Genomic DNA, 107,605 nt, shown 5'->3' with positions numbered 1-107,605 from the left:
AAAACACCTTGTCAGGTGTTTGAACAAAGGGCTTGGAAAAGGGCAGCGTAATATGTTTAATCAAACTGTCCGGAAATCGGGCGGAACTCCAGAAAAGGCAGCAACCCATGAAGCGGACACTTCTCGTGATTTTTCGCTCCATCCAAGTATGACCAAGCGCTGTTTCGCTTTCCCGGTTTTCAACCAGTGGCGCATTGCAAACTTTGGGGTGTTCTTGCTCCAAGCATAAGCTAGCAACCGAACAGTGACCAGATCTGTGCTCAACGTCGACAAAACGTCCATAGTTGAGGAGCGGCTATTGCCTTCAAATAAAATTGCGGATTGCGGATTGCGGAAAATAGTGCTTACAGATCTCACCCAGCTCTTCTGGTTTAAGGCAAACATGAGCATAAAGATCTCGCCAACCCCATTTGCGCGGGTTTTCCGCTTGAAGTTTTAAAATGATTGCCACCAGAATATTTTGGGCTGCTTTAGAGAAAAAAGAATTTTTCTCTGACTTCGGTATGAGGTGGCTGGCGAGTTCGTGTGCATCTGCTTCATCGGTGCAGTCATAACCAATGAGCCATTCATAGGAGCGAGCATCTCCGGGGCTAAGCAAGATTGGCTTTGTTGGTCCATCATTACTTCCAAGAGTGCTTGTGAGAGCGCCTTTTAGATCAAGGACAATCACAGGCTTTCGCTTTGCGATCCAATCATTTACAAGGCGCAACATAACTTGAGTTTTGCCGCTACCAGTCCCACCGCGAATGAGATAGTGACGAAGTTCTTGTTTTAGCGATAAATGCACCCCATCAGTTAGCGCTACCCCTTCTCCGTTTCGCTTTGGTGGCGACTTAAGAGAGCTCTGGAATACACGCACAGCTTCGCGCCCTTCGAGCAATTGGCCACCTGAGATCACTCTCAATGTCTCAGGAGTTTTATCTAAATGCAAAAGGTAGGCCCAGGCGCCACTTACGAACGCGATAAGGGCGGAGATTTCGAGTAGGTACAACCGAGGCCATGTCGCCCACAGAATTCCCTGTTTGATGAGCGTGCTTTTGCAACGACTCCATTTGGCTTCAGCTCCGCTGTCCCAGAAAGATTGGACATGCGCATTCATACAACGAAGAGAGCCATATTCTCGGCTGAACGCGATGTCATGCCCTTGGGCTGGAAACAGTTCAAAACCTAGGATGTAAACTCCAACCGCGATGAAACCAGAGCTCATTGAGATGAGAACCAAGCGATAAAACAGTGGCATTTATTGATCCTCCGGGCTCGAGTTAAGGAGCTGTGCAGCAGAAACAGCAAGTTCGATGAGCGCATCGATTTTTTGAAAGCTTTCGTCGAGTTGAGCTTTAATGATGTCGAGAGATTCATCAGGTGTAGTTTTGGTGCTATCCGCTTGGAGCCCATCGTGGATGAGCTGCCTTGCGACGACGGATTTTGAGGTACTCAAGGTAAGAGCTCGTATCTCAAGAGAACGTTCAGTTTGCTCTTCTAGCCTTACCGAGAGGGTCGAGGTATTTTTGTTGCCTTTAGCTCTGCTGCGAACGGTTATGACGCCACCTCCTCAGCGAATGAGATCACGTGAGTTGGCTGGTTTAATCGGGAATGAATGCAGCGCAGAACTTCTTGCGTACGTTCTGTATCGTCGGAACTGGGAGGGCAGTTGCTGGGAAGCACGTAACCGTGAAGTCCGTTCCGAGTTTCCGAAATGTTCAACTCCTCCAAAGGAGGCAAGCCATTCTGCTCAAGCCAGAAACGCCACTGATCTATCTTCCATTGCTCATTAAGCTTGATGAACAGCGCGGGGATCGCTCGCCGCCTTTCATTGGGCGGCGGCGCGTCTTTGCGCGCGCTTAGGTTTTTGTTTGGTTTATTCTCTTTATTTGGGGGACACTTTTGTCCGTGTTCTCTGGACAGATTTGACCGCGTTTTGAGACAGTTCTGTCCTGCTTCTTTGGCAGGAAGGGGGACAACTTTGCCCGTCTTTTCCCGTGCCTCGCAAGCCGCTAGAATCGTCTTCTCAGTCGGGCGGTATCTTGTGCTGTTGGTGCAGCCGTTGCCACGAGCCACTTTGAACCATTCGTGCTGCTCTAATTCGCGAATGGCTCTTTGGATGGTCTTAACGCTTTTGTTCAAAGCGTCTGCAAGTGTTTTATAGGACGGCCACGCCTCTTCGGTGTGGCCGTTTATATATCGAGTGACAATGAGTGCTCCCAGACACTTTGCGAAGGGGCTTAAGTCTGGATCACAAAGCAACTGCTCAAGCCATTGCAGTTTGATTTCTCGGAAGGGCCGGCGCTCAGACATGAGCGCCTCCGAAGAAAATACAAGAGGGCCAAGATTGTTCTCTAAAAGATCGGAGCAGATCCCTTTTAGGAAGGGTATGCAGACAAAGCTAATTTTAGCTGTATTGTAATATCTGCTAAGTCATTGAAAAATATGGTGCACCCGATAGGATTCGAACCTATGGCCTCTGCCTTCGGAGGGCAGCGCTCTATCCAACTGAGCTACGGGTGCCAAGCAGCCATTTGCGCTGCGGAACGGGTTGTTCTTTACCTGATCCTGCAGCGCACGGCAATCACCAAGTTTGGCTGGAGCGCAAAAATGTGGAAAGCGCTACCAGTTTCAAGTTGTTATCGAGAGACGCATATCAAACTGCCTGCGACTGATTGGCGCCAAAACCTTGCCATTTTGGCATATTATCCAGAGTCGGTTGCGCAAAACTCTGCTTCGCAAAGCTGAACCATTGCCCGCCACCTGCAATCTGCCCGTGCGCCCTATCAATTGCCACGTCTCCCAGATGGCAACGCAGTAAAGTTCCAACTCCGCCATGGCCCGCGAAAAACAGCGTATCTTGAACCGGATACATTTCAATTAGCTTCTGTATTGCATTCACGACCCGGCGCTGCGCATCTAATGCCCGCTCCCAACCTTCCACACTGACTGCTGGCCGACTGAAGAACTCTTTATCTACGGCCTCGAACACATCCTGTTCTAAAAAGCCTGTCGCGGAACGCTCGATCTCATGTAAATCAGGAATGACGACAGGATCTATTCCCAAGTGGGATCCAATAATTTGCGCGGTTTCAAAGGATTTTCGCTCTTTGCTTGCGAAAATATGATCAACTTCTATCAGCCAATTTTGCGTAAGGCCGCTCTCTATTTGATTTCGCCCGGTATCAGATAAGCTCCATTCTGTGACAGGGCGCGCAGGATCGATATCGACTTGCGGGTGAGTTAGGTAATAGCACTTTCCCATTCAGGTCCCTCCAAACACATAATGGAGGGTGACATGCTACCCCTCCTCGACAAACAATTTCAGTAAATAGTAGGCGATTGATATGTCAGGGGGACAAAACAGCCCTGACGTTGCGGTGCCTGCGAGCATTCTGGCGAGCTCTTGTTTGGAAAACCACGCGCAGTCTTCCATTTCTTCATAATCAATGCTCAGCTTAGTCGATCTCGCCGTAGCATGAAACCCCACCATCGCACAGCTTGGAAATGGCCAGGGTTGACTCGCTTTGTAATCGACGTCTTCTACCTCGACACCCGCTTCTTCAAAAGTTTCCCGGCGGACAGCTTGCTCAAACGTCTCACCTGGTTCGACGAAACCGGCCAGTGTTGTGTACATATTCTCAGGCAAATGATAGGGACGCCCAAGAAGGCAATTATTGCCATCCTTTACCAGCATAATGACTGCCGGATCAGTTCGGGGAAAATGCTGCGCCCCGCAAGCGGGGCAATCACGCCGGTAACCGGCCTCCGCCATTACAGTTTTTTTGCCACACTTTGAACAGCAAGGGTGGGTTTCATGCCAATTCAGCAAAGCTTGCGCTTGGGCAAGAAAGCCTAGTTGATCTGGGGTGTGCTGCCGGCTCAGGGCAAGTGTTCGCAGCCCTTGTGCAGATAGTCCGCCCTGCTGCGTCAGCGCTTTACCCTGCATATAGCTTTCAAACTCGTCATCATCGCCAAAGAATGCTGCCGATACCGAAAAAATTGGCGCGTCTCCCTGACGCTTATCAACACCAAGCAGGATCACTTGTTGCCAATCAACAGGGTAAGCCTCCAGCTCATCGCGGGTAAACAGAGAGGTCGCGAGGGCCCCTTCCTGTTTGCATAGAAACTTGCCATGAATGCGCAAGGTAAAGCGAGTGTCTTTTGCACCAAAAAGCCGCTCTATAATCTCCGGTTTTTTCCGTTGAGACCCGAGGCGATCTAACCGATTGTCCGAGTAGGCGAGAAAATTTGAAGCCTCAGCGGGGGTAAAAGGCGTGCTGTACATTGGATTCTCTGGTGCTAATTCTTGATAGGAGGCAGGAAACTTTTTTGTTCTGATCGGAACCAAACAAAGCAGGTGAACATTGCTTTGGCAAGAGTTAAAGTAGCCAAAGCCTATTGCCGCGTACGGTTTCAAGACCTGTGGATTTGGCAATAAAAGCCGGAGTTTCTTCGCAAATGACGTAAATCTGCTTGCAATGCCAAGGGATATTGCCCATATAGCGCGTGGGAGGTTGGTGGTGGACGAACCACTCGCCAACCGGGTCAGGTCCGGAAGGAAGCAGCCCCAACGAGCATGGTACGGGTCATCGTGCCAGCCTCCCACCTTTTCGCAGTCCCGCGCCTACCTCGACAAGCGGCCGGTCTTCGTCTTGAATGGCCGGGAAAGTTAGGTAACCTGCACTCAAGCAGGTTGTTGGCGGGGCAAGAATGCAAGATACTGATTCTCCAATTGAGACTACCGAAGCGGTGACAACGCAAAAGACCAGCGACAGCACCGGTTATCGCGTCCTTGCGCGTAAATATCGCCCCTCTACATTTGATGATCTTTATGGGCAGGAGCCCATGGTCCAAACGCTACAAAATGCGTTTGAGACCGGCCGCATTGCCCAAGCATGGATGCTCACCGGTGTGCGCGGGGTTGGTAAAACCACCACAGCACGCATTCTGGCGCGTGGCCTTAACTACGAGATACCCGGCGAGGTGGATCGCCCGACGATCAGGTTAGAGCGCCCCGGCGTACACTGCGAGGCCATTATGGAAGGCCGGCATGTGGATGTTATCGAGATGGATGCCGCCTCGCATACCGGTATTGGCGATATTCGCGAGATCACGGAATCTGCCCGTTATCGCCCGGCCAGCGCGCGCTACAAAGTCTATATTATTGATGAGGTGCACATGCTCTCCAACGCGGCCTTTAACGGGCTGCTGAAGACGCTGGAAGAGCCGCCAGAGCATGTGAAATTTATCTTCGCGACAACCGAAATCCGTAAAGTTCCGGTGACCGTGCTTTCCCGTTGCCAGCGCTTTGATCTGCGCCGTATTGAAAGCGGCACCATGGTGCAGCTTTTACGCAACATCAGCGAGAAGGAGCACATCAATATTGATGATGAAGCGCTGACGCTGATTGCTCGTGCTGGTGAAGGTTCTGCGCGCGATTCACTCTCCTTGATGGATCAAGCAATTGCACATGGCGGCGGGCGTATCGGCGCGGATGATCTACGCCATATGCTTGGCCTTGCGGACCGATCTCGGATTATCGATCTTTTCGCGCATGTGATGAAAGGTGATGTGGGCGCTGCGTTGGATGAGCTGAAAGCGCAGTATGATGTGGGGGCAGACCCTGCTGTGGTGCTCTCCGACTTGGCGGAATTCACCCATTTGGTTACTCGTTTAAAGGTAGTGCCGCACGCCGGGGATGAGAGCGCAGTTACCGAAAGCGAGCGCGTGCGCGGCAAGGAGTTTGCGACCCAGCTACCAATGCGCGCGCTCTCTCGAAGCTGGCAGATTCTCCTGAAAGGAATTAGCGAAGTACAAAACGCACCAAAGCCGCTGGCTGCTGCTGACATGGTGTTGGTGCGGCTTTGTTATGCTGCAGATTTGCCTGACCCAGAAGAAGCCCTCAAGCTTATCCGCTCTGGCGGTTTTGGCAATCCACCAGCGAGCAGCCCTACGGACGCTGGCGGAAATGGCAGCGGGGGTGGTGGCGCGCGCGCTATCGCCGGAGGCGGAAGTGCCCAACCCGTAAGTGTGGTTGCAAGCCAACCGCAAGGGGCGCCTGTTGCCCGCGCCGCGGAAGAAAATGAACGCATAGCGGTGCGCAGTTGGCAAGAAGTTGCCGATCTGGCGCGCAAGATGAAAGACATCCCTATGAAAGTCACCATTGAGCGCTCTTTGCGCTTGGTGAACTTTCAGCCGGGGCGCATTGAAGTCTCACCAACAGAGAATGCCAGCGCGGATGCTGCGGGCGAGCTTGGCCGCAAGCTCAGTGAGTGGACCGGCCGCCGCTGGCTGGTGGCCATCAGCCGAGAGCAAGGACGGCCAACCTTGCAAGAGGAGCAGGAAGCCAACAAACGCCAACTGGTTTCCGATGCGCATTCCGACCCTGAAGTCGCGGCTATTTTAAAGGTGTTTCCCGGCGCCAAAATTGTCGATGTCCGTGTACTGCGCGAGGAGATTGAAGCCTCGCAAGAGCAAGCCACACTCGGCGCTGTTGAGGCTTTCGACGAAAACAATTGGCTTTAAAAGCGGCTTACCCTTTACCACATATAAGCTAAATATGCGGGCACACCCCTGCCCGCCCAACGACGGAGTCACCTATGGACTTTATGAAAATGATGAAGCAGGCCAAGCAGATGCAGTCGAAAATGGCTGAACTGCAGGATAAAGTGGCCGAACTTAGTGTTGAAGGCGTTGCGGGCGCTGGCCTTGTCACTGTGTCGCTTAATGGCAAAGGCGAAATGACCGGCCTGAAGATTGACCCGTCTTTGGTGAAAGCCGATGAAACAGAGATTCTGGAAGACCTAATACTTGCAGCACACAATGATGCAAAAGCCAAAGGCGAAACTCTCGTGCAAGAGCACACGCAGGATCTAATGTCCGGCATGGGCCTACCAGCGGGCATGAAGTTGCCATTCTAAGTCTGCGAGACTAAATTCCTTGGAGTGTGTGCGGGCTATCGCGGCCCGACGCACTTCGTTTTTTTACATTCCTGCCAGCTTAGTAGGTCTCATGAGCACACGCCGCGTTGCCGGACCAGAAATTGAAAAACTGATCCAGCTGCTTTCCAAACTGCCCGGGCTGGGGCCACGCTCTGCCCGTCGGGCGGCACTGCACCTCATTCAGAAGAAAGACCAACTGCTGAGGCCGCTGGCCGAGGCAATGGGAATTGCGGTTGAGCATGTTGGAATTTGCTCCACTTGTGGCACCGTTGATACGTGCGACCCTTGTAGCATATGCGCTGATAGCCGCCGTGATCCTGCTACATTAATTGTGGTGGAGGATGTTTCGGATCTATGGGCTCTGGAGCGTGCGGGCACGATGAATTGCCATTATCACGTGCTTGGAGGTAGATTATCGCCGCTTGATGGCATCGGGCCAGATGACCTCAATATCAAAAAACTGGTGGAGCGGGTCGATCAGGGCCAGATCAAAGAAGTTGTGCTTGCGGTGAATGCCACTGTTGAGGGGCAAACGACCGCGCACTACATCACGGATATGCTTGTTGATTGCAAGAATGTGCATGTCTCACGGCTGGCACACGGCGTGCCGGTTGGCGGTGAGCTGGACTATCTTGATGAAGGCACTTTGGCCCAAGCGCTGCGGGCGCGGACAAAATTTTGAGCTTTAACGCTGTTTTTTGCCGCAAAGCTGAGCTATTTCTCTGGATAGAGAGACACAGTATTCCAAAAGGTCGGGGACATGATGAAGGTTGAGCAAGGGCCGAACGCCAAAGGACAGGGTGAGCAAAATCCGCTATTGAAGCTGGCGCTGGAAATGGGGCCGTTGGCAGTATTTTTTCTGGCGAATTCCCGCGGCGCACAGCTGGCAGAAGCTTTCCCCGGTTTACAAGCCCTTGGCGGACCGATCTTTATCGCCACAGCGGCCTTTATGGTGGCAATAACGATTTCCCTCGGTGTGTCTTATTACCTGACCCGCGCCTTACCGATTATGCCACTTGTCTCAGGTGGTGTTGTATTGGTGTTCGGCGCATTAACGCTGTTTTTACAAAACGACCTGTTCATCAAACTAAAACCGACCATCGTCAACTGCCTGTTTGGTAGTGTTCTGCTTGGCGGTCTGTTCTTTGGCAAATCCCTACTGGGTTATGTCTTTGATAGCGCTTTCAAACTAGATGCAGAGGGCTGGCGCAAGCTGACCTTGCGCTGGGGACTGTTCTTTTTTGTTTTGGCAGCAATTAATGAATTTGTTTGGCGGACATTTTCAACCGACTTTTGGGTGCAGTTCAAAGTCTTCGGTTTTATGCCGATAACCATCGCCTTTACACTTGCGCAGTTGCCTTTGTTGCAGAAACACGCGCTGGAAGACGAGGCCCCACAGCAGGCCGACTAATCGGCCTGCAAACATAACTTCCAATTAAAGCGTGGCGCCTAGCGTGGTGCGCGCTTAGCCAAAATCCGCTGCAGCGTACGACGGTGCATATTCAAACGGCGCGCTGTTTCGGATACATTGCGATCACAAAGCTCGTAGATGCGCTGAATGTGCTCCCAACGAACACGATCAGCCGACATTGGATTTTCCGGCGGCTCTGCCTTTTCATTTGGCAGGCGTGTCAGTGCTGCGTAGACATCGTCTGCATCTGCTGGCTTTGAGAGGTAGTCGATCGCGCCGAGTTTTACGGCCGTTACCGCGGTGGCGATATTGCCATAACCGGTCAGAATTATTGCGCGCGCTTCAGGCTTTTTCATGCGGATTGCTTCGACCACATCTAGGCCACTGCCATCTTCCAACCGCATATCAACCACCGCATAGTCAGGTGCCTGAATGGCAACACGACCAAGAGCTTCTTTAACACCGCTCGCAATTTCTGTTTCAAATCCACGCTTCTGCATCGCGCGCTCAAGGCGGGTCAGGAAGGCGTGGTCATCATCGACAATCAGCAGGCGGCCCAGGGGGGGTACATCACTTTGATTCATGGTTACGGGTCCGACTTTTTCTTTTCATACCACTTAACTACTGCACGACAGGTTTCAACTTGGATAATTGGGGTGAAACCTGCGTAAATGGTAAAGCGAAAATACCATTCGTAGTTATTCTAATTCATATTAACTGGCACTTACTTGATCCATCGCATTTCTGGGCCATCTTATTCTAACAATCGCGCCTTTTTCTGGCGAGCGTCGATTGTAGAAAGTCAGTCTACCACCAGAGCGCTCTAACAAGGTCTTGGCAATAAAGAAGCCAAGACCAAGCCCGCCTCCCTTTTGGTGCGTCTTGGCAGAGGCGTCCTCATCGCTTATCGTGCGTTGTCGCTTGGAAACGTAGGGCTCTCCCATCTGTGCGATAACTTCTGGTGCAAAACCAGGTCCATCATCTGAGACAATTACCTCAACACGTTCCTCATCCCAAACTGCGCGCACTGACACGCGCATATCGGCAAAGTCGACCGCGTTTTCAATGATGTTGCCAAGCCCGTAACTGACGCCGGGGTCGCGGCGCCCGATCGGCTCCGGGCCTACGCCTTCAAGCTCGATGCGCACATCGACACCAAGGCCGCGATGCGCCGCGGCGGTATCTTCCAGCAGGCGGGAGAGTGGCATCTTCTGAAAATTCTGGTCGCTTTCACTGGAGAGCGAAGAAAGCTTCTTCAAGATTTCACGGCAGCGCTGCGCCTGCTGATAAACAAGTTCGGCGTCTTCGCGCAGTGGATCTCCCTCTTCAAATTCTCGGGATAGTTCTTTTGCGGTGAGGTAGATCGTACCCAGCGGAGTTCCCAATTCGTGCGCTGCGGCGGTAGCCAACCCGTCCAAAGCGGAAAGGTGCTGTTGATGGGCGAGGACCATATCACTGGCAGCAAGTGCTTGTGAGAGTTGGCGCGCCTCGCTGGCCACGCGTGTGGAATAGATCGCCATGAAGAACATGGAGCACATCAGAGAGAACCAGACGCCAACAATGTACACCGGAGGTAAGGTTAAAGTGGTGCCTTCCACCCAGGGCAAAGGCATGTGGTAGCCCGTGAGCAGGGTAACGAGCGTTCCGGCCAATGCGCCGAGTGCAACGGTGCTTTTAACGGGCAGCGCAGTGGCGGAAACCATAACCGGCGCGATAATCAGGAAGCAAAATGGGTTGCCAAGCCCGCCAGTGAGAAACAACAGGCCACCGAGCTGGGAAATATCATAGGCAAGCTGCATTGTCGCGCCGCGCTGCGACAGGCGCGTGCTGGAAGGCCAGCGAATTTTGAGAATGACGTTTAGCCATGCGGACACTGCGATGAGCACATAGGCATAGCCAATGGGGAGTGGGAAGCCAAAACCATAATAGACGACGAGCAGAGACAGCGTTTGGCCAATAACCGCAAGCCAGCGCAGGCGCACAAGCGTATCAAGCTTTACCTGCGTGCTCAGCAAGTTTTGCTGGCTGGTGGTGGCATGTAGCATCAAGTCACTCCCGCTGCGTCCTTCGGCAAACGAACCCTGCATAATGTCGCTGCGACTTCTTGCCAATGGTATTTATACTGAGTTACCCCAGTTCTGGCCGATGATTTTCCGCGAAACTCTTGTTTATGCATGTCCGGCGTGTTAGCCACACTCTAGTTTTATTGAAGACGCAAATAAAGCACCCCATTTTGGTTTTGGGGCTGGCTGTTATATTTGCCTCTAATCGGGACGACACGGATGAGTGAAAACCAGAACGGGCAGGCTCAAGCTGAAGCAGCTGCGCCAAGCATGAATGTTCTTGCCCAGTACATCAAAGACCTTTCCTTTGAAAACCCAAATGCGCCAGCTTCTTTGCAGCCTGGTGAGCAACCAAAGCTGGACATCAACGTGAACGTGGGTGCCAACCCTGTTGGCGAAAACCAGTTTGAAGTTGTGCTGACGTTGAACGCAAAAGCGAACACATCCGAGCAGGTGATGTTTGCAGTTGAGCTGGTTTACGGCGGTGTTTTCCAGGTTTCCGGCGTGCCACAAGAGCACCTGCATCCGTTTATCCTGATCGAGTGCCCGCGCCTCCTGTTCCCGTTTGCGCGCAACATTCTGGCAGACACCACCCGCAATGGTGGCTTCCCGCCACTGCTGCTGGATCCGATCGATTTCGCGGCTCTGTACCGCCAGAATCTCGCCCAGCAGGCTGCCGAGCAGCAAGCAGCGAGCGAGCAGCCAGCTAACTAAGCTCTGCAAAGCATTGCATAATTTGAAACCGCGCCCTTTTATCTAAAGGCGCGGTTTTTATTTGCAGGCACAGACTTGCGGAATTAGAGCGCGCTTTCGATCTCCGCCACAATTGCCTGTGCAGCTGCGCGACGATCCTCAGCCTTCAAGATTGGCCGCCCCACGACCAAGTAATCTGAACCTGCCGCTATGGCCTCAGCCGGTGTCATCACCCGCTTCTGATCGTCAAGCGCGCTGCCTGCCGGACGCACTCCGGGGGTTACAATGGCCATATCCGAGCCGACACGATCGCGCATAGCGGTGGCCTCGACCGGGGAGCAAACCACTCCGCCCATGCCTGCGTTGCGGGCATCTAGACCCCGGTCAGCAACCAGCTTCGCAACAGCGCCTTGATACCCAGCGGCTTGCAAATCTCCCTCATCCATAGAGGTGAGTACCGTTACCCCGAGCAGGCAGAGGTTTTCATCGCCTGCCTCTTTTAATGCGCTGACTGCCGCGCGCATGCAGTTTGGATAGGCGTGCAAGGTCACAAAGCGCATACCCATTTTGGCGATGTTGCGTACGGCGCTGGCGATAGTGTTGTCGATGTCCAGCAGCTTCACATCCAGAAACACCGAGTGCCCGGCTTGTGCGAGTTCTTCAGCAAACCGCAAGCCACCGGCGAACTGCAGTTGCATGCCGATTTTGTAGGTGCCGACGCTGCCCTTGGTTTCTTCGACGATTTGGCGCGCCTGTGCGATATCGGGCACATCCAGTGGGAGGATAAGGCGATCTAAAGCTGATTTTGGGCGGAATGACATGCAGGCTCCTTTATGTTTGAGGTGAGCTCAAGGCAAACGGTCGATTTCCTAACATAGCGTGCCAATAAAGGCCAGAGGTTGCGCAAAAATATGGCTTTTTCGCTCTCGGGTCTTTGCTATTTTACACTTGCCTGCTAAAACGACGCGGCTGTAAACCTTAATCAAACCCACCTAAATAGTTTACGGCATTTCCAGACGGGGATCAGCATGCGGCAAGCATCAATTTCAAGAAGCACAAAAGAAACAAGCATCGAGGTGTCTATCACTCTTGATGGAACCGGCACGTACGATATCAAGACCGGTGTTGGCTTTTTCGACCATATGCTTGAGCAGTTGTCGCGCCATTCTCTCGTCGACATGACAATCCGCGCCGATGGTGATACTCACATTGATGATCATCACACCTGCGAAGACGTCGGGATCGCACTGGGTCAAGCATTTGCCAAAGCACTTGGTGATATGAAGGGTATCAATCGCTATGCCGATACCCACCTTGCTATGGACGAGGCGCTAACCCGCTGTGCGCTGGATGTTTCTGGCCGACCATTTCTTGTATGGGATGTCGAATTTTCCAAGGACAAAATCGGCAGTTTCGACACGGAACTCTTTGAGGAGTTTTTCCGCGCGTTTACAATGAACGCGGGTTTCACCCTGCACATAAGCAATATCTATGGTAGCAATTGTCACCATATTGCAGAAACCTGCTTTAAAGCGGCAGCACGGACGATTCGCCAAGCGATCGAACCTGATCCACGCCAGCAAGGGCGGGTGCCGACCACCAAGGGCCAGCTTGGCGGCTGAGCCATTCAACGCGCCGGGAGGCCAGCATGACCACCTATCTTGCCCTGATGCCCAAATCTGCCTCGAACGCGCAACCCAGCGTTCTTGATATGGAGCGGGCACACTTCGTCAAGGACAGGTTTACATGGCTGGCTTTCTTCTTTCCTATTATCTGGCTGCTTTTTCATCGTATGTGGTTGGTGTTTTTAGGCTACATTGCTGCAATTGCGGTGCTTATCCTGCTCACTCCATACACTTCTGAATACACCAGTGGTGCGCTTAGTTTTGTGTTCAGCCTAGTTTTCGCTTTCGAGGCGGGCGCTCTTCGCAACTGGACGCTACAGCGCAAAGGCTTTGTGCTACGTGATGTGATCAATGCAAGCTCACGGGCCGAGGCCGAACAACGTTTTTTCGATAAGCTTTCTGGTGCTGCACCAGAAGAGCCAACTGGAGCACCGCAGGACAGGCCTGCCATGCCTCCTTTACAATCCGGCGGTAGCGGCGTTGTTGGCTACAGCCTTTCCAATTAGGAGACTTTTTGATGCGTGTCGCAATAATTGACTACGGTTCTGGCAACCTCTGCTCTGCCGCCAAGGCATTTGAGCGGGCCGCCCATAGTCATAGCGGCAGCCATCATGTGGACGTAACCAGTGATCCCGAAGCTGTGATGCAGGCTGATCGCATCGTTCTACCCGGTGTTGGTGCGTTCGCTGATTGCCGCCGCGGGCTGAGCAGCATTGATGGCATGGAAGATGCGCTGCGCGAGGCTGTGATTGCTGGCGCTAAGCCGTTTATGGGTATTTGCGTGGGTATGCAGCTACTGGCGAGCCGCGGGCTTGAGTTTGAAACCTCGGAGGGGCTTGGCTGGATCAGCGGTGATGTGAAGCGCATTGAACCGGAAAACAGCGGGCTGAAAATTCCGCATATGGGTTGGAACACTGTAAGCGTAGCGGGTGCTGCGCATTCGCTGCTTGATGGCATTGAAACCGGTGAAAACGGGCTGCACGCCTATTTTGTGCATTCCTATCATTTCGATGTGACAAATAGCGCAGAGCAATTGGCCACCTTTGATTATGGTGGGCGCTATACCGCAATGGTGGGCCGCGATAACATCGTTGGTACCCAGTTTCACCCAGAGAAGAGCCAGCGCCTCGGCCTGCGCCTTATCAGCAACTTCCTCAGCTGGGCCCCCTAAACCCGCACCAGCACGACGACACGAAAAGCTATCAGGACTGAATGATGATTATTTTTCCAGCGATTGACCTCAAAGAGGGCCAGTGCGTGCGGTTGAAGCTCGGCGATATGGCGCAGGCAACCGTGTTCAACGATGATCCGGGTGCACAGGCCAAAGCATTTGAAGAGCAAGGCTTCGAATGGCTACATGTGGTGGATCTTGACGGTGCATTTGCAGGCGAAAGCCGGAACGGTGATGCGGTTGACAAAATTTTGGCCGCCACTAAAAACCCGGTGCAGCTTGGCGGTGGTATCCGCACTATGGCACATATTGATTATTGGCTTGGCAAAGGCATTGCCCGCGTCATCCTTGGCACGGTGGCGCTGCGCGACCCTGAACTTGTCCGCGCAGCTTGCAAAAAGCATCCGGGCCGCATTGCTGTTGGCATTGATGCCAAGGGCGGCAAAGTTGCCGTTGAAGGCTGGGCGGAAACCTCCGAACTGAGCGTCATCGATCTGGCAAAGCAGTTTGAGGATGCGGGCGTTGCGGCGATTATCTACACCGACATTGACCGCGATGGCGTGTTGAAGGGGCTAAACATTCCCTCCACTCTTGAGCTTGCCAATGCTGTTGCCATCCCCGTCATTGCCTCTGGCGGCCTTGCCAGCCTTGACGATATCAAGCGCTTGGTCGAGCCTGACTGCGATATTCTTGAAGGTGCGATTTCAGGCCGGGCGCTTTATGACGGCCGCCTAGATCCACAAGAGGCTTTTGCCGTCATCGCAGCAAGCCGGGAGGCCGATGCATGAGCCTGAAAGCACGGATTATTCCCTGTCTGGATGTAAAAGACGGGCGCGTGGTCAAAGGTGTGAACTTTGTCGACCTTATCGATGCCGGAGATCCGGTAGAGGCGGCAAAGGCGTATGACGCTGCCGGCGCTGATGAATTGACGTTCCTTGATATCACCGCCTCTAGCGATAACCGCGAGACGATTTATGATGTGGTGCGCCGCACGGCGGAAGCCTGCTTTATGCCCGTGACTGTAGGTGGCGGTGTACGCACGGTAGAAGACATTCGCAAGCTGTTGCAATCTGGCGCCGATAAAGTATCTATCAACACAGCGGCGGTAAAAAATCCCGAGTTCATTCGCGAGGCTGCGCAAAAGTTCGGTTCGCAGTGTATTGTCGTCAGCATTGATGCCAAGCGGGTTTCTAAGGCCGGTGAAGCAGAGCGCTTTGAGATCTTTACCCATGGCGGGCGAAACGCCACTGGTATTGATGCCGTGGAATTTGCGAAGCAAGCCGTGGCTCTTGGCGCCGGTGAGCTGCTGGTTACTTCGATGGATAGAGATGGTACCAAAGAGGGCTACAACATCCCCCTGACCCGCGCGATCGCAGATGCGGTATCTGTGCCAGTCATCGCCTCTGGCGGAGTTGGCACCCTCGATCATCTTGTCGAAGGGGTTCGTGATGGGCATGCGACTGCTGTGCTCGCGGCTTCAATTTTCCATTTCGGCACCTTTACGGTGCAAGAGGCAAAGCAGCATATGGCGCAGGCAGGCGTTGCTGTGCGCCTTGACCCTGCAGGCGAAGAACCAGCCAGCTAGATACGCGAAACAGCCAGGAAATAGGCGAATGACTAATTTCACCCTTGAGGATCTTGAGGCTATTGTAGCGAAGCGTGCAACAAGCAACGATGACATGTCCTATACGCGCAAGCTTGTGGGCAAGGGCGTTGCCAAATGCGCGCAGAAACTCGGCGAAGAGGCTGTAGAGGCTGCAATCGCCGCCGTGCAGAAGGACAAGCAAGAACTGACTGGCGAAGCAGCAGACTTGCTTTATCACCTTCTGGTGCTATTGAAAGTCTCCGATGTGCCGCTTGCAGATGTTTATGAAACGCTTGCCAAGCGCACTGGCCAGACCGGCCTTGAAGAGAAAGCATCTCGCCCGAAAGATTAGGGCGTGGTGCATTTTTTAGGCGCTCTTTAGAAAGCCGCAGCGAATGACCGATGATCTCGTTACTCTCGATGACATAGATTTGTCGCCCTATACTGTTTTTGAAGAAAAAGTATGGGCCCCCCTGCGGCAGAATACGCCGATGACGCTCACAGAGCATGACGTGGAAGAGCTGCGCAGCCTAAATGACTATGTTTCGATGGAGCAGGTAGAGAATATCTACCTGCCGCTTTCGCGCTTGCTCAACTACTATGTCGAGGCGACGCAAAACCTGCATTACGCAACCCAGCGTTTTTTAGGCGAGAACCGGCATAAAACTCCGTACATTATCGGAATTGCCGGCTCTGTTGCCGTGGGCAAGTCCACAACCTCACGTCTGTTACAGGCACTTCTATCGCGCTGGCCAAACAGCCCGAAGGTTGATCTATTAACAACCGATGGCTTTCTCTACCCGAATGCAGAATTGGAAGCAGGCGGGCTGATGCGCAAGAAAGGCTTTCCAGAAAGCTACGACCGCATGGCGCTTCTTAAGTTTTTAAGCGACATTAAGGCAGGAAAGCGGGATGTAAGAGCGCCAATATACTCGCATTTCTTTTATGATGTGATGCCAGGACAATATATCAGCGTTGATCAGCCCGACATTCTGATTGTCGAAGGGGTCAATGTTTTGCAGACCTCACAGAAGATTCGTGATGCGCGCGAAGTGCCCTTTGTCTCTGATTTTTTTGACTTTTCTATATTCATAGACGCAAAAACGGATAACATCCGACGCTGGTATCTTGAGCGTTTTATGCGCTTGAGGGAAACCGCCTTTCGAGATCCCGGATCATATTTCCATAAATTTTCCACAATTACAGATCAAAACGCTACGGAAATTGCTCAGGACCTGTGGGAGAACATCAACCTACAAAATCTAGAGCAGAATATTTTGCCAACGCGCCCTCGCGCTGACCTTATTCTGACAAAGGGTAAGGGCCACTTAATCGAGCGGATTGCGCTGCGCAAAATATAAAGATCCGTAGGCCGGTTATGTAAGGGCTACAGTCTTACCTGTGCTTCACCAAACACAGGTTTGGGTAGCTGTGCCTATTTCTTCGGCCTGACTTGGCAAGCGCTAAAGACGCCCTGCCAAAAGCGACAGTTTTGACAGCAAGCTGCGCCAACAAGCAATGAATCACCTTCTCTAACGCAAAAGCCTGTGCTTTTGCGAACGGTACCGTATTGCCGTGTTTGCATAGAGGAGGGAGGCGCAATTGCACAGATAGAAGAGCCCAGAAATGCTACGAGTTTTACTAGTAAGTGCATTGTTCGGCTTTGTGGCCGTGACAACAAAAGCGGCCCCACTCCCTACCAAGCCTGAAGCCGAAATCGAGAAGCAGACAGCGCCTGCCGCCCAAGATGCGCTGCCAAATAGCGCGCTTGTGACCAGCAGCAGCTTTGTCGTTACCGCGCCCGTTTTGACCATGTACTGGTCTGGCCTTGGCGAAAGCGAGCAGGACAAGAAGCAAATCGTTTTGCCTGCTGGCGCTAAGCTTGTTGTGCTTGATTGGGTTAGCGATGAACGTCTTGGCAAGCTGGTTCGTCTTGGTGTGGACGTGGAGGGTAACGATGCGCCCGATTTCCCATCGGATATCTTTGTTGCCAATGACAAGTTTGAAGAATTTCCAATGCAGGCCGACACTGACGCGCTCTCTAAAGGTGAAGAGAATGCAATGCTGGGTGATGAAGCAGACAGCCACCTCACCGCACTAGCAGATACATATGCATCTACGCGCAAGCGTGCGCGCGTGCGCAGGAAAAAGCGCGGTATGACCTATTGCTATCGGCATGTCAAAAACCACCTCTTGAAAGAAGATCTGGTGGAATCCTATTTGCCCGGCGGCTCGGCCTACATGGCGAAGAATACCTTACCAAAGCACGGGTTTAAGCGCCTGAATGTCAAGCGGCCAGAGGATGCGCCGAATGGGGCTATCTGCGTTTACGATCGTGATAAAAGAAATCGCCATGGGCACATTGAAGTCAAGAAAAAGGACAATTGCTTCTGGTATGGCTATGGCTGCAAAGCAAACTCCATGTACGGCAAGCGGCGCTTTGTTGATTGCTATGTAAAAGAAGGAAGCGCGCTTGCAAAATTCACGCCGAGAGATGCTAATCGCCCGTTAAAAAAGCAGGTCTTTTAAATTGGCGCGAGGTAGATGCCCCTAGGGCATCTACCTTTATTCTATCTGTTAGCTTTAAAGAAGCACCAGTTTCTCGTTCAAATTCACATCAGTTTTTCATTTAAATGTAGGGGTACTTTTTCAGGCATTTGAACACTGTCCCATTACTCCTCTAGTTTACCAAGTAGATTCAGGAGGCACCAAACCAAATGGTGACAGACACGCGCGACAACGGCGAAGACCTCGTCGACAAGACGCAACGCATTGCAATTGGCGCTGCAACTATTTCCATGGGCTTCGTGTTTCTAATGGGAGCCTGGCGGCGCTTTTACAACATGCCGAACAAGCTGGATGTTGATAGCCCGGCCCATTTATCTAACAAACTGGTAGGAGCAGCTCCGGGTTCACCAATTGAAGGGATAATCCACTGGGTGCTCTATCATCCAGAACTGGCTTCTTTTTCCGTTTATGCCATGTCAGCTGCCGAGGCCATTGTCGGCCTTGGGCTTATCCTGGGCTTTTTGACAAGGTTGGCAGCTTTCGGGGCTGCGCTAATTAATGTTGCCTTGATGTTGATCTTCGGTTGGCAGGGGTATGAGTGCCTTGATGAATGGACCATGGCCGCCCTTGGCTTTGCCATTTCAATAAGTGCTCTCTTGTCCCGTCCGGTTCCTTACAGCATTGATAATGCGCTTGGTCGAGACCCTGGGGCTTCGGTGTTTAGTGCTGGGTCTGCGCGTTTTCTTGTCGTGCTTTCAGTGGCCTTAACCGTCGGCTTCTACTCCTACTTTTTTGGCATCTTCGATTTTCATAAGCGCACAAGCACGCATGTGTATTCCATTGTGGCCGAGAAGGTGGCAGGCGCGCCGGAACGAGCCACGCTTTATGTCGATGCTGGCGGATCTTCAACCGCCGCCTATGTGCGCTCGATCACCTTTACTCTTGAAGACGGGAGAGAAATGTTTCTTCCGGCAGCGAAAATTGAAGTGACCAAGGTACATTTCAAGCCTTGGTCCAAGTCCGGGAAGATCGTTGATGGCGTGCTTAAGCTCAGACTTGGCTCAAAAGTAGATATCAAGGTTCCTGCTGATGCAGTCTCTGCCAAGATTGATCTCATTGATAATAAAGATCCAGTGGTGCAGCTCAAGTAACCTCACATAGATCAGCGCTTAGCGCGGATCGTATGTGGTGACAATGAAAAACCCGCAGCAAGTCGCACTTGCTGCGGGTTTTGCCGTTTACGTGTAAGCTGCGCTTATGCAGTGAGTTCCGCAAGCATTCCGGAGGCCACGGAGAAGCGGGAAACGGATAGCTCTGCTTCAAGGATCTCGGCAACCGATTTGCGTGTGCGCTCGGCCTTTGCCCCTTTTTGCGCTAACCAGCCTTCAAAGCCATCTGCATTCAAAAGTGCCTCGCTGGTGAGGTTGCGCAGCGCCTCGGCCAATTGGGCCCGGGAGCGATCAAGCGCCAGACCATCATAGTAATCGCGGATATCAAATTCACGGGCCAGCTCGTCCACTTGCGCAAAGCGGAAGTGGTTAGAAACCCGGAAATAAGTCTGCGCTACACTGTCAACATTTTCGCCAGTACGCTCAGAGACAAGCACGATATCAGCGATAAGCATCTCGCCGCCCAAGCGGGCAATGCGCGCCGCAGTCATTACAGGTACCCCTGCAGCAACATAACGCTGCGTATCTTCCTTTAATTTGGCCGCGATATCCTCTGAAAGATAATGCTCCAAACGTGGTGACAGACGCTCGACAGCCGTCTTAAAGCGGGTTACTGCCGCCTCAATACCTTCGGCAAAGTCTACATTCCGTAGGAACCAGATAACCTGCCCAAGCACAAGCTCCTGTACTTCGGCATAAAGCTCCAGCTGCACCTCGCCTTGCACGATATTATCGAGCGCGTCGATTTCCTCGTTTAGATTTGACAGGCCAAAGGCATCGCGCACAGCGGCAAATGCACGGGCAATTTCATCAACTGGCGCACCAGACTGGTCCACGATCCGCGTCAGGAAGGCAGGGCCGCCACGGTTGATGATAGAGTTGGCAAGCATCGTTGCAATGATCTCGCGGCGCAGGCGATGGTTTGCGATCTCTTCAGCGTAGGTCTCGTGCATTTCCGGTGGGAAATAACGCATCAGCTCTCGAGCAAGGTAAGCATCATCCGGCACGGTGCTGGCCAGCAGCGTATCGTATAGGGTGAGCTTTCCATAGGCCATCACCACGCCAACCTCTGGCCGTGACAAGACTTTACCCTGCTTTTCCAGCTCCTCAAGTGCCGCATCATCTGGCAGAAACTCGACAGCACGATCCAGCAGGTCTTGCTGCTCCAGTTGCCGCATCATGCGCACCTGATAGCCGAAGTCCTCCATACCACGACGTTGACATAGGGAGATCGCCAAGGTTTGCAGATAGTTGTTGCGCAATACCAGTTCTGCAACTTCGTCCGTCATCTGGGCAAGAAGCTCATTTCGCGCAGGCGTATCCAGCTTGCCCTTTTTCACCGCTGCACCCAGTGCAATCTTGATATTCACTTCAAGATCCGAGGAGTTCACACCGGCCGAATTGTCGATCGCATCGGAATTACACCGGCCACCAAGGCGACTAAACTCGATACGTGCTTTTTGAGTGATGCCAAGGTTAGCCCCCTCGCCAATCACTTTCACACGCAAATCAGCGGCGGTAATGCGGATTGCATCGTTGGCACGGTCACCAGCATCGGCATCGCTTTCATCGCTTGCACGGATATAGGTGCCGATACCGCCAAACCACATCAGATCTGCCTGCATCTTCAAGATTGCAGTCATCAGCTCTTGCGGCGAGCAGCTTTCCTTATCAAGATCCAGCAGTTTCCGCACTTGCAGTGAAAGCGGAATGGTCTTCGCCGAGCGAGAGAACACGCCCCCACCTTCTGATATCAGTTCTTTGTTGTAGTCCTGCCAGCTGGAGCGGCCCAGATCGAACATACGCTGACGCTCGTCATAGCTGCTTGCCGGATCCGGATTTGGATCAAGGAAGATATCACGGTGATCGAAGGCCGCAACCAGCTTGGTTGCACGCGAAAGCAACATGCCATTGCCAAATACATCGCCAGACATATCGCCAACACCGCAAGCTGTGAATGGCTCTTTCTGGATATCGCGATCCATTTCACGGAAGTGGCGTTTTACCGCTTCCCATGCACCGCGCGCGGTGATGCCCATTTTCTTATGGTCGTACCCGACAGAGCCGCCAGATGCGAAGGCATCATCCAGCCAGAAATGCTTGCTCTGCGAGATCGCATTTGCAGTATCTGAGAAGGTCGCCGTGCCTTTATCCGCTGCGACAACTAGATATGGGTCGTCCTCATCATGACGGATCATGTGATCTGGATGTACGATCAATTCACCATCGATGTTGTCGGTCAAATCCAGCAGGGACGAAATAAAGATCTTGTAGGCCGCTGTGCCTTCTGCAAAAACCTCGTCACGTGAGCCGCCAACCGGCAACTGCTTAGGCAAGAAACCACCCTTTGCACCAACAGGAACAATAACCGCATTCTTGACCTGTTGGGCCTTAACCAGCCCCAGAACTTCGGTACGATAATCTTGCGCGCGATCAGACCAGCGCAAACCACCGCGTGCGACTTTACCAAAGCGCATATGCACGCCTTCTACCCGCGGGCTATAGACGAATATCTCGCGATGCGGCAACGGCTTAGGCAGATCATCGACCCTGTGCGGCGCAATTTTAAATGCAAAGGTTTGCTTTGGCAGGCCGCGCTCGTCCAACTGATAGAAGTTGGTGCGCAAAATGGCTTCAAGCAAATTGTTAAAGCGGCGCAATATCTTGTCGTGGTCCAGAGAGGTGACGTTCTCGAGCTCGGAGAAGAAGCGGGTTTCCAACTCTTGCTCTTTGGCTTTACGCTCTTCGGCCTCCAGCGCTGGATCAAAACGTACATAGAACAGGTCAACAAGCAGCTTTGCGATCGGGGCAAAGCTGTTCAGCGTATCTGCCATATAATCGCTGGAATAATGCACGCCTGCTTGACGCAGGTAGGCAGAGAGCGCCCGCAAAATGGCGATATCCCGCCATGCTAGACCTGCATTTAACGCCAAGGCATTGTAGCGGTCACTCTCTGCGGCACCATTCCATACGGAAAGGAACAAGGATGCGAGCCGTTCACTGTCTGCTTTGCTCAGCCCCTTAAGCTTATCCGCATCCATATCCAAAGTTGTGTCGTGCAAATAAGCCAGCTGCTTATCAGCAGGACGAATGCGATAGGTGCGCTCGTTTATCACCTTGAAACCCATGTTCTCCAACAGGGGAACCCGAGCGGACAAAGGTAAAGGTGCGCCGCGATGGTAGGTGCGCAATGAGATGCGCAACTCGCCGTCTTGCTCGTACTTATTAAAGCGAATCAAAAGCGGGCGATTTTCGCTCAACAGCTCAAGCAAACGAATGTCTTCGACTGCGGTTTCAGCAGGCGTACCTGTAGTGTAGGCGCCATCAAACGCTTCGCCGTAGATCTTTAACAAGTGGCGCGCCGGAGCTGCCCCCATGTTTTGCCTGAGGGCCAAGAACAGGCTATCCGGCCACGTTCGGACGATTGCCTGTACCCCATCTTCCAGCTGAAGCTGGTCGATTTGCGGGGTTTTGCCGTGATCGCGCCCGATGATGAAGTGTATCCGCACTAGCGGCCCTTCAAGAAAGCTGACATACCACGCAGAAACACGGCCATCATACTCTTTCGCGAGATACTTCCCAATACCGCGGCGCACCGCTGTGGTGAAATGATCACGCGGAACATACGTAAGAACAGAGACAAAGCGGTCGAACTTATCCGAGCGTGACAGCACACGCACCCGCGGGCGTTCATTTAGCTGCAAAATCGCGGTTGTAAATTCACAGATTGTCTCGGTGTCGATCTGGAACAAATCATCACGGGGATATGCTTCCAGAATGTTGTGTAATGCGCGGCCTGAATGGCTCTCTGGGTCAAAACCATGAAATTCCATGGTTTTGGTAACTTTATCACGCAGGTACGGGATTGAAACTGTCGATTTGTTGTAGGCGGTGGATGTGAAGAGGCCAACAACCCGCAGCTCGCCAGTAAGCGTGCCTTTTTCGTCAAACAGTTTGATGCCGATGTAATCCATGTGCACATGGCGATGAACTCGGCTTTTAACATTTGCTTTCGCAACAATAAGGGGTTCCGGTTTCATCAAGAAATCGCGAATTTCTGGCGTCATGACCACAAACTCGGAACCGCGCCTCAAAACGCGAACTGATGGATCTTCCAGAATCCCAAGCCCGGTACCGTCAATAAGCGAAAGATCGCCTTTCTCAACGCCGCCGTCGAAAATGTACTCCCGCATTCCCAGCAGGGTGAAGTTGTCAGCAGCAATCCACTGCAGAAACTCAAGAGCTTCTTTGAGGTCCGGCTTAGAGAAGGGTGTTTTGCGTGTCTCATAGTCGCTGATAGCTTGCGCCAAACGCGTTTGCATCGGTTGCCAATCACGCACCGCCAGACGCACATCGCGCATCACTTTGTCGAGACTTTCCGTCAGCTCTTGTTTTTCTTCTTCAGAAGCAAGGCGCGGAATGTGCAAATGGATCAGGCTTTCGCGCTTTGCCGTTTTGGGCTGCGCGCTTACCGAACCATGGAATTTTACGATATCGCCTTTGGTATCGCGCTCGACCACAAAGATCGGGTGAACGAACAAGCGCACATCCAGCCCGCGCTCCTGCATCTCCCCAAGAACTGATGCCACGAGAAATGGCATGTTATCATTAAGGATCTCAACGATGGTGATATCTTCGAAGTTTTGGCAGCCTTGTGGCTCTGCCGGGTCAAACACCCTAATCTCGTGCGTGCCCTCTGGGTGGTTTGCAAAGCCCTCCCAGGCGCTTCGCGTCAGGACGGCTAACTCCTGTTTGCTGTAACCTTGCAAATCCTCCAGATCTGCGTTGGCGAACAGGTCTTCTGCGAACTTGAGCAGCTCTTTATTATCGCTGCCGAGCTCAAGTTTTGCTTGTTCAATGAGCTTATCGATTTTCGCCGAAAGTGCTCCGGGCATTTCTCCGTCCCTTATCCCGTTGGTGCAGCGTAGCTTCCAATTGCCTGCTGCGATCATTTGTCCCTCTATTAAGGGGTATTTCTTTTATTTTACAATGCATGGTTTCGGTGGATTATCACTAAGTGGATTCACTAGATTTTTGGTTTGACACCTCTTGCGAGGGCGCCGCCACTCGATATTGATATTTCAAGGAGAATTAAATTAGCGCAAATGCAGTTGAGAGCTTCTCAATTAGCCAGCTGGCCTCATGAGCAAAAAACTCAATGGCAGGACTTTTTTTAAGCGCTGGCAAATGCAATAGGTGGTGCAAACGTCTTTTTAGGAGAACTGCCGCAATGACAGCGCGTGTCTTTATCGATGGTGAAGCGGGAACAACTGGCTTGCAAATTCGGGAGCGTTTGGAAGCACGAGATGACATCGAGCTGCTGAGCATCGACCCTTCCCTTCGCAAAGATCTTAAGGCCAGAGCGGAGCTCCTTAACGCTGCGGATATTGCTATTCTTTGCCTTCCAGATGCCGCTGCGAAGGAAAGCGTAAGCTTGATTAAAAATGGTACGACGCGTGTTATTGATGCCTCCAGCGCTTATCGCATCGATGAGGACTGGGTCTATGGTTTTGCAGAAATCAGCGCTGCGCAGGCACAGAACATCGCGCAGGCTCGCTTTGTCAGCAATCCAGGTTGTTACCCGCAAGGGGTAATAGCGACGCTGCGGCCGCTGTTCGAAAACCTCCTGATTCCTGCTGACTTTCCAATTACAGTGAATGCCATATCGGGCTACAGCGGCGGCGGCCGAACCATGATTGAAGCCTATGAAGCGGCAGCCGGAAAGGCCAATGCTTACATGCCTTACGCGCTTGGTTTCAATCACAAGCACTTGCCTGAAATGCAAAAATACAGTGGACTCCAGACAGCGCCCTTGTTCCAGCCCGCCGTGGGTAATTATGCGCAAGGCATGGTAACTGCAGTTCCCTTGCAGCTTTCTCAATTGTCAAATGCGCCGAGTGGGGCAGAATTACACGCAGCATTGGAGAGCCACTATGCAGGCCGGGATGGCTTTGTAGAGGTTGCGCCGCTGGAAGCTATTGAAAAACGAGAGGAGATTGATCCACAAGTTTTCAATGGTACCAATACTATGAGGCTTCACGTTTTTGCCAATGATGCGCGTCAGCAAGCGGTTTTGTTTGCTGTCTACGATAATCTGGGTAAAGGCGCGTCTGGCGCGGCAATCCAAAACCTGAATTTGATGCTGGGCATCGACCAAACAAAAAGCCTGCAGCGCGGCTAAGGCCGTGGCAATTTGCAGGTCGACAGAGACCCGAGGAGTAGTTCGTGGAAAAATTCACTAAGGTGACTGGAGTTGCAGCGCCGTTGCCACTGGTCAATATCGACACGGATATGATCATCCCAAAGCAGTTTTTGAAAACCATCAAGCGCTCTGGTCTGGGCACCGCGCTGTTTCACGAAATGCGCAGCAATGAGGATGGTACCCCTAACGAGGAGTTCATCCTTAACAAGGCAGGCTATCAAGATGCCAAAATACTGGTGGCAGGAGACAACTTCGGTTGCGGCTCTTCACGCGAGCATGCACCATGGGCGCTGCTGGACTACGGCTTCAAGGTGATCATCTCAACCAGTTTTGCCGATATCTTCTTCAATAACTGCTTTAAAAACGGCATCCTGCCAATCGTGGTTTCTCAGGAAAATCTGGACAAATTGATGGACGATGCCAGCCGCGGCTCTAACGCGACTGTAACCGTTGATCTGGAAAACCAGAGTATTAGCGGACCGGATGGCGGCACGATCGCTTTCGAGGTCGATCCATTCCGCAAGCATTGCCTACTCAATGGCCTAGACGATATCGGTCTGACACTGGAAAAAACTGCGAGCATTGATAGCTTTGAGGGCAAACTTGCTGAAGAGCGCCCTTGGCACTAATGGCACTCGCCTGTTTTCCGCTCGAAAGGCTATTGGGCTTTGCCGGATCCTTTCGGGCGCAATAAACATCAGGGGGCATACGCCCCCTTTTTTATTGCAGGAAGCGCCAGGGTACCTAGCGCTCACCTTTAGCGGCGTAGTTGTCTATACGGGCCAGCTTGCGCGCAACCTGACCGAGATCCCGCGTGGTTTTAACAAACCTAACAGCACGTGCCGCCAAAATATGTTGTGCCGCTTCAGGGTGTTGCTCAAGTAGGCGAAAAAATAATGATCTTCGAATCCTTAGCAATTCGCACTTTCCCAGTGCAATTGCAGAGGTTGGACGAATCGCGGCACTAAATAGAGCATTCTCGCCAAACAAAGTTCCGGGGCCGAATGTGCCGACACTTTGGTAGATCTTGCCTTCGGCCAGCTCGAGGCGCATTTGCCCAGCGGTTATCACATACGCGCTGTCAGCCTGATCTCCTTGCTGAAACAAAAATGTGCCTCTCGGCAAGCTCACAGGCTCACAGGCAACCGACAACGTGTGCAGTTGTTCATCTGTAAATACTGAAAGCAAAGGCACCTTGCGAAGTTGGTCTAGATCACTGGTTACAGTCATGATGCACGGGTCCGCTGTTCGTTCACAGCGGCTGTTGAAGGGCCGCGGTGACGCTGCAGGTTGTTATGGAACCAGCTTATAGCCCCCTGCCTCGGTTAGCAGCAAGCTTGCATTGGAGGGATCGCTCTCGATTTTCTGGCGCAGGCGATAAATATGAGTTTCCAAAGTGTGTGTGGTGACGCCCGAGTTGTATCCCCATACCTCCTCCAAGAGCACATCACGGGTGACCGGCTTGTCGCCAGAGCGATATAGAAACTTGAGAATTGCTGTTTCTTTTTCTGTAAGACGGACTTTGTCCCCATCGCTGGTCTGCAAAAGCTTGGCAGCTGGTTGAAACTGGTAGCGGCCCACCGTAAACACGGCGTCCTCGCTTTGCTCATGTTGTCGCAAGTGCGCGCGTATACGCGCCAGCAAAACAGCAAACTTGAATGGCTTGGTGACGTAATCGTTGGCCCCAGCTTCCAGCCCAAGAATGGTGTCACTATCGGTATCGTGGCCTGTGAGCATGATGACAGGGGCGTTGAAGCCCCCTTTGCGGAGCAATTTCACGGCCTCACGACCATCAATATCCGGAAGACCCACATCCATAACCACAAGATCAAAGTGATCTGATTTAACCAGTTTGATGCCGGAGGCGGCGTTTTCCGCCTGTACAAGCTCAAATTCTTCATAGAGCGTCAATTGCTCAACCAGCGCTTCGCGCAGGTCCTGATCATCATCTACTATCAAGATTCGTTTTGTGCTCATATGATTTGCCAGAATTCCCCAGATTGCGATCTTTACTTGATCTGTTTAAACAAAGCGCAGGATCACAGTGTAGATTGTAGGCTCTTGCCATAGCGCAACAGAGCCGCCTATGCAGTTCAATCCTTATCACACTCATGTTATTTAACAGCCTTCAAAAATGACAGGCTCCAGATGCTCAAGATACCAAATGCTCAAGAACGTCGATGCACCCAACAGATAATGGTTAGGGCCGCAACATATGCAAGCCAGCAAGGCACACTTGAGTTTCAAGGAGCAAGCTTCCCCTGCGCGTTGGGAAAAGGTGGGCTTTCACACAGCAAACGAGAAGGCGATGGTACAACACCAATCGGTCACTATGAGCTACTCACCGGGTTTTACAGGGCTGACCGCGAACGCAAACCACAATCCGGTTTGCCCTTTCAGGCACTGAGCCCTAGTGATGGTTGGTGTGACAGCCCCCGTCACGCCCATTATAACAGGCCGGTACGCTTACCCTTTGCCCGGTCGCACGAAGTGATGTGGCGGGATGACTGCCTTTACGACATAGGCGTTGTGCTCAACCACAATCAAACGCCTTGTGTTCGCGGTGCAGGCAGTGCTGTGTTCTTTCACATCGCCCGTGAGGGCTTCGCTCCAACGGAAGGCTGCATCGCTGTTAGCAAACCAGATATGCGGCAGATATTGCAAAGTGTAAGAGCGGGCGCTGTAATGGTAGTTTTACCTCCCGAGCGCTAAAACGCTCCCTTTGCCTGCAAACAGCGCTGTTAAGCGCTGAATACCTATGGAATTTGCTCTCAATTTCCGGCATATAGGCGATAAAGAGTTACACTTAGCCGCTTTCATGTGGCTGTTTGGTCTGGAGCCGATTAGATGGCGGATGCGCGCATTCCTTTTTTGAAGATGAACGGACTTGGCAATGATTTTGTGGTGTTCGATGCCCGGCAGGCATCGGTTGCCTTGAATCCGGCGCAAATCGCCGCTATCGGGTCCCGAGACAGCGGCATCGGTTTTGACCAGATGATTACTGTTGAACGTTCATCTGCTGGCGCCTACGCCTTCATGCGCATTCACAATCGCGATGGCAGCCAAGTTGATGCCTGCGGAAATGCGACACGCTGCATTGGCCGCCTTCTGCTTGGCGAAGCTGGGCTTGCAGCTGTCACAATCGAGACCAATGCCGGCTTGTTGCATGCCTTTGCTCGTGAGAGTGAAAGCAACGTCGCTGTGGATATGGGCGTTCCGCGCTTCGACTGGCAGTCGATCCCGCTTGCCGAGGAGTTTGCAGATACCACGCAGATCGAGCTACAAATTGGCCCGATTGATGCGCCGGTTCTGCATAGCCCTTCTGTGGTGAATGTGGGTAACCCCCATGCAATCTTTTGGGTGGAAGATATTGATGCTTATGAGCTTGATAAGCTTGGGCCGCTATTGGAAAATCACCCGATTTTCCCCCAAAAAGCCAATATTTCTTTGGCTCAGGTTGATAGCCCACGAGAGATTCGCCTGCGTGTTTGGGAGCGCGGCGTGGGCATTACACTTGCTTGCGGAACAGCAGCTTGTGCTACCGCCGTGGCGGCGGCCCGCAAGGGCCTGTGCGAGCGTGACGTCGATGTGCATTTGCCCGGCGGTGCTATTGGGATTGAATGGCGCGCCAGTGATGACCACATCATAATGAGCGGCGAGACCGAGATTGAATTTGAAGGTCTACTAGACCTTGAAACCCTGAAATACGAAAGGACCGCCGCGGGAGACGCGGTTGCGGAGCCAGTAAGTTGACTATTGATGTCGTGACATTTGGCTGCCGACTTAATGCCTATGAGTCGGAAGTGATGAAGCGCGAGGCGGAGGCCGCAGGGCTGAAAGATGCCGTGCTGATTAACACCTGTGCCGTCACCAATGAGGCTGTGCGCCAGGCGCGGCAAACCATTCGCAGAACGCGACGGGACAATCCCGAAGCGCGTATTATCGTTACCGGCTGTGCGGCCCAGACCGAGGCAGACACCTTTGCCGGAATGGACGAGGTTGACCTTGTTCTTGGCAACAGCGAAAAGCTAGAGCGCGCCAGCTACGGCAAGGTGGCTGAATTCGGCATTGATGCCAGCGAGAAAGTGCGCGTAAACGATATTATGAGCGTGCGCGAAACGGCAGGCCACTTGATTGACGGGCTGGAGGGCCGCTCGCGCGCCTTTGTGCAAGTTCAAAACGGCTGTGACCATCGCTGTACATTCTGCATCATTCCCTTTGGTCGCGGCAATTCCCGCTCAGTGCCAATGGGGGTGGTTATCGACCAGATCAAGCGGTTGGTGGACAATGGCTATGGCGAAATTGTACTAACAGGGGTGGATATCACCTCCTACGGGGCTGACCTGCCGGGCACACCTAAACTCGGCAGCCTTTGCGCCAAAATCCTCCAGCTTGTTCCAGACCTTAAACGGTTACGGCTTTCCTCTATCGATAGTATTGAAGCGGATGCAGAATTAATGGAGGTCATTGCCTCCGATATGCGGCTGATGTCGCATTTCCACCTGTCGCTACAGGCTGGTGACAACATGATCCTGAAACGGATGAAACGTCGCCACGCGCGCGAAGACACGGTCCAATTCTGCGAGGATGTTCGCAAGATGCGGCCAGATGTGGTCTTTGGTGCTGATATTATCGCTGGTTTTCCAACCGAAACTGACGAAATGTTTGAAAACACGCTGCGCATAGTTGATGATTGCGGCTTGACACATTTGCATGTGTTCCCGTTCTCTCCGCGCCCGGGCACACCAGCTGCCCGTATGCCGCAGTTAGAACGAGCTATTGTGAAAGAACGGGCTGCACGCCTGCGCGAAAAAGGGCAGGAAGCTGTCCTTCTGCATCTGCAAAGCGAACTTGGTAAAACGCGTAGTGTTCTTGTTGAACGTGAAGGGCTGGGGCGCACAGAGCTGTTTACTGAAGTCGAGCTGGATGCAGGCGAGCCCGGCCAGTTTCTTGATGTGCGCATCACCGGCCATTCACAGCGGCATTTAATGGCAGAAATTCTTGGCTAGGCCTTTCTTGCGCCTAGCACTTAACGACGGAAAGCATTGGTATGAGCGAGAAAAAGCGCGGTTTTTTTGGGCGGTTGTTTGGCGGCGCTGACGAGACACCCGAGCAGCAGCCATCTGCCAAGGAAGAGCTGACCGCGCCACAACTAGCGCTTGATGGCGCCGATGCTTCAGAGGTTGTGGAAGCCGAAAGTAAACCTGCGGAGGACAGCCCTGCGGCGACAAATGAAAATCTCGATGAACCCGTAAGCGAAGGCGATCACGCCCCCGGTGATGCTGTGCTGATGGAACAAGAGAATGAAACACCAGAAGCCGCGCGAACTGAAGGGCCTGAAGATGCGCCAGCAGTGAAGTTGAGCTGGTATCAGAGGCTAAAGGCGGGCTTATCGCGTTCATCTTCATCGCTGACGGATGGCATTTCCTCGATCTTCACCAAGCGCAAGCTAGATGCAGAAACGCTGGAAGAGCTGGAAGACATTCTGATTCAAGCTGACCTTGGTGTTGATACGGCCATGACCATAACCGAACGGGTTGCAGATGGCCGCTATGATAAGGAAATCTCCGGCGAAGAAGTCCGCCAAATTCTTGCGGAGGAAGTGGAAGCGGTTTTGACGCCAGTTGCCAAACCACTCGACTTAGAAACCGGAAACAAGCCGCATATTGTGCTCATGGTTGGCGTGAATGGAACGGGCAAGACCACGAGTATTGGCAAGCTTTCCTCTTTGCTCGCCGCACAAGGTAAAAAAGTGGTACTTGCAGCAGGCGATACCTTCCGCGCCGCGGCTGTGGAGCAACTTAAAGTGTGGGGTGAGCGCACTGGCGCAGATGTGATTGCCCGCGATACCGGCGCAGATGCAGCAGGCCTTGCTTATGATGCGGTTGTGGCGGCACAGGCTCAAGGTGCAGACGTACTGCTGATAGACACTGCTGGCCGGTTGCAAAACAAAACCGAGTTGATGGACGAGCTCAAGAAGATCATTCGCGTCATCAAAAAGCATGACGAGAGCGCACCGCACACAGTCTTGCTCTCATTAGACGCCACAACAGGGCAAAATGCCCTGAAACAAGTGGAGATCTTCGGCAAAGATGCGGGGGTCACAGGCCTCATTATGACCAAGCTGGACGGCACGGCGAGAGGCGGAATTCTCGTTGCAATTTCAAAGAAATTTGGTCTACCCGTTCACTTCATCGGGGTTGGAGAGGATGTTGATGATCTTGAACCTTTCGAGGCCAAAGAGTTCGCCCAAGCCATTGCGGGCTTGGCGTAACCTCCACCAGAGGCTTCCAAAAGGCTGCCTTAGTTGGCACGATCCATTGGTATGCTAAAGTGCTGTGCGACCTTTCGAGTTAACACCTTAGACGGTTTCACCTACCAAAAGTCGCAGCAAGTTTGAACTAATGGCTTTGAAGGACGCTTTAAAGCGTCCCACATTGCCCTTTGATGATTGAATTTAGAGTGATGTCACAACACTAACGCACCAGACGCTTGACCTTACAAGTAACAACTCATCGTGGCATCATACTGCGGCATTCTTGCGGATACATGAGACCCGACAGGGTAGTATTTGCAACCAGAGAATGACCCGGTTGTGATGAACTGCCCGGCACGAAAGCCACCAAGGTGATCTCCCATGCCAGCCGCTGCCAAATAAAATAGAGCAAGAGGATCGCCAAGTCCGTTTTTGGCCATGCCATTGTGTATCGTTTGGCCATCTATCTGCAGATGAAGTTCGGTTGCGCCAAGCTGCTCCTTTTGAAAAGCCTGAATCTGAGGACCAATGATGTAACCCGCATTCCCGAAATTGTCTGCGACTTTTAAAGTCAAATCCGCTTGCGCCACATCGGCCAACCTGAACTGCACCAGCTCAATACCTAGAACAACTTGGCCGACCGCATCCCACGCCACCTCAGCTTGCTTGCAGAAGGGTGGTATGTCTTTTTCAAGCACAAAAGCCAGTTCCACCTCAACCGCAAGGTCTGGACCCTGATTTTGGCTAAAACGCTGACCATCCAAGATAACATCTTGCTGATAAATCGGAGCGAAGGCAGCTTCTCCAGACGGCATTTTCCCAATTTTCCAGCCAGCGACTGTTCCTCTGTCAACCGCGAGCTCTTGCTGAACTGAAAGTGCTTCGTGCAATGCCAAGGATGGCGAAGGATAATCAGAGACTGCAAGAAGATCCTGTTGAAGTCGCGCGGTATTCAATTTTTCGGCAAGGGAGGTCATCGTCTTTTTATCCGTTCAGTTGTTTTCCCGCCATGACTGCTGTCTCAGTCTCAACAATGGTTGTTGGCAGTTTCTGCGTTTGCAACTAGCTTCTTTGCTTTGGCCAAGACGGCATCTGCTGTATCTCCCGGCTTGAACAATGAAGACCCAATCCCCGCCGCACTTGCTCCCACATTCAAATATTCTGCGATGTTATCGGCATGAACACCGCCTACAGGAATGATTTTGGTTTCTTGAGGGAATACAGCCAACCAAGCTTTTATTAGCGCTGGCGGGCACATTTCGGCGGGAAACAGTTTGAGTGCTGCAGCGCCGCCAGCAAGCGCCTCAAACCCTTCTGTCGGCGTGTAAACCCCCGGCAACCAATCAAGGCCGCTACGCTCGCAAGCTGCTCCCACGCTCCGATTGCAATTTGGTGCCACAGCAAATTCTCCGCCGCACGCTGCAACGCTGCTTACTTGCTCTTCACTAAGCACAGTGCCAGCACCCAAATACACACGGTCGCCAAAGGCCTCGCGGATCGAGCGAATACTCTCATAGGGCTGTGGTGAATTCAACGGCACTTCCATTATTTCAATGCCACCATCGACAAGCGCTTGCGCGATTTCTACAGCCTCACGAGGTTGTAAACCGCGTAGGATGGCGACGATTGGTGCGCTTTTCAGGTGGTTTTCAAATTTTGTCATCTTCAATTCCCGTTGTGGAAGGCCAAACCAAGTGCCTTAGCAATCTGGACAGCACCGGCCACTGCCGCGCCCTCCGGTACGATCTGCGCGTTTATGTCAAGCAACGTTGCCGCTTGCTGATAAATATGCGGCAGCTTTCCATTTCCCAATATCCAGAGTTTGTGCGATTGTTGATGTGTTGCGCAAAGCTCTGCTCCAATCAGCATGCCTGAAAGATAACAAGCGGCGTGCTTCTCTGGCATCCCGTCGACGAGTACGCGAGCCCGCGCCGAGAACAAACGCCCCAGCAGCGCACCGGCATCGCCTTCTTGCGCGCCTGCGATAACCCCTTGATCAAACCAAGGGCAACGCGGACAAACTTCCTTGCCAAATGCCCCCAGAATTGTAGCGTTGGTTAGAGCGTGGAATAACTCCCCCGTAAGGAATGTATTAAACTGGAAGATTGCTCCTTCCTTAATCACAACGTGCTTGGAATGAGAGCCTGGAATGATCAGCCGGCCCTCTTTGAGGTCCAGCATCTGGATTGCCCCAAATAATTCCGTCTCCTCACCGCGCATAACATCGGCTGCCTGCCCGCGCGCCATGACGCCCGGCACAAGCGTAATAGGCCCGAACCCCGCCAAAGTGATCTTTCCTGTTTGGCCAGAAAGGTCAGAAAGGTGAGCTGGTAAGCTCATGTAAGGCACTTCAACCCAGCCATTGCGCGAGCCAATCATGCCCGACATCACGATAGGCAAGTCCTCTTGGAAGCCGTCTAACCGTCGAAGATTACTTGCGAAGACCTGTTCAAACTGCCCCTTCGCCTTGAGGATACCCTCATCTGTTGAAATCAGGTCGATCACATTAAGGTCGGCATCAATTGTCCGTGCCCGAAACGAACTGGTGCCCCAGTCAACTGCAATAAGCGCCGCTTTTGTCATCTCTTGTCCCTATTTTCCCTTAGCGTAGGTGCCAAAAGCGCCCATCCACCGCGCGCCAGCTTCCATGAAGAAAGGCTCTTCTCGCAGGGCGGGTACTCGGCAATTATTCGCGCCATGAATGCCAGCCCGCCTATTAAAATGCCGCTTGCCATAGAAGATCGCTGTATCGATCGACTGCATGGAGTAAACGGCGTAAGGCAGCAACAGGTGGTAGAGCTCCTTGGCCTTTTCTAATTCTCCGGCGGCAAAGGCGTTGTACAGCTGGATTTGCAAATCTGCGCAATCTGGAGCAGGGATCAATCCAGCGCAGCCAGCAGCAAGATTGTCATAAAGCTCCAGCCCGCCGCGGCCATTAAAAATTCTCAGCTTGCCTTCACTGGCCTCGATAAAGGGTTTTATGGCCACAACAGGCCCCTCCCCTTTCATAACGCTAAAATTGCCGTGCTGGTTCATCAGCTCTTTGACGTCACAGGGTGCCAAACCGCAACCTAGGAATTCTGGCGCATTTTGCACGCCGCAGGGTATATCCACAGCATCCATAATCTGACCGAAGAACCTAATTAATTGTGATGCCGAGGGTTTTTCCCCTAGCGGAGGTTGCAACACAATCCAATCAGCACCGGCTTGCTCTGCGTATTGTGCAAGGCCAATCATTTCTTCAACGGAATTGCCGGCGACCGTCACTGCAACGGGCACCCGCCCTGCAACACCTGCAACGGTCCAGTCGATTAGCGTCTGGCGTTCCTGAAGAGTTAACTTGGCGACTTCGGTTATAAGCCCAAGCGTCGCAATGCCATGTGCACCAGCAGCCAGACAGGCCGCTATTTGCTTTTCGTAGTTTGCCTTATCAAGGGCGCCCTGATCATCAAAGTAGGCATAAAGAACAGGGTATATTCCTTGTGGTTCCATTTTCTAGTTCACCTGCGAGACGGAGTTCACCTTTAGTCGACGCATTACCACTCAGCGATTGAGCCGTCGAAGTGGCGCCAAATCGGATTTTTCCACTCGGACGCATCCTGCGCCCGCTCGCGCACGAATGCTTCGTTGATTTCGACCCCAAGCCCGGGTTTGTCGAACAATGGGAGATAGCCTTCTTGAATCTGCAATGGGGCAGGATCAACGAGGTAATCCAAAACATCGTTGCCTTGGTTATAGTGGATACCCATAGACTGCTCTTGGATGAACGCATTGTGGGATACAAAGTCCACTTGCAGGCAAGCTGCCAACGCCAATGGCCCCAACGGGCAATGCGGTGCAAAGGCAACATCATAGGTTTCGGCCAGCGCCGCTATGCGTCGGCACTCTGAAATACCCCCCGCATGCGACAGGTCTGGCTGCACGATATCGACGCAGTTCTGCTCAAGAACGGGCCTAAAATCAAAGCGAGAGAACATTCGTTCTCCGGTGGCAATTGGTGTAGCAATACCCTCGGTTATCTTAGGAAGGGTATGTAGATGCTCAGCCAGCACCGGCTCTTCGACAAACATTGGGCGAAAAGCCTCTAGCTCTTTCAAGAGTATTTTTGCCATGGGCTTATGTACGCGACCATGAAAATCAACCGCGATACCGACACCCATTCCCACCGCATCACGCGCTTCGCCTATGCGTGCTACCGCCGCATCTACTTTTTCATGACTGTCGATAATGGCAAGTTCAGGCGTGCCGTTCATTTTGAAGGCGGTGAACCCCTTCTCTACTACCTCTTTTGCGTGGCTGGCAATCTCTTGTGGCCGGTCGCCACCGATCCAGCAATACATCCGCATGCGGTCGCGCACAGCACCGCCAAGCAGCTCGTGCACCGGCACTCCAAGAGCCTTACCCTTAATATCCCAAAGAGCCTGATCAATTCCTGCGAGCGCGCTCATCAAAATCGGCCCGCCGCGATAGAAACCACCCCGATACAGCATTTGCCAGATATCTTCGATCCGTCGGGGATCTCGCCCGATCAGCAAGCCCTCAAGCTCATGGACACAGGCCTGTACTGTCGCTGCACGGCCCTCAATAACCGGCTCCCCCCAGCCTACGATACCTTCGTCGGTTGTTATCTTCAAAAAGCACCAGCGCGGCGGCACCAGCCAAGTTTCGATAGCTGTGATTTTCATGATCAGTTCCTAAAAGCACACTAGGGGGCGGGAAAGGGCACAGATCGGTCGCATCTAACCGATCTGTAAACTTTACTTATTTCAGCCGGTTCTTCGGTTCTTCACCAGCGCAAATCGCATTGATGTTGTCGCAGATGAGCTGCCAACGCCGGTCGATGGTTCCATCGGTCCAACCTGCAACATGCGGAGACATATGCGCATTGCTCAATGTCTCAAACGGGTAGTGGGCCGGAGACTGGTTAGGGTCTTCGGCATCAGGATATCGATACCAAACGTCGATATGCGCCCCGCCAATCTGGTTTTCCTTCAAGGCTGTATAAAGTGCCTTTTCGTTGATCACTGGCCCGCGAGAAATATTGAAGATCGCGGCTGTGTCCTTCATGAGCGCAAACTGTTCTTCGGCGAACAAGTCATGCGTATCCTCACAGTACACGCAGCTGACGAGCACATAGTCACAGTGCGGCAACATCTCGTTAAGCGCCGACATGTCATAGAGCTCATCGACCATGTGGCGATATTCATCGAGCCAAGGTTCGTCGCGGTTCGCTGCGACGACGTTCATCCCAAATGCTTTTGCCCGCTGCGTAATTGCCCGACCGATGCGCCCAAAGCCAACGACACCAAGGGTCTTGCCCGCCAACTCCAACGCTGGTGGCGCCCCGTAACGGCTACTTAACTCCCAGCTTCCTGCTTTGATGGTGCTTTCTAGACGTCCAATATTCCAGTTGCAGTTCAGCATCGCCAGCATGACAAATTCTGCAACGCCGGTATCATGTTCATAAACATTACAGGTGGGAATTCCATCAGGGATCAAGTCGAGCTTAACCTCATCATATCCGGCTCCCGGCAGCTGGATCAGCTTAACACTGTCAGCGCTTGGATTATCCTCGTTGTATCTGTTGGTGATCAAGATATCGGCCCCGGAAAAGGCCGCCGCCTTTTCCTCGGCTGGAGCATCATAGGCCAGCGACACAAATTCTGCGTCAACTGAGATTCCTGCCTTGACACGATCGACGAAACCTACGACCGGCGCGCCATACATTACAATTTTCATGAGTGATCAAGTCCTTAATTTTTCTTGCTTATTGAGAGAGCACGAGTGCCGTGCCCGCTAGAGAGTGTCAGGAGAGCGCCTTGTTCCGATGCGCCTTAAGGTTGGCAAAGCCCCAGCTCAAAACCGGGTAGAGCCATAGGATTATTGTCACTGCAGCGATCCCTGCGGCCAGCGGTCGCTCGAAGAATGCAGCAAAGTCGCCGTGCGCCTTCATCATGGATGAGAGGAAGTTTTCTTCCAGCATCGGGCCCAAGACGAGACCGAGGATCGCCGGAGCTATCGGGTAACCGTTTTCTTCCATCAGGTAGCCCAGCACGCCGACGATAAGCATCGTGGTTACCGCGAACACTGCGTTTTCAACCGCAAATGCGCCAACAATGCAGAACGCCAAAATTGAAGGCATCAGCAGCGTGCGCGGCACGCGCAGCACCTGTTTGAACATCTTAATGGCAGCAAAACCAAAAGGTACGAGCATGATGTTCGCAATCAAGAATGCCAAGAACACTGCGGTAATTAATTCCGGTTGCCGCAGAAACACTGTAGGGCCGGGATTAAGGCCCTTCATGTAGAGCACGCCTATGATTATTGCTGACAGAGAGTCGCCGGGAATGCCGAAGACCGTCGCTGGTACAAAGGCCCCACCAACCGCAGAGTTGTTCGCAGCCGAAGCTGGCCCGATGCCATCGACAATGCCGGTGCCGAACTTCTCTGGGTTCTTAGATAACTTTTTTTGTGCTGCGTAGGAGATGTATGAGGCGATATCTGCACCAGCCCCCGGAATTGCACCGATGATCGTGCCGAGCCCACAGCCGCGCAAGATCCCGTAGCGAAGTCGGATCACATCTTGGCCAAGACCGGAAAAAACATTGCCTACAGTGCTTGCTGAGTGGGTTGGCCGCACCCGCAAGGCAGCAAAACGCATGACCTCTGAGAGCGCGAAAAAGCCAATCAGCACAGGAATAAATCCAAGCCCGCCGATTAAGGCGCTGTTGCCGAAGGTATAGCGTATCTGACCAGACATTGGATCAATCCCGATCATGGCAATGAAAAGCCCCAGAAAGAGCGAAAGCATGCCCTTGGCCATATTGCCATGTGAAACGACAACTGCGGCGCTCAAACCCATACAAGCAAGCCAAAAGTACTCGAAGGTACTGAATTTCAATGCGATTTTGGCTAGTGACGGAGCCGCAAATAGCAGTACGAGCGCGCCAAAAACCCCGCCAATTGCGGAACAAACCAGACCGATACCAAGGGCTCTTTCGCCCTTGCCTTGCAATGACATTTTATAGGCTTCATCGGCATAGGCCGCCGAGGCCGGCGTGCCGGGAATGCGCAGGAACGCGCCGGGTAGATCGCCCGCAAAAATCGCCATGGCCGCAAGGGTTACAATCCCGGCAAGCGCTGGCACTGCGTCGATAAAAAAGGTCATTGGAACGAGAAGTGCCACAGCCATTGAGGCAGATAGCCCGGGAATAGAGCCCACAGCCAGTCCATACACCGCACAGGCTAACATGATGCCAATAACTGTTGGATCCCATAGGAGGCCAAGAGCTGCGAAAATCACATCCATGTCAATACTCCCGAATATGGCTCGAGGAAGCCCCAAGGCAATGGCACCATCATTAGTTTTCCGAAGAACAACTGCAAAAACGTGGTCACCACGAGTGCCGTAAACAATGATCGCCCAAACTGCTTGGAGAACAGATAGTTTAAGAAACTGACAAGCAGGAAGCATGTCAGGTAGAACCCAAGGCTATCGGAGAGGAGAATGTAGAAGATTACGGAGGCTGGAATAGCCGCCATGTCTAAAATTCCCGAGCCGGAACGTACCCAGTCGCCAGCGACAACCAGCGGGGAATTCTCTAGGCCCTTGCGCCAACTGAGCCACCGTAGAACCATTGAACGGAGGATCAAGACGCCGCTGTAACCAATCATAGCTACACCGACAATCGAGGGGAAAAATCCCGGACCATAGGCAATATGCCTCATTGTAGGAAACGATTGCGAGTAGATGACTATGACTAGCCCGAGTATCGCAAACAGTCCCCCAGTGATGATATCATCAAGTTTCATTAGGTAGCACCAACTGCTCGGGGAAAGTGGGAGACTGAGTGTCAGCCTCCCAATAATGCTGTTAGTTCAAGCCCAGCGCAGGCAGAACAGCGGCAACTTCGTCAGTATGCTGCTTTACGAAGGCCGTGAATTCAGCCGAATTGCGCCAGCGGATACCAAAGCCGCGTGAGTTCATTTCCTCGATCCACTTCGGATCATGAGCGATCTCATCAAGCGCAGCTTCCAGCTTTGTAGCGATTTCGTCTGGCAAACCAGCTGGGGCGACAATCCCGCGCCATGCTCCGAGCTCAAGATCCAGACCTGTTGCTTCCTTCAGTGTCGGCACATCAGGATACTTCGCCAAGCGCTCAGGCTTAAACACAGCCAAACTGCGTGCTTCGCCGGCATCAATCAAAGCCTCGGCCTCTGGCAATGAGCACGGAACAGCGTCAAAGCCACCTGCGACCATATCCTGCATCGCAGCGGCCGCACCCTTACCTGGCACCATATTGACCTTGCTTAGATCCACCTTCCATTGATCCAGCAACGTGGCAACTGCGATCGGCCATGACCCACCGCAACCGCCGCCACAACCGATGGAATAGGCGCCGGGATCAGCCTTGATTGCATCAAGCGCTTGCCGCATGTCTTGCCAATCAGAGCCGTTAGCCACTTGGAATGCTGCGGGATCAAAGTTCACTTGCGCGATTGGACGGAAGGACTTGTAATCAAAATCCGCCTGACCCAGAAGTTTGTAGTGCGCGAAGTTATAAATGAGGCCAATCGTGTAGCCATCAGGCTCCGCATTAGCCATGTTGGTGATGCCAACAACGCCACCGGCTTGCCCTTGGTTGACAACATTGAACTGCTGACCAAGACGCTCTTTGAGGTGGTTTGCCAATATACGGGCGACTCCATCAGTCCCGCCACCGGCACCGGCAGCTGCAATAATGGTGACAGGGCGCTCGGGCCATTCGCCCGCGAATGCTCCAGAAGCAGCAACAGAAAGCGCCGCGACGCCAAGTGCAAGTGATTTAGTAATCTTCTTCATTTGTTTCTCCCAGTTATATTGAAGAAAATCCATGCATATGCATGTTTACTCTTGGTCCTCGTCATTGTTTTTAAGATGAAAACCAAAAACCGATCCGATAACCGCCTCTGCATCATCAAACTGATCTTTCCAGTTTGACTCTGCGGCACCTAACACCAATATCTCTCTCGCCAGATCGTAGGCTCTGCGCGGTTGTTGCCGCCGGATTGCCTCAAACACTTGCCTGTGTGCAGGGAGGCTCTTCTCTATCAGCTGTTGTTTATCCAAGCTGGTCTCAGCTATCCTTAGCAAGGTTGGACGCACCACTGCGGCAAGGTGCCCCCACATCATCGAGCGGGAGGCACGATAGATCGCTTCATGAAAGCTGGCGTCCCACTCGTTGTAGTGCTGTCCTTCAAAGCAAAAATCCGGATCTTCCACAGCTTTCTCCATACCAATAATGCCACGCTCGATATGCATCAGGTCGTCTGCCTGCGCTTTGATTGCTGCCTCGGCGGAAACGATTGGTTCGATAAGACTGCGAAACTTTAGAGTTTCATGAAAGAAAGGCAGGTCGTCCTCGGCATACTGGCTGATCCAGCTGGTAACCTGCTCTGAAAGGATGTTCCATTCGCTATAAGGCAAGACACGTGTTCCCTGCCCCGGCTGTCGGCGAATGATGCCATAATTTGCAAATTCTTCGAGCCGATTGCGAATGGTTGGTCGACTTACATCATAACGCTGCCCAAGCTCTGCTTCGGTCGGCAACAACTCGTTTGGTCGCGTTTGGCCGGAAAACAGGCTTTTCGCCAAACCCTCTGTTAATCTATCACTCTTGTTTTTCAATTTGTCGCTCATGTCATTCAATTCTGATTTCATGTAATACATTTAATTTAGCTGATCATCGCAGTACCATCAATCTGCAAAGCGCCAATCTGTGATATACGCCACACAGATACCGGCCAAAACACCTTGAACCTCTTCATAACGTATTACAATAATATGCTTATGTATTACATTTGATCTGACTTATTGTCGGGCCTAGGAGATGTCGGTGAAAATCACAAAACTAAAAACATATCTCGTGCCACCCCGTTGGTTGTTCTTAAAGATAGAAACGGATGAAGGCGTCTATGGCTGGGGCGAGCCCGTTCTAGAAGGGCACGCCAGAACTTTGGCGGCTAAGATTGCTGAGTTGGAGCCATTGCTCGTCGGGCAAGATCCAATGTGCATTGAGGATATCTGGCAGAGCCTGTATCGGCGCGGTTGTTATCGTGGTGGGCCGGTTCTGATGAGTGCGATTTCAGGTATTGATATGGCGCTCTGGGACATCAAAGGGAAGGCCTATGGCCAGCCAATCTTCCAATTGCTGGGCGGGCCTGTACGCACGAAGGTGCGCAGCTATCGCTGGATCGGGGGAGACCGCCCCTCTAATCTTATTGCCGGAGCAAACGAGCTGCTGGCCGCCGGTTTTGACGCGGTGAAGTTCAATATTTGTGAAGAGTTACAATTCCTCGACACATATAGAAAGGTAGACAAAATCCTCAAACAGCTGAGTGATTTGCGCGGTGCGGTCGGTGACAAAATGGATCTGGCGTTTGATTTCCATGGCCGTGTTCACTACCCCATGGCACGCGTCCTGCTAAAAGAATTGGAGTGCTTAAGACCGCTTTTTGTAGAGGATGCGGTTGTTTCCCAGCAAATTGACGCGATGGCGAGCCTATCACAGGCTACATCTATTCCGCTTTGTATCGGTGAGCGCTTGCATTCTCGCTACGACTTTAAACAGGTCTTTGAAAAACGGGCAGCAGCGGTAATTAATCCAGATGTTGCTCACACCGGAGGCATTTCTGAAATGGTACGCATTGGCCACATGGCAGAGGCTTATGATGTCGCGCTAGCACCGCATTGCCCACTTGGCCCTATTGCGCTGGCAGCCAGCCTACAAGTGGACGCCGTTTGCTATAATGCCTTTATTCAGGAACAGAGCCTTGGCATTCATTACAATGCGGGCGGAGATCTCAATGATTACCTTCTGCCGGATAGTCGCTTTAAAGTCGTCGACGGGTTCCTACCAATCCCGCAGAAACCCGGGTTGGGGATTGAGTTAGACGAAGACGTTATTGCACGACGCGCTGCCATCGGCCATGACTGGGCTGCACCGTTATGGCGTCATGAAGATGGGTCCGTTGCTGACTGGTAGTAGCTTGATGCCGGTGAGACCCTTTTGCTTTGGTGGCTATCTGAGTGTGAATGGACACTGAGGCGGCCCCAATGGAAATGTTGAAACAATAGCGGCGCTCAAACCCTCGTGTCGGGCGGGAGCAAGCCGCACCCAGTATTAAGTGTGTCAATGTGGTTCAGGCAGGCTTGCAGTATAACCCGCCTGAACCGCCTAGTGTTTGATCCGATGATCACAGATGAGACCTGAAGCACACATTTCAATATTGCTTGGTGCTGGTTACGGCCTCTGATTCAAAAGGAAATTGATAGAGCAATTCGCACAGGATTGAGCGTTTGTTGCGCTTGGCTAAGGCTAGCAAACTCAATAGGATTGCCGTCGGCTGCTAAAGCAAACAAGGTGCTTGCCAAGATTACTAGTTTCCGCTTGCCTTCTGTGCTGGAATATGGGGGGGGACGTAGATCCTATAGGTTGAGTGATATATCCTCGAAGTACGTCCAAATCATACGACCAACTGGCCCCAAAATCTTGTTGGCTCGCTTGGTTAAGCACAGCGGCATCGATAGCTCTCCGAGCGTAGGCAAGGCGATCAAGTCACCTGCCGTAATCTCTTTTTCGACCATATGATCTGGGAGACGCCCCACCCCAAGGCGGCGGTGATGAGCTCCTTTTTTGTGTTCATATCCGTCACGTACCACTTGAGAGCTTCATCCAGAATGCCGGTGTTCGGAGCCTTCTCGTCGCTGGATTTTATAACCACCTGCGGATAACGAGATAGATCGGTCTTTGTCAGCTTGTTCGGGTCGCAACTAACCAACCTGTCTGCAATAACCAATGGAAATGACATGTTGCCGATAGGTCGGTAGTCGATAAAGGGGCTGCGAGATGGGACGGCAAAAATGGCAATATCAACCTTTTCAGCCAAAAGCTGCCGCTCTCCAGAAGCTGTTTCAATCTCCAAGTGGACTGTTGTCGCGGGGTAGGCTTGTTTTAAATCTTGTAGGAGATCAGCAATTCGAGCGATCGGAAAGTTACTGCTTACGCCTAGGCGCAGTTCAGTCTCGCTTTCGCCCTTTAGATCTCGCAGGTACTCTTCAAACTGCTGAGCGTGCGCCAGCAAGGGGCGGAGTTGGGAAAGCAAGGCCCGACCATCTGGCGTGAGTTCCGGGCGATACTTCGATCTGTCGAAAATCTGTAGTTGATAGAACTTTTCTAGCTGTTTGACAGAGTAAGACACGGCCGACCGAGCTTTGTTCAGCCTCTCGCTGGCCATCTGAAAGCTACCTGTGTCAGCGATAGTTGCGACAACCTGAAGGTGGTCTAGATTGATCATGGTCAATATATTTGACCATTTTGATTGAAAAGATATTTTTTTGATGCAGCGGGACTGTTATCCAGTTTCTTGAGCCACAGCGTTTCTTAAAAGGAGCCAATAGGAGAGCCCATATTGCCGCAACTTCCTTCCTCTTTGCAGGAAGACTACGCTCTTGAAGTCGGGGCAGGCGCTTGAAACGGCGACTTAAGGAACGCTGCTTTTATACATCGCAAAGCAGGAATTGATGACTGATCCTGCCGCGATTTAGGGCGGCATGCCCCTGCATTAAGTGGAGTAACCTATGAAAATTCTATTGATTGGAGCGTCCGGGATGATCGGGCGCACGGTTTTTGACGCCCTGAACACCCAGCATGAGGTGATAGCTGCCTCGCGTACTGCCGACACTTTCAAGGTAGATATCTCAAACACAGATTCCCTTCGGGAGCTGTTTTCTCAGGTAGGCCCGCTGGATGCAATCATTTGTGTGGCCGGTGACGGTGTCATGGGCGCTGTCGCCACCATGAGCGATAGTGAGTTTGACCGCACGATAGACGGTCAAATGAAGGGACAAATGAACGTGTTGCGGTAGGGGCGTGACGCCGTCAAGAAAGGCGGATCAATCACGCTAACGTCGGGTGTTGCAGCTCGGCAGGCAATTCCCGCAACCAGCGCGATTTCAGCTGCATGCGCGGGCATTGAGGCATTTGTTCGAGTAGCTGCATCCGAAGACAGCGACATTCGGATTAACGTGGTTTCCCCCATTTTTGTAAAGGAAAGCATGGAGCTGTTTGGCATCCCCACAGACGGTGACCTTTCCGCAAAAGACATCGCCAAGGCGTACGCTGCAGCACTCACTGGCGATATGCATGGCCAGATCCTGCCAACGCCAAATTTTGCGGGGTGGGAGGGCGCCCTATGAGCAGTTATCAGCACCCAAAACACGGTGAAGTCTTGCGCACTGCCGATAGTGCCTTCGCAGAGCTAGCTGATTATCCTTTCCCGCTGAATTACATGGCGGTCGATGGTATGCGGCTGCATTACCTCGACGAAGGGCGTGAAAACGAAAAAGTGATTTTTTCGCTACATGGTCAGCCTTCGTAGAGTTACCTTTATCGTCACATGGTCCCGCAGCTGGTGGCTGCGGGATATCGTGTCATCGCACCGGACCTGATCGGTTTTGGCAAGTCTGACAAGCCAGCTGCCGCCAGCTCATACTTCTATCAAGCGCAAGTGGATTGGATGAGTGAATTTGTGGAGAAGCTCGGGCTCGATAATGCTCACGCTTTTATGCAGGATTGGGGTGGGATGATTGGACTGCGGGTTATGGCGCAAAAGCCATCCTGAATTTCTCGCGTGATCGTTGCCAACACTGCTCTGGCTGATGTGAAAGGGCCCGCAGCTTTCTTCCTACCCAAAATATTAAGGGCTCTTAGAGTTATTGCTGGAAAGGCCTCTTTAAAAACACTGGCTCGCAAGCAATCCTACGGTAACTGGTCCTCATACTTCCATTGGGCAGATGCCATAGAGATCGGTGAGATAATGCAAATATTGACCGAGCGCCATTTAAGTGCAGAGGAAAAGGCTGCCTATGGTGCGCCCTTTCCAGATAACCGCTATCACGTCGCAACACGTGTTATGCCCCAGATTGTAGCCACCCAACTGAAGGAGGCGCGCCTTGCGTGGGAGGAGTTGCGCAAAGGCACAAGTGCGGTGTTGACGCTTTTTAGTGATAAAGATCCGTTCTTGGCTGGGCAAGGGATCGACAAGCAGTTCCAGAGCTTGCCGGGTGCTGTTGGACAACCACATCAAACCATTGAGAATGCTTCCCACTTCCTACAGGAAGATAAGGGAGGAGAAATAGTTGAAATCATACAAGCTTGGGCATTACCTGCAAAGTAAAAGCCGGTTAAAGCCGCAAGACTACTCAGCTTAGGACATCAGGCAAATAGCATGACCTACGCATCCTTGAAAGGTTGTTACACAGCGACATAAGTCGTCAGTTGGCGAGGCGATTGCATCTGCTCATTTGAGCGAGCACCGCCTCTTTTTCACCAAATATCGCATGATCTGCGGCAACAATGCCCCGGAAACCCTGAGTGCACCGCAGATGGGGGTGGCATGAGGATTTTGCTGGTCTTAGATTTGCCTACTTTGCACGAATTCCAGAATTGTGCGCTCTAACTCAAGTGCTGCAGGAGAAGGAGATGTTTCACTTTTTTTTATGAGCTCGATCTCTCGTTGGATACCTGCTTCAGGAAGTGGAATAAAGCAGATCTCGTCTGCGTTGAGCATCTGGGCAGTGGTCTCCGGTAGAATGGCAATGCCGACTTTGTTCCGAATCATCGCAATCAACGATGTTATGTTATGCACCCTCAAACCAGCGTCACTGTGCAATTGTTGACAGGCCGGAACCTGAATGGATTGTGACAGATTGTTTGCAATCAGGCGCTCTTGTCTTAAGTCTTCCCAGCTTAGATTTTGGCGTTTAAGAAGCAAGCCACTTGACCGGTGGCATAAGATGCCAAATCGATCCGAAAAGAGGGGTTGGCAGTGAAATGCGGTTGGATACCCTTGCGTAGATGCAATACCAAAATCAACCCTGTCTTTAGCGAGCTCTCGCAAAATTGACGGCGAGTCCATATCCCAAAGCTCTAGATGAACATCAGGGTGCATTGAAAGAAACCGCGCGATTACACCCGGTAAGATCGTGTTCGCAACAGATGGAACCGCCGCCAAACGTACCTTACCACTCTTTGCCTTGGCAAAGTTTACAATATCCTGAACCATTCCATCAAACTGCTGCAACTCCCTTTCAGCTTGCTCGAGCACAAATGCGCCAAGCGCAGAGAGGCGGTTCTTACGGTCTGTCTCAAACAATGATTGGCCAAGGTTATCTTCAAGCTGCTTCAACATCATTGAAAGAGCGGAGGGAGTGCGTCCCAAGATCTCAGCCGCATCACTGAGATTGCCAGTGCGCGCAACGGCTACAAAGCAGCGAAGCATCTCGATTTTAATCTGCATTTCAATTTTCCTGAAGCAAATTACAGAAAATTGATTTTGACTGAAATTGAATCATGTGTCCATAGTCTACTCAGTAATTCTACGAGTGAAAGAGACAGGCAGTAGATCACATGGTCGATACGCAACTTAACCTCATTGCAGGCAACTGGACATCAGGCACGAGCGAAATTGAAAACCGTAACCCTTCAGATCTGAGCGATCTCATCGGTTTGTTTGCTCAAGCATCTGCTGACCAGCTCGAAGCGACACTCGATCAAGCACGCATTGCTCAAGCAGAATGGGCGGCCTATGGACTGGAACGCAAGTACAATACACTAAACGCAATTGGCACTGAGCTTATGGCTCGCTCGGAAGAGCTTGGAACTCTTCTTTCGCGCGAAGAAGGAAAACCAATTGCAGAGGGCAAGGGCGAGGTTTACCGCGCCGGCCAGTTCTTTACCTACTATGCTGCTGAGGTGCTGCGCCAGATTGGGGAGAATGCGGATTCTGTTCGCGATGGCATTGAAGTTGACATTCGCCGTGAAGCTGTCGGTGTTGTTGCGATCATTTCGCCTTGGAATTTCCCCACTGCGACGGCTTCTTGGAAAATCGCACCGGCCCTAGCATTCGGCAATGCGGTGGTCTGGAAACCAGCAAACCTGACCCCTGCTTCGGCCGTCGCTCTGACAGAGATAATTGAGCGACAGGATATTCCAAAGGGCCTCTTTTCTCTCGTGATGGGATCTGGCCGAGATATTGGCCAGAAACTTGTCGAGAGCGCGAAAGTCGATGCAATCTCCTTCACTGGCTCTGTTCCGGTGGGTAAAGGTATCGCCACAGCGGCAATCCAAAATCTGACACGTGTTCAAATGGAAATGGGTTCCAAAAACGCCCTTGCGGTCATGGATGATGCAGATCTTGATCTGGCGGTTTCTCTGGCATTGGGAGGAGCTTTTGGAGGTACGGGGCAGAAATGTACCGCATCATCTCGCCTGATCGTTCATGAAGCAGTCCATGATGCTTTTGTCGAAAAGCTTGTGGCTGGAACGAAGGCCATGACAGTCGGCCATGCCCTGCATGCCGGTACGCAGATAGGCCCGGTTGTTTCCCAACAGCAGTTGAACGAGAACTTGTCATATGTCGAGCTTGGTAAGTTTGAAGGGGCAGAACTTGCTTGTGGCGGTCAGCGCATAGAAATGCCGACACAGGGCTTTTACATGTCACCAGGCGTTTTCCTGAATACAAATAACGCAATGAGGATCAACCGCGAAGAGATGTTTGCCCCGCTTGCCTCGGTAATCAAGGTTGGCAGCTATGACGAAGCGTTAGCAACAGTTAACGACACCAACTTCGGTCTGACCTCAGGTATTGTGACGCAAAACCTAGCGCGAGCTACACATTTCCGCAGAAACGCTCAAACTGGCTGCGTGATGGTGAACTTGCCGACTGCAGGGACCGATTATCATGTTCCGTTTGGGGGGCGTGGAGATAGCTCTTACGGCCCACGCGAACAAGGCTCCCACGCGAAAGACTTCTACACTGTCGTTAAGACCTCCTATATCTCGGCGGGAGTTCCAGCGTGATGTGGATCGATAACCTACAGTATGCCAACTGGTCGGAGAAAGTTTTCCGGCAGATGCGCGAGGGGGGACTGGACGCGGTTCACGTGACTATCGCGTATCATGAAAACTTTCGCGAAACCGTTTTGAACTTTGAACAATGGAACCGCTGGTTTGAGCAATATTCTGATCTGATTGTCCCAGCCTACTTTGCTTCAGATATTGACCAGGCTCGCGAGACAAACCGGACAGCCATCCTGTTTGGTTTTCAAAATCCAAGCCCGATTGAAGACGATATCGGACTCGTTGAAATCGTGCATCGTCTCGGCGCTCGTTTCATGCAGTTAACTTATAACAATCAGTCGTTACTTGCGACAGGTTGTTATGAGGCTGAAGATACGGGGCTTACCCGAATGGGAAAACAGGTGGTCAGGGAGATGAACCGGGTTGGCCTTGTCGTAGACATGAGCCACTCTGCTGACCGCTCGACGATTGAGGCCGCAGACTACTCTGAAAGGCCAATCGCGATCACGCATGCCAACCCCTTTGAATGGGCACCAGCACTGCGGAACAAAAAAGATGACGTTATTCGCGCAGTAACAGAAAATGGCGGCATGTTTGGATTTTCTCTTTACCCGCATCATCTCAAAGATAAATCAGCGTGCACTCTGGAGAGTTTTTGCTCGATGATTGCTCGAACCGCAGAGAAATTTGGGACACACCACTTGGGAATTGGCTCTGATCTTTGTCAGGACCAGCCTGATCGGGTTGTGGAGTGGATGAGGATGGGGCGCTGGACAAAAGAAACGGACTATGGAGAAGGCTCCGCCAGCGCACCGGGCTTTCCGCCAATGCCGGAGTGGTTCGAAAGCAACAAAGATTTTGGCAACCTTGAAAAAGGATTGCGAACTGTCGGTTTCAATGAGGAGGAAATCGCAGGGATCATGGGCCGAAATTGGTACTGCTTTTACGAAAGCAGTTTTCACGCAGCACCAGCCAAAGAGAGGCTGCCTAACTCATCCCCATTGGAGTTGAAGAAGAAGAGTTCAGCCTAACTGAACATGCTGCATAGCCGTCACCAGGGAGGGAAATATGACGGATATTACCAAGCAAGCTGTAGAGGACACGAATGATACGAATAAGCCGCTGCTTGCAATCACAGGTGGCTTTATCGTGCTTTTCTGTTTGCTCGCGCTAGTTAAACTCGACGCTCTTGCTGCGTTCGTTGACTGGGGCTTCAATGCTTCTGCTACGTATTTTGGGCTTTTTTGGCAGGTTTTGCTTCTGGCAACATTCTTGTTGGGCTTGATCCTATGCGTACTACCAGGTGGCAAGGCAATTCTGGGCAATCTGGCTAAACCCGAGTTTACCGTATTCCAGTGGGGAGCAATGATAATGTGCACTCTGCTCGCCGGAGGCGGCGTATTCTGGGCGGCTGGGGAGCCAATGGCGCACTTCCTATCATCACCTCCACTCTTCGGGGCTGAAGCTGGAACTGATGCCGCAGTTGATGCTGCTATGGCTCAAAGCTTTATGCACTGGGGTTTTCTGGCATGGGCAATCCTTGGCTCTTTGAGTACGGTAATGCTGATGCATTACCACTATGAAAAGGGCCTGCCACTGGCGCCGCGCACGCTGCTCTATCCTGTATTTGGTGACAAGGCTATTAATGGTCCAATCGGTTTGATTGCAGACGCCTCCAGTATCATCGCCGTTGTCGCGGGTACTGTGGGCCCTATCGGGTTTCTCGGCTTGCAAGTGAGCTATGGTTTAAGTGATCTTTTTGGCATTCCTGATGGGTTTACCACTCAAGCAATCGTCATAGCTGGCCTTGTTGCACTTTATACCGTATCGGCCATATCCGGCTTATCCAAAGGCATTCAGCTACTGAGCCGACTTAACGTCATTCTTGCTGCCAGTCTGCTTCTCTTTGTCCTGCTCGCAGGCCCAACGGCGTTCATCTTCAATAGCTTTTTCTCTGGCTTTGCGACCTATCTAAGCAACTTTTTCGGCATGGCTCTTTACCGTGGTGAAGCAGGTGTATTTGGAGAGCCGGGCTGGCTTGGCTGGTGGACCGTCTTCTTCTGGGGCTGGTTTATGGGATACGGCCCGCTGATGGCCATGTTTATTGCACGTGTTTCCCGTGGCCGATCAATTCGCTCGATTGTGATCATGCTCTCGATTGTCGCGCCGATTGTGACCAACTTCTGGTTTACCATTGTCGGCGGATCAGGGATTGCCTTTGAACTGCAGCAGGCCGGTTCTATTGCCTCAGCGTTTGAAGGATTTAACCTGCCAGCAGCTTTGCTGGCGATTACCCAGCAGCTACCGCTTGGCTTTTTGGTTTCAATCTTGTTCCTTGTTTTGACAACGATCTTTGTAGCAACAACTGGCGACTCTATGACCTACGTCATCTCTGTCACCATGTCCAAGAATGGCACACCTTCAATGGCGGTGCGCGTGTTTTGGGGCATAGCAATGGGATTAATGGCACTGATCCTGATTTCTGTAGGGTCAGGTGGGGTTTCAAAGCTGCAAAGCTTCATTGTTATCACCGCCGTACCGGTTTCCTTGCTACTTATTCCCTCTCTTTGGGATGCGCTACGTATCACAATCGCGAAAGGTAAAGACAGCTAAACGTTATGCCCGAGCTCACCGCTAGCGAGTTCGGGCAGATCGGCACTTAGCCTGTTCAAAGGATCACATGACCATGCCCCTTTGTGAAACCGATTTACGCCAGCTTCGTGCTCCAGATAAGGTGATGAAGTTAAGCCGACTTGGTTCGATCCATCAATCTCGCCTTTCCTTCATGCGTATTTTGTTACGGCGTCTGCAAAACGAAAACTGGCAGTTTGACCGACCAGTCTTTGAGATCGACGCATGTGGTGTTGGTTACGCTGTTTACTCCGCTCGTGGACCTGAACGGACATACTCACTCGTTGCATTTTCTCATGACCTGCCAGAGGAAAAACGCTCTGACCGTGTGATCGCGGATGCTTGGGATGCCACGTTTACACTATTCGACGGCGTCCCTAGCTCGCAAGATATCGAACGCCTTGTACGTAACGTGCCTTTGCAAGAAGCGGGACGTATCTCCCAAAAAGAACTCTCCCTGTCGCGTGCCAACCGGTCTGCCCGGCTTTGGGAGCACGTGGTTGATGCACTTGCGAAAGGCGAACAGCCCGATATCCAGAAAATTGAAGCCGTTGGCTATTTAATGCGCACCACCGCCGTTTACGGATCAGGTAAATTTGGCGCAGCAGATAGGGAGATGATCGCTGATAGACCGGAGTTTCAAAGCCCGTTTCAAGTCGAGATGCTCTCCGTTTTCCTGACAAGAGCCTTTGTGCGGGATTTGGTTGAGCATGTTGCCAAGATGAAGGGCGGTGAGAACGCGGTAAAGCTTAACCCCCAAATTGCCCAGAGGATCGGGATCGGAAACTCAACCGGACTGGGCATGGCGCCGTTCTTACTCAATCACCCAGTTTTGTTTAACAACTGGATTGCGGCCCGAGAGCAGGCGGCGGCACGTGTTTGCGCGGTCCAACATGCAACTCGGTCTGAGATCAAGTTGTTTTCGGAGCTGCTGGAACGCAGCATTTTGTCAGCAGAACACTGGACAACAGAGCACCGCACGCAAGCTGAAAAGATCGCAGTCTTTAAAAAGGATCTCAAGTGCCTGCAACAACTGGCCGACAGCATCGATGAGACTACGGAGTATCCTTGGAGCAGGCTGTGTACATGGTCTGAGCAGGAGCTCGCACTGGAGGGGCAGGAGTTCCTGATCTCTTTGATTTTGGAACCCTACGGTGCTTTGGTTGATGATCTGGCCAGTACTATGGCAGCAGATAATACCCCCACATTCAGGATTGCGGGCGCCATGCCACTTGGTGATCTACGAACTGTCCTTGAACAGGTTTACGGTTGGGCACTAAATATTGACTGGGACGCACACCACAACAAAGCGCGAGCCTGGTATGTTTCGGAGGAAAAGCTTGAACCACGCCTTGGGGAACGGTTTAAAGAACCTATCGAGGAGTATGAACAGCCCTTGGCTCCTGGGCGCGACGCCGCCGCGCTGTATCGCGCTTTAAGTCATTGGCCGAGCGACAAAAACACAGCCCAGTTCCTCTTGCGTCACCCTGAGTACAGGCACATTGTCCGGCGAGTGCAAATTGTTAATCAAGCTTCATACGCAGAAATCCGTGACAATACGATTGCAAGTGATGTGCTTCCAATCGACATGCTGAGATGTAAACTGGCGTTCTTTGGTGCGGTTCAGTTTGACCCCCGCTCTGACCGATGGGTTCGCATCAACATGTATGCTAACGCGCCTTATCCAGAGGACCTTTCCACGCACTTTGATGATTTTTGGGTTTATCCGGCATTTGGTAGGGAGATTTAAATGAGCTTTTCTCTCAATGAAATCGAAGCCATGTGCAAGCGAGCCGCTCGCGGTGCAGGCCTACCTTGGGGACTTTGTGAAGAAGCTGCCAAAGGAACGCGCTGGCTTGCTTCTTTTGGGTTTTCTGGTCCAGATTTGCTTGTTTCGCTACTAGAGCTAAATGACAAACTACCAGCTGTAGACTTCTCACCAGTTGCACTGGAGGGCATTTGGCGAGCCGCGGCTGGACGTTTAAACCCGCTCATTGCTGGTGCTTCTATGAGCGATTGCGCTGTAAAAATGGAGCTTGGCAACATTATTACTATGCTGGAGGTGGATTTTCCGCTTCTCGTTGTTCCGTTTGCTTCTGGGGCCGCGTTGCGACTCGGGCAGCCTGTTGCGGTTGAGTGGCAAGGTGCACGCTTGGTAACAAATGGCAAAGAGCTGTGCGTGCAAGGCGAAGCCAGCGCGCTGTTGGCGGCGCGAGCGAAACGCGTAGAATGCTCTGCACCTGCGCAAATGCTCTCGCAAACGAGGCCGCTTCATAGAGCAATTGTAAGTGATGCATGCTGGACCCGGTTAGCTGCGTTTTCGCAGCGTACATTTGCCCCGGCGACTGAAGCCTCTCGACTGAGCGGTGCCGGAGCTGGCCTGACGGATAACGACTAGCGCGTCTTCTCACTCAATACCCCATTCGATTTTCCATCCCCAAGAGCAGCTGTTCAACGAACAGTCTGACAAACTAAATTTGGAGTTAAAATGAGCTCAGAACTAAAAAAAATTGGTGGTTCCAAACGCTTTTCCGCAATTGCAATACATAACGATGTTGTCCATTTGGCTGGGCAGGTTTCTCAGCTGATTGAAGGCGATATCACTGCGCAATCAAAAGACGTTTTTACAAAGGTTGACAACTTGCTGGCCGAAGCTGGCACAAGCCGAGAAAAGGTCTTCTCTGTTCAAATCTGGCTTGCTGACATGCGTGAATATGATGAAATGAATGAGGTTTGGGATAGCTGGGTAGAAAATTTGAACGCTGCACCCACACGTGTCTGTGTGGAAGCTCGCATGGCAAAACCTCATTACAAAATTGAAGTCCTCGTGCTTGCCGCGCTTTAACAAGCAACAAAATGGCCAGTAGACTATGGAACTATTGGCCATTTTCTAAGACCACACCAAGTTGGTGACACGTAGATTGCAATCACCTTATTGACTTGGCGGTAAGTTGATATGTTTCAACGCCATGTCTCTCAGAACCTCTCTAAATTATTTAGAAAATCTTAGGGCGGTATTTCTTTGCATATGCTGCCTTAAACTTAAGGCAAAAATTTTCTATTGCCCTGATTCATCAATTATCCTGAGTATTACTTCAGTTGATAGGATGTGGCATAACTTTCGATAGTCATGGCTTAAGCGGCCATCAGCATGAATTTCTGCGCTTGCCGCTGCAAAGTCTTTACTTATGAAGAGGTTGGAAGCTTTTGCACGGCGAGCTCTATAAAACATTGTTTGCAAATCCCGTTTAATCAACTCCGGCTTCGAATCCATATCCAAGTTAATAGAAAGCAAATCAGGGCTTCTATTTTCATCAACCCAAATCGAACCATAGATTTTAAAAGCTGCTGGAGAGAGACTTACGCCTCCCTTGAAAGGTGAGTTATCTAACAAGCTTGATGAAAACTCTCGATCAACTGATTCAAATGGCTCTTTTAAAGCCCAGCCTCCAAACGCACTAAAAGCATCTGCAAAAAACTTCTTAGGATCCGCACCGCGCTTTGCGTTGTCAAAATCCAGCGAGATAAAGTCGCTTTGCATCAGTGGTGTAAACAGAAACTCAACGCCAAGAGATTTGTACCAGTTTCTACCGCAATGAAACCGCGACCTAATGGCACTGTAGTAGGCCAACATAGCTACTGGATGATCAGCATCCAGATCTAACTCACTAAAAGAACTTAGGAAATCTTCTTTCACAGAGGTGCCACATCCTCGCTCTTTCAGAAATACTTCTATATCATTCCCGAGTTTTCGCGCATCTCCATTAAACATTGCTCGTCCATTAAAATGGTCCCAACCTGTCGGCTGATCACCGGTGAGCCGGAGTTCGGCGGAGGCTTTTGAATGTGTCGATTGGACGGGGTAAAAAGGTAGGTAAGTCCCCCCGCAACTCAGGAGATATGCTCTAATAGCATCGCTACTTGAAAAGTCCGATGGTTTTTTGGGGGCAGAGCCATTCAACTCCAAGCTGTGCATGTCACAAAGTGACTTAGCAACCCTATAATCATCTTCCTTGAACACGTAGCTTGTGACACGAAGATTGGGCGCCGATTGCCCGGCAAGGGCAAGACAAAGCACAAGCCGGCTATCATAGCCGCCAGACAGAAGCAGGTTCAATGGTAAGCCTGCCTCCATCAAAGAATTGAGTAACCCGGCTCCGCGCTCTAAAAAATTTATAAAGGCGTCCTCATAACTTGCATCTCGTAAAGAGAACATTTCCAGATAGGGCTGTTTTTGCACCTCCAGCTTCCCGTCCAAGCGATCAACTTTCAACTCTGCGTTAATTGGAACAATGGTAATCTCTGAAATCGCCGTTCGGTGGGAAACCAATTGCTCCCCAATGTGCACCCCATTTTTTAGGTGAAACCCCAAGACAGCTGGTGCGTGAAGCGTTAATTTTGCTCGCTTCCCTACGCTTTCCGCCAGCAATAGAAATGAGTTTGAGATCGCCCAATCATCGCCATTTCGGTATAAATAAAGCAGCTCTTGGCCTGTTGCATCTGCCCTAATCGTTATTGTCTGAGCATTATCGAGGAAAACGCCTATAAACCGACCTTCCTTTGGAAGCTCAGAATTCCCCTGCGCTTCATATTGATCCATCCCTTCCGACCCCAGAATTATCGCGGATGAGGTTAGTCCGTAGCCAAATAGCTTTGACTTTTTCAAATCGATGATTTCTTGTTTAGAATACAAAAAGCAGTTCTGGGGAAGCATCTGCATTACTCACTATGAATGCATCGGTTACAAAGGGTGTAAAAAGTTATCTTCACTAACTAATCAGCGCCAGCTACAAGACCTTATGACGTTCATAGCGCAACATATGATGAAGGTATACTTATTGCTTCACTCAATTTTTGTTAAATGATAGAATTCCCCCACTATTTTGGTGGCAATTTAGCGTAGAGTAAATTTTAACGTTTCAGCTATCAGGCAAGCGTGACACGGAGGATATACCGCAGGAACAGGGCACTATTTTTCGTTACGCTTTCATGGATCTATGTTAGTCGCACTGCCGCTGGACATAGAGTGCGATTCTTTCCCACATGAATGTCAGCAAACCATGCATAGACTCACAGGTGAGCCGAGTTGGTTGTAGAGAGCTTCGTTGTCATCAAAACTCTAACAAGTGCGCCCAACTGATGCCAAAGCCCAAGGCAACTTGGCCGCTTCTAATTGCGATATTTCAAATTAAGGTGACGGGATCTTGACGTTACAGCAACAACAAAATGAATGTTATATGAAATTACGTACGCATTATTGACAATAATAAATTGATCATTTTATTTCTGATTTTAATCATATACTATTCCATGGAAATAAAAATGACGCCAAGCAAAGCATACCTCCAATTATCGAGCTTTATTTCACCCGTAAGTATTACAGTAAAAATATCTGTTGCTCTAATCATCAGTGTCTTTTTCTCCACAACAAGCATTTATGCTAATGATGGCCATAGAGATACTGGCCCTTTTCCTAGAGAAGGGGAGTGTAATATCGAAGATGCATTCTTCGCTCGTTACAAGGGCCAAATCCAAGATGACGACAACATTGGCCCAGGCTCACTTAAAGGATGGCCGGTACCAACACCAGAAAATCTAGCGGACTTTGTAAAAGACCCGATCATCGCGGCGAAGTTGGGGAAGGCCTTGTTTTGGGATATGCAGGTTGGCAGTGATGGGGTGCAAGCTTGCGCATCCTGTCACTTTTCCGCTGGCGCTGATCCTCGCGCGACAGGGCAGTCCTTTGTCGAAAATCTGAGCATGGCATCATTCCCATTTGCGATGCCTAACGATCCGGCAGACCGAAAACTGGGGCATATTCGTATCATTAACGAAAATATAGGCTCTCAAGGTATTGTGCCGGATGTATACCGCAAGGCAAAAGTTGAAGACGTGTCGGTGAAAGGGGCTCGAGCGATCACCGCACGCGCGGCGCCGAGCGTGATCAATGCAGTTTTCTACCACCGCAACTTTTGGGATGGCCGCGCCGAGGCAATTTTTAATGGCGTCAACAACTGGGGCGTGAGAGACCCTGACGCCCGACTTGCGAAGCTTACTGAAGCAGGTGAAGTTGTCGAAACGCCAGTCCGCATTCCCAACGCGTCCCTTGCTTCTCTGGCAGTTGCGCCGATTGTCGATAATATCGAGATGTCACATGTTGGGCGTACAACAGCGGATATCGGGCGCGATCTATTGGACGCAACACCATTGGCGAAGCAGGTTGTCCATGCAGAAGACAGCTTGCTAGGTGAACTTGCTGAAGCGCAAGGGCTTAGGGGGACCTATCGTCAGATGGTCAAAGACGCTTTCCAGCCTCAATGGTGGGCCGCCACTGACTACCGAAGCGCTGATGGGTATACTCAAATAGAAAGAAACTTCAGCTTGTTCTTTGGCCTTGCTGTGCGCGAATACCTTGCGATGCTGGTGTCCGACGATTCCAAGCTTGATCGACATTTTGACAACTTGGCAGCGGGCAAATCCGGATTGCTGAATGAGCAAGAAAAGCGTGGCGAAGAACTGTTTGAGCAGCACGGCTGCGCGGACTGCCATAACGGCCCAGAGTTCACCGGTGCGGTGTACAGAACTTCGGTAACTGGCTTCAACAATACGGATGTAACGCCTGCGTTCCAGCCACCTGAAGAGATCGAACGCATGACAACAGCTGATTGTGGCGTCCGTGTTTACGATCAAGGGTTTTACAACATCGGTGTAACTGCATGGGACGCAGACCTTGGCCAAGGAGATACGGACCCTTGGGGGCATCCTTTGTCACAAGCGATGTTGAAGACGATGCCACTTAAGGAAATTTCCAATACAGAATTGGCAAGTCTTTATGTTGCCGAAGCCGGGCATGCAGAAGAAGTCCCTACAATCGCACGTGGGGAACCAACTGCAGCAAAGGGAGCTTTCAAAATTCCAACACTGCGGAATGTCGCGCTAACAGCCCCATATTTTCATAACCACGGCTATGCGACGCTGAGGCAAGTTGTTCAGTTCTACAACCGTGGCGGAGACTTCCATGACTATGTTGCCAGAGACGGGATAGCACAAGCTTCTCAAATGGATTTGGGAATCGGTCAACTTGGGATGAGTGACCGGGACATCGACGCACTGGTAGCTTTTTTGGAGACCCTCACTGATGAACGCGTCCTGAAACGCTCGGCTCCGTTTGATGGCCCTTCGCTCGACATTCCAAATGGGCTTGCCGCAGATGGAAAAACCCAGCAACGCCTTCACTTGAAGGAGACTGGCAGAGATGGCGGGGAACCGGTGATGCAATTCGCAGATTTCCTAGGGAATTAGGGCATTAGTGACAGGTGGGGGGGACAAACCAGCGCCTTTTGGCTCTGGTTTGGACCTCATCTCAAAGCTGTGAAGAGTGAGAAGGACGAAATCAATGAAACGTTTGTCTCTTGCCATTGCGGTGATCATCGGACTGACAACAAGAGCAATGGCGGAATGGGAAGACGAAGCGACACAAGAGAAGAATGAGCTGTTTACCCAAGCTACAGAGCTAATCAAAGCAGAGCGATACGATGACGCGCTGAAGGTACTGGAGACTGCGGGCGCCCTAGAGCCACCCGATGCTGACACGTTAAATCTTCTTGGTTTCACCTACAGAAAACTAGGGGAATATGGCAAGGCAGGAGAGCTTTACAATAAGGCGTTGCAGTTGCAGCCAACACATATGGGCGCCCTAGAGTATCAAGGGGAACTCTTCCTGTTGCTTGGAGACCTTTCTGCTGCAGAAGAAAACCTAAAGAAGTTAAAGAAGCTGTGCCCAGCGGGATGCAAAGAACGCTCGAAGCTAGAGCAAACCATTCGCGCAACAAACTATGTGAAATAGTCGCGTTGGTTGGGTGTGAGGAGCAGAACGGGGCTTTGCTACATAGCTAAGGCGCGCAAAAAAGCTGACACTCTTTTGCTTTAACCTTTGCACCTTCCTGTTTGCTACCACAGCCTTCCGGCATTGGCTCATTAGCTTCTGGATCAGTTCGCGATCGTTTGATCCCCGGGAGCAAGGCGAAATAGGTTGCGCTACAGCGAGTTAAAGTGACGGCGATGCTTGCTAAACCTATGTCAGTGCGTGACAGCGGATGCCGCCACGCCTGATTATGCCAAGTAGAGGGCAGGCAAGCTGCGCACTAAACGAAGAAGCCATCATCTAAACCGGAACTATAACCCTCAACAGTAATGGTGTCGGTTGCACCTGCTATCGAAATGATTGCATTTCCGACATCTGACGCATAGTCGATAATCAAATCAGCAAACTCCGTGACGCCGTTCCAAGCATCATAAACATCTATTTTATCACCGACTGTCAGATCCGTAATTGTATCGTTCCCGGAGCCGGTGGCGAATACGAAGATATCGTCTCCACCATTGCCTGTCAGGGTGTCATCACCTGCATAGCCTTGGATACTATCGGCACCATCACTCCCATTGATGACCAAATCATTGGCACTCAATTGAGCCTCAAGTGCACTGGTGTTGTTTTTCATCAAGCCATAAACAAGGTCATGGACAGGGTTGCCCGCACCAGAACCTGTTATGCCAAGGCCAGTGATGCCAATGTCTGTTGTTGTGTGAGAGAAGCTATCTGAACTTGAAGAATAGTTTAGGCCATGTCCAAAGGAAACGCCATCAACAGAACCGCTTAGTTGGTGGGTGCCAAGGCTATAATTAACGTCGCCTGCACTGCCAGAATCTACGACAAATGATTGGGCACTATCACTAATGAATGGTAGGAGACCAGAGCCATTTGTACCGGCATAGTTATTACCACTGAAGTCGAATGGGTTGCCGGAGAAATGCCCCCAACCGGTCATGTCAAAGCTCTGATTAAAGTCCGCAAAGTAAGCTGCGATGTCGACACCAACACCATCACTATTAGCATCGGTTAGATCAATTGTTACAGCCATTGTAACCTCACTTTAGAGTTTTGCCCAAAAAGGGCTGGTGAGAGAGGATCGCGCAACTTGCGATCGTTTATGGCAGGCTGGCGCTACGCTGGCTGGCAAAGCTAGTTTAAAACTTGATGTTCAAGGAAGCACTTACTGTCCTTCCTGGTGAGGGAAAGTCTGATGTCATTGGATCGACATAAGCAGTGTCCAGGAGGTTATCGACGTTAATGTTTAGCTGCGCATTTTTATTGAACTTGTAGCTGCCAAACAAGTCGATCACAGAGAATTGCTTTAAATGGTATGATGTTGCACTAGCTCCTAGCTGCTTTTGGGGCACTACATGCGCGTAACGCGCGCCCAGCTCCAACGCCTTGTCGAGTAATCGCACTCCGCCTGTAGCCACTACTTTGGTCTCGGGAGGAACATTCTGAGCAAAAATCGCATCATTCACTGTATCTGGGACACCATCAGCTTTACTTGCATAACGAGCACGAGCAATATCAAAAAAAGTTTTCGAGACGCCAAGGCTCGCAAATACAAACCCGGCATCGTAGTTGATATCAGCCTCAATTCCTTCCATAGCGACTGGATCAATCAAGTTAACATAGCCAATTGCGTTAAAGGGGAGCTCATAGCGGGGAACACCTGACACTCCAACTATTCTTTTCCTATAACCTCTTGTAATATAGTTGCTAACAACTCTCTTGAAGTACGTTGTTTTAAGCCGAAACCGGTCATCCTCGAACAACAAACTGTCGACTGAAGCATTCAGACCTGCTTCCCATGTTTTAGCTAGTTCTGGCTCCAGCTCTGTATTGGGTTGGAAGGCGACTGGAACCGACCCGATGTGCTTGCCACCTAGATAGGTTTCCATGATAGTCGGGAAGCGTATAGCCTCTGAGTATTTTCCGAAAAGCTGGATACCTTCAATCGGGTTGATTGCTAAGTGGACTTCAGGGGAAATTCGAGATCCTTTGGAAGAAGCTGACAGTGCGTTGAACGAAGTCATATTCATAGCAAAGTCAACCTCACTTACGACTTTGGCCGTGCCATTAAGCTTGTAGTAGTCGTATCGTAACCCTGCACCAAGTTCGATGAATTGGTCCAGAGAAACATTTAAATTACTAAATCCACTCAGGACGCTCCGCATCCCTGATGGTTCTGACCCAAACCAGACTTTGTGAGGGTCTTCACTTGGATCATGACTAACAGGTGAGGTTTCAGCAAAATCGCGAAAGGCTTCCAAACCATAAGTCCAGACAATGTCTGCATTGCTAAGACTGAACTGGCTGATGTTCTCCAAGCTTCCTCCAAAGGAGTTCATCACATAGTCAGTATCAATTGCGCTTCTCTTGCTCCTTGCAGGCATATACTCGTCATTATGTGTCCTGTTTGCCCAAAAATGGGTCTTAAGGTCGAAAAAGCTGCTTTCAGGGTTCCACCTATATCTAAATGTTCCAGTGGTGTTAGAAATCTTTGAGTGAATTGGATAGGTTCCATAAATCGTCGATGAACTGACATCATCATTGAAGCCCAACACAGAAAGCTCTGCCGAATGATCGTTGTCAGGTGAGAAATTCACCTTCGTTAGCCAAGACAAGCTCTTTGACCCAGTGAAGACAACCGGGTCGCCATGTCTGTTTTCGCGCAAATTACCGCTTTTGCCAGCTTTGTATGTGCTTAGGCTCTTTTTGCTGATGCCTGCAACAACGCTAATGGCATCATTAATTTTATAGGCAGCAGCGATATTCCCATTAAAGTTGTAGGCATTCGTTCCGGTTGCTGCTTTCGCTTCAACACCAAAATCGTTTCCGGTGGTTAATATGTCGCTAGCTTGAATGCTGCGAAAGTTCACCAAGCCGCCAATTGCCCCTGCTCCACCCACTCCAGTTTTTGCAGACTTCTCAATCGCTATTTGGCGAACAAATGATTGATCTATATACACTTTCCCTGTTGAAGCATGACCAGCCTTCTGGAAATTCTGCCGAGCTCCATCAATCATTACGTTGACACGGTTTTGATCTTGCAAACCGCGGATATTGATCGAAATCCCGGGGTCTTGCGGGTTATCCGCTACGGCAACGCCAGCAACATCCTCAAGCAAATCTGCCGTTGAACGTACGTTTTCCTGAGCAACTTTCTCTCGGCCTATGACACTGATAGCCGCAGGAGTGCCGTAGACCCACTCGGGCGCACCTTGCCAACCCTCTGGCGCATCATCAGGACTAGACAATACAACAGGTGCAAGCTCTATAGTTGCTGCATCCGCCTTTTTCTCAGGTGGATCTTGCTTTTCTTTAATGCTCTGGGCGTTGGCTGGGAGCGAATTCCATAAAATGCAGCAGCAAATAATACTTGCTATCCGCACCCCAAGCCGAGCTTGGAATTGAGGGCAAAAAGTCTTGATGGCCCCCAATGACACTACAACAGTTTTTAGCATCGATACTTCCTAAAAAACATATGGAAAATCGTTGCCGAAACATCGGGCCCGCTGAAATCAGCAATGGTATATTTAATTACTTGAATTTATGAGTCAACTATAATTTTGCTTGTATCTAATTACGGTGGGGTGCTTCAATTAAATGGACTGAAGTAAATATGTCGAAGTATTCCTCCTTCATATTACCGGTCACATTTCTCCGAGGACCTCAGCTTGGTTGAGGCCCAGATCACTTCGTGTTTAAAGCAAAAAGAACGGCAGAGCCTAACAATCTGGCTGGAAAAGTATCAAGCCTAAAGACGTTCTCTACCTTGAGAAGCAACCCGATTTCCGGCAATTTGTATCGGCTTGCTCAGGCCTTCTCGCGCAACAGCCAAATGAAGAAAACACCGCCAACAAGGCCGGTTACAATACCGATAGGCATATCTTCTGGTTTCATTACGGTGCGGGAACACACATCTGCCAACAACAAAAATATGGCACCGAACAAGGCAGAAACCGGGATCAAGCGATGGTAATCGCCACCTACAAACAAGCGTACAATGTGCGGCACCATCAACCCAACAAACCCGATCATCCCGGAAAATGCCACCATCACGCCAGTAATAAGAGCCCCAATCACAAATGCCTCCAGCCGGAATTTTCCCACTGGAATGCCAAGAGTTGTGGCTGTTTCGTCGCCAATGGTCATGGCGTTAAAGTATCCGGCGCGCGACCACAGCCAAAGGCTGCAAGGCAACAACACTGCGAGTGGATAGATCAGGTGGCTCCATTGCGCCAACCCCAATCCGCCTAGCATCCAGTAGACCACGCTGTGAGTGGCTCGCGGGTCTGCCAGAAAAATTAGAATATTGACGCCGGCCATCAGCACGAAGCTGACAGCAACGCCCGTCAACACAAGGCGATCAGCGCTCATCGCGCTGGTAAACTTGGCAAGGCTGATCACCAAGAGCGTAGCCCCAAGCGCGCCCGCAAATGCCAGGAGCGGCACGGTTAACAACCCCAAAAACAATCCAGTATGCAACAGGGCTAACACGGCCCCAAGCGCGCCTCCGGCCGAGATGCCGATCAGGTGCGGATCGGCCAAAGGATTGCGGGTAGCGGATTGTAAACACGCGCCCACGATGGAGAGACCGGCCCCAACCATGATCGCCAGCAAGGCTCGTGGCAGGCGAATTTCCCAGAGGATTTTTTCGCGCCCTAACGACCAGCTCGGCTCAACCATGCCAGGCAAGAGTTTATTCACAAGAATGCCCCATACGGCCTCCATTGAAATGGTGACCGCGCCTACAGAGACCGCTAGGTAGACAGAAAGCACCAGCGCAGCGAAGCCCGCACATATAATCTGTACCAAAGAAAAAGTGGTGGCAGCTTTGTGAGCTGCGAGAACGCTGGCACCTTCGCTCATATTGTTAGTTTCCCCAAAATGCAGCAGCGAGTTTCTTGATGGCTTTGATGTTTCGTGGTCCCGGCGTGGCCTCGGCATAGTCAAGTGTAACGAATCGGTCATTTTTCACAGCATCCAACTCGGCAAATGCCGGGTTGTTTCGCATAAAGGCCCGCTTCTGCTCTGCGGTTACCTCGCCATAATTTACGATCACAATGATCTCCGGGTTGGCTTCGATAACTGCTTCCCAGTTCACGCGGGCCCAGCTTTTATCCAGCGTGTCCAAAACGTTAACGCCCCCTGCTGCCTCAATCAGCGCCGTTGGCATCGCATAACGCCCAGCTGTAAACGGGGAGTCTTCGCCGCTATCATAGACAAAGACCCGCAGCGGCGTTTCAGAGGTATTGAGGTTTGCCTTGAAGGTGGAAAGGTCGTCCTTATACGATTGCACCAGTGCCTTGGCGCGTTCTTCGACATCAAAAATCCGACCTAGATTAAGAAGATCATTGTACATGTCTTCCATTGACACCTTTGGCTTTTCACCTAGGTGAATACAGCTCTCGGTTAGCTCATACACATTGATACCAAAGGGTTCTAGAGTTTCTGGCGTAACCGGACCTCCAACCTTCATGCCATAGTTCCACCCGGCAAAGAGGAAATCTGCATCTGCGCCGATGAGCACTTCCTTGCTTGGATACTTGGGCGCGAGCTCCGGCAATGCTGTCATTTGAGCAATAAGATCGGCATCCAACTTGTTCCAACCGGAGATCCCTGTATAGCCAACCATTTTTTCTTGCAGCTGCAGAGCCAACATCATCTCGGTAATGTTGGTGTCGTGCGAGACCGCACGCTGAGGCACACTTTCAAATGTCACTGTGCGGTTGCAGCTTTGCACTGTCACCTCAGCCAAGGCGGCAGAAGAAGTAAGCGCAACTGCAGCGAGCGCTAATCCAAAATTTTTCATAGTTGTTTCCTTAGGAATGAAGATCGAAGGTTAGAAGAGATTGTTGTTTACTCAGCAGAAGATCGCGCGTTGCGTGGACCTGAAATGCTTGAGACACCAACCCGGGAGATAAGATCTCATTTGGTGGCCCAAACCCGAGCATGCGCCCTCTGTCCAATAACAGAATTTGATCACACACCCGCGCTGCCATGTTCAGATCATGCAAACTGGTGACGATGGTAAGGTCCAGACTTTCAATAAGTTTCAGAATTTCCAGCTGGTTGCGAATGTCCAGATGATTGGTTGGTTCATCCAGTATCAACAGGGAGGGTTGCTGCGCCAGCGCGCGGGCCACCATGACCCGTTGACGCTCTCCGCCAGACAGCGTGCCAAACAAGCGCTCTGCCAACCCATCCAGCTGCAATGTGTGCAAGGAATGCTCAACAATGTCGAGATCCTGCTGACAACCAGAGGATAGACCGATACGATGCGGCGTACGCCCCAATTTCACAATCTCTCGCACACATAGCGCAAAGTCTGTTGGTTGCTCCTGAAGCACCGCCGCAACCATCTTTGCCGTTGCTTTTGCGGAGATTGACCAGATGTTTTTTCCACGCACGTAAACACTTCCACTGGATGGTTTATTAAAACGGTAAAGCAAGCGCAGTAATGTTGACTTACCTGCCCCATTTGCTCCGACAACTCCGAGTGTCTTACCCGCAGCCAGTTCAAAGCTAAGGGGATGTAAGACATGCGCATTTTTGCGGTTCGGCGCCCAAGAAACTTCGTGGACGGAGATAGATGCTGCGCTCATTTGCTAATTCCCCTGCTTCATAGGCACATCGCAAAAACTATTGCTCGCGTCGGGCGGGCTTTTTTAAGCCAAAACACGAGGGTGCACCTACTGAAGCGTCAATCAGTCACTGATTTGTGATGTTATAACATGTCGTTTTGTATTGAAAGAGCTCAGGAAGTCAAGCTGTCAGCTGCCTTGTCCAGCAGCGACTTAACAAAAAAACAGATTCAGGTTTTGAAAACAGTAAAGGTCTCATAGCGCCCTCCGCGCAGCAGCGGGGCACAAAAGAACTGGAGATATAAAAGGCTCGCACCAATGCAACCATTATGTCCTCCTTCCGGGACGCCCCGCCCGGGTTGAAGTGATACACAATGGCAGGTCTCCTGACTTGCGGGTCTGGGCGCGGCCAGCCTTCCCGGTTTATACCAGTGGCATGATTGGCTTTGCTCTCCGCTTACAGTTGCGGGGGCAGTCACGGACTTGGCGCCTGTTGGCTACACCGCACCGTGTTCCCTTTTAATTCCTAGGCCTTTCGCACCTCAGAAACCATTGTGGAACACATTGATTATTGGCCGCCTCATTTGCAAGAGATTTATCGAGCTGGCTTCGACGGCCCGGCAGTATGTGGCCCTGTCAAGTAATTGAGTATCGTCAACAGGACCAACGCAAACTGGCCGCTTTCAGAAATGCGATAAACACGCTGCAATCCCAAAAGATGCGGGAGGCTATTTAGCATTATATAAGCCGGATTGATGCTGTTAAGCATGCTTGCCATGTTCGGCGGCCATCATTTCTTCGAACTGTGAGACCACATCACGCGGCAATCCAGCAGCAGTGAAAATGGCCGCAGCAAAACTTGCTGGCGCGGCACCTGGCGCAGTGATCACTCTATCTGAGGAAACCGCAGATGGACTTGCCCGATAATGTGCTTCGCCTCGATAACACACCGCGTTTTTCTTGAGAAAGCTCTTGTCATTGGAGGTATGCGCTACATCGTCCAAAAGGCCAGCGCGTGCCAAGGCCAATGTGCCGCCGCAGATACCTCCTACGCTGGCACCGCTTTCGTATGCGGCTTTGAGAAGAGTACTCACATCCGGTGCATTGTCCGATTCCCAGATCATTCCTCCCACAACAACGAGGGCTGTCGGTTGCCACTCCAGCAATGTCGCAAAGTCCTGAGAGATTTGGGCCCGCAACCCTCCCTGCGAGCACAGCTCACCAGCTTCGGGCGCGAAGTACTGAACATCAAGGCCATAAAACGGCTTCCCGACCCCGCCAATCAACGCATATTCCCATTCTGCGAATCCGTCCGTTAGCATAAGTGCCAGCTTTGCCATGCTTGTTCTCCATGCCTATTGCAAAAAGAACATATCAGGAACTCTTTGCGAGGACAATTCCCATTCTGAATATCGAAAGCGCACTAAACACGCGTTGACATCTGCGCAGCATTGCCAAGGTCGGGCTGAAGGGCATCCTGTGACCCGCGACCCCAAAAGAGCACTGTTGTTGAATACTCCACCAAAGGCCCTTTGGCCTCACGAGGGAATTGCGTGACGGGAGCAAAAACTCGATCACAGATACCGCACAAGCAACAACACCCAATAGCTTTGGAGGCGATTCCGTAAAAGTGTATCAGAACGCGTTTAGCGGCGAATAGCCTATTAAACTGATCTGTGCGATTTGTATGTGACAGGCGAGCCGACTAAAATTCTTGAAACAACGCCATGATTGTTTCCGTACGCTTAACGCCTTCGACCTTGTAAAGGTGGACGAGTACTTTTTCTAGCTCCTGCTTGTCGATTTGCCGAACCAACAACGCATAGTCATATTCTCCAATCACGCCTATGCAGCTGGCGATCTGTGGCATTGATCGAACACTGCTAAGAAAAGCTTCTGATTTATGGCGAACTTCCAGTGCGACAAGAACGATCACGCCGATTCCATCAGTTGCGACGATGGCGGGCTCGGTAATTGTGTAGCTCAGAATTCGCTTGTCACGTTCCAACTTGGCGATGCGCGCGCGAACAGCAGTTCGTGATCGCCCCACCTTTTCCGCAATCTTGGCAATGGGAGTCCGAGAGTCGCGACGCAGTTCTTGCAAAATTTGCTCATCTACATTCTCACTCATGTTCACTCCGCACTGCTACTGGCCACATCAGCAAGATAATAGCCATATCGGCTATATCTTTGAACAGATCAACAGGCGACAAAACAGCATTTATTCGCAAATTTATCGCTATGAGTAACAATCTAATTCGTAAACCGATATCTCGTCGCGCCCACGCCTTAGAAGCCTCCTTGATTAGAGAGGTTGCCGAGGTGGGAATGACGATGGATGACGTCGTTCCCCTCTGGTTTGGCGAAGGGGCGTGGCCAACCAGCCCTCAAATTGTTGAGGCCGCAATTGCTTCTTTGCAAGCAGGAAGACATAATTATCAGCCCAATAATGGCACTGTCGGGCTTCGCGATGCTATCTGCTCCTACTCCAACAATCTTTATGGTTGCGAGCTAACACGATCACAGGTGACGGTCACACCCTCTGGTATGCAAGGGCTGATGCTGGCGGCAGAAATGCTCGTTACCCCAGAAGATAGAGTTGTCGCGATTGAGCCAAGCTGGCCCAATATTATTGGGGCATTTAAGGCAATGGGCGCTGATGTTGTGACACAGAATTTGCGTCCGGTTGATGGCCGATGGGCGCTGGATCTTGATGCTCTCATTGATGCATTGACACCAGACACAACCGTGTTTGTTGTTAATTCGCCGAACAACCCCACTGGCTGGACGATGTCGACGCAGGAGCAAAAAACTGTTCTCGATCACTGCCGAAAGCACGGGATCTGGATTGTTTCTGACGATGTTTATACGCGGCTATATCGACACGGTACCGCAGCGCCTTCATTCCTATCCATTGCAACCGCAGAGGACCGGCTTTTATCTGTAAACTCTTTTTCCAAATGCTGGTCCATGACCGGGTGGCGTTTGGGTTGGGTGGTTGCGCCGCCAGAGCTTGAGGCAAAATTTGGGCAACTCACAGAGTTTAACACTTCTTGTACCACCAGTTTTGTTCAGGACGCCGGGATCGTTGCGCTGCAAAAATGCGAGGGTGAGATAGCGGAGCTTAACACCAAGATCCGTAGAGGCTTTGAAATCACCTCGTACCATCTAAAGCGCTTCTCGCGGGTTAACTTTATCGAGCCTGATGGCGCTTTCTATTGCTTTTTTCAGGTTGATGGGCTGGACAACAGCTACGATGCCGCTTTGCAAATAATGCGGGAAGCAAAAGTTGGCTTGGCGCCAGGCATCGCTTTTGGGGGCCCTGGTGAGGGGTATCTGCGGCTGTGCTACGCGCAACCGGAAGAGGTCCTACATCAAGCGTTCGACCAGCTTAGCACATACCTGAGCTAGAATATAAAACACAGACACGCCTTGTTTGCGTTTATGTATTCGGCCAGTTGATGGCGCTTTGAATGCTGTGCGTACAGGCGATAACAAGCATTTACGGGAGTAACCATGCTGGGAAAATACAAGGGCATCTGGCCTGTAGCTCCAACACCTTTTTATAGCGATGGACAACTTGATCTGGAAGGCATGAAGCGAATTCTAGACTTCATGATTGATGCTGGTGTTGATGGTATATGTTTGCTCGCAAACTACTCTGAGCAATTCGTGCTCTCGGATGAAGAACGTGAGACGCTGACAAAAGTCAGTCTAGAGCATGTGAACGGCCGCGTTCCTGTGATTGTGACCATAAGCCATTTCGCTACGCAAATCGCTGTTGCACGCGCAAAACGAGCCAAAGAACTTGGTGCTGCCATGGTTATGTTGATGCCGCCGTATCATGGCGCGACGATCCGCGCACAACCAGAGCAGATCTTTGAGCACTTCAGTTATGTTGGTGACGTGGGCATCCCAATTATGATTCAGGATGCTCCAATGGCCGGGAACGACCTTTCTGTACCTTTGCTCGTTCGCATGGCGCGTGAAATCGAAATGGTTAAGCTCTTCAAGGTTGAGTGCATCCCCGCAACCAGCAAACTCCGCGAGCTCATAGCAGCTGGAGGCGATGCTATTGAAGGCCCATTTGATGGCGAAGAAGGGATCACCCTCATGGCTGATCTGGATGCGGGTGCCACCGGGACAATGACATCCGCCTCTATTCCCGACAAGATCAAGCCAATCCTTGAACAGCATGCGCAAGGGAATCGCGAAGCAGCCGCGGACATTTATCGGCAAGTATTGCCCATGATAAACTTCGAGAACCGCCAGTGCTTATGGCGCTCTGCGAAGGCGGCGATGGTAGAGGGCGGTATCATAAGGTCTGACTATTGTCGGCATCCGCAAACCGCGCTGCATCCATCTATTCGTGATGGTTTGCTAGACGTATTACGACCTCTGGATCCTCTTGTTCTTCGCTGGGGGCATTAATCCTTAGAGCTTTGGAGGAAATGCGTCAGTGGGCAGCTAACATAACAACGATGCCGTATTTCCTCCGCTGGCAGAACGCTGTGTTGATCTGACACTTTGCCAGCGGCCAAGAATAGCACAACACGAAGATGGCCTCGCAAACTCTACTTCAAAAGAAATTAGATGATTTTTACTAATGTTTCCCTATTAGAATGTTCTTTATATTGTTGCAATTATTGAGTTTTCACAGAAAACACTAAATATTGTTTAAAATTGCCAGCATGTCATACACAATGTTTTTTCAATCTCAGGTTGAGGTAAAAAGTACATTCCCCTAATAAAGCCGGAATTTTTTAGCCCAAAACTTGTTTTGGCGAAATAAAACCTTCTTGGGAATTTAAAATGCTTACAATGCGCCTACGGGGCAAACTGACTCTATGGATTGTAATTGTTGCCTTCTTTGCGGTGGGAGCAACAGCAGCCTCTCTTTTGATTCTTAGCAGGGATACGTTGGAGCGGGAGGCTATTGCGCTTGCCAACGAAGTTGCACTGCGCACAGCTGGCGAGCTGCAAGGAGAAATTGAAGAAGCATTTACAACCGCTCGCGATTTGGCGGTCGTGCTGACTGCGCAAAAAGCAGCGGAAAAACCGGATCGCGAGACAGCACTCAAAGTCCTTGAGGGTTTGCTAAAAGCCAGACCAAAGCTCGCGGGGATTTGGGCTGTGTGGGAGCCCAATCAGTACGATGGCAACGATAAGGGCTGGGTTAACACACCGCTTCATAATGATACCGGGCATTTTGTTCCCTACTTTTACCGCAAAGGAGGGCGCATACGCAGTCGTGCGCTCGCAACTTATAAACAGGCCGGCAAGAACGAGTGGTATCTTGCCTCCTTGCAATCCAAGCGCGAGGTTGCGATTGAACCGACTGCTTACGACATTGACGGGACAATGAGCTTCCTTACCTCTCTCACGGTACCAATTGTAGAAGAGGGTAAGGCAGTAGCCGTTACCGGTGTTGATTTAAGCCTTGATGAGCTAAAAAGGCAGCTTAACAAAGTAAAGCCATTCGAAACCGGCTTTCTAACTTTGCTCAGTGGCGAAGGTACTGTTATCGCTGACAAATCTGCCGCCAGAATAAACATGCAATTCACAGCTGCGGGGTTCAGCTCTCGCTTTCGCGAGGTTTGGACCTCTAAGCAGAGTTTAACGTTGGCCAACGAAAGCTTTAACGGGCAAGACGTCCTACAGGTTGCCATCCCGCTTAAACTTGGCGATTCCGCGCAGAGTTGGGTGCTGGTTGTCACCATTCCAAGAGCACAAATCTTCCAATCCGCCGATCAAATGCTGCAGCTAATTGTGTTTCTATCAATGCTGATCGCTTTGGCAGTTGGCGGGCTTTCATGGTTCTTGGCCAACGGCATAACGCGCCCCATTAAGTCGCTGACGCTGCAAATGGGCGCATTGGCTTCTGGCGATCTTAAAATCGAGCTTCCGCAGCGCAAACAAAAAGACGAAATCTACGAGATGATCGGGGCGGTGAACGTCTTTCGCGACAATGCCCTGCATGTCAAACGCCTAGAGGAAGAAAACCTAAAGCGGATAGAAGCAGAGCGAGCTGAAAGACAGCGCAATCGGGAAGAGTTGATCGCTGAGTTTGAAGCCCATGTGGGCCATGTTGTGAAGTCTGTAACGCAATCTGCAACACAAATGCAGCAACTCGCCGCAACGCTTGCCCCGGCCGCGGCTTCCACCCGGCAACATGCGGAGGAAGGTCGCTGCGCGGCTGAAGATACTTCGGCAAATGTGCAAACCGTGTCTGCTTCAGCAGAAGAGCTAAGCGCATCCATTGGCGAGATCAGCACTCAAATTCAAAGCTCATCGGAAACCGCCGCTCGGGCTGTCTCTGGTGCTGAGCGTACAAATGCGACAGTTGAAGGCCTCGCAGATGCCGTCGCAAAAATCAGCGAAGTCATTAATATTATTAATGAAATTGCTGAGCAAACCAATCTCCTGGCGCTTAACGCTACAATTGAGGCCGCGCGTGCCGGTGAGGCAGGGCGCGGATTTGCAGTTGTTGCTAGTGAGGTGAAGGATCTTGCGACCCAGACAGCGCAAGCTACACAAAGCATATCCTCGCAAATTTCAAACGTCCAAAGTGCAACGATGAATGCGGTAGACGAGATCTCAGGGATCTCACGGATCATAGCGGATATGGATACCATCGCGTCTACCATCGCCGCGGCGGTTGAGCAGCAAACATCGGCTACGAACGAGATAGCGCGGAGTTCGGTGCTCGCTTCTACGGGTACGCAGGTCCTGGCAGAGGGTGCAGTTACAATCGCTGCCCAAGCTGACGAAACCAGCCGCTCGGCGATAGAAGTCGAGAGCGCGGCTCAGATTCTTGGAGAGTCGGCCACGGCACTTCATGAAAGCGTTGAAAGCTTTATTCGCCACATTCGGGCTCAATAAAGCTTCAAATAGAGCAAGGGGAGAGGGGCAACGCCCCTTGCTCTTTTCACGTCTGCACCTGATGATTGACGAAGCGGGAGCGCACTGCTAGGAGCTGCGCTGGTGTTCCGCAACTCGGTTTCTTTAGATGCACATTCTCTTCGGCAACGCTGTTACATGCAGGGTTATAGCCTCCATACTTTTCGCAGGGATGCTCGTTCTCATCAAGCTTCTGAGCGGGGATGCATCATTGGGGCAAATCATTTTTTTCCGGAGTGCTTTTGCCCTAATTCCACTTTGCCTTTTTCTAGCTTTATCCCGTGAATTACCACAGGGGTTGCATACTCGCCGTCCCAAAGATCATATTGTGCGTTGCTCCCTTGGTTGCATCGCCATGTTTACTTCCTTTGGTGGGCTTAAATACCTCCCGCTCGCAGATGCGACAGTCATTGGCTATCTAACTCCAATTCTCATGGCTGTCATGGCCGGGCTTTTTCTTGGTGAGCGACTTAGCCTTATAAGGCTGACCGGAATTTCAATGGGCTTTGCCGGTGTAGTAACGCTTGTTGGTCCCGAGCTATCACTTACGCACACCGACAACAGCTACTTATTCGGGGCTGGCCTTGCGTTCACCACTGCCGTACTCGCGGCTGGTTCCATGACACAGGTTCGCAACCTTGCCAAAACCGAACACCCCGGCGCTATTGCGTTTTACTTTGCGCTCACTTGCGCCATCGCCGGTCTGGCGACATTGCCGTTTGGTTGGCCAACACCTAGCCTACGCGATTTGCTAATGCTAATCGGAACAGGGCTGATTGGTGGATTGGCACATATTTTCATGACGTTGAGCCTGAAGCTGGGAGAAGCATCAAAGCTCGCAACGTTTGAATATCTATCCCTTGTGTTTGCTGTTGGTGCAGACTTGCTGGTGTTTGACAAGTGGCCTTCGCTCACCTTCTTCCCAGCAGCAACCATGATCGTGGGGGCAGCATTGTTCGTGGCTTACAAAGAGCGCGTCAAGCGCGCTCCCGTTTAATTATTCGTTCGAACTGGCGGTAATTGCTTCCATTCGAAAAGCTGCGGCCATCAACTGCTTTGTATAGTCGGTTTGCGGTGCGGTGAAGATATCTTGCGCAGTGCCGCGCTCTACCACTTTGCCATGCTGCATGACGATGACATCATTCGCCAGAGCCCGCACCACCTTGAGATCATGCGAGATAAACAGATAGGCAAGGCCATGCCGCTGTTGCAAGCCTCTGAGCAGGTCAACAACTTGCGCCTGTACAGACATATCGAGTGCGGAAGTTGGTTCATCCAACATAACGAACTTGGGCTCAAGCACCATAGCGCGCGCAATGGATATGCGTTGGCGCTGGCCACCTGAAAACTCATGGGGGTAGCGGTGGCGCATGGCCGGATCAAGGCCTACTTCCTCCAACGCAGAAGCGACCTTTGCATCCCGCTCAGCACTGCTTAGTTGCGGCATATGGATTTTCAGCCCTTCAGCAACGATATCGCTTACAGACATCCGCGGAGAGAGTGAGCCGAAAGGATCTTGAAACACAACTTGCATATCGCGGCGCAATGGGCGCATTTTCTGCCACGAGTAGCTGTCGATTGCTTCACTATTGTAGCGAATTTCGCCTTTGGAGGAGATCAAACGCAAGAGGGCGAGCCCGAGAGTGGTTTTTCCCGAGCCGCTCTCCCCAACAATGCCAAGTGTTTGCCCCGCGCGTAGTTGTAAGTCGATACCATCAACTGCCTTGATATGGCTGGTGGTACGCCTTAAGAAGCCCGTTTTCACTGGGAACCAAACTTTGATATCTTCCGCCGACAGCACGATTGGCTGAGTGCTATCAACTTGAGGCGGGTCGCCTTTTGGCTCTGCGGCAAGCAGGTGGCGGGTGTATTCATGTTGCGGGTCCGCAAAAATATTCGCGGTTTCGCCATGCTCTACAATTTTGCCCGCTGTCATCACACAAACGCGGTCGGCCAAGCGGCGGACAATGCCCAGATCGTGCGTAATGAACAGCATGGCCATGCCGGTTTTCTGCTGCAAGTCTTTAAGCAACTGTAGAATTTGCGCCTGCACGGTGACATCAAGCGCCGTGGTTGGCTCATCCGCAATGAGCAAGTCCGGCTCGTTTGCAAGCGCCATAGCAATCATCACGCGCTGTCGCTGACCACCTGAGAGCTGATGGGGATATGCGCCGAGGCGACCTTCCGGATCTGGAATGCCGACTTGCTCTAATAGCTCGATAACGCGCTTGCGGGCGTTGGTTTCCCCAAGCCCTCTATGAATGCGCAGGATTTCCGAGACCTGCCGCTCGATGGTGTGCAGCGGGTTAAGCGAGGTCATCGGCTCTTGGAAAATCATCGAGATACGATTGCCGCGTACTTTACGGATATGCTGCTCATCCATCGCGAGCAGGTTTTCGCCCTCAAACTCAATCGATCCAGTTGGATGGCTGGCGGCCGGATAGGGTAGCAGTTTTAAAACCGACAGGGCTGAGACAGATTTACCCGAGCCGCTCTCTCCCACAAGTGCAAGTGTTTCGCCCCGCTTAATAGGGAAAGAAACCCGATCGACAGCCCGCGATTGCTTGCCATCCTGAGTAAATTCTACACTCAGATCCTTCAGCTGCAACAAGGGCGCAGAGGATTGTTGGTCCATGTTCTTTGCTCCTGTTACTGCAAGGTTTTTCGTGGGTCAAATGCATCACGCACCGCTTCGCCGATAAAAATCAGCAGCGAGAGCATCAGCGAGAGCACAATAAAGCCGGTAAAGCCTAGCCATGGGGCCTGCAGATTGTTTTTTCCCTGTTTTAACAATTCTCCAAGTGATGCGGAGCCGGGGGGCAAACCAAACCCGAGGAAATCCAGCGCTGTCAGGGTGGAGATTGAGCCATTCAAAATGAATGGCAGGAAGGTGAGAGTGGCGACCATGGCATTTGGCAGCAAGTGCCGCCACATAATGGTTCTGTTTGAGACGCCCAGCGCTCTTGCAGCAGAGATGTATTCAAAATTCCGCCCGCGCAAGAACTCGGCGCGGACCACGCCGACAAGAGCCACCCAGGAAAATGCCAGCAGGATGCTAAAGAGAACCCAGAAGCCCGGCGTGAGCACTGAAGATATAATCATGATGAGATAAAGCGTCGGGATCGCTGTCCAGATTTCGATAAAGCGCTGAAAACCAAGGTCCACCCAGCCGCCGTAAAAGCCTTGAACGGCACCAGCGGCAATACCAATCAAAGAGGAGGCTATGGTCAATGCCAGACCGAACAACACGGAAATGCGAAAGCCATAAATCAGCCGGGCCAGCACATCGCGGCTTTGATCATCGGTACCAAACCAATTCCAGTTGCCAATGGTGCAGTTGGGATCTTCCGCACCTAGCGGATAGCGGATGCAGCGCTCGCCGATCTCCATCGACCATGATGGCGGCGCTGGCGCGGGGACAGGCGTTTCATTGTTAACCGTTGAATAGGAGTAACGAATTGGCGGCCAGAGCATCCACCCGTTTGCCTCAATCTCTTCTTGGTTGAACGGATCGCGGTAATCTGTCACCGCAAGAAAACCACCAAACTTCTCTTCAGGATAATCAACAAAGACAGGCATCAAGAGCTCGCCCTTGTAAGAGACAAGGATTGGCTTGTCGTTCGCGATAAACTCGGCAAACAAAGTGAAAACAAACAGGAATGAGAAGATCCATAGGGACCAGTAGCCCCGTTTATGCGATTTGAAATTGCGCCAGCGACGCTGGTTTAACGGCGACAAACGTTGCTTTTTCGGTGGGATTTCAGTTTGTTCGGGGAGGGGCAACGGTGCCTCATAGCCTTGCTTTTCTAGGCGGGAGGTGGAATCAGAGGTCATCATTTATACCTCCCTGCTTTCAAAATCGATGCGCGGATCAATCATGGTGTAGGTGATGTCGGAAAGCAGATTCACAAGCAAACCCATGAGCGAGAAGATGTAAAGCGTTGCAAAAACCACTGCATAATCGCGGTTTATGATGGATTCAAAGCCTAGTAAGCCAAGCCCATCGAGCGAGAAAATTGTCTCGATTAGCAAAGAGCCCGCAAAGAACGCCGAGATAAACGCCCCGGGGAATCCTGCAATAACGATCAACATTGCATTTCTAAAGACATGCCCATAAAGCACCTGGCGCTCCGTAAGGCCTTTGGCACGCGCTGTTTGCACATATTGCTTGCGAATTTCATCAAGAAACGAATTCTTTGTGAGCAAAGTTGTGGTCGCAAAGGCAGAGAGCGCCATTGCTGTTAGCGGCAAGGCCAAGTGCCAGAAGTAATCTGCAATCTGTTCATACCATGGCATTTGTTCCCAGCCCTCCGAGACAAGACCTCGCAGCGGGAATAGATCCCAAAACGAGCCACCAGCGAAAAGCACGATCAGCAAGACAGCAAACAAGAAGCCGGGAATCGCATAGCCAACAATGATTATTGATGATGTCCAGACATCAAATGTACTGCCATCTTTCACCGCCTTACGAATGCCTAAGGGAATGGAAATCCCATAGGAAATAAGGGTCATCCAGAGGCCAAGGGATATGGAGACCGGCAGCTTCTCGACAATCAGATCAATCACCGTGATATCGCGAAAATAGCTTTCGCCAAAATCAAAGCGAGCGTAATCGATAATCATCTGGCCGAAACGCTCTAACGGCGGCTTGTCGAAGCCAAATTGCGCCTCTAGCTCCTTAATGAAATCTGGATCGAGCCCTTGCGCACCGCGATACTTAGAGCCAGCCCCATCGCCACCGCCAGCAGCTGCACCGCCGAAATCGCCGCCGCCACCAGAAATACTCGCCGTGGCCGAGGTGGCTTCGCCTTGCAGCTGGGCAATTACCTGCTCCACAGGGCCGCCTGGGGCAAATTGCACAATGACAAAGTTGATTGCCATGATCCCGATGAGGGTGGGGATCATGAGTAGCAATCGACGCAGAATATACGCGCCCATAGCAATCCTTTTTATCTAGTTGGCTGCTTCCAGCTCTTTTGTTTTGTCCGGATCTTGCCACCAAGTGGTTTCAACCGGGAAATCATAGAGGGAAACCTCTTTCGGAATCCCAAATTTGTCCCAGTAAGCCACAGTGTGCACGGGCTTGTACCATTGTGGCACCCAGTAGAAACCAAGGCGTAAAACTCTATCCAACGCGCGGGCAGCAACCTGCTGCTTTTCACGGGTGTCCGCGCTGACCGCATGTTCGATCAGAGCATCCACCACCGGGCTATTAATCCCCGCCATGTTATAGCTGCCCGGGCGCTCGGCCGAGGCACTGCCCCAAAGGGCATAGGCGTCATCGCCAAGCGTTGGTGTGAGCGCGAAACGGCGGCTAACAACATCAAACTCGAAATTGTTCAGCCGCTGTTCGTACTGCGCCGGATCCACAACACGGAATGAGGCTGAAATGCCCAGCAATTCAAGATTTTTTATGAAGGGTGCTGTTATCCTCTCAAACATTTGGCTGTTTGAGAGGAACTCAAAACTGAAGGGCTTTCCTTCTTTGTCAATGAGTTTTGCGCCCTCCCGCTGCAAGCCAGCCTGCTTGAGCAGCTTGGCCGCCTTTGCAAGATTGCCCCTATCCTGACCAGAGCCATTAGAAACTGGCTGAATATAGGCCTGATCAAAAACTTGTTGTGGCAGCTGATCTTTATAGGGATCAAGCAGCGCCAACTCTGCTACGCTTGGCAATCCCTCTGCCTGCATAGGGGAATTGGCGAAGAAACCCTGCGTGCGCGTGTAGAGACCATAGAAAAGTGCGTTGTTTGACCATTCAAAATCAAAGGCCAGAGAAATCGCCTGCCGCACGCGTGGATCGGAAAACTTGGCAAGACGCGTATTGAAGAACCAACCTTGCGCACCTGCGGGACGATTATCCGGGAAGCTATGGCGCTTGATAGAGCCATTTTTAACAGCGGGAAAATCGTAGCCGGTGGCCCATTTTTGCGAGGAATTTTCCTCTCTGAAGCTTACAGCACCTTTTTTGAAAGCCTCAAAAGCGGCTTGCGACTCGCGGAAGAAATCGATGCGCACCTTGTCAAAGTTGAAGTGGCCACGAACCACTGGCAAGTCTTTTGCCCAGTAGTCTTTTTGCCGATCATACTCAACATACCGGCCCACTTGGTGCGGGCCAACTTTATAAGGCCCGGAAGAGAGCGGCGGCGTCAGCGTTGTGCTCGTAAAGTCGTAGCGGGAATAATAGGCTTTGGAGAAAATCGGTAAGCCGGCCACAATGAGCGGCAGCTGCGGGCTGTGCTTGCCGGTGAAGGCGACGGTAAGCGTATCATCGGCCGGGGCAGTGGCAGAGACAAGTTCTTGCAGCGTTTGACGCAAGATCGGGTGGCCGTGCTCTTTCAACAGGCTAATCGAATAGGCGACATCCTCGGCCCGCAGGAAGGAGCCATCATGAAAGCGGGCCTCTTCTCGCAGTTTAAAAACAAAAAAATTGCCATCATGCGAGACATCGACAGACTTGGCCACAAGGCCATACATGGCGTCCGGTTCGTCGAGTGCTCGAACCATCAGACTGTCAAAGCACATTTCCATGCGCGGCGGCGCATCGCCTTTTAGGATAAAGCTATTGAAACTATTGAAGGTTTGTGGATTTTGATTGAGCTGCCAGCTTGATGCTGTCAACGTGATCTGCCCGCCTTTGGGCGCAGCCGGATTAACATAATTAAACGCTTGAAAGCCTGCTGCATAAGCCAGATCTCCAAAGACGGAGAGGCCATGCACCCTGCCCTGCCCTGCCTGCTTGGCAATTGCGCTAGAGAGAGTTGCCGGTAGCGCCGCGAGACCAAGTCCAGTAGCACCCAGTTTTAAAACCGAGCGACGAGACCAATCGGCCGCTTTGTTTTCTTGGTTCATTCTGCGCGCTCCTTGGCTATTTTCGCGGCCTTTTCCTTGTCAAACCACCAAATAGTCGGGAAGCCGATAGAGTATTGTGGCAGCGGCTGGGGATGGGAGAAGCGATCCCATACGACATAGCGGTCCTCCGGCGAAGTCCAACCGGGGATGACGTAGGAATTCCAGAGCAAGACACGATCGAGCGCGCGGGTGGCGGCCTTTAGTTCCTCGTAGTCTTTTGAAATGATCAACCTTTCAATCAGCTTATCTATGAGAGGGTTTTTGATGCCTGCATAGTTGCTGGACGTGGGTTTTTCAGCGGCGGCGCTGCCCCAGTATTCGCGCTGTTCGTTCCCTGGGCGCAATGATTGAACCCAACCGGTGTAGATCATGTCAAAATCGCGCGCTCTGACACGATTAACATATTGTGAGGTATCCACCGGGCGTAATGTCATTTCAATTCCAAGCCGCGCTAGGGCTGCTTGATAACGCAAACCTATTTTTTCAAACCTATTTCCGTTTAGCAGGTATTCGATGGTCAGAGGTTCACCGGTTTTGGCATGCACGAGCTGATCGCCCTTGCGCACGTAACCTGCTGCCTTTAACAGATCATTGGCTTTACGCAGGTTCTCGCGCAACTGGCGATTGTCCTTTGCCACCGGGTTTTTATAGGGGGTTTGCAGAAGGCCTTCGGGCAGTTCTTCTGCAAACTCGTTCAAGATTGAAAGTTCTTGACCCTTTGGTAGGCCGCGGGCAGAAAGGGCCGTATCGTAATAGTAGCTATCGATCCTTGAGTAGAGGTCAAAGAACAAATCCCGATTAAGGCTTTCAAAATCAAGTGCATAGTTCAACGCCTGCCGTACGCGGCGATCTTGAAACTTTTCCTTACGCAAATTCGGGATAAAGGCGGCCATGAGGCCAGAAGCGTTCGAAGGCTGGGTAAATTCCTGCTTTTTCATCCAGCCCCTTTGAACAGCAGGAATATCGTAGGCTGTGGCCCAAAGCTTTGCTGTCGCTTCTTGGCGGCGATCAATCTGATCACCTTTTAGCGCTTCAAGAGCGACAGTTTCATCCAGAAACACTTCATAGCGAATCTGGTCAAAATTATTGGAGCCGATATTTACATTCAGGTCTTTGCCCCAGTAATCCGCCACCCGTTCATAGGTAATGGAGCGGCCAGCATTTACCTTGCCGATCTTGTAGGGACCGGATCCAAGCGGTGGCTCAAGAGTTGTTTTGGTGATGTCGCGCTGTTCCCCATCGGCGTTCTTGCCTGTCCACCAATGCTTGGGAAGCACCATGACTTGCCCCACGATATTGGGCAATTCGAGATTGTTCTTAGTATCAAACGTGAAGAGCACTTCGCGCTTAGCCGTGGCTTCCGCCTTCACCACGTTCTTGTAGTAGTAGCGGTATCGCGGATTGTTTTCCTTGATGGTGTTGAAAGACCAAACAACATCCTCCGCTGTGATAGGGGTGCCATCGTGCCACTTCGCTTCGGGATTAATGCGGAATTTTACCCATGCGAAATCTTTGGGAAACTGGATGGCTTCTGCTATAAGCCCGTATTCGGTTACGGTTTCGTCCAAGGATTGCACCATGAGCCTCTCGTAGACGAGGCCCAGGCCTGCGGGCGGTGTGCCTTTGCGCAGAATCGGGTTTAGCGTATCAAAGCTGCCAGTGTCGGGCAGCCGAACGAGCCCGCCCTTGGGTGCATCAGGGTTTACATAGTCAAACTGCTTGAACCCCTTAGAGTATTTGGGAGTGCCGATGCTTGTGACAGCGTGTCGCCATGGGGTCGTTTCGTTGGCAGCAATTGCAGAGCAATGCGACAGCGAGATCACCCCCGCGGCAATGGCCATTGATAGTGCGAAAGCTGTCCATTTCATCTGCGGCACAAGTCCCTCCCCTGCGAACTACGGAATAAGTTGTAACAGACCGATCTTATTTAAAAATTACGCCTGACTATTAGCAGCATAAAATACGGCAATATCTAGCCTTTTTAAAAGAGCATCGGATAACTTTTAGTTTAGGACGCGCGCTAATGAATTAAAACCACCTGAAAACACCTCAAAAAGTCAGGTGCAATAGCCAAGGCAAAACGCTGGTCGCAAACCAAAAAGGGCCAGCGAAACGCCGGCCCTCTAATTGCATTAGCAAGTTTTACAGCGCTAGTTAATTGGCGCAGGAGATGCTGAAAGCGAGCGCAGATATGCAAGCAGGGCAGCGCGGTCTTTTGCTTTTTTCATGCCGCCATAGCTCATTGCAGTGCCCGGGATGTGAGCTTTTGGATTCTTGATGAATTCGTCAAGCTGCTCGAATGTCCAAGCAGGATTAGCCGCTGCATACTCTTTCATCGCTGTGGAGTAAGAGAACCCCTCATGCGCCGCAGGCGTGCGGTTTACGATTTCCCAGAGGTTTGGACCGACTTTGTTTTTGCCGCCTTCATCGAAGGAGTGACAAGCCGCGCATTTTTTCGCTTGTTTCTTGCCTTTATCTACTGATGCCGAAGCCAGCAGATCCAACGCAGTTTCTTCAACAGGTGCTTCGCCGCCAGCATCAGCCGGTGCAGATGCATCCGCAACCTCGATCTGGTAACCGCGTTTTTGCTCGCCATGAGGCGCGAAAATTATGTCTGTCAGGATGCCGATGCCCATGAAGGTGACCAAGGCGAACAGGATTGCAGCAGCAATCTTGTTCCATTCAAACGAATCCATGCTGAGTAGCTCCGATGTTTGGCTGGCGTGACGCGACCTTTTGTGGCTGCGTCATTTATTCTCAAGTTCAAATTTGAGGGGAAATTACAGTTAAACTGTGGCTTTTGTCCATAGATTTATTAGGAAATTTGCTAGTTGTTTCGGGTAATCAGCGCAAGACATCCGTTTAGCCAGCCAATCTTACGCGGGGTGCGCACTCTGTTGCAGCTGATTGCAATAGAAGATGGTGAGAAGTGGTTGTGTTTTTCTCTCCTTTCGCTGAGGTTTCTTGCTCCGCGCCACGTGACAACAAAAACATCGTGTAGCAAGCTCATATCGTGCTTATTTCAAAATTCCCATATGCCATTGAATTATAACTGCTTTATTGAAATCAAAGGCACCAGACCTGCAAAATGCCCTAGGGGCGACCTCTAGCTTCCTATTCAGACACTCCCATGTGAGGAGCGCTTGTTGTTGGAATCAGCTTCGCAATCCCTCCAGAATTGGATAAACAGAAGATCTTATCTCAGTTGCAAAGGTTGATTATGTCCGAACAGCGCAAGATTGTGTTTCAAGGTGAGGTTGGTGCAAATTCTCACATGGCCTGTAACAGCGTGTATCCTGACTATCAGGCAATTCCTTGCGCGACATTTGAAGACTGCTTTCAAGCAATGGAAAACGAACGCGCTGATCTGGCAATGATCCCAATCGAAAATTCGGTGGCGGGGCGTGTTGCCGACATTCATCACCTGCTTCCAGGGTCTTCGCTAAAAATCATCGGCGAGTACTTCATGCCCATTCGTTTTCAACTTATGGGTACTAAGGGTGCAAAAATTGATGAGCTCACGCATGTGCAAAGCCATGTTATGGGGCTGGGCCAATGCCGCAAGATCCTGCGAGACAATAATATCCTGCCCGTGATTGGGGCTGACACGGCTGGCTCTGCCCGACAAATCGCAGAGCGCAATGACCCTGCTTGGGGTGCACTGGCACCGGAACTTGCCGCAGATATTTATGGCCTCGACATCCTCGCACAGAATGTGGAGGATGCTGCGCACAACACCACCCGTTTCGTCATTTTGTCCCGTGAGGACAAAAAAGCCGTGAATACCGGGCAAGAAGTGATCACGACGATTGTGTTTCGGGTTCGAAATGTGTCTGCAGCCTTGTACAAGGCTCTCGGTGGTTTCGCGACCAATTCCGTGAACATGACCAAGCTGGAATCCTATCAGCTTGAAGGGCAATTCTTTGCCTCCATGTTTTATGCGGATATCGAGGGACACCCAGAGCAGGCTAATGTGGCTTTGGCTCTAGAGGAATTAGAGTTCTACTCTAGCGAGCTCAATATTTTGGGCGTTTACAACGCCAGCCCATTCAGGGCAAAAATTCGAGAACCCGAGGCCAACCGGGCATTGCGACCAACCCCTGGGCGCTAAGCGCGATCGCCTCCTTGACACGACCTAGGCGTCGGCGTGCTGCGCCCGCCGAGCCAAACGGGAACAGCTAATGTCCGAGTTTACATTTGATGCTCTTTGCATCGGCAATGCGATTACCGATGTGTTCTCTCACGTGGAAGAGGACTTTCTTGCCCAGCAAAACTTAAACAAAGCCTCAATGCGGCTGATTGATACGGAAGAGGCGTTGCGCCTATACGATCTCATGGGCCAGACCACGCGCATATCGGGTGGTAGCGCGGGCAACACTGCGGCGGGCATCGCCTCTCTTGGCGGCAAGCCTGCATTTCTGGGCAAGGTTGCCAATGACGAGATCGGGGAAAACTACGGCCATGACATGCGTGGCACTGGCGTTCACTTCGATACACCTCCGCTACGCGAAGACCTTGGCTCGGGTCGTTCCATGATCCTGATCACGCCGGACGGTGAGCGGACAATGAACACCTACCTTGGTGCTGCGACCAAGCTTTCACCTTTTGATGTGGACAAAGACGTGGTTTCCGGCGCATTTGTAACCTACATGGAAGGCTACCTTTGGGATGAAGAGCTAGCAAAGCAGGCCTTCTTGGAAGCCGCGAAGGTAGCGCATGAGGCCGATCGCATCGTGGCGCTGTCTCTTTCTGATAGCTTTTGTGTTGACCGCTTTCGTCAGGAATTTCTCACCCTATTGCGCGATGGCACCGTGGATTTGCTGTTTGCCAATGAGCATGAATTGAAATCACTTTACGAAACGAGTGATTTGGAAGCTGCGATTGCCAGTGTACGCGAAGACTGTGATCTGACCGCGCTAACTCTCGGCTCCGAAGGCGCTATGGCGATTTCCAGAGAAGAAACCGTGCATGTGCCCGCTACGGAAGTGGCCCAAGTGTCAGACCTTACAGGTGCGGGCGATTTGTTTGCCTCCGGTTTCCTGCTGGCATTGGCAAGAGACAAAAGCTTGAGCGAATGCGCCGAGCTTGGCTGCCTTTGTGCTGGCAATATTATTGAGCATGTGGGCGCGCGCCCAGAAAAACCGCTAAAGCAATTTGCGGAACAAGAAGGCTTCAAGCTGGGCGAATAGCCCCAGCGCGCAAGCCGGATACATGAAAAAGGCGGCCATAGAGCCGCCTTTTGCCGTTTGCACCCCGTCGGACACGAGAGGAGCTGTTAGGCTTTTGCCAAATCTTCAACAGAGAGGATCTTGCCGTTCTCATCGAGACGATAGATCACAGGCTTGCCAGTTGCCAGCTCGCGCTGCAGGATTTCCTCTTCGGAAAGACCTTCCAGCTCCATGATGATGGAGCGCAGAGAGTTACCATGCGCAGCGACGATCACCCGGTTACCTTCCAGAACCTTGGGAAGAATTTCTGCGTTGTAGTAAGGCAGTGTCCGCTCAGCCGTCATTTTCAGGGATTCACCACCTGGAGGTGGCACATCGTAGGAGCGGCGCCAGATGTGCACTTGCTCTTCGCCAAACTGCTGGCGCGCTTCGTCTTTGTTCATGCCAGTCAGATCACCATAGTCACGCTCGTTGAGCTTTTGATCTTTGGTTACTGGCAGGTCTTCTTGGCCAAGCTGTTCTTGGATCAGCTTCAAAGTGTGCTGCGCGCGGGTCAAGTCCGAGGTGAATGCCATATCGAATGACAGGTTCAAATCCTTCAGTTTCTTGCCAGCTGCGGTTGCTTCTTCAACGCCCTGCTCGGTCAAGTCGGGGTTTTTCCAACCGGTAAAGAGGTTCTTCAAATTCCATTCGCTTTGTCCATGACGGACGAGGACCAAAAGGCGTTCCATTTAAACTCTCCTCGGGAGGTTGAGAGGTTTGCTATTAAAGGCCGAGAACATCGGCCATGGAGTATAATCCCGGGTTCTTATCATGGGCCCAGAGGGCCGCTTTGACTGCACCGCGGGCAAAAAGCTGCCTGTCTGAAGCTTTATGCGTAATTTCGATACGCTCACTTTCACTTGCAAACATGACAGTGTGTTCGCCGATAACACTGCCGCCACGCAAAGTGGCAAAACCAATATCACCTCTGGTTCGCTCTCCGGTGATCCCATCGCGGCTGCGCACAGCGCGCTCAGCCAGATCGATTGCACGGCCCGCGGCCGCAGCTTCGCCTAGCATAAGCGCTGTTCCGGATGGCGCATCGACCTTGTGGCGGTGATGCATCTCCAAAACTTCAATATCAAAATCTTCATCCAATGCAGCAGCAGCTTTTTTCACCAAGCTTGCCAGAAGGTTTACTCCTAAACTCATATTGCCGGATTTGACAATGCGGGCTGATGTCGCGGCAGGGCGCAAGGCGTCCGTTTCTGCCTCGCTCATGCCTGTGGTGCCGATAATATGCACAAGACCGCGTTTGGCGGCTTCCTGCGCGAATTGCAGGGTTGCCTGCGGAGCGGTGAAGTCAAGAATCACCTGAGCATTATCAAAAACGGCAGGCAAGTCATCGGTTATTGTCACACCCAAAGGCTGCAATCCGGCAACCACTCCAAGATCCAAACCTAAATGCGGTGAATTTTGGCGTTCCAATCCAGCCACAACTACTGTGCCTTTGGCCTCTGCCGCAGCTTTGACCAAGGCTTGCCCCATGCGGCCGCCTGCACCTACCACAGCGATTTTTAGTTCACTCATGCCCCACACCTCTTCCATATAACAGCGTCGATATAGCAGTTTCACTCAGCAACGAAAAGACTTGGCGGTAACATTGCCGGATCCTTCCGGCATTATGCCTAGCCTTGGTAGGGATCGCCGTTTTTATGGTAGAATTTGTAGGAGCCTTCCGCTTCAAGTTTGGCCACAAGATCGTCGTTCGGGTAGCTCACGGTGTCTGGGCGGCTTCTGTCTCCAATTTCGAGATATAGCACCGGCCTATCAGATTTGTTTACCAATTGATGCGCCTCTCCACCTTTGGGAAACCCAGCACACATGCCAGCACTCAGGACCGTCTCGCACGAAGGTGTACAAAGGGTCGCGCTGCCTTCAATCACATAGACGAACTCATCTTGCTCGCTGTGGCTGTGCATTAACGCCGAGGCGCAGCCGGGCGGAAGCGATGCATAGTTTACGCCAAAGTTGCTCAGGCCAAAGCACTCGCCAATACGCGCGTTTTTTCTGCCCTGCACAGATTTTCGAAAAGCCTCAGGATAACCGGAGCGGCGCTCTTTCAAGCTAACATCACTCATCTGAATGATCTTAATAATTTTCATTAATTGCACCTTTAATCTATCTGGTGAAAACCACAAATTTCTAACAAAAATTCAATTTCCCGCGATATGTATGCAAGTAAATCCGTTGCTATGGACTTTGATCAAGGCACAACAGCATGAACATACCGATCTCCCTCTCTGCTGCGCGGGTACCCTCATCATTTCGCGAAGATATAGAAGGACTGAGGGGCATAGCCGTTCTGTTCGTGGTTCTATTTCACTTCGAGCTTTTTGGCTTTAAGGGCGGATTTATCGGAGTCGATCTCTTTTTTGTTTTGTCTGGTTTTTTGATGACGAAAATCCTATTCTCGTCAAAATTTAACTGGTCTCCTTCTGGCATTGTTGCCTACTACTTAAAACGCTTTTGGCGAATTGCTCCGGCCTACTATTTCGTATTTGTTGCTATTGTCGCTCTCTACTATTTATTGCCGTGGGGGATGGACCTTAGAGCATTTCAGAAATCTGCTATTGCCGCGAGTGCACTTTCCTACAATATACACGCACCATCAGATAGCGGATACTTTGCTACAGACGCCATTCTTAACCCGCTGCAACACCTATGGTCATTAGGAGCTGAGGTTCAATTTTATCTGGTTTGGCCACTAATTTTGTTCTTCCTCCGATCAAGGCCAGTCCGTTATAAAGCGCTCGCATTGGCGTCTGCTGCCGCCGTTTCTTTAATCGCCTGCCAGATACTGGTTTTTAAAGACCCGGAAGTCGCGTACTTTTCTATTTTAACTAGACTATGGCAGTTTGCTGTAGGCGGCATATGCGCAATCATTGTAGCGGAAAAAAAGTCTCTTCAAAGTGATCGGTTAGCAAATTCAGTTTGCTCTGTGTCACTGGCAGTTCTATTTGTGTGTGCTCTAACTTTGGGTGATGAGCATTGGCCATCACTTACCGCACTCGTGCCAGTTATCGCACTAAGTTGTTTGCTGATATTTGGGGCCCAAAACACTTCTTTTGCGGGAATGGTACTTAGCAGTGCCCCCCTGCGGTACTTAGGAAAAATTTCATACAGCCTTTACCTGGTTCACTGGCCGACTGTAGTTTTCACCAATTTAGCGCAAGACAACTTTTTAAATTCCATAGAGATAAGGTCGATTGCGGCCCTAGTTTCCATAGGATTGGCACACATTCTGTTTATCAGTATCGAAGCACCACTGCGCGTGAAGGGTTTACATCTGGATCGTTTAGCCAAGAAGTGTATTCCCATATTCGCTCTAGCTTTCTTTCCCTTTGCAACCGCGTGCCTAGTTTTTTCGCCGCCTGTGCTGCAAATGATCCCAAACGGCGCAAAAATCACTCAGGATCAAAACGAGTATTACTCATTTGAGGAAGAACATTGTAAGGATGGAAAAACACCTGCGGCATGTAACATTGGGGATACCAAATTTAAGCCCAGTTTAATCATTTGGGGTGACTCACATGGAAGAGCTGCAGAGATTGGCCTGCATAGCTTACTTAAAAGTAAGTCTTTGTCGGCAATTGCAGTCACCAAGTCGGCATGCCCACCGATGATTGGACATCGCGATCTAAATACCGAGTGTGCAAAGTTTTACAAGTCGATGGTCGAACCTTACTTACTCAAACCGGAAAGCCCCCAAAAGGTACTCATTGTGTCACGTTGGATGCAAATGCTTTCAGAAGAGGAACTCACAGGCAAAGGGTTCCTCACTTTTGAAGAACTGGGCAAACAGTATAGTGATTTACCTCGACCCTACAATTATCTTGAAAAAACTTTAGATATGCTCCGCGCTCAGGGAAAGCAAGTCATTCTTGCGACACAACCGCCGGAACTCGGTTCCAGTACGCGCTTTACTCAGTGTAGGAGAGCGTTTATGCGTCAGTGGGAGGAAGACTTGGAAGCATGCAATGTCTCACAATCCGATAATATCAACAAGCAATTCGAGATAGATAAGAATCTGAAAATTCTCGCAGAAAGATACGATAATGTGACTTTATTTGACCTGAAACAAGCGTTTTGTACCAATGGCGTTTGCACATTAGCGAGTAAGGATACGCTCTACTTAAACGATGATGACCATCTATCACCATCAGGCGCTCGTTACGCCTTCAAAAGCTTTGTAGATCAGCTTTAGTTAGCTCGAACAGCGACAAAAAAGGCCAGCTCGGGGAGCTGGCCTTTTTCTTTTTAGGAAAAGAAGGTTTAGTCTTCCTTCGGAATTTCCTTACCGGTTTCCTGATCGACCACTTTCATGGAGAGGCGTACTTTACCGCGCTCGTCAAAGCCCATGAGCTTCACGAACACCTTGTCGCCTTCTTTGATCACATCGGTTACCTTCGCCACTTTGCGCGGAGCAAGCTGGGAAATGTGAACCAGACCATCACGCGCGCCGAAGAAGTTTACGAATGCGCCGAAGTCTACAGTTTTAACAACGGTACCTTCGTAGATAACGCCAACTTCTGGTTCTGCTGCGATGGAATTGATCCAGTTCAGTGCCGCTTTAATGGCTTTGCCATCAGAGCTGGCAACTTTCACAGTGCCATCATCTTCGATGTTGATTTTCGCGCCAGTTTTCTCAACGATTTCGCGAATAACTTTACCGCCGGAGCCGATAACTTCACGGATTTTATCAACCGGGATCTGGATGACTTCGATGCGTGGAGCATGTTCGCCAAGCTCGGAGCGGGCTTCAGTGATCGCTTTTGCCATTTCACCAAGGATGTGAACACGGCCACCTTTGGCCTGCTCCAGTGCGACTTTCATGATCTCTTCGGTGATACCGTCGATCTTGATATCCATCTGCAGCGCGGTGATGCCGTTTTCGGAGCCTGCTACCTTGAAGTCCATATCGCCGAGGTGGTCTTCATCACCAAGGATATCGGAGAGAACTGCAAAGCGCTCGCCTTCTTTGATAAGGCCCATGGCAATACCAGCCACCGGCGCTTTCAGAGGCACACCTGCATCCATCAGGGACAGGGACGCACCGCAAACAGACGCCATGGAGGACGAACCGTTAGACTCGGTGATTTCGGAAACCACGCGCAGGGTATACGGGAAATCGTGGTGTGCTGGCAGCATTGGATTTACAGCGCGCCAAGCAAGTTTGCCGTGACCGATTTCACGACGGCCCGGGGAGCCCATGCGGCCTGCTTCACCAACAGAGTATGGAGGGAAGTTGTAGTGCAGCATGAAGGACGCTTTTTTGGTACCTTCCAGCAGATCAATGAACTGCTCGTCTTCACTGGTGCCAAGAGTTGCGACAACCAGACCTTGCGTTTCACCACGGGTGAAGAGCGAGGAGCCGTGCGCACGTGGCAGGATGCCAACTTCAGAAACGATTGAGCGTACAGTGCTCAGATCACGACCATCGATACGCGAACCGGTATCAAGGATACGGCCACGAACGATTTCCGCTTCTGCCTTTTTAAACAGATCTGAGACAACGTTTGCCTCTGGCGCACCTTCTTCACCGGTTACCAGCGCTTCAACCACTTTTGCTTTTACAGCATCAACGGCGTTTTTACGTTCTGTTTTCTGGATGATAGAGTAGGCTGCGCCCAGCTCTTCATTGGCGATCTCTTTAACCTTGGCAAATAGATCGGAGTGATCTGGCAAGTTGAGTTCGCGCGGCTCTTTTGCAGCGGTTTCTGCAAGCTTGATGATTGCGTCGATCACAGGTTGGAATGCCTTGTGGCCAAACATCACCGCGCCCAGCATCACCTCTTCAGAGAGTTCCTGCGCTTCGGACTCCACCATCAAAACAGCGTCGTTGGTACCTGCAACAACAAGATCCAGCTTGGTTTCTTCCATCTGGTCCAGTGTCGGGTTCAAGACGTATTCGTCATTGATGTAGGCAACACGTGCACCGCCGATTGGGCCCATGAATGGCACGCCAGAAATGGTCAGCGCGGCAGAGGATGCAACCATGGCCAGAATGTCTGGAGCGTTTTCCAGATCGTGGCTGAGAACAGTGATAACAACCTGAGTTTCGTTTTTGTAACCATCAACGAACAGCGGGCGAATTGGACGGTCGATCAGACGAGAAGTGAGGGTCTCGTGCTCGGAAGGACGACCTTCGCGTTTGAAAAAGCCGCCAGGAATGCGGCCAGCTGCGTAGGCTTTTTCCTGATAGTTCACGGTAAGCGGGAAGAAATCCTGACCGGGCTTTGCGTCTTTTGCAGAAACAACAGTCGCGAGAACCTTGGTCTCGCCGTAAGTGGCCATAACAGCGCCGTCTGCCTGACGGGCAACCTTACCGGTTTCCAGAACGAGCGGACGCCCGCCCCAATCTACTTCCACGCGATGAATATCAAACATATCTTTTCCTTGGGTTCGCCATCTGGTTGGCCCGAGGGCCCGTCTTGTTGACCAGACGGCCTTGTAACTTGTCTAAGAGGCGCAAGGCGGATCCCCGCGCCGTCGGAGTGGCATTCGGGCCGGTCTCCTATAGGCAAGACAGCGAGTAGCTTGAACTCATTCCAAGCTGCTGGCAATCCTGCCCCAAACAGGCGGCGACCTTTTTATGCTTAGCAGGTCTTGCCGCTGTGCCCACTCCTTGAAACCTGATAGCTTCGCAAGTGAACTCATGCTGCCCGCAAGCTGCAAGCTTAAGAAAAAGCGCGGTGAAGGCCACCGCGCTTAACCGCTCTTAGCGACGGATGCCAAGACGCTTGATCAGGTCTTGGTAGCGTGCTTCGTCTTTGCCTTTAACGTAGTCCAGCAGCTTACGACGCTGGGACACCATTTTCAGAAGGCCACGACGGGAGTGGTTGTCTTTTTTGTGACCTTTGAAGTGCTCAGTCAGAGCAGCGATGCGGTGGGTCAGAACAGCAACTTGTACTTCTGGGGAACCGGTATCGCCTTCTTTGATAGCGAATTCTTTGATCAGCTCAGCTTTTTTTTCAGCTGTAATCGACATCGGATTTTCCTTAGTTTGTGGCGGGAGACCCGCGTATTACAAAACCACTTATTTCAAGCGGGTGCCGCTACAGGCGGCGATTGCGCGCCCCGGCCATGCCAAGATGTCGTCTAGCATGGTCAGGCGAACAAAACTGGCCAGACTACGCGTCTGACGGGCGGAATATGCCGCAATAGGTGGCAAAACACCAGCAGATTCTCGCAGGGAGCCAAATCTAGAGTTTAAACACGCGTTTTGGCTGAAACTTCCCTTTTGACACCTCACCAAAGGCGATCAATTTGCCTGCATGGGTGACATAGATTTCTTCCGGGCCGATTGGCGCATCAGCTCCACGCAAAATAACGGGGTTACCACGCTGAACACGGCTTGCAGCGTCGCCCGTAATCACGACATTGCCCAGTTGATAGAGCGCCGTTTCCACGGGAAGCAGGCAATCCATCAGCTCGCCATTTTCGAGAGGGTCTTCGCTTTCAACATCCGCAGAAATTTCCTGCAAATCTTCCAGTGTCACCATATCTGCTTCACCAAACGGACCCACCAGCAAGCGGCGCAGATCAGTCACATAACCGCATGTGCCCAAGCGCGCACCCAGATCGCGAGCAAGCGCGCGCACATACGTGCCTTTGCCGCATTCGGCTTCGAACACGGCCCGCTGTTCATCTCGAATTTCGACCAAGCAGAGGCGGTGTACTTCAATTGGCCGCTCCGGAATTTCCACTTCCTCGCCCTCTCGCGCCAGATCATAAGCGCGATTGCCATCAATCTTGATGGCGGAGAACGCAGGCGGACGCTGCATGATCGTGCCTTCAAATTCGGGCAGGACCGCAAGAATTTCTGCTTCAGAGGGGCGAGCATCACTGCTGGCGATTACCTCACCTTCCGCATCGTCCGTGTTGGTCTGGGTGCCCCAAGTTACCTCGAAGCGGTAGACTTTATGGCCATCCATAACATAAGGCACGGTTTTGGTTGCCTCACCAAAAGCGATTGGAAGGCAGCCACTTGCCAACGGATCGAGCGTCCCTGCATGACCCACTTTTTCTGGATGGAATATACGCTTCAGCTGGCCGAGTGCATCATTGGAGGTTAGTTTTAGTGGCTTGTCGAGTACAAGCCAGCCATTTACCGGGTAGCGTTTTCTGCGTCGCTGCTGTTGGCGCGCCATGCGTCCTCGCTTTTATTCTTCTTCGTCAGCGGCATCACCGCTGTCAACATCTTGCTGCACGATCGGGTTGGCGAGCAGATTGTTGATGCGATCATCATCATCAAAGCGGGTATCCGCCACGAAGCGTAGATCACAGGAATATTTCATAGTTACACGGCGGGCCACTTGTCCGCGCAGGTATTTGCTGCTGCGTTTCAAACCTGCCAACACCCTGTCAATATCTCCTCCGCCAAGAGGCATCACCAAAACGGTGGCCCAACGCAGGTCTGGTGACATACGCACTTCGGGGATGGTGATAATGACGCCGTCCAAATCCGGATCGGCCAACTGGCCGCGGCTCAAAATATCGGAGAGTTCTTTACGTACAAGCTCCCCCACGCGCAGCTGGCGCTGGGAGGGTTGGCCTGCGAATTCATCGTGAGGTTTTGCCATTTTTCTTATCTCAGCAAAGGCGCCGGCACGGGAACCCCGCACCGGCGCATTATTCTTTAGGTTGACTATCAGCAGATATTAGAGAGAGCGGGCAATCTCTTCTACCTGGAAGCACTCAATCACATCACCAACGCGCATGTCTTTGTAGTTGGTGAAGTTCATGCCGCATTCCACGCCGGATTCAACTTCTTTGACTTCGTCTTTGAAGCGTTTCAGCGTACCAAGCTCACCTTCATGGATAACCACGTTGTCACGCAGCAAGCGAACTTGCGCGCCGCGCTGCACCACACCTTCGGTGACCAGACAACCAGCAACACGACCAATTTTGGTAATGTTGAAGATTTCTTTGATGTCTGCGTAGCCGAGGAACGTCTCGCGGCGCTCTGGTGCCAACATACCGGACATGGTGGATTTCACATCGTCAAGCAGATCGTAGATGACGCTGTAGTAGCGGATCTCGACACCTTCACGGCGCGCAGCTTCCTGCGCCTGCTTATTGGCACGCACGTTAAAGGCCATGATCGGCGCTTTGGAGGCTACTGCCAGAGTGATATCACTCTCGGTGATGCCGCCAACGCCTGAGGCGATTACACGGGCGCCGACTTCGTCGTTACCCAGCTCGTCAAGTGAAGAGGAAATCGCTTCAGCAGAGCCTTGTACGTCGGCCTTAACGATGAGCGCGAAGTCTTTTCGACCGTCTTCTTTGAGGCCTTTCATCATAGCCTCAAGCGACGAACGGGAAGACGCAACGCGCGCAGCCATCTTGTCGCGCAGCTGACGGTGACGATACTCGGAGATCTCGCGGGCACGCGCTTCGGTTTCTACAACTGCCATACGGTCGCCTGCTGCAGGTGTTGCCTGGAAGCCAAGAACCTCAACCGGCTTAGAAGGACCTGCTTCTTTAACCTGCTTACCGTTCTCGTCAAGTAACGCACGCACACGGCCCCATTCGGAACCAGCCACAACAATATCGCCAACGCGCAGCGTACCTTTTTGCACCAGAATGGTAGCAACAGGGCCGCGGCCTTTGTCGAGTTTCGCTTCGATAACAGTACCTTCAGCGACACGATCCGGATTGGCGCGAAGCTCCAGAACTTCCGATTGCAGCAGAACCATCTCGATCAACTTTTCGAGGTTGGTGCCCTGCTTTGCAGAAACTTCAACATCGATCACATCACCGCCCATGCTTTCGACAACGATCTCTTCGCGCAGAAGGTCGTTGCGAACGCGAGATGGATCTGCGCCAGGCTTATCCATTTTGTTGATCGCGATAATGATCGGCACTTCAGCTGCTTTTGCGTGCTGAATGGCTTCACGGGTTTGCGGCATGACACCATCGTCCGCTGCCACAACCAGAATAACGATATCGGTTGCCTTCGCACCACGGGCACGCATTTGGGTAAATGCCGCGTGACCCGGGGTATCGATAAAGGTCACTTTCTGACCGTTCTGCTCTACCTGATAGGCACCGATGTGCTGAGTAATACCGCCAGCTTCGCCAGAGGCCACGTTTGCTTTGCGCAAAGCGTCGAGAAGCGACGTTTTACCGTGATCAACGTGACCCATGATGGTTACGACAGGTGGACGAGACTGCAAGTTGACGTCGTCATCTTGAATATCGAACACACCTTCTTCAACATCAGCCTCGGAAACACGTTTTACGGTGTGGCCCATTTCAACGGCGATGAGTTCAGCGGTATCCGCATCAAGGATATCGTTGATTTTCATCATCTGACCCTGCTTCATCAGCAGTTTGATCACGTCCACTGCACGCTCGGTCATACGGTTAGCCAGTTCCTGAATCGTAATTGCTTCAGGAATGATCACATCACGCATCACTTTTTCGCGCTGGACGGTCTTCTGGCCGGCACGTCTTTCTTTTTCGCGTCGGCGACGCATTGAAGCGAGTGAACGGTTGCGTTCTCCCTCTTCACCGGTTGCGCGGGTGATGGTGAGTTTGTTTGAACGGCGGCGATCATCTGTCGTACGGCCCGGCGTTTTTGCCGGCGCTGCTGGACGTTTGTTCGCAGGCTTTGCGGCTGGCTTCAAGCCACGACGCTGGTTTGCTTCGAGCTCTGGAACTGGAGAAGCTGCTGCTGCGCCAGCTGGTGGACGAGGGCCACCTGGACGAGCACCGCGCGGCGGGCCATCTAGACGCGGCGGCTTGCCATCACGTTGTGGGCGCTGAGCACCTGCACGCGGGCCAGCCGCGCCACCTGGACGCGGACCACGATCACCAGCTCCGCTGCGCGGACCACGATCGCCAGCGCCGGAGCGTGGGCCACGGTCACCTTCACGGCGAGGAGGGCGATCCCCTTGCGGGCGGTCGCCATGCGGACGGCGATTGCCTTGCTGGCCACCTTCGCTACGGCCACGTGCCGGTGCGCGTTGATCCCCACGCGCTTGCACAGGTTTTTCGCTAGCTGGCTTTGCTTCTGCCGGCTTAGCGGCGGCCTCCGCAGCAGCTTTTGCTTTTGCAGCGGCTTCGGCCTCTGCTTTGGCCTTTGCTGCAGCTTCTGCCTCCGCAGCTGCTTTTGCAGCCTCGGCAGCGCGCTGGCGTGCCTGCTCTTCGCGGCGTTTTTCTTCTTCTACACGGCGTTTGGCGTCTTCAACTTCGCGAACCTGCGCGAGTTTCAACGCTTCCAAGCGGGCATCTGCCTCTGCTTTAGAAAGCGTACGACCACCAGCACCGCCATTGCCGCCACCTTGACGACGATCATTGCCGCGGCCATCACCGCGACGATTGCCCTCGCCCTGACGGCGATTGCCGGACTGGCCGCGACGTGGCTCTTGCTTGCGCTCTTGCCGGGCAGGAGCGCCAGATGAGGCGCTTGCAGAACCGCCCGAGGCGCCTTCCTGGCCGGGAACGACGACGCGACGCTTTTTCTTCTCCACGACGACAGCCTTTGACCGGCCATGGGAGAAGCTCTGCTTAACCGTGCTTTTTTCGCCTGAGCCGGATTTCAGCCCAAGCGTTTTGCGTTCTCCGCCAGTTGGTTTGCCGTCTGTGTTCTTGGTATCGCTCATATTGCCTTTAGTCCTGTGCTGCTGCACCCTTTGACTTGGTCATTTAACAAAACAGCGGAGTTTCTCGATAAGTCGCAAGGCGCTGCGCTTGCTTCAAGAAGTTCCTGCCAGCCTGACCATTCAGCAGTGCGGCATGTATCACATTTTCCCGTCCCAATGCCAAACTCATTTGGTCCGAGGTAAACAGACGAACTGCCCCTTGCAGGTTCGCCTTGCCAATTACGCCAGCGGCACGGGCCGCCAATTTCTTTACGCCGTCTTCGGAAGCATCCACGGCGTGTACCAGAGCAATCACGTCTCCCGATGCGAGAGCCGCCTCAACCTTTGTAAAGCCGGTTGTTAGGTTTCCGGCTTTGCGGCTGATGGACATTGCCGACAATGTCCCTTGTTCCAGCAGTTGTTCCAGTTGGTCGGCCAAACCTTCTTCAGCGTTTACCTGCTCCTTAAAGCCCCGGGCGAATACACGGCGCTTTATTGCCTCTTCGACCTTTGATCGGGTGGCTGTAACCCACACTCCCCGACCGGGAAGCACATTCTTCACATCCGCAACAACGGTGGCATCAGGCCCCAAAACAAACCGCACCAGCTCTCCAACCGGCATAGTCTCGCGCGTAACAGCGCAAGTGCGCTCGGTTGGCTCATTCTTCCTTGGCACGGTCTCGTTTACCCGTTTGCTTTTTGTCTTATTCTCGTATCTGGCGGCGCTGACGGGCCTTCCCGTTGCGCGGCGCCATATTGTTGGGCATCGGACACCCGAGGCCCGATGCCATTTATTTTAGGCTTCGGTCTCGTCTGCCCGCATGTCTTGCGCCAATTCTTCGTCGGCGTCAACCATTTCAGCGTTTTCAGCCTCGAATTCGCCTTCTTCTTCAGGCTGTGGCAGATCTGCCTCATCAATCCAGCCAGCAGCAACGCGGGCGGACATGACGATAGCTTCTGCATCTGGACGGGACATATCGAACTTGGAGAGCGCGCCATCAACAGTGATGGTTTCGCCCTTTTTGCGTTCAGTCCAGCCGATGAGGTCATCAGCTGAACACCCTGCAAGATCTTCCAAGGACTTGATTTCGTCCTTACCAAGTGCAACCAGCATTGCTGTTGTCAGGCCCTGAATTTCAAGCAGCTCGTCTGTAACGCCAAGCGCGATGCGCTCTTCGTTCAGCTTTGCTTCTTGCTCTTCCAGATATTCACGCGCACGTGCCTGCAGCTCTTGAGAGGTTTCCTCATCGAAGCCTTCGATAGCGGCGATCTCTTCAATCTCCACGTAGGCGACTTCTTCAATCGAATCGAAACCTTCAGAGGCCAGCAGCTGGCTCACGGTTTCGTCGACATTGAGCGCTTCTTGGAACAGCACCGAGCGCTCTTGGAATTCTTTTTGACGGCGCTCGGATTCTTCCTGCTCGGTCATGATGTCAATGCCCCAGCCAGTAAGCTGTGAGGCAAGGCGCACATTCTGGCCGCGACGACCGATTGCCAGCGATAGCTGGTCGTTTGGCACAACCACTTCGATGCGCTCGGATTCATCATCCAACACAACTTTGGCCACTTCGGCCGGCTGAAGCGCATTCACGATGAAGGTCGCAGCGTCTTCATTCCAAGGAATGATGTCGATTTTTTCGCCTTGCAGCTCACCAACAACCGCCTGAACACGCGAACCGCGCATACCAACACAGGCACCTACCGGATCGATTGAGCTGTCATTCGACAATACCGCAATCTTTGCGCGGGAACCGGGATCGCGCGCCACAGCTTTGATCTGGATAACACCGTCATAGATCTCTGGCACCTCCTGCGTGAACAGCTTTGCCATGAACTGTGGGTGGGTCCGCGATAGGAACACCTGCGGGCCGCGCTGCTCTCGGCGCACATCATGAATGATGGCGCGAATGCGATCACCATTGCGGAAGATTTCACGCGGGATCAATTCATCACGGCGACAGATGGCTTCGCCCTTGCCGGTGTCTACGATAACATTGCCGTATTCAACACGCTTTACAACAGCATTGATGACTTCGCCGATACGATCTTTAAACTCATCATACTGGTGGTCGCGCTCTGCTTCACGTACCTTCTGCACAATGACTTGCTTTGCTGACTGTGCGGCAATGCGGCCAAAATCGAGCGGTGGCAAAACGTCTTCAATATGCTCGCCTAGTTCGATCTGTGGCTGGCGCTCGCGCGCGTCAACCAAAGCGATCTCGGTTGAGTAGTTCTCGACAACTTCGACAACTTCCAACAGGCGGCGCAAGGTGATTTCACCTGTACGCGGATCGATGGTCGCGCTGATCTTTGTCTCGGTTCCATACCGAGAACGTGCCGCTTTCTCGATTGCATCTTCCAACGCACCGATCACAATGGTGCGATCGATTGCCTTTTCGCGGGCAACCGCATCAGCAATCTGCAACAGCTCAAGACGGTTTGCGCTGATAGCCATGTCTCATCCACTCCTTCGTGCGCCCTTTTGATGCAATGTGCGGCGCAGGTCATTTTTATGCATGCAGCGGTTGCTTCTGAGCTGCGCTGCTTATTCGCGTATTTAAGAGAGCCTAGTGATGCAAATAGGTGTCATCGCCCGATGGTTCACCTCGCGCTTCTTTGGCGGCTTTATCAGCCTGAAGCGCAGCGTCAATTAGATCGTCGGTCAGTACCAAGCGGGCGGACCCCATATCCTCTATTGGCAATTCCACCTGATCGGACTGGCCGGTTGCCACATCAGCCAAGCGAATCTTAGCGGACGCACCCTCTGCACCGATAATCTGACCACGGTAGCGCTTACGCCCCGCCTGAGCGACACGCATTTCGATTTTCACCTCGTGCCCGGCCCAGCGCTCAAAGTCGCTGGCACGCACTAGCGGGCGGTCAATGCCGGGGGACGAAACTTCTAAGTGGTAAGCGCCGCTGATCGGATCGTCGACATCGAGCGCAGGGGAGACAGCATTTGAAATAGCTTCACAATCGTCAACAGACATGGTGCCGTCCGGGCGTTCAGCCATAATCTGCAGGGTACAACCATTGTTCCCGTTGACTTGAATGCGGACCAAACGATAGCCCAGATCCTCGACAACAGGCTCAACAATGAGCGCGACACGCGCTTCCAAGCCCTGTTCTTTTATTATTCTTGCTTCCACCAGACCCACGTATAACCTTTCGCCTTGCTATTGCTCACATGCAACAGCTTTTGTTACGGCTCAAGTTTGGGTTACTGTCAGGCTGGGTTTACATATTCACCTAACAAAAAAGAGCGGGTCCCGAGGGCCCACTCTCCGAATGCTCCAACGAGCCGATAGAGATTTGATGGCTCCACTATATAGGAGCGGGAGCAGAATGCAACAAAAAATACAAAGCCGCGTTTGCGCCTCACTCTCTCGCAGCTCCTCGCGCTTTAACTCCCTACCTTTTGCAGTACAAAAGCGCGAGGCATTGCAAATCACACTAGCCGCGACGGAAAGTCAGGTAGCGCCCGATGCGGCCCTCACGTATCGCTTTGCGTTCATAGCGAGTGCCGGGCCAATTCGACCACGGTGTGCGCCAATCTTCTGCGCACTTCGCAGTCCATTCGAAATCCGGGTGCTCGCGGCAATGCTGCAACGTCCAATCTACGTAAGTGTCGATATCACTTGCGAAGCGATATTCACCGCCCGGCTTAAGGGCCCGTGCAATACGGCTCAGGTTTTGCTGATTTACAAAACGCCGCTTCCAGTGCTTTTTCTTCGGCCATGGGTCAGGGTAAAGTTGATAAACCACATCAAATTGCCCTGCAGGAAGCCAATCCAGCAGCTTGGTCGCATCATCATCATAGATAAGCGCATTTTGCAAACCTGCGTCGTGGACGTTTGCTATGCCTTTAACCAAACCACCCTGAAAAGGTTCGACGCCGATAAAGCCGATATTCGGGCTTTCTTTCGCTCGGTGAATGAAATGCTCGCTGCCACCAAACCCGATTTCCAAATACACCTTCTCTACTGGCGCATTGAATAGGCTGCGCAGGTCTTTCGGCGCTGGCCCTTCCAGATCGAAAGTTATGGTTGGGAAGAATTCTTCCAACAAGCTGGTTTGGCGGGTGCTGAGGGGCTTGCCGACACGGCGGCCAAAGAAAGAGCCCTTATAGTATTCCGTCATGGTATTTGTCAGAGCTGGCCACCGATGGCGGCCAGCGCATCCTTTTGCAACTTACGCGTAAACTTTTTCTACCGCATCGCGCAGGGCATGAACCAGATCCAACCGCTCCCATGAGAAGCCACCATCTTCCTCAGCTTCACGACCAAAGTGGCCATAGGCTGCGGTGCGGGCATAGATTGGCCGGTTTAGCTGCAAGTGCTCACGGATCCCTCGCGGGGTCAGCGACATCACTTCGCGCACAGCGGATTCGACTTGTGCTGCTTCTACACGACCAGTGCCATGCAGATCAACAAAGATCGACTGTGGCTCTGGAATGCCGATGGCGTAAGAAAGCTGAATGGTGCAGCGATCAGCCAAATCAGCAGCGACAACGTTCTTCGCCAGATAGCGGGCCGCATAAGCCGCAGAGCGATCGACCTTGGTCGGATCTTTGCCCGAGAACGCGCCGCCGCCATGCGGGGCAGCTCCACCATACGTATCGACAATGATCTTGCGGCCGGTCAGCCCGCAGTCACCATCAGGCCCGCCAATGACGAATTTCCCTGTCGGATTAATGTGCCAGATGGTGTCATCGCGAATCCAGTCTGCAGGTAGCGCTGCGCGGATGTATGGCTCGACCACTTCCCGAACATCTTGCGAGCTTATGTTCTCGTCAAGATGCTGCGTGGAGAGCACGATTGAGGACACTGCAACAGGGCGCCCATTTTCGTAACGGACAGAAACCTGACTTTTCGCATCTGGACCCAGAACCGGTTCGCGTCCAGATTTGCGCGCTTCAGCCAAGAGACGCAAGATTTTGTGTGAATAGAGAATAGGTGCCGGCATCAGCTCCGGCGTTTCACGGCAAGCATAACCGAACATTATGCCCTGATCGCCTGCGCCCTCTTCCTTGTCATCGCCAGCATCAACGCCTTGCGCGATATCAACAGACTGGTCATGCAAGAGCACTTCAACATCCATATCCTGCCAGTTGAAGCCATCTTGCGCATAGCCGATATCTTTTACCGCCATGCGCGCAAGGTGAGAGATATATTCTTTGGTGATATGGGCCGGGCCGCGCGTTTCACCCGCAATCACCAAACGGTTGGTGGTGGCGAGGGTTTCGCAGGCCACTCGAGCCTCGGGCATTTCTTTCAGAAATGCATCTACGATACTATCAGAGATCCGGTCACAAACTTTGTCCGGATGCCCCTCCGAGACGGACTCGGAGGTAAACAGGTATGTCTGACGAGCCATTGGCAAGCGTCCTTCTGGGAAGATAAAAGTACAAAGCGGTGATCATGAGCACCGCTTCGCGTACATCAAACAATCTTTCGCAGAAAGGTCAAGCCCAAACCCTGATTGCATAGGGGCCCTGATTACTTAGGGGCTTGGATCTAGTCTCCATCGCCCGCGATAGCACGCACCAAATCAACGATCTTTTTACGGACCTGTGGATCCTCGATACGCACAAACGCCTTATTCAGAGCAAGGCCATCGGAGGACGACAAGAAATCAACCACATAGCTGGTTTGTGAATTGTCACTCATACCCGGGCGTTCGTCAGGCCCGCCGGGTGCATCCTCGAAGAAGAAAGCGACAGGAACCTTGAGAATTGTCGCAATGTGTTGCAAGCGACTGGCCCCAATACGGTTTGTGCCTTTTTCGTATTTCTGGATTTGCTGAAAGGTAATTCCGAGGCTTTCGCCAAGTTTTTCCTGACTCATTCCTAACATCATGCGACGCAACCTTACGCGGCTGCCAACATGGATATCGATGGGATTAGGTGCTTTTTTACTGGGCATTTTCAGCGGCCCTCTTGTTCTCGTGTTGTGCTTTGCCAGATGACAAAGGGGGTTACCGTTGATTACTTTGATGTGATGATACAGTGCCGCAGCAATCTATACCACTAGGGTTTTTCAGAGCTTATCACCTCTTCGTGAAGAGAGATGTAATTCCGATCACCTGTGAACAATTGTTTGCGCTTAATTGCCTTTATAAATTGGCAAATCCTGTCCCGTCAATCAAGACGTGTAGGTAACACTCGACCCAATACCAGATATAGACTTATGAAAACTAGAAGCAGAAACAAAAAATTGTAATTACCGTACCGGGCATATAGCGTCGGTTGATGTATTGAAGATAGATTACCGACAATTGTTTCTGATAAGTTCATTGGAATTTCTGACGATATAATTCCATTAGCATCAATTATCGCAGAAATACCAGTATTCGCCGCGCGCACCATGGGCACACCTTGCTCTACGGCACGTAGTCTTGCCTGTGCCAAATGCTGAGCAGGGCCGACACTAGCGCCAAACCACGCATCATTTGTTGTGTTAACTAACAGCTGAGGGCGCGACTCAAGCGCCATCATTGTTTGCGGGAAAATCGCTTCGTAGCAAACCAATGGCTGCGCCAGCCAGCCGTTCGGCAGGCCGAGCGTTTTATACTCTTGTCCTGCGGTAAAGTCGGAAGGGGCATTGACCAGCTTTTCAATACCAAGGCGGCTAAGCAGGTTATGGAAAGGCAAGAACTCCCCGAACGGGACGAGGCGCACCTTATCATAGCTTTGCAAAATCGCCCCATCGCCATTGAGAGTATAAACACTGTTAAAGAAGCGCGTGGTTCCATCGCTGACATCAGCGCGTAGCGCACCAGTCATAAGATATGCGTTTTCGTGCAATACATCGCCAATTGCCGCCTGCGCATCTGGTGTGCGGGCCAGCAAAAAGGGAAAGGCGGATTCCGGCCAAACCACAAGCGTTTTTGCCTGCCTATCAAGAGAAGCGAGCGCTGCTTTTGTCTGCTTTAAATAGCCGGGTAGCAACTTGTCTCGATTTTCCGGTTTCCACTTGTCCGTCTGCGCGATATTCGGCTGCACAACGACGACCTTAAGCTCTTGGGCGAGCTTGCCTGTTTGCTGAAGATGCCAAAACCCAAAACCCCAAAGCGAGAACAACGAAACAACTGAGAGAGTTAGGACTGCACGCGCCTGCCCTTTATTATCGCTTATCAACACAGCCGGGGTGGCACAGACAAACGCAGCCACCAGCGATTGTCCAAAAACGCCAAAAACCGATGCGGATTGCAACAAATAGACGTTGTTGGAAAACGAAAGGCCGATCAAGTTCCAAGGGAAGCCGGTAAATGCGTAGGCTCGCACAAAGTCGCTCAGCGCCAAGGCAATTGCGAGCAACAGCACCCGCCTCGGCCCTTGTCGCCAGAGCGGGGCAACGAGCGCCGAAATTGCTGCGGAAAGGGTTGCCAAAACCGCCGGCAAGCCAAGCACTGCAAAGGGTATCATCCAGGCGTATTTACTGGCCTCAATCAGAAACGCCTCGGCAATCCACCACATACCGGCGATGAAAAAGCCTAGGTAAAACCACCAGAGCGTGAAAAAAAAGCTAGAATACCGCGCCCAAACACCTGTCCGCTCGACAACAACCGACGTATCGAGAAGAAGAACCAGTACAGGCAGACTAAGAAAAAGAACAGGCCATGCGCCAAACGGAGGCATAGCGCAAGAAGCGAAAGCTCCGGCAAACAGCGAAAGAATAAATCGCCGCCACCCCCAAGACAGCAAGAAAGGTTGAGCGACCCGCTCTGCCAAGTGTTGCACAACGCTCATCAATCCCCCTTGGCCGTGCGGCCGAATTTACCTTCGCGCTCTTACCCGAACGTCCTTGTGGTCGTTATTCAGCTGCTTCTATGCGCCGAATGCGGCCACGCTGATCAGCACGGCGGCGATACATCCGCAAACGCTTAATGCGTCGCGGATCAGCATCCACTACCTCAAACTCAAAGCCCGGCAGCTTGCGATTTGAAATCAACTCTCCGCGCACGGGCACGCGATCCAGTATAGTGAAGAGAAGGCCACCAAGCGTATCGACATCTTCCGCCTCTTCCCCGGCGTTGAAGTCAACGCCCAGCTCTTTATGCAGATCTTCCAGTTCGATGCGAGGATCAACAATCCAAACCCCTTCGCTAGCAGGCTGGATCATTTCTTCTTCGTCTTTGTCGTGCTCATCTTCAATGTTGCCGACAACAGTTTCGACAATATCCTCTAGCGAAACGAGACCATCTGTGCCACCATACTCATCAATGACGAGTGCCATTTGCACACGCGTGACCTGCATGCGCTTCATCAGGTCAAGCGATGACATGGAAGGGGGAACAAAGTGCAAGGGGCGCACGAGGCCCGTTTTGCCTAATGGCTTGGTGAGGTCAACACAGGAAAAATCAAGCGCATCTTCTGCGCGCAGGTTCCGTTTGGCGCCCTCGTCCTCTGCTGGTTGCTCCGATTTTTTCTGATTTTTCGCAGCTTCTCTTGCAAAGAAGGACATCAAATCCTTGATGTGCACCATGCCGCGCGGATCGTCCAAATTATCATGGAACACCGGCATGCGTGAATGGCCCGATGCTTGGAACAACGCCAGCACATGGCCAAGACTGGCCTCGTCCTCAACGGCTTCGATATCCGCGCGCGGGATCATCACGTCTTCAACACGAGATTCACGCAGCTCTAGGATATTTGTCAGCAGTTCTTTTTCAGCTGCGGAGAAAACGGCATCGGGGCCAGCCTCAACCCGCGCCAGTTCAACTTGTAGATCTGCGCGTAGGGAGGCGCTGCCATTACGGCGCGCAAAGCGGAAAGGGTTCAGCCATTGCCAAAAACCTGTGGCTTGTTTTGCTTTGGCCGGCTGTTGCTGTGGGTCTTCCGTAGCAGAGCCTTGTTTTGCCGAGTTTGCCGGCAAGGGGTCGATCGCGGTTTCGGAGGCTTCGCCCCCATTGCTACTTCGCGGTTCGGTGTCGTTCATTTGGTTCCTGTTGTCCCGGCGATTACGCAGCCGAGTTAATCATCTGCCACAAGGGGCGCATCTTTATAGGGGTCTGGAATACCTAGGGCCGCAAGAATTTTGCGCTCTTCGCCTTCCATTTCTTCAGCTTCTTCACTGATCTGGTGATCATAACCGAAAAGGTGAAGAGTTCCATGAACAATTAAATGGGTCAAATGGTGCGAAAATGGAGTGTCCAGCTCGGCCGCTTCACGCTCGACGGTTTCGCGGGCGATGACAATATCGCCCAAAAGGGGACCATAGGGCAAGTACTCGCCTTCGTCTCCGGGAAAGGAGAGGACATTTGTCGGCTTGTTTTTACCACGCCACTGGTTGTTCAGTTTTTGCACGGCGTTATCATTGGTAAAAACCAATGAAATTTCGGAGTTTGCTGCATATTCCAAGCTGGAGATTGCAACAGCCTTATCGATAGCCGCTCGGGCAAGCTTGTCCAGCTCATCCGCACCCGGCCAGTTTTCGTCCTCGATAAGAATATCCAGGTGAATTGGAGGAGTTTGCATTTTATTCCTGCACTGCTCCAGCCACCTGCGTTTGCGCCGCAAGCAACGCTGCCGCCTTTCGCTCTTCTTCGTCGCGCTCTCGGCGACGCTCCGCGCGTCGGCGACCTTCCTCATCATACGCATGGACGATCCGCGCAACCAGCTCGTGTCGGACCACGTCGCTTTCTGTAAAGTCGACACGCGCAACACCTTCAACTCCGGTGAGGATTTTCAGCGCCTCTCGCAGACCTGACATTTGCCCGGGCGGCAAGTCCACCTGTGAAGGGTCGCCTGTGATAATCATCTTGGAGTTTTCGCCAAGGCGGGTCAGAAACATTTTCATCTGCATAGATGTGGTGTTCTGCGCCTCATCAAGGATGACAACCGCGTTGGACAAAGTCCGTCCGCGCATAAATGCGAGCGGGGCAACCTCGATCATACCGCTATCAAGGCCGCGCTCCAACTTTTCTGGCGAGAGCATCTCGTTCAGACCATCGTAGAGCGGTCGCAAGTAGGGGTCGACCTTGTCTTTCATATCGCCGGGCAGAAAGCCGAGGCGTTCGCCAGCTTCTACCGCCGGGCGCGAGAGGATCATACGGTCAATCTCGCCACGCTCCAGCAGCGCAGCAGCGTAAGCTACTGCGAGAAATGTCTTACCCGTTCCTGCAGGACCAACGCCAAAGGTGAGATCTGCGCGATCCATCGCACGGATATAGGCATCCTGTGCTGCTGTACGGGCGATGAGGGTTTTGCGACGCGTGGCGATCTGAGCGAAGGCCATGCGCGATTTGGTTTCCATGGTGGGCAAGGTCAGTTGACGCTCTGAAGCCTCTGCCATGCGGATAGCACCTGCGACATCAGCAGGCAGAACCTCGCGCCCCTTTTGCAAGCTGGCGTAAAGGGATTCCAGTGCCAGTTTGGCTTGCTCACAGCCTTGCTTATGGCCACGGATAGTGACCTGATTTCCCCTTGCAACAGCCTCAACACCGAGCTGCTGCTCGATTAACGCCAAATTCTGATCAAACTGGCCGAACAGATCGCCAATCAAACGATTGTCATCAAAGGCCAGAACCACATGCATTAAATCGGATGCGGCCACTGGCTGGGTTTCGCCTGTGCGTTTCGCGGCGTTGGTGGGGTTAGGCTTCAAACAAGACCTCCGTGTGGGCGATGAGCTGCGTTTGCTGAGCGTATCATGCGCCTAAACGAGCTCGCCTTCCAGACTATTTGCACCTGCGGCTACAACTTTTACAGAGGCGATTTCGCCAAACAGCTGCGCTGGTGCCGCAACATGCACGGGTTGCAGCCATGGGGAGCGACCCGCCATCTGCCCTTCTTGGCGCCCCTGCTTCTCAAAGAGAACGTCAATGGTTTTGCCAACAAGCGAGGCGTTAAAATCTTTTTGCTGTTGGGAAAGCAACCCCTGCAGCGCAGCGAGACGCTCGGATTTGACTGCTTCTTCGACTTGATCTTCCATCAGTGCGCCGGGGGTACCCGGACGGGGGCTAAATTTAAAAGAGAAGGCCGAGCCGTATTTTACACGTTCGATCAAATCCATGGTATCGGCAAAATCTTGGTCGGTTTCACCGGGGAAGCCGACGATAAAATCACCAGACAGCGCGATATCCGGGCGCGCTTCGCGGATGCGGTCCAGCAAACGGAAGTAATCATCGCGCGTGTGCTTGCGATTCATGGCTTTCAGCACGCTATCGGCACCAGACTGCACCGGCAGGTGCAGGTATGGCATAAGAATATCCAGATCGCGGTGAGCTGCGATCAACGCATCATCCATATCGCGTGGGTGAGATGTGGTGTAGCGAAGGCGATCAATGCCATCGATCTTCGCAAGCTCGAACAACAACTCGCCAAGACCCCATTCGCGGCCATCAGAGCCTGCACCGTGCCAGCCATTCACATTTTGCCCCAGCAATGTCACTTCGCGCACGCCAGCGGCGGCCAAGCGCTTGGTTTCCGAAACGATCTGCTCAACA

96 protein-coding genes, 1 tRNA gene, 1 other RNA gene, 2 pseudogenes and 1 riboswitch (1 of these 101 only partly in view) are annotated in these 107,605 nt (G+C 51.8%); of the genes and pseudogenes, 43 read left to right on the top strand and 57 right to left on the bottom strand.

Annotation, left to right across the window (positions count from 1 at the left end):
* Positions 1-229 (top strand): hypothetical protein (locus tag AYK82_RS18275; protein ID WP_244265702.1); only part of this gene is annotated, 229 nt, incomplete at its 5' end.
* A 75-nt stretch (positions 230-304) separates the two neighbouring features.
* Here AYK82_RS18275 and AYK82_RS03270 read toward each other — a convergent pair.
* From AYK82_RS03270 to nudC, 6 genes are all read right to left on the bottom strand, one after another.
* Positions 305-1,240: a type IV secretion system DNA-binding domain-containing protein gene (locus AYK82_RS03270; RefSeq protein WP_068311256.1), complete on the bottom strand. Its 936-nt coding sequence runs from the start codon at positions 1,238-1,240 to the stop codon at positions 305-307.
* Positions 1,241-1,438: a hypothetical protein gene (locus AYK82_RS03265; protein WP_068311254.1), complete on the bottom strand. Its 198-nt coding sequence runs from the start codon at positions 1,436-1,438 to the stop codon at positions 1,241-1,243. It lies immediately after the preceding gene.
* A gap of 98 nt (positions 1,439-1,536) precedes the next feature.
* Positions 1,537-2,295: a helix-turn-helix domain-containing protein gene (locus AYK82_RS03260; RefSeq protein WP_068311252.1), complete on the bottom strand. Its 759-nt coding sequence runs from the start codon at positions 2,293-2,295 to the stop codon at positions 1,537-1,539.
* A 133-nt stretch (positions 2,296-2,428) separates the two neighbouring features.
* Positions 2,429-2,505 (bottom strand) — tRNA-Arg (locus AYK82_RS03255).
* 133 nt (positions 2,506-2,638) lie between these two features.
* The gene (locus AYK82_RS03250) at positions 2,639-3,247 is read right to left on the bottom strand and encodes a histidine phosphatase family protein (RefSeq protein WP_068311249.1); all 609 of its coding nucleotides are present in this window, start codon (positions 3,245-3,247) and stop codon (positions 2,639-2,641) included.
* 36 nt (positions 3,248-3,283) lie between these two features.
* A complete protein-coding gene (nudC, locus tag AYK82_RS03245; protein WP_068311341.1) occupies positions 3,284-4,270 on the bottom strand; it encodes an NAD(+) diphosphatase in 987 nt (328 codons plus the stop codon).
* Between the two features lie 224 nt (positions 4,271-4,494).
* On the opposite strand from nudC, the gene ffs reads away from it, so the two are divergent.
* The 5 genes from ffs (at position 4,495) to AYK82_RS03220 (ending at position 8,337) form a co-directional block, all read left to right on the top strand.
* An RNA gene (gene ffs, locus AYK82_RS03240) (signal recognition particle sRNA small type) lies at positions 4,495-4,591 on the top strand.
* Between the two features lie 104 nt (positions 4,592-4,695).
* Complete coding sequence (locus tag AYK82_RS03235; RefSeq protein ID WP_082733701.1) at positions 4,696-6,510, top strand: DNA polymerase III subunit gamma/tau; 1,815 nt, start codon at positions 4,696-4,698, stop codon at positions 6,508-6,510.
* A gap of 74 nt (positions 6,511-6,584) precedes the next feature.
* A complete protein-coding gene (locus AYK82_RS03230; protein ID WP_068311244.1) occupies positions 6,585-6,905 on the top strand; it encodes a YbaB/EbfC family nucleoid-associated protein in 321 nt (106 codons plus the stop codon).
* 91 nt (positions 6,906-6,996) lie between these two features.
* Positions 6,997-7,608, top strand: coding sequence for a recombination mediator RecR (recR, locus tag AYK82_RS03225; RefSeq protein WP_068311238.1), 612 nt, complete (start codon positions 6,997-6,999; stop codon positions 7,606-7,608).
* An 81-nt stretch (positions 7,609-7,689) separates the two neighbouring features.
* Positions 7,690-8,337 (top strand): septation protein A, encoded by a 648-nt coding sequence (locus AYK82_RS03220; RefSeq protein ID WP_068311236.1) that lies wholly within the window; start codon positions 7,690-7,692, stop codon positions 8,335-8,337.
* A 38-nt stretch (positions 8,338-8,375) separates the two neighbouring features.
* On the opposite strand, the gene AYK82_RS03215 is transcribed toward AYK82_RS03220, so the two are convergent.
* Together AYK82_RS03215 and AYK82_RS03210 are read right to left on the bottom strand one after the other, a co-directional pair.
* A complete protein-coding gene (locus tag AYK82_RS03215) occupies positions 8,376-8,921 on the bottom strand; it encodes an ActR/PrrA/RegA family redox response regulator transcription factor (protein ID WP_068311234.1) in 546 nt (181 codons plus the stop codon).
* A gap of 129 nt (positions 8,922-9,050) precedes the next feature.
* Entirely contained in the window at positions 9,051-10,382 is a 1,332-nt protein-coding gene (locus tag AYK82_RS03210) for an ActS/PrrB/RegB family redox-sensitive histidine kinase (protein ID WP_068311339.1), read from the bottom strand.
* Between the two features lie 237 nt (positions 10,383-10,619).
* Between AYK82_RS03210 and secB the strand changes: the two genes are divergently transcribed.
* Positions 10,620-11,114, top strand: coding sequence for a protein-export chaperone SecB (secB, locus tag AYK82_RS03205; protein WP_068311232.1), 495 nt, complete (start codon positions 10,620-10,622; stop codon positions 11,112-11,114).
* 83 nt (positions 11,115-11,197) lie between these two features.
* Here secB and pyrF read toward each other — a convergent pair whose 3' ends face one another.
* A complete protein-coding gene (gene pyrF / locus AYK82_RS03200) occupies positions 11,198-11,914 on the bottom strand; it encodes an orotidine-5'-phosphate decarboxylase (protein ID WP_068311230.1) in 717 nt (238 codons plus the stop codon).
* Positions 11,915-12,121: 207 nt separating this feature from the next.
* Here pyrF and hisB point away from each other — a divergent pair, with 207 nt between their 5' ends.
* The 9 genes from hisB (at position 12,122) to AYK82_RS03155 (ending at position 19,133) form a co-directional block, all read left to right on the top strand.
* Positions 12,122-12,715 carry an imidazoleglycerol-phosphate dehydratase HisB gene (gene hisB, locus AYK82_RS03195; RefSeq protein WP_068311228.1) on the top strand — a complete coding sequence of 198 codons (594 nt, stop codon included), beginning with the start codon at positions 12,122-12,124 and terminating at the stop codon, positions 12,713-12,715.
* A 26-nt stretch (positions 12,716-12,741) separates the two neighbouring features.
* Positions 12,742-13,224, top strand: coding sequence for a DUF2628 domain-containing protein (locus AYK82_RS03190; protein ID WP_068311226.1), 483 nt, complete (start codon positions 12,742-12,744; stop codon positions 13,222-13,224).
* A gap of 11 nt (positions 13,225-13,235) precedes the next feature.
* Positions 13,236-13,889, top strand: a complete 654-nt coding sequence (gene hisH, locus AYK82_RS03185) for an imidazole glycerol phosphate synthase subunit HisH (RefSeq protein ID WP_068311224.1) — start codon at positions 13,236-13,238, stop codon at positions 13,887-13,889.
* Between the two features lie 44 nt (positions 13,890-13,933).
* Positions 13,934-14,677: a 1-(5-phosphoribosyl)-5-[(5-phosphoribosylamino)methylideneamino]imidazole-4-carboxamide isomerase gene (hisA, locus tag AYK82_RS03180; protein WP_068311335.1), complete on the top strand. Its 744-nt coding sequence runs from the start codon at positions 13,934-13,936 to the stop codon at positions 14,675-14,677.
* A complete protein-coding gene (gene hisF, locus AYK82_RS03175) occupies positions 14,674-15,474 on the top strand; it encodes an imidazole glycerol phosphate synthase subunit HisF (protein ID WP_068311222.1) in 801 nt (266 codons plus the stop codon). Before hisA ends, hisF begins: the two co-directional genes overlap by 4 nt.
* A 28-nt stretch (positions 15,475-15,502) precedes the next feature.
* The gene (locus AYK82_RS03170; protein ID WP_068311220.1) at positions 15,503-15,826 is read left to right on the top strand and encodes a phosphoribosyl-ATP diphosphatase; all 324 of its coding nucleotides are present in this window, start codon (positions 15,503-15,505) and stop codon (positions 15,824-15,826) included.
* Positions 15,827-15,869: 43 nt separating this feature from the next.
* Positions 15,870-16,835, top strand: coding sequence for a type I pantothenate kinase (gene coaA, locus AYK82_RS03165; RefSeq protein ID WP_068311218.1), 966 nt, complete (start codon positions 15,870-15,872; stop codon positions 16,833-16,835).
* A gap of 265 nt (positions 16,836-17,100) precedes the next feature.
* Positions 17,101-18,003 carry a hypothetical protein gene (locus tag AYK82_RS03160; RefSeq protein WP_068311216.1) on the top strand — a complete coding sequence of 301 codons (903 nt, stop codon included), beginning with the start codon at positions 17,101-17,103 and terminating at the stop codon, positions 18,001-18,003.
* A 188-nt stretch (positions 18,004-18,191) separates the two neighbouring features.
* Positions 18,192-19,133, top strand: a complete 942-nt coding sequence (locus tag AYK82_RS03155) for a TQO small subunit DoxD (RefSeq protein WP_068311215.1) — start codon at positions 18,192-18,194, stop codon at positions 19,131-19,133.
* Between the two features lie 104 nt (positions 19,134-19,237).
* On the opposite strand, the gene AYK82_RS03150 is transcribed toward AYK82_RS03155, so the two are convergent.
* Entirely contained in the window at positions 19,238-24,046 is a 4,809-nt protein-coding gene (locus AYK82_RS03150; RefSeq protein WP_068311334.1) for an NAD-glutamate dehydrogenase, read from the bottom strand.
* Between the two features lie 335 nt (positions 24,047-24,381).
* Here AYK82_RS03150 and argC point away from each other — a divergent pair, with 335 nt between their 5' ends.
* Together argC and leuD are read left to right on the top strand one after the other, a co-directional pair.
* Positions 24,382-25,332, top strand: a complete 951-nt coding sequence (argC, locus tag AYK82_RS03145) for an N-acetyl-gamma-glutamyl-phosphate reductase (protein WP_068311213.1) — start codon at positions 24,382-24,384, stop codon at positions 25,330-25,332.
* Between the two features lie 44 nt (positions 25,333-25,376).
* Entirely contained in the window at positions 25,377-25,982 is a 606-nt protein-coding gene (gene leuD / locus AYK82_RS03140) for a 3-isopropylmalate dehydratase small subunit (protein ID WP_068311211.1), read from the top strand.
* 115 nt (positions 25,983-26,097) lie between these two features.
* Here leuD and AYK82_RS03135 read toward each other — a convergent pair whose 3' ends face one another.
* Positions 26,098-26,583 carry a cyclic nucleotide-binding domain-containing protein gene (locus AYK82_RS03135; RefSeq protein ID WP_068311209.1) on the bottom strand — a complete coding sequence of 162 codons (486 nt, stop codon included), beginning with the start codon at positions 26,581-26,583 and terminating at the stop codon, positions 26,098-26,100.
* A gap of 63 nt (positions 26,584-26,646) precedes the next feature.
* Complete coding sequence (locus tag AYK82_RS03130) at positions 26,647-27,330, bottom strand: response regulator transcription factor (protein WP_068311205.1); 684 nt, start codon at positions 27,328-27,330, stop codon at positions 26,647-26,649.
* Between the two features lie 219 nt (positions 27,331-27,549).
* Here AYK82_RS03130 and AYK82_RS03125 point away from each other — a divergent pair, with 219 nt between their 5' ends.
* The 4 genes from AYK82_RS03125 (at position 27,550) to ftsY (ending at position 31,627) form a co-directional block, all read left to right on the top strand.
* On the top strand, positions 27,550-28,065 hold the full coding sequence (locus AYK82_RS03125) for a L,D-transpeptidase family protein (RefSeq protein ID WP_068311204.1): 516 nt from the start codon (positions 27,550-27,552) through the stop codon (positions 28,063-28,065).
* 135 nt (positions 28,066-28,200) lie between these two features.
* Positions 28,201-29,106 (top strand): diaminopimelate epimerase, encoded by a 906-nt coding sequence (dapF, locus tag AYK82_RS03120; protein WP_068311202.1) that lies wholly within the window; start codon positions 28,201-28,203, stop codon positions 29,104-29,106.
* Positions 29,103-30,362 (top strand): tRNA (N(6)-L-threonylcarbamoyladenosine(37)-C(2))-methylthiotransferase MtaB, encoded by a 1,260-nt coding sequence (gene mtaB, locus AYK82_RS03115; protein WP_068311200.1) that lies wholly within the window; start codon positions 29,103-29,105, stop codon positions 30,360-30,362. Before dapF ends, mtaB begins: the two co-directional genes overlap by 4 nt.
* Before the next feature lie 41 nt (positions 30,363-30,403).
* A complete protein-coding gene (gene ftsY, locus AYK82_RS03110) occupies positions 30,404-31,627 on the top strand; it encodes a signal recognition particle-docking protein FtsY (protein ID WP_068311198.1) in 1,224 nt (407 codons plus the stop codon).
* Between the two features lie 224 nt (positions 31,628-31,851).
* Here the strand turns inward: ftsY and AYK82_RS03105 are convergent, their stop codons facing one another.
* The 10 genes from AYK82_RS03105 to AYK82_RS03060 form a co-directional block, all read right to left on the bottom strand.
* Positions 31,852-32,586: a fumarylacetoacetate hydrolase family protein gene (locus tag AYK82_RS03105; protein ID WP_068311196.1), complete on the bottom strand. Its 735-nt coding sequence runs from the start codon at positions 32,584-32,586 to the stop codon at positions 31,852-31,854.
* 50 nt (positions 32,587-32,636) lie between these two features.
* On the bottom strand, positions 32,637-33,272 hold the full coding sequence (locus AYK82_RS03100) for a 2-dehydro-3-deoxy-6-phosphogalactonate aldolase (protein WP_068311195.1): 636 nt from the start codon (positions 33,270-33,272) through the stop codon (positions 32,637-32,639).
* A 2-nt stretch (positions 33,273-33,274) separates the two neighbouring features.
* On the bottom strand, positions 33,275-34,192 hold the full coding sequence (locus tag AYK82_RS03095; RefSeq protein WP_082733699.1) for a 2-dehydro-3-deoxygalactonokinase: 918 nt from the start codon (positions 34,190-34,192) through the stop codon (positions 33,275-33,277).
* Positions 34,193-34,201: 9 nt separating this feature from the next.
* Positions 34,202-35,101, bottom strand: a complete 900-nt coding sequence (locus tag AYK82_RS03090) for a dihydrodipicolinate synthase family protein (protein WP_068311194.1) — start codon at positions 35,099-35,101, stop codon at positions 34,202-34,204.
* 44 nt (positions 35,102-35,145) lie between these two features.
* Positions 35,146-36,294, bottom strand: a complete 1,149-nt coding sequence (gene dgoD / locus AYK82_RS03085) for a galactonate dehydratase (RefSeq protein WP_068311193.1) — start codon at positions 36,292-36,294, stop codon at positions 35,146-35,148.
* Between the two features lie 76 nt (positions 36,295-36,370).
* Positions 36,371-37,348 carry a 2-hydroxyacid dehydrogenase gene (locus AYK82_RS03080; protein ID WP_082733698.1) on the bottom strand — a complete coding sequence of 326 codons (978 nt, stop codon included), beginning with the start codon at positions 37,346-37,348 and terminating at the stop codon, positions 36,371-36,373.
* Between the two features lie 67 nt (positions 37,349-37,415).
* Complete coding sequence (locus AYK82_RS03075; protein WP_068311191.1) at positions 37,416-38,918, bottom strand: tripartite tricarboxylate transporter permease; 1,503 nt, start codon at positions 38,916-38,918, stop codon at positions 37,416-37,418.
* Complete coding sequence (locus tag AYK82_RS03070; RefSeq protein ID WP_068311190.1) at positions 38,909-39,421, bottom strand: tripartite tricarboxylate transporter TctB family protein; 513 nt, start codon at positions 39,419-39,421, stop codon at positions 38,909-38,911. Before AYK82_RS03070 ends, AYK82_RS03075 begins: the two co-directional genes overlap by 10 nt.
* Before the next feature lie 61 nt (positions 39,422-39,482).
* Positions 39,483-40,451 (bottom strand): Bug family tripartite tricarboxylate transporter substrate binding protein, encoded by a 969-nt coding sequence (locus tag AYK82_RS03065; RefSeq protein WP_068311189.1) that lies wholly within the window; start codon positions 40,449-40,451, stop codon positions 39,483-39,485.
* Between the two features lie 45 nt (positions 40,452-40,496).
* The gene (locus tag AYK82_RS03060) at positions 40,497-41,288 is read right to left on the bottom strand and encodes a FadR/GntR family transcriptional regulator (protein ID WP_172795176.1); all 792 of its coding nucleotides are present in this window, start codon (positions 41,286-41,288) and stop codon (positions 40,497-40,499) included.
* Between the two features lie 196 nt (positions 41,289-41,484).
* Here AYK82_RS03060 and dgoD (AYK82_RS03055) point away from each other — a divergent pair, with 196 nt between their 5' ends.
* Positions 41,485-42,633 (top strand): galactonate dehydratase, encoded by a 1,149-nt coding sequence (dgoD, locus tag AYK82_RS03055; protein WP_068311185.1) that lies wholly within the window; start codon positions 41,485-41,487, stop codon positions 42,631-42,633.
* A 568-nt stretch (positions 42,634-43,201) separates the two neighbouring features.
* Here dgoD (AYK82_RS03055) and AYK82_RS03050 read toward each other — a convergent pair.
* Positions 43,202-43,945, bottom strand: a complete 744-nt coding sequence (locus AYK82_RS03050) for a LysR family transcriptional regulator (protein ID WP_208976357.1) — start codon at positions 43,943-43,945, stop codon at positions 43,202-43,204.
* A 283-nt stretch (positions 43,946-44,228) separates the two neighbouring features.
* On the opposite strand from AYK82_RS03050, the gene AYK82_RS03045 reads away from it, so the two are divergent.
* The 5 genes and pseudogenes from AYK82_RS03045 (at position 44,229) to AYK82_RS03030 (ending at position 45,826) form a co-directional block, all read left to right on the top strand.
* The gene (locus AYK82_RS03045; RefSeq protein ID WP_082733696.1) at positions 44,229-44,516 is read left to right on the top strand and encodes an SDR family NAD(P)-dependent oxidoreductase; all 288 of its coding nucleotides are present in this window, start codon (positions 44,229-44,231) and stop codon (positions 44,514-44,516) included.
* Between the two features lie 21 nt (positions 44,517-44,537).
* Positions 44,538-44,846, top strand: a pseudogene (locus tag AYK82_RS18460) (SDR family oxidoreductase); the annotation flags it as partial.
* A complete protein-coding gene (locus AYK82_RS03040) occupies positions 44,843-45,028 on the top strand; it encodes a hypothetical protein (RefSeq protein ID WP_068311182.1) in 186 nt (61 codons plus the stop codon). The pseudogene AYK82_RS18460 and the gene AYK82_RS03040, both read left to right, overlap by 4 nt.
* A gap of 12 nt (positions 45,029-45,040) precedes the next feature.
* Positions 45,041-45,271: pseudogene (locus tag AYK82_RS03035) on the top strand (alpha/beta fold hydrolase); the annotation flags it as partial.
* 195 nt (positions 45,272-45,466) lie between these two features.
* Positions 45,467-45,826 (top strand): alpha/beta hydrolase family protein, encoded by a 360-nt coding sequence (locus tag AYK82_RS03030; protein ID WP_156453239.1) that lies wholly within the window; start codon positions 45,467-45,469, stop codon positions 45,824-45,826.
* A gap of 237 nt (positions 45,827-46,063) precedes the next feature.
* Here the strand turns inward: AYK82_RS03030 and AYK82_RS03025 are convergent, their stop codons facing one another.
* A complete protein-coding gene (locus AYK82_RS03025; RefSeq protein WP_068311178.1) occupies positions 46,064-46,948 on the bottom strand; it encodes a LysR family transcriptional regulator in 885 nt (294 codons plus the stop codon).
* Between the two features lie 110 nt (positions 46,949-47,058).
* Here AYK82_RS03025 and AYK82_RS03020 point away from each other — a divergent pair, with 110 nt between their 5' ends.
* The 6 genes from AYK82_RS03020 to AYK82_RS02995 all read left to right on the top strand — a co-directional run bounded on the left by AYK82_RS03020 (position 47,059) and on the right by AYK82_RS02995 (position 53,986).
* On the top strand, positions 47,059-48,510 hold the full coding sequence (locus tag AYK82_RS03020; RefSeq protein ID WP_068311177.1) for an aldehyde dehydrogenase family protein: 1,452 nt from the start codon (positions 47,059-47,061) through the stop codon (positions 48,508-48,510).
* Positions 48,510-49,541 (top strand): membrane dipeptidase, encoded by a 1,032-nt coding sequence (locus tag AYK82_RS03015; protein ID WP_068311176.1) that lies wholly within the window; start codon positions 48,510-48,512, stop codon positions 49,539-49,541. Before AYK82_RS03020 ends, AYK82_RS03015 begins: the two co-directional genes overlap by 1 nt.
* A 37-nt stretch (positions 49,542-49,578) precedes the next feature.
* Positions 49,579-51,123, top strand: coding sequence for a BCCT family transporter (locus tag AYK82_RS03010; RefSeq protein WP_068311175.1), 1,545 nt, complete (start codon positions 49,579-49,581; stop codon positions 51,121-51,123).
* A gap of 67 nt (positions 51,124-51,190) precedes the next feature.
* Positions 51,191-52,891, top strand: a complete 1,701-nt coding sequence (locus AYK82_RS03005) for a hypothetical protein (protein WP_068311174.1) — start codon at positions 51,191-51,193, stop codon at positions 52,889-52,891.
* The gene (locus AYK82_RS03000) at positions 52,892-53,539 is read left to right on the top strand and encodes a DUF3726 domain-containing protein (RefSeq protein WP_068311173.1); all 648 of its coding nucleotides are present in this window, start codon (positions 52,892-52,894) and stop codon (positions 53,537-53,539) included.
* Between the two features lie 90 nt (positions 53,540-53,629).
* Positions 53,630-53,986 carry a RidA family protein gene (locus AYK82_RS02995; protein ID WP_068311172.1) on the top strand — a complete coding sequence of 119 codons (357 nt, stop codon included), beginning with the start codon at positions 53,630-53,632 and terminating at the stop codon, positions 53,984-53,986.
* Positions 53,987-54,199: 213 nt separating this feature from the next.
* Here AYK82_RS02995 and AYK82_RS02990 read toward each other — a convergent pair whose 3' ends face one another.
* Complete coding sequence (locus AYK82_RS02990; protein WP_156453238.1) at positions 54,200-55,855, bottom strand: hypothetical protein; 1,656 nt, start codon at positions 55,853-55,855, stop codon at positions 54,200-54,202.
* Positions 55,856-56,463: 608 nt separating this feature from the next.
* On the opposite strand from AYK82_RS02990, the gene AYK82_RS02985 reads away from it, so the two are divergent.
* A complete protein-coding gene (locus AYK82_RS02985) occupies positions 56,464-58,443 on the top strand; it encodes a cytochrome-c peroxidase (protein WP_068311170.1) in 1,980 nt (659 codons plus the stop codon).
* Positions 58,444-58,537: 94 nt separating this feature from the next.
* Positions 58,538-58,987, top strand: a complete 450-nt coding sequence (locus AYK82_RS02980) for a tetratricopeptide repeat protein (RefSeq protein WP_068311166.1) — start codon at positions 58,538-58,540, stop codon at positions 58,985-58,987.
* A 298-nt stretch (positions 58,988-59,285) separates the two neighbouring features.
* Here the strand turns inward: AYK82_RS02980 and AYK82_RS02975 are convergent, their stop codons facing one another.
* The 7 genes from AYK82_RS02975 to AYK82_RS18090 all read right to left on the bottom strand — a co-directional run bounded on the left by AYK82_RS02975 (position 59,286) and on the right by AYK82_RS18090 (position 67,738).
* Entirely contained in the window at positions 59,286-60,062 is a 777-nt protein-coding gene (locus tag AYK82_RS02975) for a heme acquisition protein HasA (RefSeq protein WP_068311165.1), read from the bottom strand.
* A gap of 106 nt (positions 60,063-60,168) precedes the next feature.
* The gene (locus AYK82_RS02970; RefSeq protein ID WP_068311164.1) at positions 60,169-62,484 is read right to left on the bottom strand and encodes a TonB-dependent hemoglobin/transferrin/lactoferrin family receptor; all 2,316 of its coding nucleotides are present in this window, start codon (positions 62,482-62,484) and stop codon (positions 60,169-60,171) included.
* Between the two features lie 352 nt (positions 62,485-62,836).
* Positions 62,837-63,892: a FecCD family ABC transporter permease gene (locus AYK82_RS02965; RefSeq protein WP_068311162.1), complete on the bottom strand. Its 1,056-nt coding sequence runs from the start codon at positions 63,890-63,892 to the stop codon at positions 62,837-62,839.
* Between the two features lie 4 nt (positions 63,893-63,896).
* Positions 63,897-64,835: an ABC transporter substrate-binding protein gene (locus tag AYK82_RS02960; RefSeq protein ID WP_068311159.1), complete on the bottom strand. Its 939-nt coding sequence runs from the start codon at positions 64,833-64,835 to the stop codon at positions 63,897-63,899.
* 10 nt (positions 64,836-64,845) lie between these two features.
* A complete protein-coding gene (locus AYK82_RS02955; RefSeq protein ID WP_068311158.1) occupies positions 64,846-65,628 on the bottom strand; it encodes an ABC transporter ATP-binding protein in 783 nt (260 codons plus the stop codon).
* A 338-nt stretch (positions 65,629-65,966) separates the two neighbouring features.
* A riboswitch (cobalamin riboswitch) is annotated at positions 65,967-66,176 on the bottom strand.
* A 192-nt stretch (positions 66,177-66,368) separates the two neighbouring features.
* Positions 66,369-66,947 carry a DJ-1/PfpI family protein gene (locus AYK82_RS02950; protein ID WP_068311157.1) on the bottom strand — a complete coding sequence of 193 codons (579 nt, stop codon included), beginning with the start codon at positions 66,945-66,947 and terminating at the stop codon, positions 66,369-66,371.
* 365 nt (positions 66,948-67,312) lie between these two features.
* Entirely contained in the window at positions 67,313-67,738 is a 426-nt protein-coding gene (locus AYK82_RS18090; protein WP_068311156.1) for an Lrp/AsnC family transcriptional regulator, read from the bottom strand.
* A gap of 110 nt (positions 67,739-67,848) precedes the next feature.
* Between AYK82_RS18090 and AYK82_RS02940 the strand changes: the two genes are divergently transcribed.
* The 4 genes from AYK82_RS02940 (at position 67,849) to AYK82_RS02925 (ending at position 73,504) form a co-directional block, all read left to right on the top strand.
* On the top strand, positions 67,849-69,018 hold the full coding sequence (locus AYK82_RS02940) for a pyridoxal phosphate-dependent aminotransferase (protein ID WP_068311155.1): 1,170 nt from the start codon (positions 67,849-67,851) through the stop codon (positions 69,016-69,018).
* A gap of 105 nt (positions 69,019-69,123) precedes the next feature.
* Positions 69,124-70,038 carry a dihydrodipicolinate synthase family protein gene (locus tag AYK82_RS02935; RefSeq protein WP_208976356.1) on the top strand — a complete coding sequence of 305 codons (915 nt, stop codon included), beginning with the start codon at positions 69,124-69,126 and terminating at the stop codon, positions 70,036-70,038.
* A 381-nt stretch (positions 70,039-70,419) separates the two neighbouring features.
* Positions 70,420-72,489 carry a methyl-accepting chemotaxis protein gene (locus tag AYK82_RS02930; RefSeq protein WP_068311154.1) on the top strand — a complete coding sequence of 690 codons (2,070 nt, stop codon included), beginning with the start codon at positions 70,420-70,422 and terminating at the stop codon, positions 72,487-72,489.
* Positions 72,490-72,616: 127 nt separating this feature from the next.
* On the top strand, positions 72,617-73,504 hold the full coding sequence (locus AYK82_RS02925; protein WP_068311153.1) for a DMT family transporter: 888 nt from the start codon (positions 72,617-72,619) through the stop codon (positions 73,502-73,504).
* On the opposite strand, the gene AYK82_RS02920 is transcribed toward AYK82_RS02925, so the two are convergent.
* The 6 genes from AYK82_RS02920 to AYK82_RS02895 form a co-directional block, all read right to left on the bottom strand.
* Positions 73,505-75,142 carry an ABC transporter ATP-binding protein gene (locus AYK82_RS02920; RefSeq protein ID WP_068311152.1) on the bottom strand — a complete coding sequence of 546 codons (1,638 nt, stop codon included), beginning with the start codon at positions 75,140-75,142 and terminating at the stop codon, positions 73,505-73,507. It abuts the gene before it with no gap.
* Positions 75,143-75,156: 14 nt separating this feature from the next.
* Positions 75,157-76,341: an ABC transporter permease gene (locus AYK82_RS02915; RefSeq protein ID WP_082733714.1), complete on the bottom strand. Its 1,185-nt coding sequence runs from the start codon at positions 76,339-76,341 to the stop codon at positions 75,157-75,159.
* 3 nt (positions 76,342-76,344) lie between these two features.
* A complete protein-coding gene (locus tag AYK82_RS02910) occupies positions 76,345-77,445 on the bottom strand; it encodes a microcin C ABC transporter permease YejB (RefSeq protein WP_068311151.1) in 1,101 nt (366 codons plus the stop codon).
* A 15-nt stretch (positions 77,446-77,460) separates the two neighbouring features.
* Positions 77,461-79,356: an extracellular solute-binding protein gene (locus AYK82_RS02905; protein ID WP_068311150.1), complete on the bottom strand. Its 1,896-nt coding sequence runs from the start codon at positions 79,354-79,356 to the stop codon at positions 77,461-77,463.
* The gene (locus AYK82_RS02900) at positions 79,353-81,224 is read right to left on the bottom strand and encodes an extracellular solute-binding protein (protein WP_208976366.1); all 1,872 of its coding nucleotides are present in this window, start codon (positions 81,222-81,224) and stop codon (positions 79,353-79,355) included. The genes AYK82_RS02905 and AYK82_RS02900 overlap by 4 nt, the downstream gene beginning before the upstream one ends.
* A 282-nt stretch (positions 81,225-81,506) precedes the next feature.
* Positions 81,507-82,052 (bottom strand): c-type cytochrome, encoded by a 546-nt coding sequence (locus AYK82_RS02895; RefSeq protein ID WP_068311148.1) that lies wholly within the window; start codon positions 82,050-82,052, stop codon positions 81,507-81,509.
* Between the two features lie 524 nt (positions 82,053-82,576).
* Between AYK82_RS02895 and AYK82_RS02890 the strand changes: the two genes are divergently transcribed.
* Entirely contained in the window at positions 82,577-83,467 is an 891-nt protein-coding gene (locus tag AYK82_RS02890) for a prephenate dehydratase (protein WP_068311146.1), read from the top strand.
* Positions 83,468-83,537: 70 nt separating this feature from the next.
* Positions 83,538-84,545 carry an adenosine kinase gene (locus AYK82_RS02885; RefSeq protein WP_068311145.1) on the top strand — a complete coding sequence of 336 codons (1,008 nt, stop codon included), beginning with the start codon at positions 83,538-83,540 and terminating at the stop codon, positions 84,543-84,545.
* An 86-nt stretch (positions 84,546-84,631) separates the two neighbouring features.
* On the opposite strand, the gene AYK82_RS02880 is transcribed toward AYK82_RS02885, so the two are convergent.
* From AYK82_RS02880 to AYK82_RS02870, 3 genes are all read right to left on the bottom strand, one after another.
* A complete protein-coding gene (locus AYK82_RS02880; RefSeq protein WP_068311144.1) occupies positions 84,632-85,255 on the bottom strand; it encodes a 2,3-bisphosphoglycerate-dependent phosphoglycerate mutase in 624 nt (207 codons plus the stop codon).
* A 34-nt stretch (positions 85,256-85,289) separates the two neighbouring features.
* Positions 85,290-86,096 carry a 4-hydroxy-tetrahydrodipicolinate reductase gene (gene dapB, locus AYK82_RS02875; protein ID WP_068311143.1) on the bottom strand — a complete coding sequence of 269 codons (807 nt, stop codon included), beginning with the start codon at positions 86,094-86,096 and terminating at the stop codon, positions 85,290-85,292.
* 98 nt (positions 86,097-86,194) lie between these two features.
* Positions 86,195-86,671 (bottom strand): cupin domain-containing protein, encoded by a 477-nt coding sequence (locus tag AYK82_RS02870; protein ID WP_068311142.1) that lies wholly within the window; start codon positions 86,669-86,671, stop codon positions 86,195-86,197.
* Positions 86,672-86,787: 116 nt separating this feature from the next.
* Here AYK82_RS02870 and AYK82_RS02865 point away from each other — a divergent pair, with 116 nt between their 5' ends.
* The gene (locus tag AYK82_RS02865) at positions 86,788-88,773 is read left to right on the top strand and encodes an acyltransferase family protein (RefSeq protein ID WP_068311140.1); all 1,986 of its coding nucleotides are present in this window, start codon (positions 86,788-86,790) and stop codon (positions 88,771-88,773) included.
* A 68-nt stretch (positions 88,774-88,841) separates the two neighbouring features.
* Here the strand turns inward: AYK82_RS02865 and pnp are convergent, their stop codons facing one another.
* The 16 genes from pnp to miaB all read right to left on the bottom strand — a co-directional run.
* Complete coding sequence (gene pnp / locus AYK82_RS02860) at positions 88,842-90,956, bottom strand: polyribonucleotide nucleotidyltransferase (protein ID WP_068311138.1); 2,115 nt, start codon at positions 90,954-90,956, stop codon at positions 88,842-88,844.
* Between the two features lie 331 nt (positions 90,957-91,287).
* The gene (gene rpsO, locus AYK82_RS02855) at positions 91,288-91,557 is read right to left on the bottom strand and encodes a 30S ribosomal protein S15 (protein WP_068311136.1); all 270 of its coding nucleotides are present in this window, start codon (positions 91,555-91,557) and stop codon (positions 91,288-91,290) included.
* 214 nt (positions 91,558-91,771) lie between these two features.
* Entirely contained in the window at positions 91,772-92,719 is a 948-nt protein-coding gene (gene truB / locus AYK82_RS02850) for a tRNA pseudouridine(55) synthase TruB (protein ID WP_068311134.1), read from the bottom strand.
* Positions 92,720-92,731: 12 nt separating this feature from the next.
* A complete protein-coding gene (gene rbfA, locus AYK82_RS02845; protein WP_068311132.1) occupies positions 92,732-93,151 on the bottom strand; it encodes a 30S ribosome-binding factor RbfA in 420 nt (139 codons plus the stop codon).
* A 78-nt stretch (positions 93,152-93,229) separates the two neighbouring features.
* Positions 93,230-96,178: a translation initiation factor IF-2 gene (gene infB, locus AYK82_RS02840; protein WP_068311130.1), complete on the bottom strand. Its 2,949-nt coding sequence runs from the start codon at positions 96,176-96,178 to the stop codon at positions 93,230-93,232.
* Between the two features lie 43 nt (positions 96,179-96,221).
* Complete coding sequence (locus AYK82_RS02835) at positions 96,222-96,833, bottom strand: RNA-binding protein (RefSeq protein ID WP_082733693.1); 612 nt, start codon at positions 96,831-96,833, stop codon at positions 96,222-96,224.
* 120 nt (positions 96,834-96,953) lie between these two features.
* Positions 96,954-98,612, bottom strand: a complete 1,659-nt coding sequence (gene nusA / locus AYK82_RS02830; RefSeq protein ID WP_068311125.1) for a transcription termination factor NusA — start codon at positions 98,610-98,612, stop codon at positions 96,954-96,956.
* 112 nt (positions 98,613-98,724) lie between these two features.
* Positions 98,725-99,309 (bottom strand): ribosome maturation factor RimP, encoded by a 585-nt coding sequence (gene rimP / locus AYK82_RS02825; protein ID WP_425272557.1) that lies wholly within the window; start codon positions 99,307-99,309, stop codon positions 98,725-98,727.
* Between the two features lie 301 nt (positions 99,310-99,610).
* On the bottom strand, positions 99,611-100,297 hold the full coding sequence (gene trmB, locus AYK82_RS02820) for a tRNA (guanosine(46)-N7)-methyltransferase TrmB (protein WP_068311121.1): 687 nt from the start codon (positions 100,295-100,297) through the stop codon (positions 99,611-99,613).
* A gap of 51 nt (positions 100,298-100,348) precedes the next feature.
* Positions 100,349-101,533 (bottom strand): methionine adenosyltransferase, encoded by a 1,185-nt coding sequence (gene metK / locus AYK82_RS02815; protein WP_068311117.1) that lies wholly within the window; start codon positions 101,531-101,533, stop codon positions 100,349-100,351.
* Between the two features lie 140 nt (positions 101,534-101,673).
* Positions 101,674-102,081, bottom strand: coding sequence for a helix-turn-helix domain-containing protein (locus AYK82_RS02810; RefSeq protein ID WP_068311116.1), 408 nt, complete (start codon positions 102,079-102,081; stop codon positions 101,674-101,676).
* Between the two features lie 215 nt (positions 102,082-102,296).
* Complete coding sequence (gene lnt / locus AYK82_RS02805) at positions 102,297-103,907, bottom strand: apolipoprotein N-acyltransferase (RefSeq protein ID WP_068311115.1); 1,611 nt, start codon at positions 103,905-103,907, stop codon at positions 102,297-102,299.
* A 64-nt stretch (positions 103,908-103,971) separates the two neighbouring features.
* Positions 103,972-105,096 carry a hemolysin family protein gene (locus AYK82_RS02800; protein WP_068311114.1) on the bottom strand — a complete coding sequence of 375 codons (1,125 nt, stop codon included), beginning with the start codon at positions 105,094-105,096 and terminating at the stop codon, positions 103,972-103,974.
* Positions 105,097-105,131: 35 nt separating this feature from the next.
* Positions 105,132-105,635, bottom strand: a complete 504-nt coding sequence (gene ybeY, locus AYK82_RS02795) for an rRNA maturation RNase YbeY (RefSeq protein WP_068311112.1) — start codon at positions 105,633-105,635, stop codon at positions 105,132-105,134.
* Between the two features lies 1 nt (position 105,636).
* Positions 105,637-106,695, bottom strand: coding sequence for a PhoH family protein (locus AYK82_RS02790; RefSeq protein ID WP_082733713.1), 1,059 nt, complete (start codon positions 106,693-106,695; stop codon positions 105,637-105,639).
* Between the two features lie 120 nt (positions 106,696-106,815).
* On the bottom strand, positions 106,816-107,605 hold the 3' portion of the coding sequence (miaB, locus tag AYK82_RS02785; protein WP_068311109.1) for a tRNA (N6-isopentenyl adenosine(37)-C2)-methylthiotransferase MiaB. Its footprint extends 614 nt past the window's final position; 790 of the gene's 1,404 nt are visible here — the last part of the coding sequence; the start codon falls outside the window, past its right edge; its stop codon occupies positions 106,816-106,818.

This window comes from Polycladidibacter hongkongensis, from assembly GCF_001561995.1.
In the GTDB taxonomy this organism is placed as follows: Bacteria; Pseudomonadota; Alphaproteobacteria; order Rhizobiales; family Stappiaceae; genus Pseudovibrio; species Pseudovibrio hongkongensis.
The sequence above is the reverse complement of the archived record's forward strand: the minus strand, read 5'-3'. Positions and strand labels throughout refer to the sequence as shown.

What these genes read in the sequence shown, in the direction of transcription:
- AYK82_RS03270 (WP_068311256.1), bottom strand. Translation starts at nt 1,240, where the DNA reads ATGCCACTGTTTTATCGCTTGGTTCTCATCTCAATGAGCTCTGGTTTC.
- AYK82_RS03260 (WP_068311252.1), bottom strand. Translation starts at nt 2,295, where the DNA reads ATGTCTGAGCGCCGGCCCTTCCGAGAAATCAAACTGCAATGGCTTGAG.
- AYK82_RS03250 (WP_068311249.1), bottom strand. Translation starts at nt 3,247, where the DNA reads ATGGGAAAGTGCTATTACCTAACTCACCCGCAAGTCGATATCGATCCT.
- nudC (WP_068311341.1), bottom strand. Translation starts at nt 4,270, where the DNA reads ATGTACAGCACGCCTTTTACCCCCGCTGAGGCTTCAAATTTTCTCGCC.
- AYK82_RS03235 (WP_082733701.1), top strand. Translation starts at nt 4,696, where the DNA reads ATGCAAGATACTGATTCTCCAATTGAGACTACCGAAGCGGTGACAACG.
- AYK82_RS03230 (WP_068311244.1), top strand. Translation starts at nt 6,585, where the DNA reads ATGGACTTTATGAAAATGATGAAGCAGGCCAAGCAGATGCAGTCGAAA.
- recR (WP_068311238.1), top strand. Translation starts at nt 6,997, where the DNA reads ATGAGCACACGCCGCGTTGCCGGACCAGAAATTGAAAAACTGATCCAG.
- AYK82_RS03220 (WP_068311236.1), top strand. Translation starts at nt 7,690, where the DNA reads ATGAAGGTTGAGCAAGGGCCGAACGCCAAAGGACAGGGTGAGCAAAAT.
- AYK82_RS03215 (WP_068311234.1), bottom strand. Translation starts at nt 8,921, where the DNA reads ATGAATCAAAGTGATGTACCCCCCCTGGGCCGCCTGCTGATTGTCGAT.
- AYK82_RS03210 (WP_068311339.1), bottom strand. Translation starts at nt 10,382, where the DNA reads ATGCTACATGCCACCACCAGCCAGCAAAACTTGCTGAGCACGCAGGTA.
- secB (WP_068311232.1), top strand. Translation starts at nt 10,620, where the DNA reads ATGAGTGAAAACCAGAACGGGCAGGCTCAAGCTGAAGCAGCTGCGCCA.
- pyrF (WP_068311230.1), bottom strand. Translation starts at nt 11,914, where the DNA reads ATGTCATTCCGCCCAAAATCAGCTTTAGATCGCCTTATCCTCCCACTG.
- hisB (WP_068311228.1), top strand. Translation starts at nt 12,122, where the DNA reads ATGCGGCAAGCATCAATTTCAAGAAGCACAAAAGAAACAAGCATCGAG.
- AYK82_RS03190 (WP_068311226.1), top strand. Translation starts at nt 12,742, where the DNA reads ATGACCACCTATCTTGCCCTGATGCCCAAATCTGCCTCGAACGCGCAA.
- hisH (WP_068311224.1), top strand. Translation starts at nt 13,236, where the DNA reads ATGCGTGTCGCAATAATTGACTACGGTTCTGGCAACCTCTGCTCTGCC.
- hisA (WP_068311335.1), top strand. Translation starts at nt 13,934, where the DNA reads ATGATTATTTTTCCAGCGATTGACCTCAAAGAGGGCCAGTGCGTGCGG.
- hisF (WP_068311222.1), top strand. Translation starts at nt 14,674, where the DNA reads ATGAGCCTGAAAGCACGGATTATTCCCTGTCTGGATGTAAAAGACGGG.
- AYK82_RS03170 (WP_068311220.1), top strand. Translation starts at nt 15,503, where the DNA reads ATGACTAATTTCACCCTTGAGGATCTTGAGGCTATTGTAGCGAAGCGT.
- coaA (WP_068311218.1), top strand. Translation starts at nt 15,870, where the DNA reads ATGACCGATGATCTCGTTACTCTCGATGACATAGATTTGTCGCCCTAT.
- AYK82_RS03160 (WP_068311216.1), top strand. Translation starts at nt 17,101, where the DNA reads ATGCTACGAGTTTTACTAGTAAGTGCATTGTTCGGCTTTGTGGCCGTG.
- AYK82_RS03155 (WP_068311215.1), top strand. Translation starts at nt 18,192, where the DNA reads ATGGTGACAGACACGCGCGACAACGGCGAAGACCTCGTCGACAAGACG.
- AYK82_RS03150 (WP_068311334.1), bottom strand. Translation starts at nt 24,046, where the DNA reads ATGCCCGGAGCACTTTCGGCGAAAATCGATAAGCTCATTGAACAAGCA.
- argC (WP_068311213.1), top strand. Translation starts at nt 24,382, where the DNA reads ATGACAGCGCGTGTCTTTATCGATGGTGAAGCGGGAACAACTGGCTTG.
- AYK82_RS03135 (WP_068311209.1), bottom strand. Translation starts at nt 26,583, where the DNA reads ATGACTGTAACCAGTGATCTAGACCAACTTCGCAAGGTGCCTTTGCTT.
- AYK82_RS03130 (WP_068311205.1), bottom strand. Translation starts at nt 27,330, where the DNA reads ATGAGCACAAAACGAATCTTGATAGTAGATGATGATCAGGACCTGCGC.
- AYK82_RS03125 (WP_068311204.1), top strand. Translation starts at nt 27,550, where the DNA reads ATGGTTAGGGCCGCAACATATGCAAGCCAGCAAGGCACACTTGAGTTT.
- dapF (WP_068311202.1), top strand. Translation starts at nt 28,201, where the DNA reads ATGGCGGATGCGCGCATTCCTTTTTTGAAGATGAACGGACTTGGCAAT.
- ftsY (WP_068311198.1), top strand. Translation starts at nt 30,404, where the DNA reads ATGAGCGAGAAAAAGCGCGGTTTTTTTGGGCGGTTGTTTGGCGGCGCT.
- AYK82_RS03105 (WP_068311196.1), bottom strand. Translation starts at nt 32,586, where the DNA reads ATGACCTCCCTTGCCGAAAAATTGAATACCGCGCGACTTCAACAGGAT.
- AYK82_RS03100 (WP_068311195.1), bottom strand. Translation starts at nt 33,272, where the DNA reads ATGACAAAATTTGAAAACCACCTGAAAAGCGCACCAATCGTCGCCATC.
- AYK82_RS03095 (WP_082733699.1), bottom strand. Translation starts at nt 34,192, where the DNA reads ATGACAAAAGCGGCGCTTATTGCAGTTGACTGGGGCACCAGTTCGTTT.
- AYK82_RS03090 (WP_068311194.1), bottom strand. Translation starts at nt 35,101, where the DNA reads ATGGAACCACAAGGAATATACCCTGTTCTTTATGCCTACTTTGATGAT.
- dgoD (WP_068311193.1), bottom strand. Translation starts at nt 36,294, where the DNA reads ATGAAAATCACAGCTATCGAAACTTGGCTGGTGCCGCCGCGCTGGTGC.
- AYK82_RS03080 (WP_082733698.1), bottom strand. Translation starts at nt 37,348, where the DNA reads ATGAAAATTGTAATGTATGGCGCGCCGGTCGTAGGTTTCGTCGATCGT.
- AYK82_RS03075 (WP_068311191.1), bottom strand. Translation starts at nt 38,918, where the DNA reads ATGGATGTGATTTTCGCAGCTCTTGGCCTCCTATGGGATCCAACAGTT.
- AYK82_RS03070 (WP_068311190.1), bottom strand. Translation starts at nt 39,421, where the DNA reads ATGAAACTTGATGATATCATCACTGGGGGACTGTTTGCGATACTCGGG.
- AYK82_RS03065 (WP_068311189.1), bottom strand. Translation starts at nt 40,451, where the DNA reads ATGAAGAAGATTACTAAATCACTTGCACTTGGCGTCGCGGCGCTTTCT.
- AYK82_RS03060 (WP_172795176.1), bottom strand. Translation starts at nt 41,288, where the DNA reads ATGAGCGACAAATTGAAAAACAAGAGTGATAGATTAACAGAGGGTTTG.
- AYK82_RS03050 (WP_208976357.1), bottom strand. Translation starts at nt 43,945, where the DNA reads ATGATCAATCTAGACCACCTTCAGGTTGTCGCAACTATCGCTGACACA.
- AYK82_RS03045 (WP_082733696.1), top strand. Translation starts at nt 44,229, where the DNA reads ATGAAAATTCTATTGATTGGAGCGTCCGGGATGATCGGGCGCACGGTT.
- AYK82_RS03040 (WP_068311182.1), top strand. Translation starts at nt 44,843, where the DNA reads ATGAGCAGTTATCAGCACCCAAAACACGGTGAAGTCTTGCGCACTGCC.
- AYK82_RS03030 (WP_156453239.1), top strand. Translation starts at nt 45,467, where the DNA reads ATGCAAATATTGACCGAGCGCCATTTAAGTGCAGAGGAAAAGGCTGCC.
- AYK82_RS03025 (WP_068311178.1), bottom strand. Translation starts at nt 46,948, where the DNA reads ATGCAGATTAAAATCGAGATGCTTCGCTGCTTTGTAGCCGTTGCGCGC.
- AYK82_RS03020 (WP_068311177.1), top strand. Translation starts at nt 47,059, where the DNA reads ATGGTCGATACGCAACTTAACCTCATTGCAGGCAACTGGACATCAGGC.
- AYK82_RS03015 (WP_068311176.1), top strand. Translation starts at nt 48,510, where the DNA reads ATGTGGATCGATAACCTACAGTATGCCAACTGGTCGGAGAAAGTTTTC.
- AYK82_RS03010 (WP_068311175.1), top strand. Translation starts at nt 49,579, where the DNA reads ATGACGGATATTACCAAGCAAGCTGTAGAGGACACGAATGATACGAAT.
- AYK82_RS03005 (WP_068311174.1), top strand. Translation starts at nt 51,191, where the DNA reads ATGACCATGCCCCTTTGTGAAACCGATTTACGCCAGCTTCGTGCTCCA.
- AYK82_RS03000 (WP_068311173.1), top strand. Translation starts at nt 52,892, where the DNA reads ATGAGCTTTTCTCTCAATGAAATCGAAGCCATGTGCAAGCGAGCCGCT.
- AYK82_RS02995 (WP_068311172.1), top strand. Translation starts at nt 53,630, where the DNA reads ATGAGCTCAGAACTAAAAAAAATTGGTGGTTCCAAACGCTTTTCCGCA.
- AYK82_RS02990 (WP_156453238.1), bottom strand. Translation starts at nt 55,855, where the DNA reads ATGCTTCCCCAGAACTGCTTTTTGTATTCTAAACAAGAAATCATCGAT.
- AYK82_RS02985 (WP_068311170.1), top strand. Translation starts at nt 56,464, where the DNA reads ATGACGCCAAGCAAAGCATACCTCCAATTATCGAGCTTTATTTCACCC.
- AYK82_RS02980 (WP_068311166.1), top strand. Translation starts at nt 58,538, where the DNA reads ATGAAACGTTTGTCTCTTGCCATTGCGGTGATCATCGGACTGACAACA.
- AYK82_RS02975 (WP_068311165.1), bottom strand. Translation starts at nt 60,062, where the DNA reads ATGGCTGTAACAATTGATCTAACCGATGCTAATAGTGATGGTGTTGGT.
- AYK82_RS02970 (WP_068311164.1), bottom strand. Translation starts at nt 62,484, where the DNA reads ATGCTAAAAACTGTTGTAGTGTCATTGGGGGCCATCAAGACTTTTTGC.
- AYK82_RS02965 (WP_068311162.1), bottom strand. Translation starts at nt 63,892, where the DNA reads ATGAGCGAAGGTGCCAGCGTTCTCGCAGCTCACAAAGCTGCCACCACT.
- AYK82_RS02960 (WP_068311159.1), bottom strand. Translation starts at nt 64,835, where the DNA reads ATGAAAAATTTTGGATTAGCGCTCGCTGCAGTTGCGCTTACTTCTTCT.
- AYK82_RS02955 (WP_068311158.1), bottom strand. Translation starts at nt 65,628, where the DNA reads ATGAGCGCAGCATCTATCTCCGTCCACGAAGTTTCTTGGGCGCCGAAC.
- AYK82_RS02950 (WP_068311157.1), bottom strand. Translation starts at nt 66,947, where the DNA reads ATGGCAAAGCTGGCACTTATGCTAACGGACGGATTCGCAGAATGGGAA.
- AYK82_RS18090 (WP_068311156.1), bottom strand. Translation starts at nt 67,738, where the DNA reads ATGAGTGAGAATGTAGATGAGCAAATTTTGCAAGAACTGCGTCGCGAC.
- AYK82_RS02940 (WP_068311155.1), top strand. Translation starts at nt 67,849, where the DNA reads ATGAGTAACAATCTAATTCGTAAACCGATATCTCGTCGCGCCCACGCC.
- AYK82_RS02935 (WP_208976356.1), top strand. Translation starts at nt 69,124, where the DNA reads ATGCTGGGAAAATACAAGGGCATCTGGCCTGTAGCTCCAACACCTTTT.
- AYK82_RS02930 (WP_068311154.1), top strand. Translation starts at nt 70,420, where the DNA reads ATGCTTACAATGCGCCTACGGGGCAAACTGACTCTATGGATTGTAATT.
- AYK82_RS02925 (WP_068311153.1), top strand. Translation starts at nt 72,617, where the DNA reads ATGCACATTCTCTTCGGCAACGCTGTTACATGCAGGGTTATAGCCTCC.
- AYK82_RS02920 (WP_068311152.1), bottom strand. Translation starts at nt 75,142, where the DNA reads ATGGACCAACAATCCTCTGCGCCCTTGTTGCAGCTGAAGGATCTGAGT.
- AYK82_RS02915 (WP_082733714.1), bottom strand. Translation starts at nt 76,341, where the DNA reads ATGACCTCTGATTCCACCTCCCGCCTAGAAAAGCAAGGCTATGAGGCA.
- AYK82_RS02910 (WP_068311151.1), bottom strand. Translation starts at nt 77,445, where the DNA reads ATGGGCGCGTATATTCTGCGTCGATTGCTACTCATGATCCCCACCCTC.
- AYK82_RS02905 (WP_068311150.1), bottom strand. Translation starts at nt 79,356, where the DNA reads ATGAACCAAGAAAACAAAGCGGCCGATTGGTCTCGTCGCTCGGTTTTA.
- AYK82_RS02900 (WP_208976366.1), bottom strand. Translation starts at nt 81,224, where the DNA reads ATGAAATGGACAGCTTTCGCACTATCAATGGCCATTGCCGCGGGGGTG.
- AYK82_RS02895 (WP_068311148.1), bottom strand. Translation starts at nt 82,052, where the DNA reads ATGGATTCGTTTGAATGGAACAAGATTGCTGCTGCAATCCTGTTCGCC.
- AYK82_RS02890 (WP_068311146.1), top strand. Translation starts at nt 82,577, where the DNA reads ATGTCCGAACAGCGCAAGATTGTGTTTCAAGGTGAGGTTGGTGCAAAT.
- AYK82_RS02885 (WP_068311145.1), top strand. Translation starts at nt 83,538, where the DNA reads ATGTCCGAGTTTACATTTGATGCTCTTTGCATCGGCAATGCGATTACC.
- AYK82_RS02880 (WP_068311144.1), bottom strand. Translation starts at nt 85,255, where the DNA reads ATGGAACGCCTTTTGGTCCTCGTCCGTCATGGACAAAGCGAATGGAAT.
- dapB (WP_068311143.1), bottom strand. Translation starts at nt 86,096, where the DNA reads ATGAGTGAACTAAAAATCGCTGTGGTAGGTGCAGGCGGCCGCATGGGG.
- AYK82_RS02870 (WP_068311142.1), bottom strand. Translation starts at nt 86,671, where the DNA reads ATGAAAATTATTAAGATCATTCAGATGAGTGATGTTAGCTTGAAAGAG.
- AYK82_RS02865 (WP_068311140.1), top strand. Translation starts at nt 86,788, where the DNA reads ATGAACATACCGATCTCCCTCTCTGCTGCGCGGGTACCCTCATCATTT.
- pnp (WP_068311138.1), bottom strand. Translation starts at nt 90,956, where the DNA reads ATGTTTGATATTCATCGCGTGGAAGTAGATTGGGGCGGGCGTCCGCTC.
- rpsO (WP_068311136.1), bottom strand. Translation starts at nt 91,557, where the DNA reads ATGTCGATTACAGCTGAAAAAAAAGCTGAGCTGATCAAAGAATTCGCT.
- truB (WP_068311134.1), bottom strand. Translation starts at nt 92,719, where the DNA reads ATGGCGCGCCAACAGCAGCGACGCAGAAAACGCTACCCGGTAAATGGC.
- rbfA (WP_068311132.1), bottom strand. Translation starts at nt 93,151, where the DNA reads ATGGCAAAACCTCACGATGAATTCGCAGGCCAACCCTCCCAGCGCCAG.
- infB (WP_068311130.1), bottom strand. Translation starts at nt 96,178, where the DNA reads ATGAGCGATACCAAGAACACAGACGGCAAACCAACTGGCGGAGAACGC.
- nusA (WP_068311125.1), bottom strand. Translation starts at nt 98,612, where the DNA reads ATGGCTATCAGCGCAAACCGTCTTGAGCTGTTGCAGATTGCTGATGCG.
- trmB (WP_068311121.1), bottom strand. Translation starts at nt 100,297, where the DNA reads ATGACGGAATACTATAAGGGCTCTTTCTTTGGCCGCCGTGTCGGCAAG.
- metK (WP_068311117.1), bottom strand. Translation starts at nt 101,533, where the DNA reads ATGGCTCGTCAGACATACCTGTTTACCTCCGAGTCCGTCTCGGAGGGG.
- AYK82_RS02810 (WP_068311116.1), bottom strand. Translation starts at nt 102,081, where the DNA reads ATGCCCAGTAAAAAAGCACCTAATCCCATCGATATCCATGTTGGCAGC.
- lnt (WP_068311115.1), bottom strand. Translation starts at nt 103,907, where the DNA reads ATGAGCGTTGTGCAACACTTGGCAGAGCGGGTCGCTCAACCTTTCTTG.
- AYK82_RS02800 (WP_068311114.1), bottom strand. Translation starts at nt 105,096, where the DNA reads ATGAACGACACCGAACCGCGAAGTAGCAATGGGGGCGAAGCCTCCGAA.
- ybeY (WP_068311112.1), bottom strand. Translation starts at nt 105,635, where the DNA reads ATGCAAACTCCTCCAATTCACCTGGATATTCTTATCGAGGACGAAAAC.
- AYK82_RS02790 (WP_082733713.1), bottom strand. Translation starts at nt 106,695, where the DNA reads ATGCATGTGGTTCTGGCCTTTGATGACAATCGTTTGATTGGCGATCTG.